Source organism: Brachybacterium vulturis, assembly GCF_002407185.1.
GTDB lineage: Bacteria > Actinomycetota > Actinomycetes > Actinomycetales > Dermabacteraceae > Brachybacterium > Brachybacterium vulturis.
Genome location: NZ_CP023563.1, coordinates 1,874,906 through 1,987,770, shown reverse-complemented (window position 1 = coordinate 1,987,770; position 112,865 = coordinate 1,874,906). Strand labels below are relative to the sequence as shown.

Annotated in this window: 103 protein-coding genes, 1 tRNA gene and 1 other RNA gene (1 of these 105 cut by a window edge); 36 read left to right on the top strand and 69 right to left on the bottom strand. The window is 71.3% G+C overall.

Features of this window, described 5'->3' with window-relative positions:
- Positions 1-57: 57 nt before the first annotated feature.
- Positions 58-423, bottom strand: coding sequence for a hypothetical protein (locus tag CFK38_RS08915; protein ID WP_177371010.1), 366 nt, complete (start codon positions 421-423; stop codon positions 58-60).
- 113 nt (positions 424-536) lie between these two features.
- Positions 537-1,292 carry an SDR family oxidoreductase gene (locus tag CFK38_RS08910; protein WP_096802757.1) on the bottom strand — a complete coding sequence of 252 codons (756 nt, stop codon included), beginning with the start codon at positions 1,290-1,292 and terminating at the stop codon, positions 537-539.
- 81 nt (positions 1,293-1,373) lie between these two features.
- Here CFK38_RS08910 and CFK38_RS08905 point away from each other — a divergent pair.
- The 4 genes from CFK38_RS08905 (at position 1,374) to CFK38_RS08890 (ending at position 4,041) form a co-directional block, all read left to right on the top strand.
- Positions 1,374-1,455: transfer RNA gene (locus CFK38_RS08905), tRNA-Leu, on the top strand.
- Positions 1,456-2,307: 852 nt separating this feature from the next.
- The gene (locus tag CFK38_RS08900) at positions 2,308-2,595 is read left to right on the top strand and encodes a hypothetical protein (protein ID WP_096802756.1); all 288 of its coding nucleotides are present in this window, start codon (positions 2,308-2,310) and stop codon (positions 2,593-2,595) included.
- Between the two features lie 223 nt (positions 2,596-2,818).
- Positions 2,819-3,502 (top strand): histidine phosphatase family protein, encoded by a 684-nt coding sequence (locus CFK38_RS08895; protein ID WP_096802755.1) that lies wholly within the window; start codon positions 2,819-2,821, stop codon positions 3,500-3,502.
- A complete protein-coding gene (locus CFK38_RS08890) occupies positions 3,499-4,041 on the top strand; it encodes an NUDIX hydrolase family protein (RefSeq protein ID WP_096802754.1) in 543 nt (180 codons plus the stop codon). Before CFK38_RS08895 ends, CFK38_RS08890 begins: the two co-directional genes overlap by 4 nt.
- 81 nt (positions 4,042-4,122) lie before the next feature.
- On the opposite strand, the gene rdgB is transcribed toward CFK38_RS08890, so the two are convergent.
- The 6 genes from rdgB to clpS all read right to left on the bottom strand — a co-directional run bounded on the left by rdgB (position 4,123) and on the right by clpS (position 8,218).
- On the bottom strand, positions 4,123-4,770 hold the full coding sequence (rdgB, locus tag CFK38_RS08885; RefSeq protein ID WP_096802753.1) for an RdgB/HAM1 family non-canonical purine NTP pyrophosphatase: 648 nt from the start codon (positions 4,768-4,770) through the stop codon (positions 4,123-4,125).
- A complete protein-coding gene (rph, locus tag CFK38_RS08880) occupies positions 4,767-5,525 on the bottom strand; it encodes a ribonuclease PH (RefSeq protein ID WP_096802752.1) in 759 nt (252 codons plus the stop codon). The genes rdgB and rph overlap by 4 nt, the downstream gene beginning before the upstream one ends.
- Positions 5,522-6,328 carry an MBL fold metallo-hydrolase gene (locus tag CFK38_RS08875; RefSeq protein WP_096802751.1) on the bottom strand — a complete coding sequence of 269 codons (807 nt, stop codon included), beginning with the start codon at positions 6,326-6,328 and terminating at the stop codon, positions 5,522-5,524. The genes rph and CFK38_RS08875 overlap by 4 nt, the downstream gene beginning before the upstream one ends.
- Positions 6,325-7,137, bottom strand: a complete 813-nt coding sequence (gene murI, locus CFK38_RS08870) for a glutamate racemase (RefSeq protein ID WP_096802750.1) — start codon at positions 7,135-7,137, stop codon at positions 6,325-6,327. Before murI ends, CFK38_RS08875 begins: the two co-directional genes overlap by 4 nt.
- 122 nt (positions 7,138-7,259) lie before the next feature.
- Positions 7,260-7,895, bottom strand: coding sequence for a DUF2017 domain-containing protein (locus CFK38_RS08865; protein ID WP_096802749.1), 636 nt, complete (start codon positions 7,893-7,895; stop codon positions 7,260-7,262).
- On the bottom strand, positions 7,895-8,218 hold the full coding sequence (gene clpS / locus CFK38_RS08860) for an ATP-dependent Clp protease adapter ClpS (RefSeq protein ID WP_096802748.1): 324 nt from the start codon (positions 8,216-8,218) through the stop codon (positions 7,895-7,897). Before clpS ends, CFK38_RS08865 begins: the two co-directional genes overlap by 1 nt.
- Positions 8,219-8,327: 109 nt before the next feature.
- Between clpS and CFK38_RS08855 the strand changes: the two genes are divergently transcribed.
- A complete protein-coding gene (locus CFK38_RS08855; protein ID WP_172895778.1) occupies positions 8,328-9,707 on the top strand; it encodes a nicotinate phosphoribosyltransferase in 1,380 nt (459 codons plus the stop codon).
- A 202-nt stretch (positions 9,708-9,909) separates the two neighbouring features.
- On the opposite strand, the gene CFK38_RS08850 is transcribed toward CFK38_RS08855, so the two are convergent.
- Both CFK38_RS08850 and CFK38_RS08845 read right to left on the bottom strand, forming a co-directional pair.
- On the bottom strand, positions 9,910-11,718 hold the full coding sequence (locus CFK38_RS08850; protein WP_245850965.1) for a DEAD/DEAH box helicase: 1,809 nt from the start codon (positions 11,716-11,718) through the stop codon (positions 9,910-9,912).
- Between the two features lie 100 nt (positions 11,719-11,818).
- Complete coding sequence (locus CFK38_RS08845) at positions 11,819-12,202, bottom strand: DUF3039 domain-containing protein (RefSeq protein ID WP_096802745.1); 384 nt, start codon at positions 12,200-12,202, stop codon at positions 11,819-11,821.
- A 111-nt stretch (positions 12,203-12,313) separates the two neighbouring features.
- On the opposite strand from CFK38_RS08845, the gene CFK38_RS08840 reads away from it, so the two are divergent.
- Positions 12,314-12,790, top strand: a complete 477-nt coding sequence (locus tag CFK38_RS08840; protein ID WP_096802744.1) for a VanZ family protein — start codon at positions 12,314-12,316, stop codon at positions 12,788-12,790.
- 103 nt (positions 12,791-12,893) lie between these two features.
- On the opposite strand, the gene CFK38_RS08835 is transcribed toward CFK38_RS08840, so the two are convergent.
- The 3 genes from CFK38_RS08835 to hrpA all read right to left on the bottom strand — a co-directional run bounded on the left by CFK38_RS08835 (position 12,894) and on the right by hrpA (position 19,378).
- Positions 12,894-14,351, bottom strand: a complete 1,458-nt coding sequence (locus CFK38_RS08835) for an NAD-dependent malic enzyme (protein WP_096802743.1) — start codon at positions 14,349-14,351, stop codon at positions 12,894-12,896.
- A gap of 122 nt (positions 14,352-14,473) precedes the next feature.
- Entirely contained in the window at positions 14,474-15,121 is a 648-nt protein-coding gene (locus CFK38_RS08830) for a hypothetical protein (RefSeq protein WP_096802742.1), read from the bottom strand.
- Positions 15,122-15,466: 345 nt separating this feature from the next.
- Entirely contained in the window at positions 15,467-19,378 is a 3,912-nt protein-coding gene (gene hrpA / locus CFK38_RS08825; RefSeq protein WP_096802741.1) for an ATP-dependent RNA helicase HrpA, read from the bottom strand.
- A 210-nt stretch (positions 19,379-19,588) separates the two neighbouring features.
- Here hrpA and CFK38_RS08820 point away from each other — a divergent pair, with 210 nt between their 5' ends.
- A complete protein-coding gene (locus tag CFK38_RS08820) occupies positions 19,589-20,113 on the top strand; it encodes a hypothetical protein (RefSeq protein WP_157773423.1) in 525 nt (174 codons plus the stop codon).
- Positions 20,110-20,766: a hypothetical protein gene (locus CFK38_RS08815; protein WP_096802739.1), complete on the top strand. Its 657-nt coding sequence runs from the start codon at positions 20,110-20,112 to the stop codon at positions 20,764-20,766. Before CFK38_RS08820 ends, CFK38_RS08815 begins: the two co-directional genes overlap by 4 nt.
- 39 nt (positions 20,767-20,805) lie before the next feature.
- On the opposite strand, the gene CFK38_RS08810 is transcribed toward CFK38_RS08815, so the two are convergent.
- A complete protein-coding gene (locus tag CFK38_RS08810) occupies positions 20,806-21,753 on the bottom strand; it encodes a phosphotransferase (RefSeq protein WP_096802738.1) in 948 nt (315 codons plus the stop codon).
- Positions 21,754-22,058: 305 nt separating this feature from the next.
- Positions 22,059-22,429, bottom strand: a transfer-messenger RNA (tmRNA) gene (gene ssrA, locus CFK38_RS08805).
- A gap of 213 nt (positions 22,430-22,642) precedes the next feature.
- On the opposite strand from ssrA, the gene CFK38_RS08800 reads away from it, so the two are divergent.
- Positions 22,643-23,215, top strand: coding sequence for a hypothetical protein (locus CFK38_RS08800; protein ID WP_157773422.1), 573 nt, complete (start codon positions 22,643-22,645; stop codon positions 23,213-23,215).
- A gap of 15 nt (positions 23,216-23,230) precedes the next feature.
- Here the strand turns inward: CFK38_RS08800 and smpB are convergent, their stop codons facing one another.
- The 13 genes from smpB to CFK38_RS08735 form a co-directional block, all read right to left on the bottom strand.
- Positions 23,231-23,737: an SsrA-binding protein SmpB gene (smpB, locus tag CFK38_RS08795; RefSeq protein WP_096802737.1), complete on the bottom strand. Its 507-nt coding sequence runs from the start codon at positions 23,735-23,737 to the stop codon at positions 23,231-23,233.
- 147 nt (positions 23,738-23,884) lie between these two features.
- Complete coding sequence (locus CFK38_RS08790; RefSeq protein WP_096802736.1) at positions 23,885-25,228, bottom strand: M23 family metallopeptidase; 1,344 nt, start codon at positions 25,226-25,228, stop codon at positions 23,885-23,887.
- A gap of 2 nt (positions 25,229-25,230) precedes the next feature.
- On the bottom strand, positions 25,231-26,148 hold the full coding sequence (gene ftsX / locus CFK38_RS08785) for a permease-like cell division protein FtsX (RefSeq protein ID WP_096802735.1): 918 nt from the start codon (positions 26,146-26,148) through the stop codon (positions 25,231-25,233).
- Positions 26,145-27,155, bottom strand: a complete 1,011-nt coding sequence (gene ftsE / locus CFK38_RS08780; RefSeq protein ID WP_096802734.1) for a cell division ATP-binding protein FtsE — start codon at positions 27,153-27,155, stop codon at positions 26,145-26,147. Before ftsE ends, ftsX begins: the two co-directional genes overlap by 4 nt.
- Positions 27,156-27,296: 141 nt before the next feature.
- Positions 27,297-28,412, bottom strand: a complete 1,116-nt coding sequence (gene prfB, locus CFK38_RS08775) for a peptide chain release factor 2 (protein WP_096802733.1) — start codon at positions 28,410-28,412, stop codon at positions 27,297-27,299.
- A 72-nt stretch (positions 28,413-28,484) separates the two neighbouring features.
- Positions 28,485-29,630 (bottom strand): glycerate kinase, encoded by a 1,146-nt coding sequence (locus CFK38_RS08770; protein WP_096802732.1) that lies wholly within the window; start codon positions 29,628-29,630, stop codon positions 28,485-28,487.
- Complete coding sequence (locus tag CFK38_RS08765) at positions 29,627-30,034, bottom strand: pilus assembly protein TadG-related protein (protein ID WP_245850964.1); 408 nt, start codon at positions 30,032-30,034, stop codon at positions 29,627-29,629. The genes CFK38_RS08770 and CFK38_RS08765 overlap by 4 nt, the downstream gene beginning before the upstream one ends.
- Positions 30,035-30,087: 53 nt before the next feature.
- Positions 30,088-30,519 (bottom strand): hypothetical protein, encoded by a 432-nt coding sequence (locus tag CFK38_RS08760; RefSeq protein ID WP_172895776.1) that lies wholly within the window; start codon positions 30,517-30,519, stop codon positions 30,088-30,090.
- Positions 30,520-30,551: 32 nt separating this feature from the next.
- The gene (locus tag CFK38_RS08755; RefSeq protein WP_275542297.1) at positions 30,552-30,974 is read right to left on the bottom strand and encodes a TadE family protein; all 423 of its coding nucleotides are present in this window, start codon (positions 30,972-30,974) and stop codon (positions 30,552-30,554) included.
- 46 nt (positions 30,975-31,020) lie between these two features.
- Positions 31,021-31,290, bottom strand: a complete 270-nt coding sequence (locus CFK38_RS08750) for a hypothetical protein (protein ID WP_096802728.1) — start codon at positions 31,288-31,290, stop codon at positions 31,021-31,023.
- Between the two features lie 103 nt (positions 31,291-31,393).
- A complete protein-coding gene (locus CFK38_RS08745) occupies positions 31,394-32,338 on the bottom strand; it encodes a type II secretion system F family protein (RefSeq protein ID WP_096802727.1) in 945 nt (314 codons plus the stop codon).
- Positions 32,335-33,207 (bottom strand): type II secretion system F family protein, encoded by an 873-nt coding sequence (locus CFK38_RS08740; protein WP_096802726.1) that lies wholly within the window; start codon positions 33,205-33,207, stop codon positions 32,335-32,337. Before CFK38_RS08740 ends, CFK38_RS08745 begins: the two co-directional genes overlap by 4 nt.
- Positions 33,204-34,430, bottom strand: a complete 1,227-nt coding sequence (locus CFK38_RS08735) for a TadA family conjugal transfer-associated ATPase (protein ID WP_096802725.1) — start codon at positions 34,428-34,430, stop codon at positions 33,204-33,206. Before CFK38_RS08735 ends, CFK38_RS08740 begins: the two co-directional genes overlap by 4 nt.
- Before the next feature lie 197 nt (positions 34,431-34,627).
- Here CFK38_RS08735 and CFK38_RS08730 point away from each other — a divergent pair, with 197 nt between their 5' ends.
- The 6 genes from CFK38_RS08730 (at position 34,628) to CFK38_RS08705 (ending at position 42,115) form a co-directional block, all read left to right on the top strand.
- Positions 34,628-35,797: a YihY/virulence factor BrkB family protein gene (locus CFK38_RS08730; RefSeq protein WP_096802724.1), complete on the top strand. Its 1,170-nt coding sequence runs from the start codon at positions 34,628-34,630 to the stop codon at positions 35,795-35,797.
- A gap of 1 nt (position 35,798) precedes the next feature.
- Positions 35,799-36,545, top strand: coding sequence for an SOS response-associated peptidase (locus CFK38_RS08725; RefSeq protein WP_096802723.1), 747 nt, complete (start codon positions 35,799-35,801; stop codon positions 36,543-36,545).
- A gap of 80 nt (positions 36,546-36,625) precedes the next feature.
- The gene (locus CFK38_RS08720) at positions 36,626-38,020 is read left to right on the top strand and encodes a sensor histidine kinase (RefSeq protein WP_096802722.1); all 1,395 of its coding nucleotides are present in this window, start codon (positions 36,626-36,628) and stop codon (positions 38,018-38,020) included.
- Positions 38,017-38,706, top strand: a complete 690-nt coding sequence (locus CFK38_RS08715; RefSeq protein ID WP_096802721.1) for a response regulator — start codon at positions 38,017-38,019, stop codon at positions 38,704-38,706. The genes CFK38_RS08720 and CFK38_RS08715 overlap by 4 nt, the downstream gene beginning before the upstream one ends.
- Positions 38,707-38,870: 164 nt before the next feature.
- On the top strand, positions 38,871-39,608 hold the full coding sequence (locus CFK38_RS08710; RefSeq protein ID WP_096802720.1) for an ABC transporter ATP-binding protein: 738 nt from the start codon (positions 38,871-38,873) through the stop codon (positions 39,606-39,608).
- Positions 39,608-42,115: an ABC transporter permease gene (locus CFK38_RS08705; RefSeq protein ID WP_096802719.1), complete on the top strand. Its 2,508-nt coding sequence runs from the start codon at positions 39,608-39,610 to the stop codon at positions 42,113-42,115. Before CFK38_RS08710 ends, CFK38_RS08705 begins: the two co-directional genes overlap by 1 nt.
- A 127-nt stretch (positions 42,116-42,242) precedes the next feature.
- On the opposite strand, the gene CFK38_RS08700 is transcribed toward CFK38_RS08705, so the two are convergent.
- A complete protein-coding gene (locus tag CFK38_RS08700) occupies positions 42,243-42,665 on the bottom strand; it encodes a hypothetical protein (RefSeq protein WP_096802718.1) in 423 nt (140 codons plus the stop codon).
- Between the two features lie 353 nt (positions 42,666-43,018).
- Between CFK38_RS08700 and CFK38_RS08695 the strand changes: the two genes are divergently transcribed.
- Positions 43,019-43,267 (top strand): WhiB family transcriptional regulator, encoded by a 249-nt coding sequence (locus tag CFK38_RS08695; protein ID WP_015776066.1) that lies wholly within the window; start codon positions 43,019-43,021, stop codon positions 43,265-43,267.
- Between the two features lie 78 nt (positions 43,268-43,345).
- On the opposite strand, the gene CFK38_RS08690 is transcribed toward CFK38_RS08695, so the two are convergent.
- The gene (locus tag CFK38_RS08690; RefSeq protein ID WP_096802717.1) at positions 43,346-44,839 is read right to left on the bottom strand and encodes a sensor histidine kinase; all 1,494 of its coding nucleotides are present in this window, start codon (positions 44,837-44,839) and stop codon (positions 43,346-43,348) included.
- A gap of 112 nt (positions 44,840-44,951) precedes the next feature.
- Between CFK38_RS08690 and CFK38_RS08685 the strand changes: the two genes are divergently transcribed.
- Positions 44,952-45,458 (top strand): DUF2505 domain-containing protein, encoded by a 507-nt coding sequence (locus CFK38_RS08685; RefSeq protein ID WP_096802716.1) that lies wholly within the window; start codon positions 44,952-44,954, stop codon positions 45,456-45,458.
- A 22-nt stretch (positions 45,459-45,480) separates the two neighbouring features.
- Here the strand turns inward: CFK38_RS08685 and CFK38_RS08680 are convergent, their stop codons facing one another.
- The 3 genes from CFK38_RS08680 to CFK38_RS08670 are packed head-to-tail and all read right to left on the bottom strand — an operon-like array spanning position 45,481 to position 47,816.
- Positions 45,481-45,927, bottom strand: coding sequence for a DUF6912 family protein (locus tag CFK38_RS08680; RefSeq protein ID WP_096802715.1), 447 nt, complete (start codon positions 45,925-45,927; stop codon positions 45,481-45,483).
- Between the two features lie 12 nt (positions 45,928-45,939).
- The gene (locus tag CFK38_RS08675) at positions 45,940-47,178 is read right to left on the bottom strand and encodes a CpaE/TadZ family protein (RefSeq protein ID WP_096802714.1); all 1,239 of its coding nucleotides are present in this window, start codon (positions 47,176-47,178) and stop codon (positions 45,940-45,942) included.
- Complete coding sequence (locus tag CFK38_RS08670) at positions 47,175-47,816, bottom strand: SAF domain-containing protein (RefSeq protein ID WP_096802713.1); 642 nt, start codon at positions 47,814-47,816, stop codon at positions 47,175-47,177. The genes CFK38_RS08675 and CFK38_RS08670 overlap by 4 nt, the downstream gene beginning before the upstream one ends.
- Positions 47,817-48,042: 226 nt before the next feature.
- Here CFK38_RS08670 and CFK38_RS08665 point away from each other — a divergent pair, with 226 nt between their 5' ends.
- Positions 48,043-48,282, top strand: a complete 240-nt coding sequence (locus CFK38_RS08665) for a helix-turn-helix domain-containing protein (protein WP_096802712.1) — start codon at positions 48,043-48,045, stop codon at positions 48,280-48,282.
- A gap of 46 nt (positions 48,283-48,328) precedes the next feature.
- Here CFK38_RS08665 and CFK38_RS08660 read toward each other — a convergent pair whose 3' ends face one another.
- Positions 48,329-48,874, bottom strand: a complete 546-nt coding sequence (locus CFK38_RS08660; RefSeq protein ID WP_096802711.1) for a hypothetical protein — start codon at positions 48,872-48,874, stop codon at positions 48,329-48,331.
- A 252-nt stretch (positions 48,875-49,126) separates the two neighbouring features.
- Between CFK38_RS08660 and CFK38_RS08655 the strand changes: the two genes are divergently transcribed.
- Entirely contained in the window at positions 49,127-49,981 is an 855-nt protein-coding gene (locus CFK38_RS08655; protein WP_157773421.1) for a LysM peptidoglycan-binding domain-containing protein, read from the top strand.
- Complete coding sequence (locus CFK38_RS08650; protein ID WP_096802709.1) at positions 49,978-50,373, top strand: Rv3235 family protein; 396 nt, start codon at positions 49,978-49,980, stop codon at positions 50,371-50,373. The genes CFK38_RS08655 and CFK38_RS08650 overlap by 4 nt, the downstream gene beginning before the upstream one ends.
- Position 50,374: 1 nt before the next feature.
- On the opposite strand, the gene secA is transcribed toward CFK38_RS08650, so the two are convergent.
- The 7 genes from secA to mtrA all read right to left on the bottom strand — a co-directional run bounded on the left by secA (position 50,375) and on the right by mtrA (position 60,784).
- Positions 50,375-53,425, bottom strand: coding sequence for a preprotein translocase subunit SecA (gene secA / locus CFK38_RS08645; RefSeq protein ID WP_096802708.1), 3,051 nt, complete (start codon positions 53,423-53,425; stop codon positions 50,375-50,377).
- Positions 53,426-53,523: 98 nt separating this feature from the next.
- Positions 53,524-54,816 (bottom strand): winged helix-turn-helix domain-containing protein, encoded by a 1,293-nt coding sequence (locus CFK38_RS08640; RefSeq protein WP_096802707.1) that lies wholly within the window; start codon positions 54,814-54,816, stop codon positions 53,524-53,526.
- An 84-nt stretch (positions 54,817-54,900) separates the two neighbouring features.
- A complete protein-coding gene (hpf, locus tag CFK38_RS08635; protein ID WP_096802706.1) occupies positions 54,901-55,560 on the bottom strand; it encodes a ribosome hibernation-promoting factor, HPF/YfiA family in 660 nt (219 codons plus the stop codon).
- A gap of 181 nt (positions 55,561-55,741) precedes the next feature.
- A complete protein-coding gene (locus CFK38_RS08630; RefSeq protein ID WP_096802705.1) occupies positions 55,742-56,530 on the bottom strand; it encodes a ComF family protein in 789 nt (262 codons plus the stop codon).
- Between the two features lie 102 nt (positions 56,531-56,632).
- The gene (locus CFK38_RS08625; protein WP_096802704.1) at positions 56,633-58,336 is read right to left on the bottom strand and encodes an LpqB family beta-propeller domain-containing protein; all 1,704 of its coding nucleotides are present in this window, start codon (positions 58,334-58,336) and stop codon (positions 56,633-56,635) included.
- On the bottom strand, positions 58,333-60,054 hold the full coding sequence (gene mtrB, locus CFK38_RS08620; protein ID WP_096802703.1) for an MtrAB system histidine kinase MtrB: 1,722 nt from the start codon (positions 60,052-60,054) through the stop codon (positions 58,333-58,335). Before mtrB ends, CFK38_RS08625 begins: the two co-directional genes overlap by 4 nt.
- Positions 60,055-60,088: 34 nt before the next feature.
- On the bottom strand, positions 60,089-60,784 hold the full coding sequence (gene mtrA / locus CFK38_RS08615; protein ID WP_096802702.1) for an MtrAB system response regulator MtrA: 696 nt from the start codon (positions 60,782-60,784) through the stop codon (positions 60,089-60,091).
- Positions 60,785-60,973: 189 nt separating this feature from the next.
- On the opposite strand from mtrA, the gene CFK38_RS08610 reads away from it, so the two are divergent.
- The 5 genes from CFK38_RS08610 to CFK38_RS08590 are packed head-to-tail and all read left to right on the top strand — an operon-like array spanning position 60,974 to position 66,341.
- Entirely contained in the window at positions 60,974-62,113 is a 1,140-nt protein-coding gene (locus CFK38_RS08610; protein WP_096802701.1) for a glycerophosphodiester phosphodiesterase, read from the top strand.
- A complete protein-coding gene (locus CFK38_RS08605; protein WP_096802700.1) occupies positions 62,110-62,796 on the top strand; it encodes a DUF4129 domain-containing protein in 687 nt (228 codons plus the stop codon). The genes CFK38_RS08610 and CFK38_RS08605 overlap by 4 nt, the downstream gene beginning before the upstream one ends.
- A complete protein-coding gene (locus CFK38_RS08600; protein ID WP_096802699.1) occupies positions 62,793-64,010 on the top strand; it encodes a DUF4350 domain-containing protein in 1,218 nt (405 codons plus the stop codon). Before CFK38_RS08605 ends, CFK38_RS08600 begins: the two co-directional genes overlap by 4 nt.
- Positions 64,007-65,032 carry an AAA family ATPase gene (locus CFK38_RS08595; RefSeq protein WP_096802698.1) on the top strand — a complete coding sequence of 342 codons (1,026 nt, stop codon included), beginning with the start codon at positions 64,007-64,009 and terminating at the stop codon, positions 65,030-65,032. The genes CFK38_RS08600 and CFK38_RS08595 overlap by 4 nt, the downstream gene beginning before the upstream one ends.
- 10 nt (positions 65,033-65,042) lie before the next feature.
- Positions 65,043-66,341: a DUF58 domain-containing protein gene (locus CFK38_RS08590; protein ID WP_096802697.1), complete on the top strand. Its 1,299-nt coding sequence runs from the start codon at positions 65,043-65,045 to the stop codon at positions 66,339-66,341.
- A 36-nt stretch (positions 66,342-66,377) separates the two neighbouring features.
- Here CFK38_RS08590 and CFK38_RS08585 read toward each other — a convergent pair whose 3' ends face one another.
- From CFK38_RS08585 to CFK38_RS08575, 3 genes are all read right to left on the bottom strand, one after another.
- The gene (locus CFK38_RS08585; RefSeq protein ID WP_245850962.1) at positions 66,378-66,899 is read right to left on the bottom strand and encodes a class I SAM-dependent methyltransferase; all 522 of its coding nucleotides are present in this window, start codon (positions 66,897-66,899) and stop codon (positions 66,378-66,380) included.
- A gap of 110 nt (positions 66,900-67,009) precedes the next feature.
- On the bottom strand, positions 67,010-67,195 hold the full coding sequence (locus tag CFK38_RS17145; protein ID WP_157773419.1) for a hypothetical protein: 186 nt from the start codon (positions 67,193-67,195) through the stop codon (positions 67,010-67,012).
- A 262-nt stretch (positions 67,196-67,457) separates the two neighbouring features.
- Positions 67,458-68,453, bottom strand: a complete 996-nt coding sequence (locus tag CFK38_RS08575) for a stage II sporulation protein M (RefSeq protein ID WP_096802696.1) — start codon at positions 68,451-68,453, stop codon at positions 67,458-67,460.
- A 116-nt stretch (positions 68,454-68,569) separates the two neighbouring features.
- Between CFK38_RS08575 and CFK38_RS08570 the strand changes: the two genes are divergently transcribed.
- Positions 68,570-69,430, top strand: a complete 861-nt coding sequence (locus CFK38_RS08570; RefSeq protein ID WP_096802695.1) for an RDD family protein — start codon at positions 68,570-68,572, stop codon at positions 69,428-69,430.
- 10 nt (positions 69,431-69,440) lie between these two features.
- Here the strand turns inward: CFK38_RS08570 and CFK38_RS08565 are convergent, their stop codons facing one another.
- Together CFK38_RS08565 and CFK38_RS08560 are read right to left on the bottom strand one after the other, a co-directional pair.
- Positions 69,441-71,105 carry a phosphohexomutase domain-containing protein gene (locus CFK38_RS08565; RefSeq protein WP_096802694.1) on the bottom strand — a complete coding sequence of 555 codons (1,665 nt, stop codon included), beginning with the start codon at positions 71,103-71,105 and terminating at the stop codon, positions 69,441-69,443.
- Entirely contained in the window at positions 71,098-71,484 is a 387-nt protein-coding gene (locus CFK38_RS08560; protein ID WP_420835774.1) for a DUF3499 domain-containing protein, read from the bottom strand. The genes CFK38_RS08565 and CFK38_RS08560 overlap by 8 nt, the downstream gene beginning before the upstream one ends.
- A 109-nt stretch (positions 71,485-71,593) precedes the next feature.
- Between CFK38_RS08560 and CFK38_RS08555 the strand changes: the two genes are divergently transcribed.
- Positions 71,594-72,049 carry a metallopeptidase family protein gene (locus CFK38_RS08555; protein ID WP_096802692.1) on the top strand — a complete coding sequence of 152 codons (456 nt, stop codon included), beginning with the start codon at positions 71,594-71,596 and terminating at the stop codon, positions 72,047-72,049.
- Between the two features lie 39 nt (positions 72,050-72,088).
- On the opposite strand, the gene CFK38_RS08550 is transcribed toward CFK38_RS08555, so the two are convergent.
- From CFK38_RS08550 to CFK38_RS08540, 3 genes are read right to left on the bottom strand one after another with little or no spacing between them, the layout of a single operon-like run.
- Positions 72,089-73,720, bottom strand: a complete 1,632-nt coding sequence (locus CFK38_RS08550; RefSeq protein WP_245850961.1) for a DUF5719 family protein — start codon at positions 73,718-73,720, stop codon at positions 72,089-72,091.
- Positions 73,713-77,084 (bottom strand): glycosyltransferase family 2 protein, encoded by a 3,372-nt coding sequence (locus CFK38_RS08545; protein WP_096802691.1) that lies wholly within the window; start codon positions 77,082-77,084, stop codon positions 73,713-73,715. Before CFK38_RS08545 ends, CFK38_RS08550 begins: the two co-directional genes overlap by 8 nt.
- Positions 77,085-77,096: 12 nt before the next feature.
- Complete coding sequence (locus tag CFK38_RS08540) at positions 77,097-77,396, bottom strand: WhiB family transcriptional regulator (protein ID WP_089064178.1); 300 nt, start codon at positions 77,394-77,396, stop codon at positions 77,097-77,099.
- Positions 77,397-77,623: 227 nt separating this feature from the next.
- On the opposite strand from CFK38_RS08540, the gene CFK38_RS08535 reads away from it, so the two are divergent.
- Both CFK38_RS08535 and CFK38_RS08530 read left to right on the top strand, forming a co-directional pair.
- Positions 77,624-78,658: a coenzyme F420-0:L-glutamate ligase gene (locus CFK38_RS08535; RefSeq protein WP_245850959.1), complete on the top strand. Its 1,035-nt coding sequence runs from the start codon at positions 77,624-77,626 to the stop codon at positions 78,656-78,658.
- Positions 78,655-79,365, top strand: coding sequence for a TIGR03089 family protein (locus CFK38_RS08530; RefSeq protein WP_096802689.1), 711 nt, complete (start codon positions 78,655-78,657; stop codon positions 79,363-79,365). The genes CFK38_RS08535 and CFK38_RS08530 overlap by 4 nt, the downstream gene beginning before the upstream one ends.
- A gap of 42 nt (positions 79,366-79,407) precedes the next feature.
- Here CFK38_RS08530 and CFK38_RS08525 read toward each other — a convergent pair whose 3' ends face one another.
- The 6 genes from CFK38_RS08525 to CFK38_RS08500 all read right to left on the bottom strand — a co-directional run bounded on the left by CFK38_RS08525 (position 79,408) and on the right by CFK38_RS08500 (position 86,439).
- Complete coding sequence (locus tag CFK38_RS08525; RefSeq protein WP_096802688.1) at positions 79,408-80,178, bottom strand: ABC transporter ATP-binding protein; 771 nt, start codon at positions 80,176-80,178, stop codon at positions 79,408-79,410.
- Between the two features lie 13 nt (positions 80,179-80,191).
- Positions 80,192-81,115 carry an ABC transporter permease gene (locus CFK38_RS08520; RefSeq protein WP_096802687.1) on the bottom strand — a complete coding sequence of 308 codons (924 nt, stop codon included), beginning with the start codon at positions 81,113-81,115 and terminating at the stop codon, positions 80,192-80,194.
- Entirely contained in the window at positions 81,112-83,223 is a 2,112-nt protein-coding gene (locus tag CFK38_RS08515) for a glycosyltransferase (RefSeq protein ID WP_096802686.1), read from the bottom strand. The genes CFK38_RS08520 and CFK38_RS08515 overlap by 4 nt, the downstream gene beginning before the upstream one ends.
- A gap of 55 nt (positions 83,224-83,278) precedes the next feature.
- Entirely contained in the window at positions 83,279-84,439 is a 1,161-nt protein-coding gene (gene glf, locus CFK38_RS08510; RefSeq protein WP_096802685.1) for a UDP-galactopyranose mutase, read from the bottom strand.
- 111 nt (positions 84,440-84,550) lie between these two features.
- A complete protein-coding gene (locus CFK38_RS08505) occupies positions 84,551-85,435 on the bottom strand; it encodes a glycosyltransferase (RefSeq protein ID WP_245850957.1) in 885 nt (294 codons plus the stop codon).
- Positions 85,432-86,439 (bottom strand): glycosyltransferase, encoded by a 1,008-nt coding sequence (locus tag CFK38_RS08500; protein ID WP_096802684.1) that lies wholly within the window; start codon positions 86,437-86,439, stop codon positions 85,432-85,434. Before CFK38_RS08500 ends, CFK38_RS08505 begins: the two co-directional genes overlap by 4 nt.
- Positions 86,440-86,717: 278 nt before the next feature.
- Between CFK38_RS08500 and CFK38_RS08495 the strand changes: the two genes are divergently transcribed.
- A complete protein-coding gene (locus tag CFK38_RS08495; protein ID WP_245850955.1) occupies positions 86,718-87,986 on the top strand; it encodes an LCP family protein in 1,269 nt (422 codons plus the stop codon).
- A gap of 82 nt (positions 87,987-88,068) precedes the next feature.
- Here the strand turns inward: CFK38_RS08495 and CFK38_RS08490 are convergent, their stop codons facing one another.
- On the bottom strand, positions 88,069-88,788 hold the full coding sequence (locus CFK38_RS08490; RefSeq protein ID WP_096802683.1) for a glycosyltransferase family 2 protein: 720 nt from the start codon (positions 88,786-88,788) through the stop codon (positions 88,069-88,071).
- A 167-nt stretch (positions 88,789-88,955) separates the two neighbouring features.
- On the opposite strand from CFK38_RS08490, the gene CFK38_RS08485 reads away from it, so the two are divergent.
- Genes CFK38_RS08485 through CFK38_RS08475 form a run of 3 tightly spaced genes read left to right on the top strand, consistent with a single transcriptional unit; the run spans position 88,956 to position 92,639 of the window.
- On the top strand, positions 88,956-90,281 hold the full coding sequence (locus CFK38_RS08485) for a nucleotide sugar dehydrogenase (RefSeq protein ID WP_096802682.1): 1,326 nt from the start codon (positions 88,956-88,958) through the stop codon (positions 90,279-90,281).
- Positions 90,282-90,285: 4 nt separating this feature from the next.
- Positions 90,286-90,708, top strand: coding sequence for a DUF2304 domain-containing protein (locus tag CFK38_RS08480; RefSeq protein WP_096802681.1), 423 nt, complete (start codon positions 90,286-90,288; stop codon positions 90,706-90,708).
- Entirely contained in the window at positions 90,705-92,639 is a 1,935-nt protein-coding gene (locus CFK38_RS08475) for a DUF6541 family protein (protein ID WP_096802680.1), read from the top strand. The genes CFK38_RS08480 and CFK38_RS08475 overlap by 4 nt, the downstream gene beginning before the upstream one ends.
- Positions 92,640-92,747: 108 nt before the next feature.
- Here the strand turns inward: CFK38_RS08475 and CFK38_RS08470 are convergent, their stop codons facing one another.
- Both CFK38_RS08470 and wecB read right to left on the bottom strand, forming a co-directional pair.
- On the bottom strand, positions 92,748-93,965 hold the full coding sequence (locus CFK38_RS08470) for a glycosyltransferase (RefSeq protein ID WP_096802679.1): 1,218 nt from the start codon (positions 93,963-93,965) through the stop codon (positions 92,748-92,750).
- Complete coding sequence (gene wecB, locus CFK38_RS08465; RefSeq protein ID WP_096802678.1) at positions 93,962-95,026, bottom strand: non-hydrolyzing UDP-N-acetylglucosamine 2-epimerase; 1,065 nt, start codon at positions 95,024-95,026, stop codon at positions 93,962-93,964. The genes CFK38_RS08470 and wecB overlap by 4 nt, the downstream gene beginning before the upstream one ends.
- Positions 95,027-95,206: 180 nt before the next feature.
- On the opposite strand from wecB, the gene CFK38_RS08460 reads away from it, so the two are divergent.
- On the top strand, positions 95,207-96,349 hold the full coding sequence (locus CFK38_RS08460) for a glycosyltransferase (protein ID WP_157773418.1): 1,143 nt from the start codon (positions 95,207-95,209) through the stop codon (positions 96,347-96,349).
- Positions 96,350-96,419: 70 nt separating this feature from the next.
- Here the strand turns inward: CFK38_RS08460 and CFK38_RS08455 are convergent, their stop codons facing one another.
- Positions 96,420-98,546, bottom strand: coding sequence for a DUF6541 family protein (locus tag CFK38_RS08455; RefSeq protein WP_096802677.1), 2,127 nt, complete (start codon positions 98,544-98,546; stop codon positions 96,420-96,422).
- A gap of 196 nt (positions 98,547-98,742) precedes the next feature.
- On the opposite strand from CFK38_RS08455, the gene CFK38_RS08450 reads away from it, so the two are divergent.
- Positions 98,743-99,786, top strand: a complete 1,044-nt coding sequence (locus CFK38_RS08450) for a glycosyltransferase family protein (RefSeq protein WP_096802676.1) — start codon at positions 98,743-98,745, stop codon at positions 99,784-99,786.
- A 6-nt stretch (positions 99,787-99,792) separates the two neighbouring features.
- Here CFK38_RS08450 and CFK38_RS08445 read toward each other — a convergent pair whose 3' ends face one another.
- Positions 99,793-102,030 carry a glycosyltransferase gene (locus tag CFK38_RS08445; protein WP_096802675.1) on the bottom strand — a complete coding sequence of 746 codons (2,238 nt, stop codon included), beginning with the start codon at positions 102,028-102,030 and terminating at the stop codon, positions 99,793-99,795.
- Between the two features lie 64 nt (positions 102,031-102,094).
- Entirely contained in the window at positions 102,095-103,393 is a 1,299-nt protein-coding gene (locus CFK38_RS08440; protein WP_245851267.1) for a lipopolysaccharide biosynthesis protein, read from the bottom strand.
- A gap of 129 nt (positions 103,394-103,522) precedes the next feature.
- Here CFK38_RS08440 and CFK38_RS08435 point away from each other — a divergent pair, with 129 nt between their 5' ends.
- Entirely contained in the window at positions 103,523-105,094 is a 1,572-nt protein-coding gene (locus CFK38_RS08435) for an asparagine synthase-related protein (RefSeq protein WP_096804280.1), read from the top strand.
- A gap of 58 nt (positions 105,095-105,152) precedes the next feature.
- Here the strand turns inward: CFK38_RS08435 and CFK38_RS08430 are convergent, their stop codons facing one another.
- The 8 genes from CFK38_RS08430 to CFK38_RS08395 all read right to left on the bottom strand — a co-directional run.
- A complete protein-coding gene (locus tag CFK38_RS08430) occupies positions 105,153-106,154 on the bottom strand; it encodes a Gfo/Idh/MocA family protein (protein WP_096802673.1) in 1,002 nt (333 codons plus the stop codon).
- Between the two features lie 2 nt (positions 106,155-106,156).
- Positions 106,157-107,266 (bottom strand): DegT/DnrJ/EryC1/StrS family aminotransferase, encoded by a 1,110-nt coding sequence (locus CFK38_RS08425; RefSeq protein WP_096802672.1) that lies wholly within the window; start codon positions 107,264-107,266, stop codon positions 106,157-106,159.
- Positions 107,263-107,958, bottom strand: a complete 696-nt coding sequence (locus tag CFK38_RS08420) for an acyltransferase (protein WP_096804279.1) — start codon at positions 107,956-107,958, stop codon at positions 107,263-107,265. Before CFK38_RS08420 ends, CFK38_RS08425 begins: the two co-directional genes overlap by 4 nt.
- Positions 107,959-108,087: 129 nt before the next feature.
- A complete protein-coding gene (gene purE, locus CFK38_RS08415) occupies positions 108,088-108,621 on the bottom strand; it encodes a 5-(carboxyamino)imidazole ribonucleotide mutase (RefSeq protein WP_096804278.1) in 534 nt (177 codons plus the stop codon).
- A gap of 85 nt (positions 108,622-108,706) precedes the next feature.
- Positions 108,707-109,906: a 5-(carboxyamino)imidazole ribonucleotide synthase gene (locus CFK38_RS08410; protein WP_096802671.1), complete on the bottom strand. Its 1,200-nt coding sequence runs from the start codon at positions 109,904-109,906 to the stop codon at positions 108,707-108,709.
- A gap of 18 nt (positions 109,907-109,924) precedes the next feature.
- Entirely contained in the window at positions 109,925-111,388 is a 1,464-nt protein-coding gene (locus CFK38_RS08405) for an ATP-binding protein (protein WP_096802670.1), read from the bottom strand.
- A 3-nt stretch (positions 111,389-111,391) separates the two neighbouring features.
- Positions 111,392-112,096 carry a response regulator transcription factor gene (locus tag CFK38_RS08400; RefSeq protein WP_476727207.1) on the bottom strand — a complete coding sequence of 235 codons (705 nt, stop codon included), beginning with the start codon at positions 112,094-112,096 and terminating at the stop codon, positions 111,392-111,394.
- A gap of 109 nt (positions 112,097-112,205) precedes the next feature.
- Positions 112,206-112,865, bottom strand: partial view of an adenylate/guanylate cyclase domain-containing protein gene (locus CFK38_RS08395; RefSeq protein ID WP_096802669.1) — the 3' portion only. It continues 540 nt past the right edge of the window; only the last 660 of its 1,200 coding nucleotides appear in the window; the start codon falls outside the window, past its right edge; it ends in the stop codon at positions 112,206-112,208.

Below are 112,865 nucleotides of genomic sequence, written 5' to 3'. Positions count from 1 at the left end.
GGTCACCTGCGTGACCGGCGCCGAGGAGCGCGACAGGGGCGGAGCGCCCACGGAGGATCAGTCCTTCGCGGCGCGGGCCTTCTCCTTCGCCCTGTGCCGTGCCGCCTCGGCCTTCTCGGCCGCGGCCTGCTTCGCGTCCTTCACCGACTTCTTCGCGTTCTTCGCGGGCTTCTCGTCCCCACCGGACAGGGCGAGCGCCGCAGCGATGCCCGCACCGATCAGGACCACGCCGACGACGCCGCCTGCGATCGCCACCGGAAGCGACGCAGGGGTCTTCTCGTCACCGGCTGCGGAAAAACCCTTCACCGCTCCGACGAGCTCGTTCTTCCAGCGCATCGCCGCGTTCACGGGATGGACGCGATCGATCAGCTCATCGATGTCCGATGCGAGGTTGTCCTGTCGGCGATAAGCCTCGCTGCGCATGTCGTCCAGGCTCTTCTTTATGGCCACCACTGCCTCCGGGGGTCGTCAGGGCTTGCTGTTGCAGATCGTATCGCGGTCAGCGCGGTGCGAGGCCACGCTGCGCCGGGTGAGGTTCAGTTCGCGGTGCGGGCGCGGAAGTCCTCGGCGCCGCCGACCAGCTCGACGTGGCCGGTCTCGACGTCGGCCATCGCCATCGCGGCGACCTCCGCCGCGAACTCCTCGACGGAATAGAGCTTCCCGGCGGCTTCGCGGCGAGCCTCGAGAGCGCCCGGGCGCGCCCGGTTCAGCAGGGTCGCGGTGACGGTCCCCTCGATCATGTCGCCGGAGACGACCACGAAGGAGACCCCCTTCCCGGACATCTCCGCGAGGCGCTGCGTCAGCGCGGTCTCACCGGCCCGCTTCGACCTCGCGACCAGCTCGTACTCGGGCATGGTCTCGACCTCGTCGATGAAGTGCGCCTGGTGGCTGGTCACGAAGACCACCCGGCCCCCCTCGGAGAGGCGTGCGAGCCCGGCGGTGAGTGCGTCGTTCTGCGCATCGCGATTCAGGCGCATCGCGTAGTCCTCGCCCAGATCGGCCTCCATGCCGCCTGAGGCGTTCAGGACCAGCAGGTCCAGCGAACCGAAGCTGTCGACCGCGGTCTGCATGAGGGTGTTCACATCCTCCGCGCTGGTGAGGTCCGCACCGACGGCGACGGCCCTGCCGCCGGCGGCCTCGATCTCCGCGACCACCTTGTTCGCCCGCGGTGCCTTCTGGCGGTAGTTGATCACGACGTTCGCCCCCTCGGCGGCGAGCAGCTTCGCGGTGGCGGCACCGACTCCCCGGGACGAACCGGTGACGACAGCGGTCTTGCCTGCGAGGGCGCTCATGGGTACTCCTGATGGGTCGAGGTCCGGAAGACTCTCCGAGCCTACCGGAGCCCGCCTCCCGGGCCATTACCCTGGTGGGGCGCGCGAGTGGCGGAATTGGCAGACGCGCTGGATTTAGGTTCCAGTGCCCGCGGGCGTGAGGGTTCGAGTCCCTTCTCGCGCACGGCCTGAGCGATGTCGTCACCCTGATCCGCAGCTACGGATCGCAGGTGACGACATCGCTCTTCGCGGCGGTGGGACATCGCGATGCGATGAGCCACCGCAAAAACCGGTCCGTGCGCGACCGAGGACTATGGAATAGCGATATATTGCGCTCATCGATGACGAGAACAAGCTTTTCCCGACCGCCCCGCACGCTCCGGAACACCCGCTCGGCGTCACGGCTCCTTTCTCGGTACTGCATCTTCCGAGTTCCTCGTGCGCGCAGTGGACGAGCTCGACCGGTCGCGATGGAGAACAGCCTGAGGTGCGACGCGATCAGGGCGGCAGCCCCTCGCCAGGGCGCCGACGACACCCCGATCGGGCTGGACGACCGGCCGGACCACTGCGGCCGTGCACCATCCGCTGACCGAGCGCCTGGTGGACCTGTTCTGCCCTCAGCCCCTTCCCTGCAGCACCTTCCGAGAATTCCGGTACACCCCAGAAAAGCAGTGCGTATGATCGAACGAGAATCACGTCGGTCCGGCGAAGCTAGGGGTTCACAATGGGTCGCACAGCGAAATCACGGGGAAACAGGCGGCACGTCGCAGCGTTCGCCCTGGCTGCCGCTGCCGCATGTGTGCTGGCGAGCTGCGCGTCGGAGAGCACGCCGCAGATCGACGGAGGAACCCCCACACCACCCAGCGCTGCGCAGGAACCCAGCTCTGCGCAGGAGACGGACTCGACCCCAGACGAGGAACCACCCGCGGAAGCGGGCGAGAAGCCCTCCCAGGAAGAAGCCTGTGAGTGGGATTCACCGAGGATCACCGGCGCCGCTGACGCGACGGATGCACAGGATGGTGAGCTCGCAGAGGTCGTGATCGGAGCGTGGCCGCACACCCATACCGATGAGGGGTCGGGTTTCGACGAAGTGACCAACGATCACCGGTTCGTCTTCCCCGCGCCGGATCGCATGCTCTACTGCCAGCATGTTCCCGGCGCCACGGAGCACCAGGAGAATGCCACGGATGTGGTGCTGAACGGCACCAGGATCGAGTGGGGCGCCGGAGACTACGGCTATACCGTGCTGGCGTGGGAGGCCGACACGATGGTCTGGGAGAACCCGGTGGGCGGCGGGTACCTCTACCTGCTGCAGCGTCGCTGAACCGGTGAGATCACCGGACCGGTGCCCGAGGCCCGGGGGCCTTTCTCACCACCCAGCATCGCGCGCGGGTCGAGAGGAACGGATCGAGGCACCGATACACTGGGAACTTCCGGGTCCCCACCGGGAGCGGGCCGCCCAGAGATCATCGCTCGCACGGCGGCGCACGAGGATCCAGTCCTCTCCCCCGGGGGCACGCCTCATCCCTGCGACCAGGAGACACTCCATGACCTTGTTCGGACTGGTCCGCCACGGACAGACGGACTTCAATCTGCGGGACCTCTTCCAGGGCTCCTCGGACATCCCCTTGAACGAGACCGGCATCGCCCAGGCGCATGCCGCCTTCGACGGCCTGCCGGCCGTGGACTGGGATGTGGTGGTCTCCTCGCCGCTGCAGCGGGCGGAGCAGACCGCACGGATCATCGGCGAGGACCACGACATCCCCTTCGGCGGCACCGAGGACCGGCTGCGGGAGATCGACTGGGGCGCGGCGGAGGGGCGACCCGCCGCCGAGATGGAGAGGCAGTACCCGCAGCGCGACTTCCCCGGCGTCGAGGACACCCAGCAGGCCGCCGACCGCGGATTCGACGGGCTCGAGGCGCTCGAGGAGAAGTACCGGGGCCAGAAGGTCCTGGTGGTCGGGCACGGCACACTGATCCGCTTCCTGCTGTCCGGGATCATGGAGCAGCCGCTGCCGTCGATCCCGAACGCGACCCTGTCGCTGATCGAGCTCGAGGGGACCACCTGGTCCGTCTCGATGATCGCCGGGCAGAGGGTGGAGAATCAGGTCACGATGGACTCCCGTGCGCAGAACCCCCGCTTCTTCGTGACGAAGGGGGAGCTGACACCGCTGGATCGGCGCAGCGCGCCGAGGACCATATCTGCCGACGCCGAGGAGGGCGCTCGATGAACAGCCGCACCGCCGTGGATTCCGAGGGCTCGTGGTTCGAGCCCGAGCAGGTGACAGAGCTGCGTCGCCGCCTGCCGATCCCCTATCTGGACATCGTCCCGGTGCGCACGGACGTGGACGGCTCCGTGGAGGAGATCGGGCTGCTGCTGCGCGCCTCCGGTGCGGGACGGATCGTGCGCGCGATCGTCTCCGGGCGGGTGCTGATCCACGAGTCGCTCCGCGAAGCGATCGCCCGGCACATCGACAAGGATCTGGGGCCCATGGCGATGCCGCGCATCCCCGTCTCCCCGGTGCCGTTCACGGTCGCCGAGTACTTCCCCACTCCGGGGGTCTCCCCGTTCCACGATCCGCGCCAGCACGCGATCTCGATGGCCTACGTGGTGCCGATCGACGGAGAGACCGCGCCGCAGGAGGATGCGCTGGAGCTGACCTGGTTCGGCATCGACGAGCTGCTGGCCCGGTCCTCGCCGCTGGAGGAGATGGAGGGCGGCCGGGACCTGCTGGTCCGGCGCGCCCTCGCCCACGTCGGCGCCGTCTGACCACGACTCGTGGCTGCGGCCCCGGTCCGGAGGTTCCTCCGGACCGGGGCCGCTCTCGTCATCGTGCCGGGTGCCGACTCCTCAGCCCGCAGCGCCGATCAGCTGCGCCACGTGCCCGGCGAGCGCCCGGAAGGCCCTGCCGCGATGAGAGATCGCGTCCTTCTCCTGCGGGCTGAGCTCCGCCGCGGAGCGGCTCTCCCCCTCCGGCTGGAACAGCGGGTCATAGCCGAAGCCGCCGGCACCGCGGCGCTCCCGCAGCAGCATCCCGACCATCTCCCCGCGCTCGACGACCTCGGCGCCGTCGGGAGCGACCAGCGCGGCCGCGCACACGAAGCGCGCGGTGCGGTGGGCGTCCGGCACGTCGCCGAGCTGGGCCAGCAGCAGGTCGTTGTTCGCCTCGTCGTCGCCGTGCCGGCCGCTCCAGCGAGCGGAGAAGATCCCCGGCGCTCCTCCGAGCACGTCGACCGACAGGCCGGAGTCGTCGGCGACGGCGAGCAGACCGGTCGCGGCGGCGGCCGAACGCGCCTTCAGCAGGGCGTTGCCCTCGAAGGTGACCGCGTCCTCGACCACGTCGGGCAGATCGATCCCGGCCGAGGAGATGATCTGCTCGGGCGCCAGGCCGGGGACCGCAGCGGTGACGATCCTCTGCAACTCGGTCAGCTTCTTGGCATTGTGCGAGGCCAGGATCACCGTCGCCCCGACCGGGATCGCGGTCTGCGGTGCAGTCATCGCTGCTCGGCGAGGACGTCTCGCTGGATCTTCGCGAGATCCGCGCAGCCGCCGGTGGCCAGGTCCAGCAGCGCCCCCAGCTCGGTGCGGTCGAAGGGTGCGCCCTCTGCAGTGCCCTGCACCTCGACGAAGGAGCCGGAGCCGGTGACCACGACGTTCATATCGGTCTCGGCCTCGACGTCCTCGCGGTACTCGAGGTCCAGCAGCGGTCGGCCGCCGACGATGCCGACGCTGATGGCGCTCACCGAGTCGGTGAGCACCTGGGAGGCGGCCGGCAGCGAGGTGTGCTGCTTGCCCCAGCTGATCGCGTCGGCGAGCGCCACGTAGGCACCGGTGATCGCCGCGGTGCGGGTGCCGCCGTCGGCCTGCAGCACGTCGCAGTCGAGCTGGATCGTGTTCTCGCCCAGGGCGTCGAGGTCGATGACCGCGCGCAGGGAGCGACCGATCAGTCGGGAGATCTCATGGGTGCGCCCACCGATCTTCCCCTTGACCGACTCGCGCGGGGACCGGGTGTTGGTGGCGCGCGGGAGCATCGCGTACTCCGCAGTCACCCAGCCGGAGCCGGAGCCCTGCTTCCAGCGCGGCACCCCGGCGGTGAAGGAGGCGGCGCACAGCACGCGGGTGCGGCCGAACTCGATCAGCGCGCTGCCCTCCGCCTGGTCGAGCCAACCTCGGGTGATGCGCACCTCGCGCAGCTGATCGGGGGTGCGGCCGTCGATGCGGTCGCCGGTGGGGGTCTGGGTCGAAGAGCTCACGGAGCTCCTTCCTCGGTCGAAGAGCAGGACACGTCGAAGATATCCATCGGCTGGACCATCGTGATCGGGCCGGTGTGCACCGCGCGCGCCTCGGCGAGCGGGATTCCGGGATCGGTCCAGGCCGGGATGTGGGTCAGGGCGAGCCGACCGACTCCCGCACGGGCGGCGGCCTCGCCCGCCCGGCGCCCGGTGAGGTGGACCCCGGTGAAGCGGTCGTCGCGGCCCTCGATATAGCCGGCCTCGCACAGGAACAGGTCGGCACCGGCCGCGAGCTCGTCCAGCGCCTCGCAGGAATCGGTGTCTCCCGAGTAGGCGAAGGTGACCCCGTCGGCGGTGAGCCGGAAGCCGTAGGCCTCGACCGGGTGCAGCACCGCGCGGGTCTCGATCTCCAGCGGCCCGATCGAGAATCGGTGGCCGTCGGTCAGGGTGTGGTAGTCGAAGGGGGCGGCGCTCACCCCGGCGGGGATGTGGCCCTCGCGGCCCAGCACCCCGGAGACCCGATCGGGCAGCGCGGCGGGGCCGTGGATCGGCAGCTTCCCCAGGTCGGTCCGCGAGTGGTAGGCCCAGAACACCTCGAGGCCGGTGAGGTCGAGGTAGTGGTCGGGGTGGAGGTGGGAGATGATCACCGCGTCCAGATCAGCGGGATCGATCACGTTCTGCAGGGGGCCGAAGGCACCGGAGCCGAGATCCATGAGCACCCGCCAGAGGCGGCCGTCCGCATCCACGTGCTCGATGAGGTAGCTGGAGGCGGCGCTGGTGGGACCGGCGAAGCTGCCGCTGCAGCCGATGACGTGGATCCTCATGCCGTGACCACCGGCAGGCTGCCGGTCATGTCGAAGGTCGGTCCCAGGAAGCGGCGGGAGAGGCGGGCGAAGTTCTCGCTGCCGGCGCCGACCGCTGTCTGGGCGAAGACGTGGTGGGGCGGACGCTCCGTCTCCCGCAGCCGCTCACCGGCCTGCAGGTGCCCGTACACATCCAGCGCGGTCTCCTCGGCCGAGGAGACCAGGGTGACGTCCGGGCCCATCACATAGCTGATCGGGCCCGCCAGCATCGGGTAGTGGGTGCAGCCCAGCACCAGGGTGTCCACGCCCGCCGCCTTCACCGGCGCCAGGTACTCCTTCGCCGCCTCGACCACGTCCCGACCGCTGACCACGCCGTTCTCGACGAACTCGACGAAGCGCGGGCAGGCCTGGGTGGTGAGCGTCAGCTCGGGGGCGGCGGCGAAGGCGTCCTCATAGGCGCGGGAGGTGACCGTGCCCTGGGTCGCGATCACGCCGACCCGGCGATTGCGGGTGGCGGCGACGGCACGGCGCACGGCCGGCTGGATCACCTCGACCACCGGCACCTCATAGCGTTCGCGGGCGTCGCGCAGCACGGCCGCCGAGGCGGTGTTGCAGGCGATGACGAGCATCTTCACCCCGTGCCCGACCAGCTCGTCCATGATCGTCAGCGCCAGCGACCGCACCTCGGCGATGGAGCGCGGCCCGTAGGGTCCGTGCGCGGTGTCGCCGATGTAGACCAGCTCCTCCTGGGGCAGCTGGTCGAGGACGGCGCGGGCGACCGTGAGGCCGCCCACTCCGGAGTCGAAGATCCCGATCGGCGCGTTGTTCATCCGTCCAAGGCTAATCTCGACAGCCGTCCACTGCTGTGATGGCACGCTCACTGCGTGCCGTTTCACAGTTCGGTCACATCCGCCGGCGCGGCGCGGAGACGGCCGACGGTGCATGCCAGGGCCTAGTCCAGCGCTCGCAGGAGGCTCTCCTGCAGCCAGGACAGCAGCTCGTAGACGGCGATGACGATGTCGGAGCCGACGTGCTCGTCATCACCCACGGGCTCTGCCTCCTCGACCTGATCCCCGATCTGCTGGAGCATCCGCACGGTGTCGAAGTCGCCGTCGCGCTCGAGCCCCAGTCTGTCGGCCAGCACGATCCGCACGTCGTTCAGTGCCCGCAGCATCGCCATCGATTCGGCGTCGTCGATCACGACCTCGCCGTGTCCGCCGCCGCTGCGGTCCAGGATCGTCATCACCAGGCGGAGGTCGGTGAGCTTGCCGTCGGCGAGATCCTGCTGGGCCAGGCGCCGGTACTCGGTCGCGAGGTCCGGATCGTCCGATGCCGCGGGGAACAGGCGCCGGACAGCGGCATCCGCGGGTTCGCGGGCGTCGCGACCGGCGAACTCGGCCTCGAGTCGGCGCAGCGGGTCCTCGCTCTGCGCGGCACGGCGCAGCCCGTCCCCGTGGGCGTCGATCCCCAGGTCCGCGCGGATCAGGTCCGCCGTCTCCTGGGCGACCTGGGCGATGATCGCCTTCTCCTCGCCGTCCAGCCGGCAGGCCATGGTCCCGTCCGTGCGACGCCGGAATGCGTGCGCCATCAGCGCTCCCCCGCCTTCTCGAGCGTGGCCTGGAGCCCGAAGGAGTGCATCGCCTGCACGTCGGTCTCCGCTCGCTCGCGGGACCCGCGCGAGACGATCGCGCGGCCCTCCTCATGGACCTGCATCATCAGCTGCTCGGCCACCAGGCGCGAGTAGCCGAAGTAGCGGCGGAACACGAACTCGACGTAGCTCATGAGGTTCACGGGGTCGTTCCAGACCACGGTGCACCAGGGGCCGTCGGCCTCCAGGACCGCCTGCGCGCTGCCCGCGGGGTCGGTGGCCGACTCGGTTCCCGGGTCTGCCCGCGACAGCTCGACCGGCATGCACATCCTCCTGAGTCCAGCCGCACCCCCAGGATCGGGATGCGGCGGTGACGAGTCTACGGGGCGCGCCCGACCATGCGCCGCCCCCGCACGCATTACGGTGGACCCCGTGACTTCTGCCCTGCTCACCGACCTCTACGAGCTGACGATGCTGGAGGCCGCCCGCGAGGCCGGCACCGCCTCGCGGCGCTGCGTCTTCGAGGTGTTCACCCGGTCCCTGCCCGAGGGTCGCCGCTACGGCGCGCTCGCGGGCACCGGCCGCGTGCTCGACGCGATCGCGGACTTCCGCTTCGACGACGCGGACCTGCGCTACCTGCGCAGGGCCGGGGTGCTGAGGGAGGAGACCCTCGAGCACCTGGCCGAGTACCGCTTCACCGGTGATGTGCACGGCTATGCGGAGGGTGAGCTGTACTTCCCGAACTCCCCCGTGCTGCGGATCGAGGGGACCTTCGAGAACGCGGTGCTGCTGGAGACGGTGGTGCTGTCGATCCTGAACCACGACAGCGGCGTCGCCTCGGCGGGAGCGCGGATGATCACCGCCGCGCGCGGCCGGCCCTGCATCGAGATGGGCGGGCGGCGGGTCCACGAGGACGGCGCGATCGCCGCGGCTCGCGCCGCGTACATCGTGGGCTTCGCCTCCACCTCGAACCTCGCCGCGGGCGCGCACTACCGGGTCCCGGTCGCGGGCACCGCCGCGCATGCCTTCACGCTCCTGTTCGACACCGAGGAGGACGCCTTCCGGGCGCAGCTGGCCTCCCAGGGCAGCGGGACGACGGTGCTGGTGGACACCTACGACGTCGAGACGGCGGTGCGCAGCGCGGTCGAACTGGCCGGGCCCGGCCTGGGGGCGGTGCGCCTGGACTCCGGGGATCTCGCCGCCCAGGCGGGACGTGTGCGGGCACTGCTGGACTCCCTCGGCGCGAGGGGCACCCGGATCACCGCGACCGGCGATCTGGACGAGCATCGCCTCGAGGAGCTGAAGGACGTCCCGCTGGACGGCTACGGGATCGGCACCCGTCTGGTCACCGGCGGCGGCCACCCCGCCCCCGGCTTCGTCTTCAAGCTGGTCGAGCGCGAAGGCGCCGACGGACGGATGCAGCCCGTCGGGAAGCGCTCCACCGACAAGGCCACCCTCGGCGCCGGCAAGGCCGCCTACCGCATGCGGGTGGGCGAGCACGCCCACGCCGAGCTGGTGCTGCCCGGCGAGGCGGAGGTCGCCGAGTTCGAGCGGGAGCTGACCGCGGAGCTGACCTCCGGAGCGTCGAGCCCCGACTGGACGCGCACCTCGCTGCGGCCGCTGCAGCAGCCGCTGATCCTCGGCGGCGAGCTCGTCGAGGACCTGCGCGCCCCGGCGCGGGTCGAGGCCGCACGCGCACAGCATGCCGTCTCGGTCGCCGAACTGGGCCTGTCCGCCGATGACGGCCCCGACGGCCCGGCCGCTATCCCCACCATCACCGATGGGGGCGAGGCCGCACGCGTACTGCGCTGAGAACCACGGGCGCGAGTCGGACCTGCGGTCGCGCGGTCGTCGCCGCGGACGTGCATGGAGCCCAGCGGCCGCTTCGAGCGGTCCGGACCGCAGCTCGTCGGTCGGTCACGGGCGCAGGTGCGACCTCTGCGGCAGCAGTGGCATAGAGGCCGCTCACCCGCCAGCAGTCGGCCATGCCCGCCCGATACCGGGCACGCATTGGTCAGCGGCGACCGACGAACCAGCCGCGCACGATCCCGATCCGCTCCTGGATCTGCTCGGCGCTCGCCTGGGCGACGGCCGGTCCCCCGCTGCGGCTGCGCAGCGTGTTGTGCACCGAGCCGTGCGGAGCGCCGGACTTCTTCGCCCAGGCGGAGACCAGCGTGCTGAGCTCCTTGCGCAGGTCCATCAGCTGCCGGTGGTCGACGACGCCGGGCGTGACCGGCGTGTTCGCGTGACTGTTCTTCTGGCGCCGGGCCTGCTGCTGGGCCTGCTGCTGCTGGAGCACGGTGCGCATCTGGTCGGCGTCCAGCAGGCCGGGGATGCCCAGGAACTCCTGCTCGTCCTCGGAGCCGATCGTGCCGCCGGCGCCGTACTCGCCGCCGTCGAACAGGACCCGGTCGAAGGACGCCTCGGACTCGAGCGCCTCGAAGCTCATCTCCAGCTGATCAGCGGCCTGCTCGGGCCGGTTCGCCTGCTCGATGAGGCTCTCGTCGAGCCCGGTCTCCTCGTCGCCCGTCTTCGGACGGCGATCCAGCACGTGGTCGCGCTCGGCCTCCATCTCGGCGGCGTGCCCCATCAGGATCGGCACCGTGGGCAGGAAGACGCTCGCGGTCTCACCGCGGGTCCGGGAGCGCACGAAGCGGCCGACGGCCTGGGCGAAGAACATCGGGGTGGAGGTGGAGGTGGCGTAGACGCCCACGGCCAGCCGCGGCACGTCCACGCCCTCGGAGACCATGCGCACGGCCACCATCCAGCGGTCCTCGGACTCCGCGAACCCCTCGATCCGCGTGCCGGCCCCGACATCGTCGGAGAGGACCACGGTGGGCACCTGCCCGGTGAGGTCCTGGAGGGTCTCGGCGTAGGAGCGGGCGGCCTTCTGATCGGTGGCGATCACCAGGCCACCGGCATCGGGCACATGGCGGCGCACCTCGGTGAGGCGGCGATCGGCGGCGGAGAGGACGGACTGGATCCACTCCCCCTTCGGATCCAGCGCGGTGCGCCAGGCCTGCTGGGTGATGTCCTTGGTCTCCAGCGCACCGAGCTGCGCGGAGACCTCGTCCCCCGCCTTGGTGCGCCAGTGCATGCGCCCCGAGTAGGTCATGAACAGCACCGGGCGCACCACGTGGTCGCGCAGCGCCTCGCCGTAGCCGTAGGTGAAGTCCGCCTTCGAGCGCAGGAAGCCCTCACCATCCTGCTCGTAGGTGACGAAGGGGATCTGTGAATCGTCGGAGCGGAACGGGGTCCCGGTCAGGGCCAGTCGGCGCGTGGCCGGGTCGAAGGCGTCTCGCACCCCGTCGCCCCAGGTGCGGGCGTCGCCCGCGTGGTGGATCTCGTCGAGGATCACCAGGGTGCGGTCGGCCTCGGTACGGGCGCGGTGCAGCGCAGGATGCATGCCGACCTGGGCATAGGTCACCGCGACGCCCTGGTAGTGGGAACCGTGAGCGCCCTGGGCGTTGGAGAAGTTCGGGTCCAGGGAGATGCCGACCCGGGCGGCGGCGTCGGCCCACTGGGTCTTCAGGTGCTCGGTCGGGGCCACCACGGTGATGCGGCGGACGGTGCCCTCGGCGAGCAGCGCCGCCGCGATCTGCAGCGCGAAGGTGGTCTTGCCGGCGCCGGGGGTCGCGACGGCCAGGAAGTCCTTGGGGCCGCGGTCGCGGTAGAGCTCGAGAGCCTCGGCCTGCCAGGCCCGGAGCTTGGGGACGGTGCCCCACGCGGCCCGCTCGGGGTACGCGACGGGCAGCGACCGCGCGGCCGCCTCGGAGGGCTGGCGGGGGTAGCTCGTGGAGAAGAGGGAGGGGGTCGTGTTCACAGCGAGAACCACCGTACCGCCGACGGCTGACGTTCCGCCGACACGACCGATGTGAGGAAGTCGCCGCGCGCCGGAGGTATCGCCGGCGCGCGGCGAGGGCTCAGCGGCGTCCGCCGAAGAAGCCGCGGAAGCCGCCGCCCTTGCCGGAGCCTCCCGCACCGGAGCCGTTCGAGCCGTCCCCGCCGTCGTTGGGCTCGCGGAAGCCCTCGTAGATCTCCTTGCACTCCGGGCAGACCGGGTACTTCTCGGGATCGCGGCCGGGCACCCACACCTTGCCGCACAGCGCGATCACCGGGGTGCCGCCGAGGGCGGCCTGGGTGACCTTGTCCTTGCGCACATAGTGGGCGAACCGGTCATGATCGCCGTCGTCGGTCTTCTGCTCCTGCTCCTGCAGCTGCCGGTCCAGCACCGCGGTGCCGCCAGGGCCCGCGCCCGGGTCGTCGCTGTAGGGGTCCATCCTGGACGGGTCGGACGTGGAGGACATGACTGCTCCCTGGATCGGTGACGTGATGACTGAAGTTTACCGGTCCGCGTCTCGTCGGTCATCGGCCCTGCCTCCCGCCCTGCGGGTCGCGGCGCTGAGACAATCCTCCCCATGGACGCTGTCGTCGACTTCCTTCGCCGCCTGCCTGACGAGATCGGCCGGATGGGCGGCTCGCTCGCAGGGCGGGCTGGCCTGCTGGCCGTCGCGCTGCTGCTGAACATCGGCTTCTACCTGCCCTCGCTGCCGGCGAGCATGCCGGGCACGGGCGTGCCCCACCTCGACAAGGCCGTGCATCTGCTGGTGTTCGCCCTGACCGTGTTCACCGCCGGCCGGCTGCTGGCGCCGCGGAAACGGTTCCCGATGGGCTGGATCGTCGTCGTCGCGCTCGTGCATGCGCTGCTGATCGAGCTGGTGCAGCTGGTGGCCCTCCCCCAGCGCAGCGGCGACGGGGTGGACATCCTGTTCGATGTGGTCGGCATCGCGCTCGGGATCGGGTTGTGGAGCGGGGAGCGACTGTGGCGGGCCTCGTCCGTTCGTGTTCCGGAATCCGAGGCCGACCCGGAATCGGTCGCAGAGGGTCGCCGCTGAGGGACGCCTCGTCGACGCGGTCCCCGCACCGACGCCTCACCCCGCACCTGAGGACGGCGCGCACCCTCCGGTGCGCGCCGCCCTCGCCGAGGCCCGGGTCCGGTCAGCCGTCCAGGGTGATCTCGTCGGCGTAGACGGCGGGCATGGCACCGGTGATGGTGTCGACCGTCCCGGCCTCCTCCCGGGCAACCTTCTCGACCGCGCTCGCGACGGCCTTGGTCACGCCCTCGTGGAACACGCTGGGGACGATGTAGGTGGGGTTGAGCTCGTCCGCGGCGACCACGTCGGCGAGCGCCTTCGCCGCTGCCAGCAGCATCCGGTCGCTGACCCGGGTGGCGTGGGCGTCCAGCAGTCCGCGGAACACGCCGGGGAAGGCGAGCACGTTGTTGATCTGGTTGGCGAAGTCGCTGCGCCCGGTGGCGACGACCTCGGCGTGCTTGACCGCCTCGGCGGGATCGATCTCCGGGGTGGGGTTGGCCATGGCGAACACGATGGAGCGGTCCGCCATGGTGGCGACGTCCTCGGCGGTGAGGATGTTCCCGGCGCTGACCCCGATGAACACGTCGGCTCCGGCGACGGCATCGGCCAGGGTGCCGGTGAGCTCGCGGGGATTGGTGACCTCCGCGATCCAGGGCAGGCGCCCCTCGAGCTGCTCGCGATGCTCATGGACGATCCCGTCCACGTCGGTGACGACCACGTCGCGGGCGCCGGCGGCGCGCAGCAGGCGCAGGATCGCGGTGCCGGCGGCGCCTGCGCCGGAGAGCACGATGCGGGCGGACTCGATGTCCTTCTCGACCACGCGCAGAGCATTGCGCAGCGCGGCGACGACCACGATCGCGGTGCCGTGCTGGTCGTCATGGAAGACCGGGATGTCGAGCTCGGCGCGCAGCCGGTCCTCGATCTCGAAGCAGCGCGGCGCGGAGATGTCCTCGAGATTGATGCCCGCGAAGACCGGGGCGATCGCCTTGACGTGCGCGACGATGTCCTCGACCGAGTGCGCGTCCAGGCAGATCGGGAAGGCGTCGATGTTCGCGAAGCGCTTGAACAGCGCGGCCTTGCCCTCCATCACCGGCATCGCGGCGAGCGGTCCGAGGTCGCCCAGACCCAGGATCGCGGAGCCGTCCGTGACCACCGCGACCGTATTGCGCTTGATGGTCAGGCGCCGGGCGTCCTCGGGGTTCTCGGCGATCGCCTTCACCACCCGGGCCACGCCGGGCGTGTAGATCATCGAGAGATCGTCGCGGTGGCGGATCGGGAGCTTCGACTCGACGGTGAGCTTTCCGCCGAGGTGCGCGAGGAAGGTGCGGTCCGAGACCTTGCCGAGCTCGACGCCTTCGAGCTCGCGGATGTCGTCGACGACCTCCATCGCGTGATCGTGGCCCGCGGTGAGGACCGTGATGTCCGCACGCATGCGCTCCGGTCCGGAGGCGGAGACATCGAGCGCGGTGACCGTGGCCCCGTGGCTCTCGATGCGGGCGGTGATGTCGCTGACCGTGGCGGAGCGGGCGGCGAACTCGAGTCGGATCGTGATGGAGTAACTCACGGAGGGCATCGGTGACATGCTCCACAGCTTAACGATCCGGGAGGGGTTGCGGGCACAGGACGCGGCCGGTGCCCTCGTCCCGGGACGACAGCGTCACGGACGCCGCCCGGGGCCCGCGGAGGCGCGAGCCGCCGAGGTGCTCAGGCGGTGTACGGCTCGACGTCGTCCGCGAAGCGGTCCCAGATCTCGCGCGCCGCGCCGACCAGCTCGGTGTAGCGCTCCGGGTGTGCGGAGGCCTGCACGGCCTGCGCGGCGGCGCCGGGCTCCCAGGAGGCGACATCGGGGACGACCTGCAGCAGTCCCGGAGCCTGGGAGTGCTCCCCGAGGCCGAGGAAGGCGTCCAGGGCGTGCTTCTTGTGCCGCACCTCGTCGTAGGTGCCCCAGCCCATCGAGGGACGCTGCTGGAACAGGCCGCCGGAGTCCGCGTCCACGGCCGGCTCGTAGTTGTACAGCCAGGCCTCGACGATCGCGGTGATCAGCGCGACGACAGCGACCTCCTCGCCCAGCTCGTGCCCCTTGACCACCGCGATGATGAACGTCGCGTTCGCGACCTGCCAGTCGTCCATCGCCTCCAGCACGAAGCCCTCGCGGGTTTCGGGCCGGGTCAGGAACTCCTCGGTCCACTGCGCGCTCTCCTGGGCAGCGAGATCTCCGTCGTCGAGCACGGCGGCGGAGGCCGGCGCGACGGCACCGAGCGTCGCCGCGGCGGCGAGGCCGAGGGCACCGGTGGCCAGCAGCCGGCGGCGGGGGAACGGGGAGCGGGTGCGGGCGGGGGCGGCAGAGGCCATGAGGCAGGATCCTTCGATTCCGAGGCGGCGGGAGCTGCCCGGTCGATCCGGGCCGTGCCAAGGTAACGAAGCGGTCACGACGCAGGAAGGGTGCAGGTCACAGCCGCAGCACTGCGGGGCTGCGGAGGATGCTGCGCTTGCCCCGACCATGACCCGTCCCCGCCGGACCGACGAGCTCCACGCGCCTGGTATCGTCGCCGGTCGTCGCTTTGCGGCAGGCCCGGGAGCCCGACTCCGGCGCGGACTCGGCCCGGGCCTGCAGCCGTGGCAGGTAAAGGTTCTGTCGCGTGACCTCGCAGACATCGCCGTCGTGTCGTGCGCCACGATCCAGGTGCCGATCGTCCTCTATCCGAGCGCGGCGATCGCTGAGCGGATCCGCTTGTCCGAGACCGTCTGCCTGGTGCCCAGGGTCTGGGCGAACAGGCTCACCCGGAACTCCTCCAGGAGCCAGTCGACCGCGCGCGCGTCGGGCTCCGCCCGTCGGCGCGCGGACAGCTTCGCCCGCCGCGTGGCCCAGTGCTGGGTGATGTCCCCGATCTGCCAGGCGAGCTGCTCGTCACGGCGGGGGTCGGCGGGCAGCTTGTCCAGGCGGATCGCGTCGGCCTCGAGGTAGCGGCGCAGGTCCGGGAGGTGGGTGATGCCGGTGCGGGAGATGAACCCGTCCCCCAGCAGGGAGGCCGCATGCTCCCGGATCTGCGTGAGATGGGAGAGCACCGAGAGCGAGGGGGCCCGGGAGAGCTCCTTGTGGAGCTTCGCGGAGGTGGCGAGCGCCGCCGCGGCGTCCTTCACCGCCTGGGCGGCGAGGGCGTCGTGCCCGCTGCGCACCTGTTCCAGCAGCGCCTCGTACTCCGCCGCGGTGCGCACCTCGGCGGTGCCGGCCAGGTGCACGGTCGCCGCCCGCGAGGCGTCCGCGAGCAGCGCCGCGGTGGAGGCGTAGTCCGAGCCCGCGACGGCGAGCTTGGTGGGGTTGGGCAGGGCGTTCAGCACCGCGCCCAGATCGGCGCCGAGATCCCGGTCCAGCAGGGCGATGACGCCCTCCCGGTGCGCGAGCGCCTGCTCGTCGGCGGTCGCGAGCACCGCGAGGTCCACCCGCTGGAGCCGGCCGTCCTCGCCCCGGCGCGCGACCAGGGCCGGATAGCCGGTGACCTTCAGCCCCCCGACGGTGGATTCGTGCACCGCCGGCACCCCCTCGGCCGGGAATCCGGGCAGGTCGGTGCGGGCGAGGGAATCGGCGCGGGTGGAGACCGAGGCATCCACCCGCTGCTTCAGCCGGGCCTTGAGCTGCTCCAGCTCATCGCCCGCGCCGATCTCCCGGCCCTTGTCATCGACCACCCGGAAGTGCATCCGCAGGTGCGCGGGGAGCTTCGTGGTGTCGAACTCGGGACCGTACAGCGGCAGGTCCTCCGGGACACCCGGCAGGGCGACCAGTTCGTCGGCGACCGCTTCGAGGAAGACCTCCCCGGCATCGGGGTCGTCGTCATGCAGCGTCGCGGCCACCGCCTTGGCCCGCTCCGGGGCGGGCACCAGATGGCGGCGGAGGGGTTTGGGCAGGGAGCGGATCAGCTCGGTGACCAGCTCCTCGCGCATGCCGGGGACGAGCCAGTCGAAGCCGCGGGACTCCAGCCGGTTGAGCACCGCGAGGGGAACGGTGGCGGTGACGCCGTCGGTGCCCTGCGCCCCCACCGCGCCGAAGGAGTAGCTCAGCGGCAGGGTGAGGTCCCCCTGCACCCAGGTGTCCGGGAACTCAGCGGCGATCGCCTCGGCGACCCCCTCCTCGGCGGCCAGCAGATCCTGCTCGGTGAGGGTGAGCAGGTCCGGGGTCTCATGACGCTGCGTCTTCCACCAGGTGTCGAAATGGCGGCCGGAGACGACGGAGGCGGGGATCCGCTCGTCGTAGAAGCGGAACAGCTGCTCGTCCGAGATCAGCAGGTCGCGGCGCCGGGTCTTGGCCTCGAGCTCCTCGAGCTCCTTGATCAGCGCCTGGTTGTCGCGGAAGAAGTGGTGGCGGGTGCGCCAGTCCCCCTCGATCAGGGCGTGCTGGAGGAAGATCTCCCGGGCGGCCCCGGGATCGATGCGTCCATAGCCCACGACGCGGTCGGCGACGATCGGCACCCCGTACAGGGTCACCTTCTGATGGGCCATCGCGGAAGCCTGCTTCGAGGACCAGTGCGGCGCGGAATGGGAGCGTTTGACGACGTGGGAGCCGGTCTCCTCCGCCCAGGTCGGGTCGATCCGGGCGGCGGTGCGGCCCCACAGCCGGGAGGTCTCCACCAGTTCGGCGACCATCACGTAGTCGGGGCGCTTCTTGGCCAGTGCCGAGCCGGGCCACAGCGCGAAGCGGGCCCCGCGGGCACCGGCGTACTCCCGGGTGCGGTCGTCCTGGAGGCCGACGTGGGAGAGCAGCCCGGCCAGCAGCGCCTGGTGGATCGCCTGCGGGGAGGCAGCGGTGTCGTTGCGGGTCAGGTCCACGTCCTTGGCCATGTCCCGCAGCTGCGAGTGCAGATCCCACCACTCGCGGATCCGCAGGTAGTGGAGGTGCTCGGAGCGCACCTCGCGACGGAACGCCGAGTTGGACAGCGCCTTGCGCCGGGCCTGGAGATGGTTCCAGAGGTTCAGATAGGCGAGGAAGTCGCTGGTCTCGTCCTCGAAGCGCTTGTGCTTCTCCTTGGCCTGCTGCTCCTGGCCCAGCGGCCTCTCGCGGGGGTCCTGGATCGACATCGCGGCGACGATGATCAGCACCTCCCGCAGGGCGCCCAGACGGTGGGCCTCGATGAGCATGCGCGCCATCCGCGGATCCAGCGGGAACCGGGCCAGGGTGCGGCCCACGCGGGTGAGCCGGCGCCCGCCCGGCGCGCGCGGAGCGTCCTCGAGCGCCCCGAGCTCGTCCAGCAGGCGCACGCCGTCGGTGATCGCGCGGCTGGCGGGCGGTTCGACGAAGGGGAAGGACTCCACGTCCCCGAGCCCCAGCGAGGTCATCAGCAGCACCACGGAGGCGAGCGCGGTGCGCAGGATCTCCGGCTCGGTGAACTCGGGCCGGCCGTCGAAGTCCTCCTCGGAGTACAGCCGGATCGCGATGCCGGCAGAGGTGCGACCGGAGCGGCCGGAGCGCTGGTTGGCGCTGGCCTGGGAGATGGGCTCGATCGGCAGGCGCTGCACCTTGGTGCGCTGGGAGTAGCGGGAGATGCGGGCCAGCCCGGAATCGATCACGTAGGAGATGCCGGGGACGGTCAGCGAGGTCTCGGCGACGTTGGTGGACAGGATGATGCGGCGGTAGGTGCCGGCCTTCGGCGGCGAGAAGATCTTCTGCTGGTCCTGGGCGGAGAGGCGACCGAACAGAGGCAGCACCTCGACCGGCAGGGCGGAACGGCCCTTCGTGCCCCGGCCCAGATGGGTGGTCAGCGCCTCGGAGATCTCGCGGATCTCCCGCTCGCCGGGAAGGAACACGAGCATGTCCCCGGGGCCCTCGGCCGCGAGCTCGTCCACCGCGTCGATGATCGCCTGGGTGAGGTCGCGCTCGATGGAGTGGATGTCCTCGAGCTCGTCGTCCTCGTCGCCGGGCTCGAGAGCGGCCTCCAGCACCAGCGGCCGGTAGCGGATCTCGACGGGATAGGTGCGGCCGGAGACCTCGATGATCGGCGCGGGCTCCCGCTCCCCCGAGGAGAGGCGGCGGCCGAAGTGCTCGGCGAAGCGTTCGGGGTCGATGGTCGCCGAGGTGATGATGATCTTCAGGTCCGGGCGCTGGGGCAGGATCTGGCGCAGGTACCCCATGATCACGTCGATGTTCAGGGACCGCTCGTGCGCCTCGTCGATGATGATCGCGTCGTAGCGGGTCAGCAGGCGGTCGCGGCCGATCTCGGCCAGCAGGATCCCGTCGGTCATCAGCTTCAGCCGCGTGCCGCGGCCGGTCTCGCGGGTGAAGCGGACCTGGAAGCCGACCGTTCCCTCCCCCAGCTTCTCGCCGAGCTCGCCGGCGATGCGCTGGGCGACCGAGCGGGCGGCGATCCGGCGCGGCTGGGTGTGGCCGATCAGCTTCCCGCCCCGGCCGTAGCCGAGCTCGAGCAGCATCTTGGGGATCTGGGTGGTCTTGCCCGATCCGGTGGCGCCGGCGATGACCACCACCTGGTGCTCTCGGATCGCGGCTTGGATGTCCTCCCGGCGCTGGGAGACGGGCAGATCCCCCGGATAGGTGAGGCGCGGGCCGGCGGCTTCGGGGAGGGCAGAGCTGGTCGGTTCGGGCGTCGAGGAGGGCGTGGTCATGGCGGTCCCACTCTACGTGGCCGGTGCCCCGGGGGTCGTGGGGATTCCCGGTCTCCCCGGACGTGGACGAGAGCGGCGGCGCATCCGGCAGCGCGAGCGACTGTGCCACGAGGTCTCCTCGATGTGGAGGAGCCGTCGCATCGCAACCGTGACCTCGGCATTGTGCAGGAGCACCGGGATGATGATCGCGCGGGGCGCACGCTGTCCCCCATGAGATATCGACTCGGATTCTGGATCGGACCCGCCCCGGCCGACGCGGAGGCGGCGTGCGCCGAGCTGTACACACGGGTGCGTCTCGCGGAGGAGATCTGGAGGGAGTTCGATCGTCCTCCGCCGCCCGTTCCTCGGATCCGCGGATTCGTCGACGCCGTGCTCGGGGTGCTTCCCGCCGACCCTGCGGAGAGCTCGCCCTGGAAGCACTCCGACGTCGCCGACGACGCGATGGCGGACACGTTCACCCCCACGATCCGAGGACCGCACCGGGGGGCGATAGCGATCCTGACCCGACTCGCGCACGACCACGGGCTCCAGGCATTCGATCTCGCCGCCCACCGGCTCCTGGACGCGGCCGAGGTCATAGAGGTCGACGGTGGGCTGTGGACCGATGCTCATCTCGGGGGCGGAGCGGATCAGCCGGAGTTCTTCGACTGCCGAGGACCGGAGATCGCTCGCGAGCGTCTCGGACTCCCGGCCCAGGATCCGGAGACCGCAGAGGAAGGTACCGATGCGCGATGAGCCACACCCTCGCCCTCTGGCCCGGCCCCTCCCCGGCGGACGCCGCCTCCGCCTGCCGCGAGTACTCCTCGGAGATGATCCGTCTCGGCATCGAATGGTCCCGCAGCGGCACGATCCCGAGCAGGAACGCCGCCGTGATGGCGTTCTGCCGCGAGGCGGCGAGGCTCCTGCGGTCCTCGCCGGCCGGAGTCGTGCACCCCATGCAGGACCCTTCGCAGTTCGGGACGCTCTGGGGCGACATGCTCACTCTCGAGCTCGACGGCCCCCAACCGCTCGCTCTGGCGACCCTGGCGCACATCGCGGAGGAGCACGCTCTGGTGCTCTTCGATCTGCGCACCCACCGCCTGCTGACCACCGCCGACGTCACGACGGCATTCGGTGAGCCGATGGTCCCGGTGCCCGCGCAGACCGACATCGTCGAGCAGGTGACCCGGTGCTCCCAGCGCTGGGACTGCATCGATGAGCTGCGTGTGCTCTCCTCGGGGCTGTTGAACTGCTCCGTGGCGCTGGACCCGTTCCTGGTGACACCGATCGAGGAAGAATACGCACGGTTCCAGCAAGTGCTGGACCTGCTGGGATGTCTCGATCTCGAGGACCTCAGGGAACGGCTCGAAGAGCTGATCCATGCCATCGATGACGATCCGGTGCGGTGAACGCAGTCAGCGAAGACTCCGGATCTCCTGCTCGGTGCGTCAGCTGCTCAGCAGCCGGTGCCCGGCCGCCCCCAAGCCGTCATCCGGTGCGTACGCGGTGACCAGCGAGAGCGCCATTCGGGTCGCCCAGGCCCAGGACCGTGCCACCAGCGCGTCCCAGATCTCCTCGTCATCGATGCCGGTCCACGCCGCAGTGTCCCGGTACGCGTGCAGAAGTGCGTCCGAGGGCAGGTGGAGCAGCATCCCTCCCAGATCGCTGGCCGGATCACCGCGAGTGGTGTCGCCCCAGTCGATCAGCGCGGCCGGTCCTCGCGCACCGGATTCCGGGACCACGACGTTGCCGGGATGCGGATCGCCGTGCAGCAGCAGCTCGCGCCCCCGCCAGGGCGCCGCGGCCAGGCCTGCGCTCCAGCGCGCCTGTGCTCGCTCGTGCCGTGCCGGGGGGAGGTCGGCCAGCTCGAGATCTCTCGCGAAGGCCTCGGCCCTCGTGATGAGGGGGACCCCGCGCACCGGGTTCCGGCCCACTTCCGGGGCGGGCCCGGAATGGATCGTCGCGAGCATCCGGGCGAGAGCGCCGGCGACCCCTGCGCGCATCCTCGGCTCCGTGACGTCGGCAGAGGTCCCGTCGATCCATTCCACCAGGACCGCGTCCTCGGCCATGGCGAGCACCGTCGGCAGTCCCATCGGCAGCTGGATGCCCAGACCGCGCAGTCGCCGCAGCACCGTCACCTCGCGTCCGAGCAGTGCCCGGGAGACCTCCCGCCGAGCGACCCGGAGCACGAGTTCTCTCCCCCGCAGCGATCCGACCGGCCACAGGACGTTGTCCCAGCCCTCGGCGCGGGGAAGCTTCGCGATCCTCCAGACGATGTGCTCGAGCTCGACACCCTCCTCGGGACGGAGCCGCGCGCACAGCAGTTCGATGCGGCGCAGATCGACGGGGAGGTCGGCGGCGGGCAGGACAGGGGCGACACTCGGCATGCCGGTCATCCGACCACCGTACGGGGGCGGGTGACCAAACGGCAATCAGCTTCTGGTTCCCCGACGCCGGTGCGGCCGCTGCGCCTCCCCGGAAGCCGTGCCCGGCTACGCCGAGGAGCAGCACATCGACGGGCGCCCGCACATGTATGTCTGTATGTCGACGTCGACGGGAACCGCTACCAGCTCGGTCATGGCCTGACCTGCGAGGCCTGAACGACGGTGCACTGAGTCGACGGCATATGGGGTCGGCAACGCGAAAAGCCCCCTCCCCCGCACGTGAGTGCAGGTGAGGGGGCTTCTCGTGGTGAGTGCAGTGGTGGAGCCGGCGGGAATCGAACCCGCGTCCGATAGTGCGGAGCAAGGACTTCTCCGGGCGCAGTTCGCGAAATTGTTTTCTCAGTCCCGACGATCGTGCGAACGCGTCGTCGACGGACTCAGTCACTCTGAGGTGTTCATCCTTCCCCGATGACGAGGGTCGGCAGCAGTGGCTCCTTAGATGATGGAACGATCCGGGTCAGGAGCACTCCCGGGGTTCCAGACTGCTAACGCTGATCAGGCAGCGAGAGCGAAGTCAGTGCGCTTAGGTTCGGCACTTATTGGTTTCCAGAGAACGTTTACGAGATGACTCTGGCTTCTCGGCCCGCTTCCCCTTGCTGGACAACTACCGTCGAAACCGATCGGCCCCTGGCGTGGGTATGCAGAACTATCGCTCGACAGTCCCTCAGGACTGTCCATGCACTCACTGTTCAGTTGTCAATCACCCACCGACGGCGGGTCTCCCCGTACGTCGTGTTTCGAGTCTACCTCGCCCCGCCGACGAACTGAAGCGGATATTCCTCAGCTCACGGCGAAGCGGCGGTCCCTGGACCGGGACCCGGGGAGGGACGAGGATGGCTCCGTGAGCAGTTTCGAGGCAGCAGGCATCCACGTCACCGTCGAGGACGAGACGCTGCGCGAGCAGGTCTCGGACCCCTCGGCCCTGGCCCGCTGGTGCGCGCGGCATCCGCAGGATCCGCGGACGGTCGCCTACCTGCGGATGCTCGGTCGGCTCGACGACGCGGCGATCGCCGGCCGGCTGGCCCTCGCCGCAGAGGGTCTCTCCCCCGTGATGCGCGCGGTGCGCCGTGCCCGCTACGCCCACGTGCTGCAGTGGCAGGGGGCGTTCGTGGCCGCCGAGGAGCAGCTGGACCTGGCCGCCGAGGAGACCGGGCTCGAGGACCCCACCTCCCCTTCGTCGATGTCGGTGCTGGCCGCAGTGTTCCAGCACCGGGCGAAGTGCCGCTTCGAGCATGCGCAGGCCGAGCATCGCGACGGTCGGCACGAGGCGGCGGCACGCCGCTGGGGGGAGGCCCTGGAGGATGCCCGTCGGGCGCTGTTCATGCGTGAGCACCTCGGCGTGGCCGATGAGGACGTGATCGCCTCGAGCCGCCAGACGCTCGCCCGGCTCGCCCGGCAGGATCTCGCGACCTGAGCTGCGACGACGCCGTCAGGCCAGCTCGCGCCGACGCATGGCGCGCTGCGCCTCGCGCAGATCCTGCTTCTCCCGCAGGGTCTGGCGCTTGTCCCATTCCTTCTTGCCACGGCCGAGGCCGATGACCACCTTGGCGTGGGAGCCCAGGAAGTACATCTCCATCGGCACGATGGTGAAGCCCTTCTCGCGGGACTTGCTGGCGAGCTTCTCGATCTCGACCTTGTGCAGCAGGAGCTTGCGCTTGCGGCGGGCGGCGTGGTTCGTCCAGGTGCCCTTCACGTACGGGGCGATGTGCGCGTTGTCCATCCACACCTCGCCGCCCTCGATGTAGCAGTAGCCGTCGATCAGAGAGGCCCCGCGATCACGCAGCGACTTCACCTCGGTGCCGGACAGGACGATGCCGGCCTCCCAGGTCTGGTCGATGTAGTAGTCGTGCCGGGCGCGCTTGTTCGAGGCGATGAGCTGCTTCGGGGGCCCGTCGTCCGCAGCGGCCTTCTTCGCGGCCTTCTTCTTCGCCGACATCGGGTCCCTCCTGTCGTTCGTCGCGGTGTGATCGTCGCGGTCGGTGCGTGGTCCGGGCGCGTCCGGCGACCGGCGTCCCAGCCTACGCGGTGGTCGCCACCGGCCGCGAGCTGATTTCGCGGACGGCGTCGGGAACGGTGCGGCCGCTCAGAGGTACTTGGCGGGATTGACGGCGTTGCCGTCCTCGTGGACCTCGAAGTGGAGGTGGCATCCCGTGGAGGAGCCGGTGGTGCCCACGTAGCCGATGGTGGTGCCGGCGGAGACCTCCGCACCGACCGGCTGGGCGTACCCCTGCAGGTGGTGGTAGGAGGTGGTGATCAGGTGCCCGTTCATGATGCCGTGGCTGAGGACGAGCTTGTTCCCGGCGCCGCTGTTGTAGGGCTTGGCGATGACCCGGCCCGAGTGGGCGGCCTTGACCGGCACCCCGCAGGCGACCGGGAAGTCGACGCCTGCGTGGAGCTTGCTGGTGCCGTAGATCGGGTGGACCCGCCAGCCGAAGTTCGAGTTCAACCGTGCATTGACGGGATAGATCCAGCTGCTGGACGAGGCCGAGGAACCGCTCGAGGACCCACCGCCCCCGCCGCTGCTCTGCTGCTGGTTCTGCTGGCGCTCGCGCTCCTCGCGCTCACGTGCCTCGCGCTCAGCCCGCTCCCGCTCCTGGCGGGCCAGCTCCTGGATCTCGGTGTCGAGCGTCGAGCTGCGGGTCTCCAGCGTCGAGACATCGCCCTCGTACTTCACCTTCTTGGTCTCGAGAGCTTCACGCTGCGTCTTCTGCGTCTCGTAGAGAGCATCCAGCGCCTGCTTGGCCTCGGAGGCCTCCCGCTCCGCCTTCTCGGTGCGCTCGACCGCCTTCTCGGAATCGATCTTGAGCTGCTTGATCTCCTCCCGCACCGCGACCAGCCGCTCCGCGGAGTTCTCGGTGACCGCCTGATCCGTGCGCAGAGTGTCCAGGCGGGTGCCCTGCGAGGCCATGGTGAGGCGATAGTTCATGGAGCGGTCGACGGCATCCTGCGGTGAGGCGTTGCCGATGTAGACCGTGGACGGGTTCGGGATCCCGCCGCCCTTGTAGGCGTTCAGCGCCACGGAGGCGAGCTCCTCGTTGCTGGTGTCCACCTCCTCCCGGCCCTCTTCGACCTCGCCGGAGAGGCGCTCCTCCTCGGCCTGTGCCGCAGCGAGCCGCTCGCCGATGAGGCGGTCCTCCTCACGGGCAGCTTCCAGCTCGCGCTGGGCCTCCTCGAGATCCGCCTGGGCCTGTGGGATCAGCAGCTCCGTCTCCGCGAGCGCGAGATAGGTCTCGGCGAGGTCCTCGTTGACGTCGCTCAGCTCGATGCGCAGGTCCTCCAGCTCTCGATCGACCTCTTCGCGCTCGGCGATCTTGTCCTCCTTGGAGCCATCGGCCGACGCCGGGGACATCGGCGCGACCAGCAGCGGCAGCGCCACCAGGGCGGCGGCGAGAATGCACAGGAGACGGCGCAGGCTGTTGAGGACCATGCTCATACCTTCAGGTAGCGGTTGAGAGAGATGACGGACGAGGCGACGGACAGGACGCCTCCGAGGATGACCAGGAGCGGGGCAGCCCACACGAGGTCGACGGTGCCCACCGTGATCAGCTGCTCACCGAGCGTGGGCGCGAGCCATCCCTCGACAATGTAGTGCAGGCCCACCCAGAGCATGCCCGAGGCGATGACGCCCCCGATGATCGCGGCCACGGCGCCCTCCAGCAGGAAGGGCAGGCGGATGAACAGGTTCGAGGCACCGACCAGCCGCATGATCGCGATCTCGCGACGGCGACCGGCGACCGACATGCGGATGGTGGTGGCGACCAGCAGCAGGGCGGCGATCAGCATCAGCACCGCCAGTCCCAGGGCGAACATCGTGGACTGGTTGAGCACATCGATGAAGGGAGCGAAGGTGCTGAGCAGGTCGGTGACCTCGTCGACCCCGTCCCGGCCCTGGAAGAACTCGACCACTGCGGCGGAGTCGTCGGCGTTCTTGAGCGTGATGTGGAAGGAGACCGGCATGTCCTCCGCGGTGAAGTTCGAGACGAAGCTCTCCCCCGCGAACTGCTCCTGGTAGATCTCCAGCGCCTCCTCCTGGGAGCGCTCGGAGTAGGAGGCGATGTAGGGGGCGAGCACCTCGTCGTCGAGCGCCTCGCGCACGGAGTCGATCTTGGCGTCCGTCGCCGCGCCGCCGGCGCAGGAAGCGGCCGTGGAGTGCGGGGAGCACAGGAAGATCGTCACCTGGGACTGCTCGACCAGCGTCGACTTCATGTCCATGATCTGCTTCTGCATCACCGCACCGGTACCGACGAAGGTCAGCGAGACCGCCGTGACGATCACGACGGAGATGACCATCGCGACGTTGCGCCACAGGCCGGTGAGGATCTCTCCGAGGATGTACCGCGCCCTCATCGCCGCTCCTCCTCGGTCTCGTCCAGGGAGGGGCCGCTCACGACGGGCTCCTCGGCGAAGGCGTCCTCGAGCAAGAGGTCCTCGTCCCGGACCTGGAGGGCCTCGCGCTCGTCGATCAGGTCCTCCTCGAGCACGTCGTCCGGCGACGAGGCCGAGCCGGTTCCGTCCGCGACGGAGAGGTCTCCCCGGGAGTCGTCCGCGGCCGCGGAGCTCTCAGCAGATGCGTCCTCGGTGTCCGTGCCGTCCTGCGCGTCCTCCAGCGGATGGTCCTCGCGATGGCCGGAGTCATCGGGAAGGTTCCCGGAGATGACGCTCACCGGGGCCGGGGTCGCGTAGGTGCCGCGCTCCTCGTCGCGCACCACCAGCCCGCCGACCATCTCGACCACGCGGCGATGCATCCGGTCCACGGCCGTGCGGTCATGGGTGGCCATGACCACGGTGGTGCCGCGCTCGTTGATCTCCGCGAGGAGATCGAGGATGCCACCGGCGGTGGCCGGGTCGAGGTTGCCCGTGGGTTCGTCGGCCAGCAGGATCGAGGGTCGGTTGACGTAGGCGCGGGCGATCGCCACGCGCTGCTGCTCACCGCCGGACAGCTCGTGCGGGAGCCGCTTGCCCTTGTCCTCCAGGCCCACCATCTCGAGCATCTCGGGCACCAGGCGGCGCACCACCTTGCGCGGGGTGCCGATCACGGCGAGCGCGAACTCGATGTTCTGGTACGCCGTCTTCGAGGGCAGCAGGCGGAAGTCCTGGAACACCATGCCGATGTCGCGACGCAGCGCGGGGACCTTCCAGGACGGGATGCGCGAGAGGTCCTTGCCGGCCACGTACACGGTGCCGCGGGTGGGAGCGACCTCCTTGAGGACCATCCGCATCAGCGTCGACTTGCCCGATCCGGAGGCTCCCACCAGGAACACGAACTCCCCGCGGGTGAACTCGATGTCGAGATTCTCCACTGCGGGGTGCTGTCCACGCATGTACGTCTTGGTGACGTCGTCGAAACGGATCACGGGTGCCTGTCACATCGGGGAAGTCGTTCCCGCCCAGCGTAGGGGCGCGAGCACCGGAATCGACTCACCTGTGGACAGCGTCCGGGTCAAAACCTGGTCAAGGGTGCGTGCCTCCGGTCACGTCGGCTCGCAGCACGTTGATCAGCTGTCGGACTTGCCCTGTTCGGCGCGCCAGCGGATGCCGGCATCGATGAACTCGTCGATCTCGCCGTCGAACACCGAGGAGGGGTTGCCCTCCTGGTACTCAGTGCGCAGGTCCTTGACCATCTGGTACGGGTTCAGCACGTAGGAACGCATCTGATCGCCCCAGCTGGCCTTGACGTCGCCCGCGAGCTCCTTGCGCTCGGCGGCCTCCTCGGCCTTCTTCAGCAGCAGCAGCCGGGACTGCATCACGCGAAGCGCCGCGGCACGGTTCTGGATCTGGGACTTCTCGTCCTGCATGGAGACCACGGTGCCGGAGGGCAGGTGGGTCATGCGCACGGCGGAGTCGGTGGTGTTGACCGACTGGCCGCCGGGGCCCGAGGAGCGGAACACGTCGACCTTGAGGTCGTTCTCCGGGATCTCGATCGCATCGGTGGTCTCGATCAGCGGGATCACCTCGACCGCCGCGAAGGAGGTCTGGCGGCGGCCCTGGTTGTCGAAGGGGCTGATGCGCACCAGGCGGTGGGTGCCGCCCTCGACGGACAGGGTGCCGTAGGCGTAGGGCGCGGAGATCTCGAAGGTGACCGACTTCAGCCCGGCCTCCTCCGCGTAGGAGGTGTCCATGACCTTCGAGGCGTAGCCGTGGCGCTCGGCCCAGCGCAGGTACATGCGCATCAGCATCTCGGCGAAGTCCGCGGCGTCGACACCGCCGGCACCGGCGCGGATGGTGATCACGGCATCGCGCTCGTCGTACTCCCCGGCCAGCAGGGTGCGCACCTCGAGCTCATCGAGGGTCCTGTGGATGCTGACCAGCTCGTTCTCCGCCTCGTGGAAGGTATCGGCGTCATCCTCCTCCGCGGCGAGCTCGACCATCACCTCGAGGTCCTCGATGCGGGACGCGAGCTCGCTGATGCGGCGACGCTCGGACTGGGCGTGCGAGAGCGCGGCGCTGACCTTCTGCGCGTTGTCGACGTCGTCCCACAGATCCTGCGCGGAGGCCTGCGTCTCGAGGTCGACGATCTTGGCGTCGAGCGCCTCGATGTCCGTCACCTGTTCGATGGAGGACAGAGTCGAGCGGAGCTGGGTGATCTCTGCGGAGAAGTCGATGGAAGCCACGAGGCGAGAGTCTACGGCAGGGTCCTGGGCTCCCGGTGCGCACCGCATGCCCGCGTCGCTCCGGGCACGGGGTCAGCCGCCCGTCGCGGTGTCCTCCCCGGCTGCCTCCAGCAGCCAGGGGCCGAGGTCGCGGCCGATCTCGACCAGCAGCGTCTCGCCCTCCTCGAGCGCACGCCGCGTGGAGCCGGCGCGGGAGGTGAGATCCCACGCGGTGTCGATCCCTGCCCTTCCCAGCTCCTGCGCGTCGAGGGTGATCACCCCGGCGACCGCTGCGACCGGCAGTCCGCGCTCCCGGGCCCGTCGTGCCACCTCTGCCGGGCCCTTGCCCTGCAGGGTCTGGGCGTCGAGCTTCCCTTCGCCGGTGACCACGACATCGGCCTGGGTCAGCAGCGCGTCGACACCGACCAGCTCGAACACCGCGTCGGCGCCCGAGCGCTGTGCGGCGCCGAGCAGGAAGAGACCGAATCCGGTGCCGCCGGCGGCACCTGCGCCGGGCCGGTCGCGGTGGGCACCGGCGGGGTCCAGGATGCGGGCCGCGACGGCGAGGACCTCATCGGCTGGTGTGATCTCTGCGGAGGCGAGGCCCTTCTGGGGACCGTAGACGGCGGCCGCCCCCTCGGGGCCGAGCAGCGGATTGGTGACGTCGTTGGCCGCGATCACGGTGACGCCGTCCAGCACGGCGAGCGCGGGGCCGAGGTCCGCGGACGCGAGCGCGCCCAGTCCGCTCAGGCCGGGGCGGAGGTCGGTGCCGTCCGGGGCGTGCAGCTGGGCGCCGAGGCCCTGGAGCAGGCCGGCTCCCGCATCGGTGGAGGCGCTGCCGCCGAGACCCACCAGGAGGGTGCGGGCGCCGGAATCGATGGCGGCACGCATCAGTTCGCCGAGCCCCCGGGTGGAGGCGAGATGCGGGGCGAGCTCTCCCCCGGGCAGGGCATCAAGGCCGACGGTCTCGGCGAGCTCCAGCACGGCCACGTCCTCCTGCAGCGCCCAGCGCGCGCGGCGGGGCGCTCCGGTGGGCCCGGTGACGGTGGTGGAGCGGATGGTGAATCCGGCGGCATGCGCAGCATCGACGGTGCCGTCCCCGCCGTCGGCGATCGGGCAGGACAGCACGCGCAGCTGCGGCGTGGTCTGCGCGATGCCGCGTCGCAGGGCGTCCACCACCTGAGCGGCGGTCAGGGTGCCTTTGAACTTGTCCGGGGCGAGCAGCACGGTGGGGGTCATCGGGCGCGGGCCTCTCCTTCGACGGTCAGCGGGATGGCGGTGCCCGTCCCTCGCGTGAACCATCCTGCCAGGGGCGGGTGCGTGCGCGCGGTGAGGACCACGTGGACGGTGCCGTCGGGATCCACGGTGAGGGAGGAGAGGGCGATGCCCTCGGTGCGCGTCGTCTGGTGCGGATAGTCGCGCAGCTGCGCCTCGGCGGCGGCGCGGGCGGAGCTGGTGCGGATCGCGGTGCCCTCGCCCGCGGTGTAGAGGCGCGACGGATCGACCGCCTGGGCTGCGGCGAGGGACGCACTGTCCGCGGCGTGCTGGAGGCCGTTGCGTTCGAGCTGCACCCCGGTGATCGCGGTGCCGACGGCGATCACCATGAGGATGACCACCAGCACTCCGGTGGTCAGTATCGTCATCGACCCGCGGGCGTCGCGCCCCCGGTCCCTGAGCGTCCGGAGCAGGCTGCGCATCAGGGGCCCGCCCGATACTGATCGACCTGCACCGCATGGGCGGCGCCGACGGTCACCGGACCGGTCTGCCCCAGCACCGGTCCCAGCCCGGGCACGGGGACGGGAATGCGCACCTGGGCCGTGACGGCCCCGCCCGGAGTGGCGCAGGGATCCTCGGTGCAGTGGAGCGTGACGACATCGCCCGTCGGCAGCCCGTGGTCCTCGAGGATCATGTCCGTGTGCCGTGCCGCCTGCTCCACCGCGAGCTCGGGGTCCGCTTCCGTGGCATGGATCCGGGCCACGTCGCGGGAGATGGAGTCCGCCGCGAAGACGGCCGCCTGGACGTTGCCCAGGGTGAGCACGAGGTAGAGGGAGGGGATGAGCAGCGCGGCGGACAGCACCACGAATTCGACGAGCGCATTGCCGTGCTCGGCGCGGAGGGCGCCGCTCACGGTCCGCTCTGCGGGGCGAGGTCGCCGTCGGTTCACCATGACTCCTCATCGATCGCTCGACCCTGCACCGTCATCGCCCCGGCCGGGCCGAACAGCCCCACCAGCGGCAAGGTCGCACTGAGCTGGACGCGGATGACCCCGTCCGAGCCCTGCACCGAGGTGGCCTCGGCATCCAGCCGCCCTCCGAAGCGTTCGTCGATCAGCCGTTCGGCGCGCACGGCACCGTCCTGCGGCGACGCCCCCACCAGCGCGGCATGGTGCGCCCCCTGGACCGCGGCGTCCGCGAGCGTGTTGCGGGTGTGGACGATGAGCGCCGCCTGGACGATCATCACCGCGATCAGGATGATCAGCACCGCGACCATCGGGAACTCTGCGACGGCCGAGCCGTCCTCGCCACGGAGCCGGCCCCGCCGATGGCGTCGGTCCTCCGGACGCGACGGCCGACCTGCCGGCACTGCACCGGGGCGCCTCCGGTCACGTCCCTTCAGCATGACTGTCGGTTCAGAGGCTGCCGTTGAGGAACGGTGCCATCGCATTCTGGAAGATCTGCACGATCTGATCGGAGGCGACGGCCCAGAGGGCCACCACGATGCCTGCGGTCATCAAGGTGATCAGGACCCATCCGGGCACATCACCCTGCTCGGAGGCGAGACGGACCCGCAGTCGCTGCATGCCGGAGGCCCGCTCCGGGGACCGTCGCCCCAGCGGGTGACCGGGGAGGGCTCTGCGACGCCGGGTGCTGCGATGGAATCGGGAACGGTGGACGGTCATGTCGGCCTCCTCGGCGGTGGTTCCGGATCGGAGTCCGGTGCTGGTGTCGTGTCAGTCGGATTCGGGCGGGAAGACTCGAGGGCAGGGGGCGGGCGGAGGGCGCTCACAGGGTGATCTCCAGGACGGCGAGTCCGGGGAAGATCGCGAAGACGATCACCAGCGGCAGTACGAAGAACACGACCGGGACGAGCATCATGATCTCGCGCTGGCCAGCGGTCTCCATGAGTTCGCGCTTGGATTCCTCACGAGCGTCCTGTGCCTGGGCTCGGAGCACATCGGCGAGCGGCGTGCCGCGTTCGATCGCGATCGAGACGCCCTCGCCGAAGCGGCCGAGCGACCCCAGCGGGGTCCTGGCTCCCAGCGATGCGAGCGCCTGGGACACGCTGGTGCCGGCTCGGATGTCCGCGACGGTCGCCGCGAATTCATCGGGCAGCGCACCGGAGGAGGTGCGGGCGACGCGTTCCATCGCCGCGATCGGACTCTCACCGGCCGCGACGGCCAGTGCCAGCAGATCGGCGACGGTCGGGAACTCCCGTGCCATCCGTGCCGCCCGGCGCTTGATCTCCGCCCCGAGGAGATAGTCGCGCAGCAGCACCCCCGTCACAGCACCGAAGCCGACGATGAGCAGACCCATCAGCGGACTGGTGCCGCGCAGAGCGATCGCTGCCACGGCGAGGACGACCCCCAGCACCAGGCCGGCAGCCCCGAAGACCACCTGTTCGACGCGGAAGGAGTCCGCGGAGGTCCGTCGTCCGGCCAGCCGCAGCCGGCGTTCGAGCTGGTCAGCTCCGCCCGTGAGCCGCTCGAGAAGACCGAGCACACGCACGGCCACCGGTCCCATCAGGTTCTCGAGCACCCGGCGCAGCTGACTGGTGCTCCGCGGTGCCGCGAACAGCGATCGGGAGCGGGAGCGGCGGAGGTAGGGATCCACGCGGGCGCCGAGGTCACGCGAGCGCAGCCAGGGAAGCCGGCCCAGGATCAGGAAGAGCCCCACCCCGCACAGGAGGCCGAGGCCGGCGCCCGCCAGCAGGGGGCCGGAGACGCTCATCGCAGCACCCTCTCGTCCTGGGGCAGCCTCGCGATCAGGAGCATCACGCGATAGGCGATCAGCGAGGCCACTGCACCGGCTGCGATCAGCACCAGACCGGTCGCGGAGTCGTAGGCCTGGGCGGCCTGCGGCCGGGTCGCCATCAGGGCCAGCACGATCCACGGGGCCGCCAGGGCCAGCCGAGCCGCGTTGACGGTCCAGGACTGGCGCGCCTCGAGCTCGGCCCGGGTGCGGGCGTCCTCACGCAGGAAGGCGGACAGGGTGTGCAGCAGGCTGCCGAGATCCGTGCCTCCGACGTCGCGGGTGATGCGCAGCGCCTCGACGATCCGATCGCCGATCGGATCCGCCAGCCGGGTCTTCAATCGGTCCAGACATGCCGCGAAGTCCCCGCTGGCCTGATAGTCCAGGGCGTACTCGGAGAAGGCTGGACGGAGCTCCTCAGGACCCTTCCGGCTGAGCTGCACCAGCGCCTCCGGCAGCGAGAGTCCGGCCCGGATCGCGGAGTTGATGTGATCGACCGCCTCGGGCCATACCTCCCGCATCGCCGTGGTGCGCCGCCGGGCCGCCGAGCGCAGCACCAGGATGGGCAGAGCCGACGCGACGAGCCCGATGGCCAGCGACGGGATGACGGCGCCGGAGATGGCCCACAGCGCGGCGGCCACGACCAGCCCCAGCCCGGCGCTGAGCGCCGGAACAGCAGCAGGCGGGACCGTGTCGAGGCCGACCTTGATCAGGTCGTCGCGGAGCCTGTCCATCCCCCTCCCGACGATCCCCCGCCGGGAGGGGGCGTCCTCCTGCTCCCACAGCGACCACCAGATCGACAGCAGGCCGAGGCCGGCGATCAGGCCGAGGAACGCTCCGTCGCTCATGCCGCGCTCCGTCCCAGCAATGCGCTCAGATCGTGGCCCGCCCGTGCGAAACGATCCGTATGCGGAGGCTGTCCGTCACCGCGCACGAGCCGGTCGCCCTGCAGGGAGAAGACATCGGAGATCTCGATGACCTCATCCTCCACCCGCCCGCTGAGCCCGACGATCTCCCGCACCCGGCGGCGCCCATCGACGAACATGTCCAGGTGCACGACCAGGTCGATCGAACTGGCCACCGTCGGCACGACGAAGCGGCTGGAGACGTTCTCCCCGGCGAGCAGCGGGAGCGTGCACAGCTTGGTCACCGCGTCCCGAGCCGAGTTCGCGTGGATCGATGCGAGGCCGGGCAGGCCGCTGTTCAGCGCGATCAGCATGTCGAGGCTCTCCGCCTCACGCACCTCCCCCACGATGATCCGGCTCGGCCTCATCCTCAGCGCCTCCTTGACCAGGCGCCGCATCGAGATCTCGCCGGTCCCTTCGAGGTTCGCCTGGCGGGTCTGCATCGCCACCACGTCGCGCAGCGCGAGATTGAGCTCGAAGACCTCCTCTATGGTGACCACCCGCTCCCGCGCACCCACCGACCTGGACAGGCAGCGCAGAAAGGTCGTCTTGCCGGCCCCGGTGGCCCCCGAGGCGATGACGTTCAGCCCGCTGGAGATCGCCGCGTCGAGGAAGTCCGCGGCCTGCTGCGAGAGAGAGCCGAGCGCGACCAGACCCTGGAGGTCGTACGCCTTGGCGACGAACTTGCGGATGTTGACGGCCCAGTGCTTCCGGGTGACGCTCGGGATCACCACGTGCAGACGGGAGCCATCCGGCAGCAGGGCATCCACGAACGGGGTGCTCATGTCCAGACGGCGTCCGCTGGAGACCAGCATCCGCTCGACGATCCCGCGCACCTCCGTATCGCTGAGCACGATCGTGGTCAGCTCGCTGCGTCCGTTGCGGGCGCAGAAGACCTGTGAGGGCGAGTTCAGCCAGATCTCCTCGATCGTCGGATCGTCGAGCATCTCCTGCAGCGGGCCGAACCCGCCGATCCGGGCGGCGACCTCAGCGACCGTCGACTCGCCGTCATCGCGCAGCACCGGCACCTCGCCGGAGGAGGAGCGGCGGTCGTAATCGCCCATCACCTCACGGATCAGCGGCTCCAGCTGATCCGCGTGCACGTCCAGCCCGCGACGACGGATCAGCTCCCGCGATTCGCTCTCGATGATGGTGGCGGCGTCCATCCCGTCCCTCCGTGGTCCCGACCGAGCGGTCCCTCGATGCCGTCCGACATGTGACGCAGGTCGCGTCACCTTCGTCACTGTAGGGCGCTTCGGCGCGCGGCGCGCGGTGCTCTCAGTAAATGTGGACAACTCGTTCGGCTCGCTCTCATGGCAGGATGAGAGCTGTCCGTGAGTCACCCGATCCCAGGAGCGTCCTCATGGCCGATTCCGCCACCGCGCAGGGCGATGATGCCCCGAAGCTGTCCGGCACCACCGTGAAGTACATGGCCAAGCGCGTGCTCAGCGAGTTCCTGCGCGACAGCGGCACGGACCAGGCCGCGAAGCTCACCTACTTCATGGTGCTGTCGATCGCTCCCACTCTGCTGGCCCTGTTCTCCCTGGCCACCTTGCTGCTGCACGGGATCAAGGATCAGATCGCCCAGCTGATCAAGGACGCCATCTCCTCCGGCGCGGGCGGCAGCGGGATGGAGGTCGGCGGCGCCGTCGAGTCCACGCTCGACTCCCTGCTGGGCTCCTCGACCGGCGGGACCGTCGCGCTGATCATCGGCATCGCGACCGCGCTGTGGTCCGCCTCGGCGTACATCAAGGCCTACGGGCGGGCCGCGAACCACATCTACGAGGTGCGCGAAGGCCGCGGTCCGATCAGGATGAACGGCACCATGCTGCTGCTCACGATCGCGATGATCCTGGGCATCCTGCTGGTGATGGTCTCGGTGCTGCTGAGCGAGTCGATCGTCGAGGGCCTGCTGGGTCCGATCGCCTCCACCATCGGCGCGGAGGGTGTGCTGGCCTTCCTGATGGAGTCGTTCCTGCCGATCTGGGCGTGGGTGAAATGGCCGGTGATCCTGGTGATCGCCTTCGCCCTGATCTCGCTGCTGTACTGGGGCGCGCCCAACGTCAAGAAGCCCTTCCGCTTCATCTCCCCGGGCGGGGTGTTCGCCATCCTGGGCATCGGCGTCGCCGCGGTCGCACTGTCGATCTACATGAGCACCGTCGCCGGCTACTCCAGCTACGGCGCGATCGGCGGCATCATGGCGGTGCTGTTCGCCCTGTGGATCATCAACATCGTGATCATCATGGGCGCTGAGGTCGACGCCGAGTACGAGCGCGTCCGCGAGCTCGCGGCCGGCAAGCCCGCCGAGGACTCCCTGGCACTGCCCCTGCGAGACGCCAGCGGCGCGGAGAAGGCGGAGGCCAAGCGCGAGAAGATCGTCGACGAGGGCCGGGACATCCGGCTGCAGAACCTCCACCACGATTCCGATGCCTACACGGGTGAGGACGCCCGGCTCACCCCCCGCCACGGCGTGCCCACGGTCGACCCGGGCTCCGACGCCTCGGGCCGCGGCACGGCCACGAAGGACGACTGAGATGTGCGGGCGCTTCGCCTTCTTTCAGGAGATCGATCCGCTGGTGGACGATCTCGGCGCCGTGGACCTCACCGATCCGCAGCTGCGCAGCCGCTGGAACATCCCTCCCACCGCCCCGATCCACGTGGTCACCGAATCGATCGACGAGGACACCGGTGAGGTGCTGCGGGCGCTGCGCATCGCGCGCTGGGGGCTGCTGCCCCCGTTCGCGAAGGAGGCCTCGTTCTCCTCCCGCACCTTCAACGCCCGCCGGGAGACCCTCGCCGAGAAGCCCAGCTTCCGCGGCAGCCTGGGCCGCTACCGGGCGATCGTCCCGATGGACGGCTACTACGAGTGGGTGCGCGACGGTGCCGGGAAGCGCAAGCAGCCCTTCTTCATCGCCCCGGCGGACGGCACCCCGCTGTACATGGCGGCGCTGGTCTCCTGGTGGAAGGGGCCGGGAGGCCACGAGGGCCCGGCCGCGAGCGAGGACGGCCGCTTCCTGCTGTCCGCCACGATCATCACCCGCCAGGCCACCGGCGACCTCGCCGAGATCCACGACCGCACCCCGGTGATGCTGCGCCGCGACCAGCTCGACCCCTGGCTCGACACCGCCATGGACGACCGCCACGCCGCCCAGGCATGGATCCTCGAGGACACCCACCTGCTCGAGGATGCGACCCTCGCCGTCCGCGAGGCGGACCCGGCGGTGGGGAAGGTCGGCAACGACGGTCCGGAGCTGCTGGAGCCCCCGCAGACCCTGCTGTGACGCGCGCCGTCTCATCCCCGGACCGGGATCCGACCGCGGTCTGACGCGCCCGGGATCCACCCCGCCGTACCCTCGGATCCATGACCGACGGCTCCGCACAGCATCCGGACGCGCCCCTGCGGCGCGCCCGGTCCCGCGACCCGTTCCGCTGGATCATCGAGAACCCCGGCACGGTCGACCTGTTCGCCTTCGGCGGCGCCGCGCTGCTGCTGCTCGTCTTCTCCCTCGCCAGCGGCGGCGTCGGCTGGTGGACGCTGTTCACGGTGCCGATGGTCGCCGCCGGGGCGCTGTGCCGGGTGCGGCCGCTGCCCGGCGTGCTCGTCATCGGCGCCCTGGCCGTGCTGCACCTGCTGGTGAACGTCCCCGTCGTCCTCGGCGACGTGATGACGTTCTACGCGATGTTCTGCGCCGTCGCCCACGGCAGATCCCTCGTGCACGGCCTGGGGATCGCCGCGGGCATGCTCGGGGTGTTCGCCCAGGCCGCCTTCTGGGCGCTCGACGCCCTGCGCTCGCCGTACGGGGGCCCGCTCGAAGCACTGGTCAGCTTCGTCGGCCTGGCGCTGGTCGGCACCATCACGATCATCGCGATCTGGGCCCTGGCCAATCTGCAGCGGGCCCGGCTGCGACAGCTCGCCCTGACCCGCGATCGGGCCGAGCAGGCGCTGCGGGAGCGGGAGCAGCGCACCGCGCTCGCCGTCGCGGACGAGCGCGCCCGCATCGCCCGCGAGATGCATGACGTGGTCGCGCACTCCCTCTCGGTGATCATCGCCCAGGCCGACGGCGGCCGCTTCATCGCCGCCCAGAAGCCCGAGCAGGCCGCCGAGGTGCTGGGCACCATCGGCGAGACCGGCCGCGCAGCGCTGGCCGACATGCGCTCCCTGCTGGGGGTGCTCCGGCAGGAGGACGAGACGAGCTTCGGCCCGCAGCCCGGCCCGGAGATGCTGCCCGAGCTCGTCGAGCGGGTGCGCGGCACGGGCCTGCAGATCGAGCTCGAGATCGACGGCTCCCTGGAGGGCCTCCCCCAGGCGCTCGGGGTCTCGGTGTTCCGCCTCGCCCAGGAGTCCCTGACCAATGTGCTCAAGCATGCCGGCCCCGGAGCGAGCGCCGTGGTGCGGGTCCATCGCGACCGGCAGCAGCTCATGATCGAGGTGAGCGACGACGGGCAGGGCACGGACCCCGACTCCGACGGGCAGGGCCACGGCCTGACCGGTATGCGCGAGAGGATGTCCGTGTTCGGCGGGAGCCTGCAGGCGGGCCCGCTGCCCTCCCACGGGTACCGGGTCCGGGCCACGGTGCCCCTGGCCCACGAGGGCGGGAGCAGCGCCCGCGACCGGCATCGTCAGGATCCACACCGAGATCGCGCCGGGAACGGGACAGATCCTGACGATCCCGCACCGCAGGCGGAGGTGGCGACGGCCCGTGCGCCCTCCGCCCCGTCGCCTCCCGCCCCTCACCTCCCAGGAGATCATCGATGACCGAGCCCCTCGACCGCCCGCTGCGCATCGCCCTGGTCGATGACCAACCGCTGGTGCGAACCGGCTTCGCGATGGTCATCGACTCCCAGGACGACATGGAGGTCGTCGCCCAGGCCTCCGACGGCGCCGCCGCCGTGGACGCACTGCGCGCCCGCACGGTCGACGTGGTGCTGATGGACGTGCGCATGCCCCGCATGGACGGGATCGAGGCGACCGCGGAGATCCTCGCCCGGGCCCCGGAGGGCAGGGCCCCGAAGATCATCGTGCTGACCACCTTCGACCTGGACGAGTACGTGGTCTCCGCGATCCGTGCCGGGGCCAGCGGCTTCCTGCTCAAGGACGCCCAGCCCGAGGACCTGCTCGGCGCCATCCGCACCGTGCATCGCGGAGACGCCGTGATCGCTCCGTCGGCCACCCGGCGGCTGCTCGAGCGCGTGGTGCAGACCCCCGAGCCGGCGCAGCAGGACGCCGCAGTCCTCGCTCCCCTCACCGACCGGGAGCGGGAGGTGCTCACACTGATGGGCCGCGGCTTCTCCAACCAGGAGATCGGGGCGGAGCTGTTCGTCGCCGAGGCGACGGTGAAGACGCACGTGGGGCGGGTGCTCGCGAAGCTCCGCGCCCGGGACCGGGTCCAGGCCGTGATCATCGCGTTCGAGACCGGCCTGGTCGCTCCGGGCTCCCGCTGACCGGTCCGCGGCGGCCGGGACCACCCCGTCAGACCACGGTATGACGCGTGCGGACCCGGAATCGGACTCCCGTCCCCCGACGCACGACCACAGGGGGATCCCTCCCCGCCGGAGCCCGGGGAGCATGGCAGATGACCAGCACACCCACTCATGAAGGACTCCCGATGACCACCGCACCCCTGGCCGCTCCCCCGACCTCCGAGGGCGACCGCGCAGCCGCCCTCGTCGCCCGGGACGTGACCCGCCGCTACGGCACCGGCGCCGGCACCGTCACCGCACTCGATGCAGTGGACCTGGACATCGCCCGGGGCGCCTTCACCGCGATCATGGGCCCCTCCGGCTCCGGGAAGTCCACGCTCCTGCACGTGCTGGCCGGCCTGGACTCGGTCGACGGCGGGTCGATCACGCTGGAGGGCACCGAGATCACCGGCCTGGGCGACGACGCGCTGACCCGGCTGCGCCGCGAACGGATCGGCTTCGTCTTCCAGTCCTTCAACCTGCTGCCGATGCTGAGCGCCGAGCAGAACATCCTCCTGCCCCTCGAGCTCGCCGGCTCCCGGGTGGACCGCGCCTGGCTGGACACCCTCACCTCCGCCTTCGGCATCGCCGACCGGCTCACCCACCTGCCCTCACAGCTCTCCGGCGGCCAGATCCAGCGCGTCGCGATCGCCCGCGCCCTGGTGACCTCCCCGGCCGTCGTCTTCGCCGACGAGCCCACCGGCAATCTCGATTCCCGGACCACCGAGGAGGTGCTCGACTTCCTGCGGCTCTCGGTCGACGAGTTCGGCCAGACCGTCGTCATGGTCACCCACGAGCGCGACGCCGCCGAGCGGGCCGACCGCATCGTCACCCTGGCCGACGGTCGGATCGCGAGCGACGAGCACCTGCGAGGACAGCGCTGATGGCCCGCCGCAGCCCCGTGAAGCTCACCCCGCTGCGACGCCATGTCGCCGCCGCCCTCACCATCGCCCTGTCCTGCGCCTTCGTCGCCGTGATGCTGCTGGCCGGGAACCTCGTCCAGGCCTCGCTGCGCTCCGACGCCGCCCAGCAGTTCGACGGCGCCGATCTCGAGATCACCCGCGAGCTGACCGAGGAGGACCGGGCATCGCGCAGCCCCCTGCCCGCCCCGCAGATCGAGGGCGCCGACGCGGTCTGGCCCGAGCCCGGCACCTATCTCGCCCTCGGCTCCGAGGAGGCGGAGGCGTTCCTCCGGGTCACCATGCAGCCCCCGGGCGAGGCCCCGGATCTCGCCGCAGGCGCTCCTGCCGCCGACGGCTCCGAGGTGGTCCTGGATCAGAGCGCCGCGGACTCCCTCGACGTGGGCCTCGGGGACTCCGTCACCCTGCCTGCCGACTTCTCGCCCGACGGGGAGGAGCATCCCCTGACCGTGGTGGGCATCGCCCCCGCCCCCGAGGGAGCCGTCTTCGGGGCGACGCCCCGAGTGCTGGTGGGCGAGGCGAACGCGGAGGCGCTGCTGGGCCCGGGGGCCGGCACCCTCACCGACACCTGGTTCGCCTCCGTCCCCGAGGGCGCCGACCCGGCCGCGATCGCCGAGCGCGCCGACGGCACGGACGGGCTGTCCGTGCGCACCACCGAGGCGGCCGAGCAGGAGGCGGCCGAGTCCATGCTGCAGGGATTCGCCGCGCTGGGCCTGGTGCTCGCCGTCTTCGTGGTGATCGCTCTGTTCACCAGCGCCGTGGTCATCGCCAACACCTTCGCGGTGACCATCGCCCAGCGCACCCGCTCGCTGGCTCTGCTGCGCACCCTGGGCGCCACCCGCTCGCAGGTGCGCGGCGTGGTGCTGCGCGAGTCTCTCGTGGTCGGGCTGCTCGGCGCGGTGGCCGGCATGCTCGGCGGTCACCTGCTGGCGCAGGCGGCGCTGGCCGCGGCCGCCGGGATCGGCTGGCTCGACGGCGTGATGATCGTGCCGGTCAGCCTGCTCTCTGTGCTGGTGCCGGTGGTCACCGGCGTGCTGATCACGCTGCTGGCGAGCCTCGCGCCGATGCGGGCGGCGACCCGGGTGGCCCCGCTGCAGGCGCTGCGCCCGGTGCCCCCGGCCCGGCGTCACGGGCTCGGCGTGCAGGGCGTGGCCGGGCTGGCCGCCGTCGTGCTCGGGATCGCGGCCCTGGCGGCGGGAACGGGACTCGCGCTGTCCGGCCGTGCCACGCCCGGGATCCTCGCCGCGATGTTCGGCGGAGTGGTCAGCTTCACCGGTGTCCTGCTGACGCTGGTCGTGCTCACCCGTCCGCTGTCGGCACTGCTCGCGAGGATCGTCGGCCGCCTCGGCGGGCTGCCCGCCCGGATCGCCGGCGCGAACGTGGCCCGCAATCCGCGACGCAGCGCCGCCACCATCGCCGCCCTGCTGATCGGGACCACCCTGATGACGATGATGGCCGTCGGTGCCCGCACCGCCGAGGCGACCCTCACCTCCGAGCTGGACTCCCGGCGCCCCATCGACCTGGTGATCAGCACGGGAGAGATGCCGCAGGACGCGCCTGAGCAGATCGCCGCGATCGCCGGCATGGACTCGGCCCATGCCTCCGCCCGCGGAGACATCGACGTGGGGGTGCCCGAGCCGATGACCCTGTACTCCGTCACCCCCGAGGCGCTCCGGGAGACCTCGCACCGCCCCGAGATGGCCGAGGAGCTCAGCGACGGGGTGGTGTTGCTGGGCCAGGAGCGCGCCGAGCGCTTCGGGCTGGAGGACGGCCAGGTGCTCGAGATCCCGGGGGCCGACGGCTCGCTGCACGAGCTGCGGGTCCAGGTCGACGCGAACCTGCAGATGTCGATGGTCACCCCTGCCACGCTCGAGGACCTCCTGGGAGCGCAGACCCGTCCCGTGGTGCTCGCGGACTTCGCGGACCGCGGCAGCGAGGCCCGCGAAGGCGTCGACCTCCGCGAGATCATGAGCGCGGTCGGTGAGGTCACCGCCGGCAGCGGCTACTCCGAGGTGTCGCTGGTCGCCGGCGGTGCCGAGCGGGAGTCCTACGGGCAGATCCTCGCCGTCCTGCTGGGCATCACGGTCGGGCTCCTGGCGGTCGCCGTGCTGGTGGCGCTGGTCGGTGTGGCCAACACGCTCAGCCTGGGCGTCATCGAACGCACCGGCGAGAACGCCCTGCTGCGGGCGCTGGGCACCACCCGTCGGCAGATGCGGGCGATGCTCGGCTGGGAAGGGATCCTGCTGGCCCTGGTCGGTGCGGTGCTGGGTCTCGCCCTCGGCAGCCTGTACGGGGTGCTCGGGATCAACGCCCTGCTGGGCTCGACCTTCCCCGTCTCGATCACGATCCCGTGGGTCCAGCTCGGCCTGGTGCTGGTGCTCGCGGTGCTGGCCGGCGCGCTGGCCTCGGTGCTGCCGGGACGCACGGCCGCGCGCACCGCACCCGCCGCAGCCCTGGCCGACGCCGAGTGACGTCCCTGCCATCGCTCCCGCCGTGGCGGCGCAGCCGGCCGGGATGAGCTCGGCCGGGACGACGACGGGCCCCGCACCGGAATTCCCCGGTGCGGGGCCCGTCGCGCAGTCGGCGGGAGCGGGAGGCTCAGGCCTCCCCTCCCGGCAGCGGCGTGGAGCGCACCAATCGGGTCAGCAGCACGAACAGCACGGTGGCCAGCAGCAGCGCGAGCGCACCCTGCCAGTACAGTCCGCCCCGCAGCAGGCTCGCCCCGATCAGTCCCTGGAACAGCTGCCAGGTGATGCCGAATCCCAGACCGAAGCGTCCCTTCGCGAGGATCGAGCGCGCAGCCACCCCGAGGCCGAGGGCGAACAGGAGCAGGAACATCCCCAGCCCGATGCCGAACCGCGCATCGAGGATCCCTCCGGAGACGCCGATGAAGCAGTAGGTCGCCGTGGCAGCGAGCAGCAGCGCCTCGACGGAGAGCAGCGCGGCGACCGGGGTCCGGCTGCGCGGGCCGGGGTCCTCGGCATCGACGGCGCGCGCGGAGGATCGGGATTCGGAGGGCATGGTGGCACTGTAGCGGCCCCCGAGGCTCCCCGCCGACGTGCCTCGACAGTCGGATGACAAGCACCTTCCGTCGCAGGACGCAACGCCTTCGTGCCCGGCATCACGGCACGTACGCGTCCGGATCAGCAGGTGTGGGAAGTGCCACCAGGCTTGCGCATCCAGACCCTTGTCGACGCCGCGACCGCCCCACAGAATGGATGTCGGCTCGCCTCGCCGGCGGTCACCGCGGAGATCTCATGCTCCCGGTGCTGCGGCATCGAGCCGGAGACCCGAGAACGCCCCCTGTGGGAGCGACCCTCGCCGCGTCGCGCCCCACGGGGTGAGGTGCGGCGTCCTGGAAAGAGAGAGTGACGATGGACTGGCGCCACCGTGCCGAGTGCCTCAACCATGATCCCGAGCTGTTCTTCCCGATCGGGAACACCGGACCGGCGATCACACAGATCCAGGAGGCGAAGGCGGTATGCCAGAAGTGCGACGTCATGACGGCGTGCCTCAAGTTCGCCCTCGAGTCCGGCCAGGACTCCGGGGTCTGGGGCGGCCTGTCCGAGGATGAGCGCCGCTCCCTCAAGCGCCGCAACGCCCGCGCCCGCCGCGCCGGCTGATCCGTCCCCCGCGGCGATGCGTGACATCGCCGCGGCGCCGCGGGCCCTCCCCCGGGAGCCCGGCCCTCCCGGGCGGGCTCAGATCGTGAGCGGGTCCAGGTAGACCTCGACCATCGCGCGGGTCCCGCCGTCGTCGAGGCTGTCCCAGGTGAGCGTCCCGCCCAGCTGTCCCTGCACCAGCGTCAGCGCGATATTGGTGCCCAGCCCGGTCGGCTTGGCCGCCCCCATCCCTCTGCCGTCATCCTCGATCGAGATGAGCAGGTGGGAGCCGGTGCGCTCGCTGTGGATGGTGAGCGTGCCGCCGGTCTCCGAGAGACCGTGCTCGACGGCGTTGGTGGCCAGCTCGGTGACGACCAGTGCCAGCGGTGTCGCCTCCTCCGCCCGGATCGATCCGACCCGTCCGGTCTTCCGGGTGCGCACCTCGACCTGGGCATCGGCCAGCCGCGGGGTCCCCGCTCGATGCACCGTCGCGCTCGCGGCGTCGACAGCGAGCCGCAGGCACCGGTCGATCACCTCGTCGAAGTGCACCGCCTCCTGGGAGCCCTGCAGCAGCGACTCGTGGACCAGCGCGATCGTCGAGACCCTGCGCATCGCTTCGGCCAGCGCCTCGCGCGCCTCGTCGGTCTTCATCCGCCGTGACTGCATCCGCAGCAGCGCAGCCACCGTCTGCAGGTTGTTCTTGACCCGGTGGTGGACCTCGCGGATCGTCGCGTCCTTGGTGATGAGCTCCCGCTCCCGGCGACGCAGCTCGGTCACGTCACGCACCAGGATCACCGCGCCGGTGCGCCCGTCCCGATCCGTCAGCGGTACCGCGCGCAGCGACAGCGTGCCGCCGCGGGCCTGCATGTCCGAGCGCCAGGCCGCCCGGCCCATCAGCACCAGGGGGAGGGATTCGTCGACCGGGCTGCGGGACTGCAGCACCTCGGTGGAGAGCTCGGCGAGCGTGATGCCCTCCATGTCCCCCTCGATGCCGAAGCGGTGGAAGGCCGAGATCGCGTTCGGAGAGATCCAGCGGACCACCCCCGCCTCGTCGAGCTCCACCACGCCGTCGCCGACGCGCGGGGCCCCGCGGCGGGGCGGGATCGGCGCGCCCTCGATGGGGAACGCCCCGGTCTCCAGCATCCGCAGCAGACGGCCCCCGAGACGACGCTTCTGGGTCTCGCTGTGGGAGGTGCGGCTGTCGTCATCCGGGTGCTCCGCCGCCAGGACGGCGAGGGTGCGACCGTTCTTGCGCACGGGGATCAGGAGACCGGTCGCGGTGCGTCCCTCGCGTTCGATGGCGGTGGGGCGGTGGTGCGGCTCCCCTCCGGCCAACAGCCGCGTGACCTCGGTGCCCTCCACGCCGTCATCGCTCAGGCTGCCCACCGGGTCCTCGTAGTAGACGGTGGAGCCGGTGGCGGGGCGGCAGTGCGCCACGGCCAGGGCGCCCTCCTCCTCCTGGATCCACAGCACGAGGTCGGCGCGCAGCAGGTCGGAGAGCAGGTTCCAGTCACCGATCAGGTGCTGCAACCAATCGGCCTCCTTCTCGGAGAGACCACGGTTGTCGGCGAGGAACTTGGACAGGCTCGGCATGGAGACAGGATAGAGGCCGGGGCCGACTGCTCTGCGCCCGTCCCACGGGAGGGCGTCGGCTCGGGCTCCTCTGCCCTAGGCTGAGCGCGAACAGTTCCGAGGAAGGACCAGGATGAAGCTTCGCGAGACGTTGACCCTCCCGCTGTCGGCCGCCGGTGCGGCGGCGATGTACGCCGATCCGGAGTACACCGCGATCCGTCGCTCGACCCTCGGGGCCACCCGGGCGGAGTCGTCCCTCGAGGGGGATCCCGCCGGTGCCTTCACCGTCCGGACCGAGCTGTCGATGCCCACGGATCGAGTGCCGGACATGGTGCGGCCCTTCGTCGGCTCCTCGGTGACCATCCACGAGAAGCAGAGCTGGTCCGCTCCCGAGGCCGACGGCGGCCGGAAGGGCACGACGACCCTCGAGGTCGCGGGCACCCCGGCCGGTCTCACGGGTTCGCTGCGCCTGCTCCCCGACGGGGAGTCGCGCAGCAGTGTCGAGATCGACGGAGACCTGGTCGCGAAGGTCCCCCTGCTGGGACCCAGGCTGGAGAAGGCCGCCGTGCCGTACGTCTCCACGGTGCTGCGCGCCGAGGAGCGGTCCGCCCGGACGTATGTGGAGTCCCACGCCGACTGAGCGGCGGCCCGGGGCCTCCGGCTCAGGCTGTCGGCGCGCTGTCGCGGAAGGCGAGGGCATCCTGTCCCTCACCGGCATCGAACCACAACAGCGCCGGGTCCGTGTCGTCCTTCTCCGCCGCCCACCTGTCCTGCTCGGTGACGTGGAAGCTGGCGATCTTCGCGGAGCGGCGCTCGCGCAGCCGGATCCCGAATGCGCCTCCGTCCTCGGTCGCCGCGGCGAGGACGCCGTCGGACACGTCCGCGGCGATCACGAGCGCCCTCGCCGCGTCCTCGGCACCCGTGAAGGCGACATGCACCGCATCCTGCATCGCCTCGTACTCGAGATCCTCCTCGTCCTGGCCGGGACGGTCCGCGCTCGCCTCCGCCGTGACCGCCCAGGCCACGCGACCCGCGTCGAGGTCGACGAGCCTGCGCCCCTCCTGGAGCGCCGGTCGGTCCTGTGCCATCAGCGGGAGATAGATCCTCATGGCACCATCCTCTCACCGGCTCCCCGGGGCGGCCTGCGCAGGTGCGGTCCTCGAGGCTCCCGCTGGGTCCTCGCCCTGGACCGCGGGGGACGCAGCGAGGTCGCGGAGGCCTCGGCGCAGCGCGGAGCGGGGCGCGGATTCCGACAGCAGCGCCCCGTCCCAGGCCGCAGTGCGGCAGGCGACCGGATCATCCGGGAGCAGGGTCAGGGAGTCCAGCGGCAGTCGTGAGCCGATCAGTTCCCGCAGCCGGTCCCCCGGCACGGGGGCACCCACCCGGTTGACGATGACGTGGAGCTCGCTCACCCCGAGCTCCGCCAGCCGGGCCTGATCGCGCAGCAGCCGCGTGATGCTCACCGGATCGGCCGTGACCACGGCGATCACCGCGTCCGCCACCTCGAGAGCGCTGATCGCCGCGGCGTTCCGCTGCGGGGCGGCGGTGTCGTAGCTGAGCTCCTCATCCTCTTCCAGCACGGCAGCGACGTCGGCGATGACCAGTTCCCCGCGACGTGCCAGGGCTCCCCAGACCCCCTCGAGCGTGGTGCGTCGCAGCTCTGCCCAGCGCCCGGGGACACCGATCCCGCTGAGCAGCCGCAGCCGCGGCTGGACCAGCGGCAGGAGCGAGTCCATGGTCTCCTCGTCGAGCGTGTCGCGGTCATGGGCGCGTGCGGCGGCCACCAGCCCGGGAGCTTCGTCGAGCACACCCAGCATCTGGCTCTGGGCCGGGCCGTAGGTGTCGGCGTCCACCAAGGTCGTCTCCCGACCGGCCGCCGCGGCCTCGGCCGCGAGGTTCACCGCGATCGTCGAACGGCCCGGTGCACCCACGGGACCCCACACCGCGATCAGTCGACCCTGCGCGCCCGGCTCAGCGGTCTGCGCCTCCTGGACCCAGGCTTCGGTGTCCTCCTGCTCTCCGAGCACCGCCGCCTCGACCGCGGCGAGGATCTCGTCGACCGGAGCGTCGACGGGCACCATGTGGCGCAGGCCCAGCGACGTGCTCTCCGGAGCATCCGCCGGCCGCATCCCCACGACGGCGGCGTCGCGGATCATCGCCGCGAGCACATCCCGCCCCAGCCCGCGGACGGTGACGTCGAGTAGGACCACGTCGCCGATGCCGGCAGCGGTGACCGCGAGCGTCTCGGCCAGATCCGCGCAGCGGCGCACCACCCTCGCAACGGGATGCCGGTCCGTCGCGAGGTCATGGACGATCCGCACCTCGTCACTGCCGGAGGCGCACAGGACGATGTCGATCACGGTGCGACCCCGTGAGCCCCGGGAATCCCGATCACGTCCAGCCGCTCGTCCTGGGACAGCACCTCGAGCACCTCGTCGAGACGGTCGCTGGGCACCAGCACCTCGACCGACATCTCCTGCATGCCGAGCGAGCTGCCCTCGTCGATACGGCGCACGACCGCATCGGGAACCAGCAGCCGGGCCTGTGCGTCTGCGCCCTCCTCGCCGGCCGGAGCGGTGTGCCACAGCTCCACCGTCGCCCCCGGCACCACGGACTCGGCCACCGACGCTTCGACCGGGATCACCACCGGCCGCAGCGGCACCTCGGCCGACTGGCCGATCGCGGACATCGGCACCAGCTCACCCGGCCGGATCGTGCGCAGGGCCACGGCGCCCTCGGGGACCGCCTCCACGGTGCCGACGTAGTGGTCCGTCTGCTCGCCGAGCCGCAGCTCGACCACCATCAGATCCTCGGCGCTGATCGCATCGCCGGGCACGATCGCCGACCGGGCGACCAGCACCGCGGTGGTCTCCGACAATCGCGAGACCAGCACGGCCCCCATCAGCACGCTCGCCACGACGAGGACGATGCCGACGATCAGCCGCGGGTCCTTCCATCGCGGCGTGCGCAGTCTCATCATCGCTGCGGTGGCCCCCACTGTCAGCTCCTCCCCGTCGCCCGGCCGCTATGACCCGGATCTGAGGGGAGGCTACGTCAGCTCGAGCCGTGATGGGCGGGAAGAACGGCATTGTGGAGAACTTCGACCCTCCGGCTCGGAGCCGGCGGACGGGGCCCGCCGTCCACAGTCGCGACACCGGTGCCGGGCAGTGATGAGAGACTGTCGGCATCATCCCCCAGGTGTGAACCGACCGGAAGGACCGTCGATGCCGCCACGTTTCGTGCCGCTCAGCGATGTCGCGGAGATGCTCTCGATCTCGGCCTCCCAGGCATACGCCCTGGTGCGGTCCGGGGAGCTGCGGGCGATCAAGGTCGGCGGCCGCGGTCAGTGGCGGGTGGAGACCACGGAGATCGAGTCGTACATCCAGCGCAGCTACAAGGCCACGGCGAACTACCTCGAGGAGGAGCACCGCCGGGAGCGCGCGAGGGCCGACGGGAACGGCTGACCTCTCTGCAGCGCGGGAGGCACCGGCGCGCAGTCCGTGCGTCGGTTCAGCCCAGCTGCACGACCCGCAGTGCCGAGAGCGCCACGGTGATCCGTGCGGAGCCCGGCACCGGGGACGACTCCCCCGTCGGCAGTGAACGGATGTCCAGCGCATCGGCACCGACGGCGGCGATCCGTCCGGTCAGGGCGCCACCGGACGTCTCCAGGCGCACCACGCTGCGGTCCCGTGCGAGCTCGCGCAGGATGGAGCCGAGTCCCCGCGGGGAGCTCGGGGGATCCTCGGCGAGTCGTGCTCGGGAGGGCAGCCCCTCCGCCATCACGACCGCGGACAGCGGAACCACCGCGCTGCGAGCGCCACCCTTCGCGGCGAGGGCGATCCACTCCGTCGCCACCTCCCGCACCGTGCCGGTCACTCGCACAGAGGCGCCGAGGTGCAGCGTCACCCGGTGTCCCTGGGCGCCCCGGAACCGGTCGGCGAGGGTCAGCTGCGCCTGTTCGGCACGGGTGAGGTCCTCGGAGACCGCCCGCACCTCTTCCTGCTGATGATGGGCGAACTGGCCCTCGAGGTCCTCGAAGATCCGCTCGAATCGCATGGCTCCACTGTAGGCCGCCGGGCTCGGCGCGAGACCGGCGGCGACCGCTCCTCCCCACCGCGGCTCCGTCCACACGATGCCGAGATCCCATTGCGAAGTACGTCACATGCGACTACTTTGCCTCTACAGGCAGTCGATCTCATCAAACTGCATCAAACGACATCTGAACGTGCGGTCATCACGGCCGGCACGGGCAGAGCACGATCTCCAGGGGGATCCATGCGCGACGCTTCTTCGACACCGGCCGCGCCCATGCCTGGAGCGAGCCTGCTGGGCGGGGTGATCGCCGCTGCCGGGGCTCTGGCCATGGGGGCGTCGATCCGTTCTCTGCGCGATCTGGCGCAGACCTCCCACGGGCACGAGATCCTGATCGTCTGGGTGCTCCTCGGCCTCGCCTGTCTCGGTGCTCTGCTCTGCCTCCACCTCACCCTCATCTGGGTTCTGGCGGCGGCGATCATGCTGGCCGGGCCGGCGAGCCGCACGGGTGCTGCGCTGCTGGGCCCGCTGCGGGTCCTCGCTCCCCGCCTGGCCCGTCGCCTCGCGAGCGGGGCGGCGGTCGCGACCGCCGCCACCGCTTTGACACTCGCTCCCGGAATGGCGAGCTCGGACCAGCTCACCACCGATCAGGAGCCGAGCGCGCTCCCGGTCACCCGGAGCGCTGAGCTGCTCTCGACCGAAGCGCCACCGACCGATCCCGCCCCGGAGGCCGCGGCCCCGGTCAGCGGCGGGCCGGGGACGGGGGATGCGAGCTCCGGCGCTCCCCTGCCCCCGCTCGGCTGGGGCGGCGGGCCGTCACCGGCGGCGACCGACGGCGTCGTCACGACGGCTCCGGACGCCGGCGCCTCAGGCCGGGACATCTCCGACTCCGACCCGGACGGTCCGCCGCCCGCACCGGTGCGCACCGTCGTCGTCCATCAGGGCGACAGCCTGTGGAGCATCTCGGACGGGCTGCTGGGGCCGGGAGCATCCGATCCTGCGCAGATCGCCGCCACCTGGCCGCTCCTGCACGAGACCAATCGGGACGTGATCGGTGATGACCCCGATCGTCTCCGTCCCGGCCAACAGCTCACCGTTCCCGCCGCAATGACCACCCAGGACATGCCATGACCACCACTGATCAGCGCCCCGCGCATTCCGCCGCCCACGCCACCGCCCCGGACGATCCCCGCACGGTCGAGCCGCTGGTGGCTCCCGTCGCCAGACGCGCTGTGGAGATCATCCGCGATATGCGTCCCGAGAACTCCCTGGCCCGGCTCATCACCCCGGAGGTGGGGCAGCAGCTGGCGCGGCGCGCCGCCCTGACCCGCAGGCTGCGGGCCACCACCGGCTACGCGCCGCCGCGTCAGCTGAGCGTGACCGGTGTGCGCCTGTGCGTGGTCAACGCGCATACGGTCGAAGCCAGCTGCGTGCTGCGCGAGCCCGATCGGGCACGGTTCCTCGCCATGCGCTGGGAGCTCCGCCACACGGGCTGGCGAGTGACGGTGCTGGAGATCGGCTGACTCAGCGCCGCCGACGCTGCTTGCGTCGCTGGGCCCGGTTCTGCCCGGACCCCTGGGGGGCGCCGTCGGGCTTGTCCTGCACCGTGTCGTGCGCCGCACCGTCCGCGGCCTCACCCTGATGATGACGAGCGTGATGACGGCGCTGGGCCCGTGACATCGTCGAGGCGTCCTGGACCCCGCTGCCCTCGGCGGAGGTGTACCTCAGCTGCTGCCCCGCCGGGCCGTCGTCCAGACCCTTCGCACGCAGCGTCACCGAGTTCTCCTGCGCGAGCTGATCGACCGCCTCGTCCTCGGAGCTGTCCGCCGTCTCCCCGCCCACATCGTCGCCTTCGGTCGCCGACGTGCCGTCCTGCGCGACGGGATCCCCGGTCGCGACGGTCTCAGCCTTCGCGCCCGCAGCCTTCGCGCCCGCGTCGGTCGTCGTGACCGCTCCGGCACCGTCGGAGTCCTTCGTCGTCGTGGCCGCGGCGCCCGCCGCGAGCGCGCCACGGGCAGACGTGCCCGCGCCGCGCAGGAGATCGCTGACGGCCCTGGGCACCACCGGTTCAGTCTTCTCCACCTGGACCTCGAGGTGGTAGACGTAGCCGACCACGTCCTCCTTCACCCCGGCCATCATGTCGTTGAACATGAGGTGTCCCTCGCGCTCGTACTCGATGAGCGGGTCGCGCTGGGCCATCGCCCGCAGGCCGATGCCCTCCTTGAGGTAGTCCATCTCGTAGAGGTGCTCGCGCCAGCGCCGGTCCAGGACCGACAGGAGGACACGACGCTGCAGCTGCCGCAGCCCCTCCTCGCCGATCTCCTCGCGACGCTGCTCGTAGGCCACGCGCGCGTCCGCCAGGATCTCCTCCTTGAGGACTCCCGCCTCGAGGTTCTCCTTGCCGCCCACCTCCTCGATGAGCTCCTCGGCGGTCAGCGAGATCGGGTACGCCGGGCGCAGGGCGCCCCAGAGCTCCTCGAGGTCGACGTCCTCCGCGGGCCTGCCCTTGGTATGGGCATCGACGGTGCCGCCGATGACCTCGTCGACGAAGCGTTCGATGTGCTCCTCGAGCTCCTCGCCCTCGAGGATCCGAGCGCGCTCCTCGTAGAACTTCTTGCGCTGCTTGGTCAGCACGTCGTCGTACTTCAGGACGTTCTTGCGGATCTCGGCGTTGCGGGACTCGATCGAGTTCTGCGCCCGCTGGATCGCGCCGGAGACCATCCGGCCGGTCAGCGGGATCGACTCGTCGACGCCGCCGCGGGCCAGCAGCGACTCCGCCGCCCCCGAGTTGAACAGCCGCATCAGATCATCCTGGAGCGAGAGGTAGAAACGGGACTCGCCCGGGTCGCCCTGACGGCCGGAGCGGCCGCGCAGCTGATTGTCGATGCGACGGGACTCGTGCCGCTCCGTGCCCAGCACGTACAGGCCGCCCAGCTGGACCACCTCGTCATGCTGCTCGGCCACTGCGTCCTTGGCCCGCTCGAGCTCCTCGTCCCAGGCGGCCTCGTAGGCCTCCTGGTCCTCCTCGGAATCCAGGCCCCGCTTCTCGAGCTCCGCATGGGCCATGAACTCGACGTTGCCGCCGAGCATGATGTCCGTGCCGCGCCCGGCCATGTTCGTCGCCACGGTGACGGCGCCCTTGGCCCCGGCCATCGCGACGATCGCTGCTTCCCCGGCGTGGTTCTTCGCGTTGAGCACCTCGTGCTCCACGCCCTGGGCCGTCAGCAGCTTGCCCAGGTACTCGGACTTCTCGACGCTGGTGGTGCCCACCAGCACCGGCTGGCCCTTCTCGTGCCGTTCGACGATGTCCTCGACGACGGCGTCGAACTTCGCCTTCTCCGTGCGGTAGATGCGGTCGGCCTCGTCCGCGCGCTGCATCGGCTTGTGCGTGGGGATCGGCACCACGCCCAGGTCGTAGGTGTTCATGAACTCGGCGGCCTCGGTCTCGGCGGTGCCGGTCATGCCGGAGAGCTTCTCGTAGAGCTTGAAGTAGTTCTGGAGGGTGATCGTGGCGAGGGTCTGGTTCTCGGCCTTGATCTTCACCCCCTCCTTGGCCTCGATCGCCTGGTGCATGCCCTCGTTGTAGCGGCGCCCGGCGAGGATGCGGCCCGTGTGCTCATCGACGATCATCACCTCGCCGTTGAGGACCACATAGTCCTTGTCGCTCTTGAACAGCTCCTTCGCCTTGATGGCGTTGTTGAGGAAACCGATCAGCGGAGTGTTCAGCGACTCGTACAGGTTGTCGATGCCGAGGTGGTCCTCCACGGTGTCGATGCCGGCCTCGAGCACGCCGACGGTGCGCTTCTTCTCGTCGACCTCGTAGTCGCGGTCCTTGCGCAGGAGCTTGACGACCTTCGCGAACTCGCTGAACCACTTGTTGGCGTCCCCCGAGCCGGGACCGGAGATGATCAGCGGGGTGCGGGCCTCGTCGATGAGGATCGAGTCGACCTCGTCGACGATCGCGAAGAAGTGACCGCGCTGGACCCGCTCCTGGGGCTTGAGCGACATGTTGTCGCGGAGGTAGTCGAAGCCGAACTCGTTGTTGGTGCCGTAGGTGATGTCCGCGGCGTACTCCTCGCGACGCTCCGCCGGAGTCATCCCCGACTTGATGACACCGGTGGTCAGGCCCAGGAAACGGAACACCCGGCCCATCAGGTCGCTCTGGTAGCCGGCGAGGTAGTCGTTGACCGTGATGATGTGGACGCCCTTGCCGGCCAGCGCGTTGAGATAGGCCGGCAGCGTGGCGACCAGGGTCTTGCCCTCACCGGTCTTCATCTCGGCGATGCGTCCGCGGTGCAGCGCCGTGCCGCCCATGATCTGCACGTCATAGGGGCGCTGTCCCAGGGTGCGCTGGGCTGCCTCGCGCACCGCGGCGAAGGCCTCGACCAGGATGTCGTCGAGGGTCTCGCCGTCCTCGAGCCGCTTCTTGAAGTGGTCCGTCTCGGCGCGGAGCTCATCATCGGTGAGCTCCGTGAAGACGTCCTCTGCCTCCCCCACTCGCTGGGCGATGGCTTCGAGCCTGCGCAGTTCCCGGCCTTCGCCGGCGCGCAGGATCTTGTCGAAGAGGTTGACCACTCGTGCTCCCGTAGATCGCGTGTCCGCCCTCGTGGACGGCTGGTGCCTGACCCATCGTATGCGTCACCGTCCGCATTGGTGACCACCTGCGCGCATCGTCACCCGGTGTCGGCTCCCCGGTGCGCGAACTCCGCCAGCGCGGCCGAGAGATCTCCCGTCCCCGACCCGGTGAGGACCTCGACCTCCTCCAGGCCCTGCCAGCGGGCGGCGCGCCACAGCTCGGCCGCGAGCGCCTCGGCGATCGCGGCATCCTGCGGACGCTGCCGGGCAGGCAGGTGCGGCAGCGGCTCCCGGTAGGTGCCCCGCACCTCGAGCACGCCGCGCACACGGTCCGCGCGCAGATCCACGCGTGCCGGGAACACGTCCCCGAGCAGGAACAGCAGGGCGTAGTAGCCGGTGGTGCGCTGCGCGGCAGGGGTGTAGATGCCGATGCGGTACTCCACGTCGAACAGGCGCGCGAGCCGCGGACGATGGAAGACGAGCGGGTCGAATGGGCTGACCAGGGCGGCGACCCGGAGCGGGGCAGGCGCCGGGGCGTCCCGGTGCAGCAGCATCGTGCGTGCTCCTGTGGGATGGGAGACCTCGACCTCCCGCAGCTCGCCCTGGGCGAGCAGCTCCCGGACCGCGGGCGCGACGGTCCGCACCCGGAGACGGAAGTAGTCCGCGAGGGAACCGATCTCGGCGATGCCCAGGGAGCGGGCCGCCCGCTCGACGAGCTCGCGGATCGACGCGGCCTCGTCCTGGGCGGGGAGGCCGTCCGGTCCGGGATGCTCGTCCGCGGGCAGGGAGTACAGGCGCTCGAACTGCGAGGAGCGACCCACGCAGTCGAGCTCCCCGGTGCGGAAGAGGTGCTCCACCGCCCATTGGGTGTCGGTGCGGCGCCACCCCCATCCCTCGCCGCGCTCGGTGTCCCCCAGATGCCTGGAGACGGCGGCGGCGCTGGCGGGGCCGATGTCCGCCACCACCTCCCGCACCTGCGGGAGCAGCTGCGGGGAGGACGCGGTGATCTCCCGCAGCGCGCCCGAGTCCTGTGCGGACATGGCGCGACGGAAGGCCAGCAGTCGATGGATCTCCGGGGTGATGTACGCGGCCTCGTGGGCGAGCCCCTCCCGCAGGCTGCGTCGCTGTCCGGGGCGCACGGCACGCTCGAGCACGGAGGGGTCCCAGCGGCCGGTGCGCGTGAACACGGGGAGGTGGTGGGCCCGCGCGAACACGTTCACCGAGTCGATCTGGAGCAGATGGGTCCGCTCCACCGTGCGGGCGAGGGCGCGGCGGCTGGTGGCGGGCGTCGGCGGGTCGCTGCGGCGGGCGCGCCCCATGCCCTGTGCCCGCAGGGCGATCCGGCGCGCGCGGCTCCAGGTGAGGGTCGAGCTCGTCGGTGCTGGGCTCATCGACGCGGTGCTCCTGTCGGGTCGGCACGACGAGGGGCGGGAGGAGGCTCTCGCGCTCCTCCCGCCCCGCTCCGTCGTGGGAGGTCAGGCGGTCAGCTCGGACTCGAGCTCGATGACTCCGTAGTTCCATCCCTTGCGGCGATAGACCACTTTCGGGTGGCCGGATTCGGCGTCGACGAAGAGGAAGAAGTCGTGCCCCACGAGCTCCATCCGGTTCAGCGCGTCCTCGATGCTCATCGGCTTGGCAGGGTGCTTCTTCTTCCGGATCACGACAGGACTGCCGGCGTCCGCCAGATCGATCTCGTTGCCGCCGGGGGCCTCTTCCGGCTCGTCCGCGGGCTCCGGAGACGTCTCCTGGAGCGCGGCGGGAACTTCCTGATCCGCGGGCATCGTGCGCAGGCTCGCTCCCGCACCCTGGTGCGCACGGTCGCGGCCCCGACGTCGATCCTTGCGGCGGTCACGGGCGCGCCGGAGACGTTCGAGGAGTTTGCCGTAGGCGATGTCCAGCGCCCCGTAGAGATCGTCCGCACGCGCCTCGGAACGGATCACGGAGCCGTTCTCGTGCACGGTGAGCTCGACCCGGTCGCTGAGCTCAGTCTGCCTGGGGTTCTTCTCCTGTGAGATCTCGACGTCCACGCGGAGAGCCGCGGGGGCGAACTGGGTGACCTTGTCGAGCTTGTCGATGAGATGACGACGGAATCGATCCGGGACGTCCATGTGACGTCCGACGACATTGATCTCCATGAGTGGGTTCTCCTCCTATCAGGATGCGGCCGCTCTGAGCCCGGCCGCGATGGCTCTTCGGCTGGGTGTCGCACCTCCTGTGGAAGGGGGTCCCGCCCTGATGTGGCGAGTCACACAAGCATGCCACGATTCGCTGGAAGTTTTCTGTCCGTTCGTCCGCTGATCCGCGGCGGCCCGCCGCTCAGGCGGTGGTGTCGGGTCCGGTGGGCGGGGGCGGGATACGTGCCGCCGCGACCACCACCGCGCCGAGCACCTGCAGGCCTGCGGTGGTGAGGGCCTCGTGCATCCCGCGCAGGGTGGCGCCGGTGGTGACGACGTCGTCGACGATGATCACCGGTTCCGACCGCCGACCGGCGGCCCGCGCCCGCCGGCCCGACAGGTGGATGCGGCGGGCCCGCCGCTGGCGGGCCCCCTGTCCGTCCTGAGCTGTCGTGGGCCGGGTGCGCAGCAGCAGGGCATGCCCGGTGTCGGTGCGTTCGAGCGCACGCACCAGCTCCGCGGTGTGGTCCTCGCCGCGCCGCAGCCGGGCGCTGCGCCGGGAGGGCACCGGGACCAGTCCGGGAGCGGCGACGTCGGCGGCCGCGGCGAGCTGGGCGACGGCGGGGGCCAGCGCCGGGGCGATCCGCGCCCCGAGATGCAGCATCCCGCCGTTCTTCCAGGCCAGCACCAGGCGCTGCAGATTCCCGCCGTACTCCCCGAGGGCGAGCACCGGCAGCAGCGGGCTGTGGTCCACCCCGGCGGGCAGGACGAGCCCGTCGTGGTGCTCCTCGCGGACCCGGGCGGCGGCGAGCACCTGCAGGGCGTCGCAGCTGCTCTCGACCCGGAGGGGCGCCGCCTCCAGCAGGGTCGCGCACTGCGCGCACAGCCAGGTCCCCTCCTGGCCGCAGGGGCACTGCCGCGGAGCGACCAGCGCGCAGGTCTGGGCGATCACCTCGCGCAGCCGCGGCCTCGGTCCTCCGTGCGCTGCCATCCCCGGATCTCAGCACATCGTGGAGGCGCCGTGGTCAGGACGAGGGTCCCTGTGGACGGCCCGATGGCGGGGAGGAACGGTCGGGGACCCTCGCCGGAGGGGTCAGTAGAACGAGGGGTCGTGACCCTTCTGATCGACCATGGTCCACCCTTCCCCGTCGCTGCGCAGGAGCTCGTCATCGACGGTGCTGGCCCACACCGCCTCGGCGACCACGGACCCGGCGATGCGGTCGGTGCCGGGGGCGAGGGCGGGCAGCGACTCCCGGCCGCTGGAGAAGTCGATGATCTGCGCCCGTCGCTGCTCGGAGGTGGGCTCCGTGCCGAGCATCAGCAGTGCCACCTCGTCGTACCAGACGACCTGGGTGATGTCGGCGAGGAACGTGCGCAGGGGCCGCGGGTCGGTGAGCGTGGCAGGGGCCCCGTCGGAGTCCCGCACCACGGCGCACAGGTCGACGCGGGCGCCGGCGGTGTCGGTGGACAGGACCACCATCCGGGTGGCATCGGCCGCGATGTCCAGCGCCCGGATCTCGCGACCGGTCAGCCAGGGGGCGTCGACCTTCGCGTCGAGGTCGGGCCCGCGGCCCGACAGGGCCAGCAGCACCCCGGGGCTGGAGCGGGTCGAGGTCCACACGTATCCCGCATCATCCACCCGCGGCGGCACGAAGGAGCCGCCGGTCGCAGCCACGCGCAGCGGTAGCGAGTCATCCGCGGTGGCGATCAGGACGGTCGATCCCTCCGGGTCCAGGGCGGCGGAGAGCACGCCGTCCTGGGCGATCACCGGGAAGGCGACCGCGATCTCGGCGAAGGCCGGAACCAGCTGAGGGGCGGGCGTCCCCGCGCCGTTGTCGGCCAGCGAGATGACACCGGTGGGTCCCGCGGCGATCGGCCGGTGCCCCGGCAGGGTGCGCTCGAGCTGGTTCTGCTCGTCGAGGGTCACGTCCTGTCCGTCCAGCACCAGACGCACCCCGGTCAGGGAGCGCAGGGACTGCAGCGAGGCCTCCAGCTGGGCCAGGGCGAGTGACCTCGGGCCGGCCGCCAGGTTCGCGATCGCGCTGGGCACGGTGATCTGCGCGGTGCCGTCCACCCCTGTCGCGGTGACCACGTCGGAGCCGCCGAGGGTCCGCGGCACCCGGTTCGTGACCGCTGCATCGAGGAAGTCCGAGGGGCCGACGCTCAGCGCCTCCATCACGGCGGAGGCGCCGCGCCGGAGCGGGAACCAGCGGTGGTCGGGCACCAGATGCCGCTCGCGCGCGTCGAGGAAGTAGAGCTGGGCCGGGCCGTACAGCGTCTCGAAGGCCGCCTCGGACAGGAAGATGCCATCGGGCACCTCGCTCAGCCGCCACTGGCCGTCGACCTGTGCGACCTCGACCTCGATCTCGCGCGAGGTGGGCCCGGAGAGCACGCTGCGCACCCCGTGCTCGTCCAGGAGCGCGACGGCCTTCAGCACGACCGCGAGCCGGCCCTCACCGCTCTCGGTGACCTTCAGCTCCTGACTGCCGGAATAGATCGTGATGAGCGCCTCGGGGTCCCAGGCCGCGGACGCCTCCGGGGTGAGGTATTCGCGGGCCACGGCGAAGTTCTCCTCGGAGCCGACGCCTGCCTGCACGAACCCGGCGACGACCTCCTGGGCGGTGGCGTCGGGGGGCGGCGGCAGCGCTCGCACGTAGGGCGCCCCGGGCTGGGTCTGCCCGGTGAGCGTCCTGCGGGAGATGGGCGACGCGGTGGGGATGCGTGCACAGGCCGTCCCCAGACCGAGCACGGCCGCGGCACCCGCAGCCCTCAGCACGTCGCGTCGTGCAGGTCTCATCGTTCTCCTCCCGGGCCGTCGATGTCGGTGACCGGCTCCTCCGCAGTCTCCTCGAGGTCAGGGAGCACCTCGGGGCCGATCCTGATCTCGCCGGTGGGGGTCGAGGAGACGGCGGCTCCGGCCTCGTCCCGATCGAACGAGCGTTCCAACAGCAGCGGGGAGCGGGTCAGGACGGTCCCGGGCCGGCGGGGGATGGTCAGGCGGAACACCGCCCCCTCGCCCTCCTGTCCCCAGGCCTGCAGCCAGCCGTCGTGGAGCCGGGCGTCCTCGGCGGAGATCGACAGTCCCAGGCCCGTGCCCCCGATGGTCCGGGCCCGCGAGGGGTCTGCACGCCAGAAGCGGTCGAAGACGTGCTGCGCGTCCTCCGGGGAGATGCCGTGACCGTGGTCCTGGACGACCACCGCCACGGACTCGGCGTCGGCGGCGGTCTGGACGAGCACCGGTCGGCCGGCGCCGTGCTCGATCGCATTGGTGAGCAGATTGCGCAGGATCCGGTCGATGCGGCGCGCATCCACCATCGCGGAGACGTCGTCCCCGGCCAGGTGCACATCCAGCAGGCAGCCTCGGTCGCCCGCCAGCGGGCGGACGTCCTCGAGCGCACGCTCCACGAGCGCGTCGATGTCCTCCCGGTGCGCTTCGAGCTCGGCGGCGCCGGCATCGAACCGGGAGATCTCCAGCAGGTCCACCAGCAGCACTTCGAAGCGCCGGACCTGCGCCGAGAGCAGCTCCGCCGTGCGCCGCAGCTCGCCGGGCAGGTCTCCGCTGCGCGCGTCCAGCACGGAGGCGGCCATGCGGATGGTGGTCAGCGGAGTGCGCAGCTCGTGCGAGACGTCGGAGACGAACCGCTGCTGGAGGTGGGAGAGCTCGGTGAGGTCGTCGACCTTCTGCTCGAGGCTGCGGGCCATATCGTTGAACGACTCCCCCACTCGCGCCAGCTCATCGGCTCCTGCGACCTCGACCCGGCTGGTGAGGTCCCCCGCAGCCATCCGCTCGGCGGCGTGCGCCGCCTTCTTCAGCGGCGTGGTGACCATCCGGGCGACGACGATCGCGATGCCGACGATCAGCGCGAGCAGGACCGCCCCGCCACCGAGGATGACCCGCTGCACGAAGGCGAGGGTCTCCTCCTCCTCCTCCAGGGAGTAGACGAGATAGAGGTCGTAGGAGCCCGCACCGGGCACGATCACCCGGGTGCCGACCAGCAGCGCCGGATGGGTGTCGCCTGCTGAGTCCTCGCGGCCGATCGAGCGCCAGGACATCGCCTCGGGGTGATCGGCCACGGCGGCCGTGAGCTCGTCGTCGAGCTCGTTGAAGAGGCTGCCGTCCGAGGACGCCACCGGGAAGACGGTCCCCGCCGTCTCCACCGGGATCAGCACCACCTCGCGTCGCTCCCCGCCGCCCTGCCCGCCCGCGGTCTGGACGAAGGCGTTGACCGCGTCCTGCTGCTGGGTGCTGGTGGCACCGGATATCTGCGCGAGGGTCTCGGTGAGGTCGCTCCTGACCTCGAGGGTCTCCTCGAGCACGCGATCGCGGCGCTGCTCGTACAGTCCGTCGGCGATCACCGAGGAGAGATATGCGCCGACGGTGAGCAGAGCGACGATCGACAGCAGCGTCGTCACCAGCACCACGCGCAGAGCGAGCGGCCAGCTGCGCGGATCGGCGCCGAGCACCGCGCGCGCGCTCTCCGGAGCGGGCGCGCCGCCGTCGCGCAGGGTGCTCACTGACGGGCCACGGTTCGCAGGATCCGTCTGCTTCTCAGGATCCGCCCCCGGCGCGGTAGCCGACGCCGCGCACGGTCACGACGATCTCAGGGTGCTCGGGGTCGTGCTCGATCTTCGAGCGCAGCCGCTGGACGTGGACGTTGACCAGACGGGTGTCGGCGCTGTGGCGGTATCCCCACACGTCGCGCAGCAGCACGTCGCGGGTGAACACCTGCCACGGCTTGCGGGCCAGCTGGGTGAGCAGATCGAACTCGAGCGGGGTCAGGGAGATCGGGTCCTCGCCCCGCCGCACCTCGTGGCCGTCGACATCGATGGTGAGGTCCCCGATGGCCAGGGTCTCCGTGGTGGGCTCCTCGACCCGCCGCACCCGGGCCATGATCCGCGCCACCAGCTCCTCCGGTTCGAAGGGCTTGGTGAGATAGTCGTCGGCTCCCGCCTCGAGCCCCTCGACCACATCCGCGGTGTCGGTGCGGGCCGTGAGCATGAGGATCGGCACGCCGGACTCGCGGCGCAGCCGACGGCACACCTCGATGCCGTCCATTCCGGGCAGCATGAGATCCAGCAGGACCAGATCGGGCCGCAGGCGCGGGAAGGTCTCCAGCGCCGAGGCCCCGTCCGGGGAGGTCGCGACCTCGTAGCCCTTGCCGCGCAGAACGATGCCGACCATCTCGGCGATCGCCTGGTCGTCATCGACCACGAGTATCCGTGAAGGCGTCGTCATGGAGGTCATTGTGCCACCGAACGGGGCGCGGGCCCGGGAGGCCGGTTGCTCAGGGGTGTCCGGAAGACGCGGGGTCCTCGACGTTCGTCGGATCATGGCAGGGCCCGGGACTCCGTAGTGTCGTCCCAGGAGTCCCCGCTCCCACCCGTCCGGCCCGGACGCGGCGAGCGGCGACAGAGACGATCAGCAGGAGGACCGATGAGCATGTCGTGGACCGCCCCGGGCTCGACGGCCGGCGCGGAGCCGTCGACGGCCCCCGACACCGAGCGCTCCGGTCCGCCGCCGTACGGCGCCCCCGACGGCGGGCGGCCCCCGGGAGGCCCGCGTCGCGAGCTGGCACAGTCCATGCCGCTGTTCCCGCTGCGTCCGCTGGGACTGGGCGAGGTGCTCGGTGCGGCGGTGCGGATCTACCGCCTGCGGGCACGATCCGTGCTGGGCGTCGCCGCCGCCGTCTACGGCGTCGCCTTCGTCGTCCTGACCTTCGTGACCGGCGCCAGCATGGTCCCCATGATCGGGGACATGCAGTCGATGATGACGGACCCGGCGGCCACGGAGACCGGCGGCGCCCTCACCACGGTGCGCGATGCGGTGCTGATGATCCTGTCCAGCGCGGTCACCATGATCATCACGATGGTGGCCTCATCGCTGGTGACGGTCGCCCTGACCCAGGTCGCGATGGGTGAGGCCGTCGGTCGTCCCGTCTCCACCGCACAGATGTGGGCGACCATGCGCCGCCGCGGCCTGCCCGCCGTCGCCGTGGGGCTGCTGATCGGTGTGCTGAGCCTGGTGGTCTTCCTGGCGCTGAGCGGACTGGGGATGCTGCCGGTGATCCTGCTCCAGGAGGCCTCCTGGTTGACCGTCCTGCCGCTGGTGATCGGCGTCGTGCTCGGTGCGCTGGCCGTCCTCTGGATCTGGGCTCGCACCGTGCTCGCGGTCCCGTCGCTGGTCCTGGAGGACGTCGGAGTCCTCGGCGCGCTCCGTCGCAGCCTGGTCCTGACCCGCGGCCGCCGGCTGTGGAGGGTGTTCGGCACCGCCCTGCTGCTGTACCTGCTCTACATGCTCGCGGTGCAGGTCATCGGCGGTGTGTTCGGCACCGTCGCCGTCATCGTCTACATGGCGATCCTGCTCGCCTCCTCCCTCGAGGCGATCGTGCTGGGCATGATCGTGCTGACGATCATCTCGATGGCGGGCAGCTACGCGGCGACGTTCCTGCTGGCGCCCTTCCTCTCCGCCGGCTTCGTGGCGATCTACGCCGATGCCCGGATGCGCCATGAGGCCTGGGACGTCGAGCTGCTCCGCCGCGCGCGGGAGGCCTGGGACGCGGACGGCCCGCGATGATCCCCGCCGCGCCACCGCCCCAGGACCCGGACGAGGCCCGTGCCCGCATCCTCGAGGAGCTCGCGAAGTCCGAGTACGACGACTCCCCCGGGTTCATCCAGTGGCTGCTCGGCACGCTCGAGCGGTGGCTGATGGAGGTGCTGGACGGCATCGACGGCTCCTCCACGGCCCAGGCCGGCATCGCCGTGCTGCTGGCGCTCGTCCTGGCCGCGGCGGTCTTCCTGGTGCTGCGGCGCACCGGACTGATCCGCCGCAGCCACGCCCTCTCGGTCGCCGCCCAGCTCGACGCCGACTCCGTGCTCGGCGCCGCCCAGCTGCGTCGGGCGGCGCGAGAGGCGAACGAGGCGGGCCGCACCGATGACGGCACCGTCCTGGCCCTGCGTGCCCTGGTGCGCGATCTCGAGGAGCGCACCCTGCTGGAGGTGACCGCCGGGATGACCGCGCACGAGGCCGCCCAGCGGGCCGCGCCGTCCTTCCCCGAGCTGCGCGGCCGCCTGCAGCGCGGGGCCGACGCCTTCGACACCGCCGCCTACTCGCACCGCCCGGCCACCGCCAAGCAGGCGGACGATCTGCTGCGCCTGGCCGAGTACATCGCGGAATCCGCACCTGACCTGTCCGGCACCGAGCAGGCGGGCACCGAGCAGGCGGAGGCGCACGCCGCCGGGACCGGTGCGGGCGCATGAGCATCGCCGACGCCCCGGCGGCGAGGTCGACGGCCCGGCCGGTTCCGGGCCCGCGCGCCTCGTCCCCGGCCGACTCCGGCCCGGAGCGTCGCCATCCCCTGCTGATCACGCTCATCGTGGTCGCGATGATCGCGGCGCTCCTGGCCTCCGTCGCGCGGGGCTTCTACCGCGATGGTCCCCTCGAGCCGGACGCTCCGACCGGCCAGGGCTCCAGAGCGGTGGTGCAGGTGCTGGGCGACCTCGGGGTCGAGGTCGATGTGGACCGTCACACCGCCGATGCCGCCGACGCCCTGCGGGAGGGGCGCACCGTGCTGGTCACCGCACCCGGCGAGCTCAATGCCGACCAGCTCACCGCGCTGGCCGAGGCCCGGGACGCGCACGGGGCGCGCCTGGTGCTCGTCCGGCCCGACTTCGTGGCCCTGTCCTATCTCACCTCGGGGATCAGCCCGTCCGGGGCGCTGCGTGACGGCGGTCGGCTCGAGGCGGGACCCGAGTGCGGGGACCTCGCCCACCAGGCGCGCCTGGTCGACCTGCCGACCGCGGAGGACGGGCTCTTCGGGGCGGCCTCCCTGTACCGGACCTCGGACGGGGCCCGAAGCTGCTTCGAGGCCGACAACGGCGCTCTGGTGGCCGAGCACGACGGGGTGCTCGTCCTGGGCAGCGCGGATCTGCTGACGAACGACGGGATCGGTCGCGCCGACAACTCCGCACTGGTGCTGAACCTGCTGGCCGCCGACGGTGAGCTCAGCTGGTACGTCCCCTCCGCGAACGACCCCATGGGCACCACCTCCCTCACCCCGCTGGGATATCTGCCGGACTGGGCGGGCCCGCTGCTGCTGTGGGTGGTGCTGGTGGCCGTCATCGCCCTGGTGGCCGTCGGCCGCCGGTTCGGTCCGGTGGTCCTCGAGCCCCTGCCGGTGACCGTGCGCCCGCAGGAGCTGGTGCTGGGCCGCGCCCAGCTGCTCCAGCGCGCCGATGCCCGGGACGATGCGGCCCGCGCGCTGCGCACCGCCGCCTCCACCCGACTGGCCGACCGCCTCGGGCTCCGCCATGAATCCTCGCTCGAGGGTCTGCTCGCGGCGCTCCGGCCGCATGCGGACCGCTCCGAGGAGCAGCTGCGCGCCCTGCTCGGCCCCACCCCCGTCACCAGCGACCAGGACCTCGTCCGCCTCGCGCACGAGCTCGACCGTCTCGAGAAGGAGATCGACCGATGACCGACACCACCCCGGGCACCGTCCCGCCCCCCGAACCGACCGCTGCCGCGGTCCCGGCCGGACCCGAGGTCGATGGGGACACCCGCGCCCAGCTGCAGCAGCTGTCGGCGGAGATCCACAAGGGCGTCGTCGGCCAGGACGCGGCGGTGACCAGCCTCGTCGTGGCGCTGCTGTGCCGCGGCCACGTGCTCCTCGAGGGCGTGCCGGGCGTGGCCAAGACGCTGCTGGTGCGTTCCCTGGCCGCCGCCCTGGACGTGCGCATGCGACGCGTCCAGTTCACGCCCGACATGATGCCCGGCGACATCACCGGCTCCCTGATCTACGACAACACCACCAGCGACCTCGTCTTCCGCGAGGGTCCGGTGTTCACCAACCTGCTGCTGGCCGACGAGATCAACCGCACGCCCCCGAAGACCCAGTCGGCGCTGCTGGAGGCGATGGAGGAGCGGCAGGTGACCGTCGACGGTGCGAGCCGGCCGCTGCCCGACCCGTTCCTGGTGATCGCCACCCAGAACCCGATCGAGTTCGACGGCACCTACACGCTGCCCGAGGCGCAGCTGGACCGGTTCCTGCTCAAGGCCGTGATGCCGCTGCCGCAGCGCGAGGTGGAGGTCGACGTGCTGCGCCGCCACGCCGGCGGCTTCGACACCACCGACCTGGCCGCGATGGGGCTGCGCGCGGTGGTGGACATCCCCTCCCTGCACCGCGCCCAGCAGGACGTCGCCCAGGTGGTGGCCGAGGACCCGGTGGTGCAGTACATCGTCGACGTCTGCCGGGCGACCCGTCGCTCCCCGAGCCTCGCCCTGGGGGTCTCACCGCGCGGCGCGATCGCGCTGCTGCGCACCTCCCGGGCCTGGGCCTATCTCACCGGACGTGACTTCATCACCCCCGACGACGTCAAGACCATGGCCCCCTCCACGCTCTCCCACCGGGTGCGTCTGACCACGGAGGCGGAGCTCGAGGGCACCCAGGTCGAGGCCGTGCTCGCTGCGACCCTCGCCTCCGTGCCGGTCCCCCGCTGAGGCGACGCCGATGAGGATCTCGCTGACCCCGCGCGCGGCCCTGGTCGCGCTGCTCGCGCTGCCCGTGATCGTGCTGTGGCCCACCTGGTGGGTGCTGGGGATCCTGGTGGCGCTGTGGATGCTGGTGATCCTCACCGATGCGCTGCTCGCCCCCGACCCGCGCCGTCTCCAGGTGCGTCGGGAGGCACCGACCCAGGTGCGGCTGGGCAACACCGTCACCGGCCGCCTGCTGCTGACCAACTCCACCGCCCGCGCCGCCTCGCTCGAGGTGCGCGACGCCTGGAACCCGACCGCAGGGCTGGAGGCGCAGCGCGCCGCCGTGCGGCTGCCCGCCCGGGAGCGCCGCGCGATCTCCCAGGTCTTCACCCCGATCCGCCGCGGCGAGCACCGGTCGCGGATCCTGCTGATCGCCTCGCGCGGTCCGCTCGGACTCGCGCGGCGCACCGCGCGGGCCACCGCTCCGGGCCGGCTGCTGGCCCTGCACCCCTTCGGGGCCCGACGCCATCTGCCCTCGCGGGTGCAGCGGCTGCGGGAGATCGAAGGGCTGGCCGCCGTCCACCAGCGCGGCCAGGGCACCGAGTTCGATTCCCTGCGCGACTTCGTCGACGGCGACGACGTGCGCTCGATCGATTGGCGTGCCACCGCCCGCCGCCGCAGCGTGGTGGTGCGCACCTGGCGGCCCGAACGGGATCGGCACGTGCTGATCGTGGTGGACACCTCCCGCAGCGCGGCCGCGCGGCTGGGCGAGGAGACCCGGCTGGACACGGCGTTCGACGCGGCGCTGCTGCTGACGGCTCTGGCCGGACAGGCCGGGGACCGGGTCGATCTGATCTGTGTGGACCGCATCCCCCATCTCTCCGTCGTCGGCTCGACCCGGACCACGGTGCTGAACGACATGGTCACCGCCACCGCAGCGGTGGACCCGGCGCTGGTCGAGACCGATTGGGAGCTCGCCGCGCGCACGATCGGCGAGCGCGCCCGTCGGGGCGCCCTGGTGGTGCTGATCACCCCGGTCGACTCCACGGTGGTCCACGGCGGACTGCTGCCGGTGGCGGCACGGCTGGCCAAGGACCATCCGCTGGTGGTGGCGTCCATCGCGGACCCCGCCCTCGAGGAGCTCGCCGCCGGGCGCGGTGACCTGGAATCGGTGTACCGTGCGGCGGCCGCCGAGCTGGCGCGCGGTGAACGGGCCGGGATCTCCCGCGCCCTGGAGCGGGTCGGCGCCCATGTGGTCGATGCCCCGCCCGACCGGGCCCCGCAGGCGCTGGCCGACTCCTATCTCGCCCTCAAGGCCGCCGGGAGGCTCTGAGCCCCGGACCGCGGCCCGCCCCGTCCGCGCGCATGCTCAGCGGCGGGCGAGGACGCGAAAGGTGTGCCAGTGCTTCGGGCCGCTGAAGGAGCGACCATCCCGCTCCTCCTCGACGAGTTCCAGCACCTCGAGGCCGTCCAGCAGGTCCTCGACCTCGTCCCGGCGCAGGAAGGTGCCCTCGGTGCCCGCCCAGTCGTCCCGATCTCCGAAGAGGTCCACGGCCAGCACCCCGCCCGGTCTCAGCGCCGACCGGACGACGCCCCACAGCGCACGGAACGCCGTCCGGGGCACGAAGGAGAGCGTCGCGCAGGAGAGCACCAGATCCGCCGCAGGCAGAGAGCGCAGCGTGGAGAGATCGGCGGTGGTATGCGTGATCGGGAGCGTGCGAGCGAGGTCCGCCATGGCCGGTGCGACGCTCCGGTCTCCATCGTAGGTGTGCACCGAGACACCGTTCTCGGCGAGGAAGCGCGCCTCGATCCCGGCGCCGCTGCCGAGCTCGACAGCCCCGCCGCTCCCCTCCCGCACCAGAGCCAGGGCCCGGCGGGCCAGGGGTCGCACCTCTCGAGCAGACTGCGCCGCGTTGTACCCCGCGAAGTCCCGGTCAGCGCTTCTCGGCCGCATCCCGGTCTCCAGTCCGTGCTCCTGCCTGTTCTGCTCGCCGCACCCGGTCACCACTGCGGATCCCCGCTGCTGATCCGTCGTGCGAAGTTCGCCAGTGCATGGTCACGCAGTGCCCGGTCCTCACGAAGATCGGCGGCGACGGAGACCTGCAACGAGAGAACGCGACGATGCGCGGCGGCCCGGTCGAGCATCGGCCCGGGAAGATCCGCGGCGAGCACGTCCCGGCCGTACACCGCGAGCAGCGGCGGATCGCCGGGCGATGTCCGGGCCCCGTGCGCACCCGGATCGCAGCGACCGGTGGGAGCAGGAGAACATGATGGAAGGCGCCGTGAGTCTCGCGCAGACCGTGCCAGGGCAGCTGGGGCCACAGCTCCTCGAGCTCGGGGACGATGCCGGGCGGCAGGCCGGCGAGGGTGGTGGGCATGGTCCCAGTATCGTCTCCCGGGCCCACGACGAGCTCAGTTCCGGCCACGGTTTCCGGAATGCGAGCCGGCCTCAGCCGGCGGTGGCGACCCGCGCCCCGACCAGCTCCTCGGAGAGGTCGCCGGTGACGCCGGCGCGATGGACCTGACGGCCGCGGCCCAGCATGAACACCAGGAACGCGAGCCACGCGGCGGCGCCGATCGCGATCCGCACCGCCGGCGGCAGGGAGCTGGGCGTCACGAAAGCCTCGATGAATCCGGAGATCAACAGCACGGGCACGAGCCCGATCGCGACCGTGACCAGGGCTCTGGCCGCCGCGGACAGCGCCCACAGGCGGGGCAGCGGGCCGGGACGCACCCAGGCCCAGAAGGTGCGCAGGCCCGCACCTGCACCCACCAGCACCGCGGTGATCTCGAGCAGACCGTGCGGGAGGATGAAGACGAAGAACGTCCCGAGGCCGCCGTGGGCGCCCATCACCCCGGCGGACAGGCCGACGTTCAGCCCGTTCTGCACCAGCATCACCACCGGCCAGAAGCCGGTGACGCCGAAGACCACCGCCTGCACCGTGATCCAGGCGTTGTTGGTCCACACCTCGGCGGCGAAGCCCGAGGCCTCACCCTGGAAGTAGTAGCTGACGAAGTCGCGCTGGACCAGCATCCGCTGCTGCGCCTCGGGGATCACCAGCTCCCGCGCGGTCGCGTCCAGCCCGAAGTACAGCCCGCTCGCCACGGCCGAGAGCAGGAAGATGCCGGTCGCGAGCGCCACCGCCCAGCGTGCCTCGTACAGCGCCGCGGGCAGGTCCTCCCAGAAGAAGGTGCGGGCGTGCTTCCACAGCGGGGTCCGGGCGCCGGTGATCCGCAGCCGGGCCCGGTGCACGAGCAGCGAGAGCCGGGAGACCAGCGCCGGATCCGGGTTGGTCGAGCGGACGGTGGACAGGTGGGTGGAGGTCTCCTGGTAGAGGGAGAGCAGCTCGTCGACGCCGGCCGCGTCGAGGGTGCGGCTGCGGGTCAGTTCCCGGAGTCGGTCCCACTGCGGTCGGTGCACGGCGATGAAGGCGTCGGTGTCCACCTCCTCAGCGTAGGGTCCGCCGCGCTCCCGGACCGCCGACGAAAGTCGGACCCGGCGGCGTCGGAAGCCGACGCTCGACGCTCACGGGAGCGCCGCGGCGGTGCCAGGATGGGGCCATGGCACCCCCGAGCACCACCGCGGCGGCCCCCTCGGCCTCCTCCCCCGGCGCTCGTGACGCGCTGATCACCGGGGACGCGGTGATGCTGGACCTGCGTGCCGCCTCCTTCGCCGTCCGCATGCTCTCCGCCCTGATCGACGGCGCGCTCCAGCTGGTGCTGCTGGTCGGGGGCACGATCGGGATGGCGTGGGCCGCCGCCCGGGCGGAGCTGGACGACGGCTTCATCGCCGCGGGGATCGTGACCATGTCGGTCCTCGCCTACGTCGGCTATCCGGTGCTGTGCGAGCTGCTGCTGCGCGGCCGGTCGGTGGGGCGGCTCGTGATGGGCACCCGGGTGGTGCGGGACGACGGCGGCCCGGTGCACGTGCGCCAGAGCCTGATCCGTGCGGTGATGGCCATGTTCGAGATCTGGTCCACCTCCGGCGCCGTGGCACTGACCTGCGCGGTGATCGATCGCAGGTCCCGACGGCTCGGCGACCTGCTGGCCGGGACCATGGTGATCCAGGAGCGCATGCGCGACCTGGCACCGCAGCGGGTCCAGGTCCCGGCCTCGCTGCGCGACTGGGTGCTGGGCGCGGATGTCGGCCGCCTGCCGCTCACCCTGATGCAGGACATCCGCTCGTTCCTGCCCCGGGCCGCGATCATCAACTCCGAGTCCCGGCGCCAGCTGTCGCGGGACCTGCTGCGCCGCACCCTGCCGCACGTGGCCCCGGCTCCCCCGCCCGGCACCGATCCCGAGGAGTTCCTCGCCGCGGTGATCGCCGAGCGGTCACGACGGGACGAGGTGCGGCTGCGCCGGAATCAGGAGCGGCAGCGGGAGCTGTCCGCCGAGGTCCGCGCGGTGCCGTTCACCGGCTGAGCCCGGCGGCTCACTGCGCGGTCGGGGCCTCGTGGCGGCCCGCGATGAGCACCGGGATGCCGCCCTCGACCGGGTGGACGCGGGCGCAGCCCACGCACTGCAGCGCCTGCTCGACGTCCCGCAGCTCGTCGCCGCAGTCCGGGCAGCGCAGGATCGATCGCACCCATCCGGGGACGTCCGCGCCACTGGCACCAGCAGGCAGCCGGACGGCGGGGGCCGCGGCGGTCACTGGCGCCTCGGACTGAGCGATCGCGAGGATCTCGTCGCGGATCCGGATCATCGTCTCCTCGTCCTCCGCCTCGACGTTCAGGCGCAGCAGCGGCTCGGTGTGCGAGGAGCGCAGGGAGAACCACCAGCGATCCCGGGCCGGGATGTCCTCATCCCAGTGCCGGGCGGTGAGTCCGTCCAGATCGTCCATCTGCACGCCGGGCCACGTGCCGACGTGCGCACGCACCCGCTCGCGCGCGGCCGGGGCATCGGCCACCGTCGAGTTGAGCTCTCCACTGGCGACGTACGGGGAATGGGCCGCGACCAGCGCGGACACCGTGCCGTCGGTCTCGGCGAGCGCGGCCAGCACGTGCAGTGCCGCGAGCATGCCGGAATCGGCGAAGTAGAAGTCGCGGAAGTAGAAGTGGGCGGAATGCTCCCCGCCGAACACGGCATCGTGCTCGGCCATGAGCGTCTTGATGGCGGCATGGCCGACGGGCGTGCGCACGTGCTCGCCGCCGGCCTCGTGGACGGTCTCGGCGACGTGGCGGGAGGAGACCAGGTTCGCGACCACCACCGGGCGCTCCTGGCCGGCGGCCCGGGCGCGCGCGATCTCCCGCTGCGCGATCAGGGCGGTGATCGCTGACGGCGGCACCGGCGTCCCGCGCTCGTCCAGGACCACGCACCGATCGGCATCGCCGTCGAAGGCGAGCCCGATCTCCGCGTCCTCCCGGAGCACGGCCGCCTGCAGGTCACGGAGGTTCTCCGGACGCAGCGGATCGGCCGGGTGGTGCGGGAAGCTGCCATCGAGCGCGAAATGGAGGTCGATGAGGTCGACCTGCGCGAGCGCACCGAGGACGGCGGGCGCGGTGTGCCCGGCCATGCCGTTGCCCGCATCGACGACCACGCGCACCCGGCGCTGCGCGGGCAGCGGCACCAGGGCGTGCAGCGCGGCGGCGTAGTCCGCCAGGGTGTCGATCCCCTCGGCGCGGCCCTCCCCGCGGATCGGGATCTCGCCGGCGTCGAGATAGGCCTCGGCGGCGCGGCGGATCTCCTCGAGCCCGGAGGCGCGGCCCACCGGGCGCGCGCCCGGCAGGCACAGCTTGAAGCCGTTGTCCCCGGCCGGATTGTGGGAGGCGGTGACCATGACGCCCGCGGCCTGGTGCCGGCCCGAGGCGCAGTAGAGCTGATCGGTCGAGGACAGGCCCGCATCGGCGACGATCGCGCCGCGGCGCACCGCCCCGTCGATCACGGCCCGGGACAGCTCCGGGGAGCTCAGGCGCATGTCATGGGCGACGATCAGCGCGGGGGCGTCCAGCTGGTCGGCGAAGGCCGCGCCGAACGCTCGGGCGATCTGAACCGTGAGCGTCTCCCCCGCTCGCCCGCGCACGTCATTGGCCAGGACGATGCCGGACAGGTCGTGGCGTCCCCGCCCGGAGGCGGACTGCGACGGTCGCGGCTCAGTCATGGGGGCTCCTGACGACATGGAGGTGGCGGGCGGAGGTCTTCTCCCCCGGTGCGGCGGGCCGGGGATCGCCGGAGGACCGCGGGGGCCGGGACGGTGCGGCCTGCGGGGCCGTCGTCTGCTCCGGCTCCGGGCGCCGGGCCACCGCATCGGCGAGCGCGACCAGGTCGTCGCTGGCCCCGACGCCACCGGCGACGCGCAGCAGCTCCCAGCCGCGGGGCGCGGTCATCCGGGAGGCATGCTCCCGGCAGAGGTCGTAGGCGTGCGGCTCGCTGAGGCGCGACAGTGGACCCAGCACGGCGGTGGAATCCTCGTACACGAAGGTCAGCGAGCTGACAGCGGGCCTGGAGCAGGCGGTCCGGGAGCATTCTCGAGCAGGCACGCCCTGCAGTCTACGCAGGTGGGGCGGGAGATGTCCGACGGAGCGCCCGGCGCTCCCGGCCGGGACCGCCTCGGATCGCTGGACGGGCGGGGGCCGATAGAGTGCGTCCATGGATGTCCAGCCGCTGCGCCCCGGTGCACCCGGCCCCCGTCCGGGCCCCCGCCGCCGAGATCGTCGCGGACGGGGACGACGATGGGATCTGATCCCGCCCCATCTGCCCGGCTACCGCAGCCGCCGGGAGCGCTTCGACGAGCTGGTGGCCGATGCCGGTGCCGCGCTTGCCGAACGCTTCCCCCGCCGTCTCGCGCATCTGCAGGTGCTGGTCGAGGAGGTGCCGTCGGCCGATCCGGCACCCTGGGAGGAGCCGACGGTGCTGCTGGGACGCGTGATCCCGCCCTCGCGGGAGCATCCCGCGCGGGTGATCGTCTTCCGGCGGCCGCTGCAGACCCGCTGCGAGGACGACGGCGAGCTGGAGGCGCTGGTGCGACAGGTGCTGTCCGAGCAGATCGGATCGCTGCTCGGCATCGCCCCCGAGGACGTGGACCCCGAGGCGTGGACGGTCTGACAGTCCGCTGCCCAGCCGCCGTGGTGACCCGGTCGAGTGTCAGGGGGACAACCGCACCGTGACGGGGTCCTGGCCGCCGCGCGCCGGCAGCACCGGGAGGGAGGAGAGCAGCGAGGCATCGGTGCCGTCGCTCTCCCGCTGGGACCAGCTCGCGTGCACGGCGCCGGGCACCTCGGGCACGACGGTGACCCCGACCGCGCGCTCCTCGCCGATCTGCAGCTGCTCGGAGGTCAGCGAGACCGTCGCGTCCGCGGAGGCGTCGAGGCTCAGCGGCTCGCCGGCGGAGCCGTCGGCCGCCATCGGGATCACGGTCACCGCGGAGTCCATGGAGCCGATCAGCGTCAGCTGTCCGGCCGAGCCCTGGGTGGGCAGACTGCTCAGGGCGTGGGAGCCGATCGCCGGTGCCGGGGAGACGAGGGCGAAGTCGACGGGCGCGCCGATGGTGTCCCCGGGCAGGTCCGCTCCTGCGAGCTCGCTGCGGGTGACGGCGGTGACCGGGGACTCGGACCGGGCGATCACGGCGTAGGTGCCGTCCGGCAGACCCTCCAGCGGAGTGCTCACCACCGTGCCGGCGGGCAGGTCGATCGTCTCCGGCACTGCCGCCTCGACCGGTCCCTGCGGGCCGATCACCTCGACGGACGCCGTGGTGGCGCTGCCCTGGGAGTTCGCGAGCACCAGGGTGGGCGCGGTGCCGGCGACCTCCACCCCGGGCATCATCAGCTCGGTCCCGGCGGCGGGCAGCGGTGCGAGGATCTCGGCGCCGCCCGGGGTGAGGCCGTCCCGCTCGGTGCTCTGGACGTACATGGACAGGGGGGCGCCGAGCACGGAGACGCCCACGCCGACCGCGGCCTGTCCCGGGGCCACGGACTCCAGCAGGACCCTCTGCTCCTGGCCGGGGGCGACGACCACCTGGCTGCGGCCCTCCATCGCGGCCGGGCCGTCCTGGGTCCACAGCTGCACGGAGGCGGTGGCCGCGCGCTCGGTCGGATTGCGCAGCACCAGCACGGCGCTGTCGCCCTTCTCGGTGGAGACCCCGAGGAAGGAGGCCTCGGTGACCGGCTCCCCGCAGCGGGTCAGCGCGAAGGAGCGGTAGTCGCCGGAGCCGGTGAGCGTGCTCTGGACGGTGTCGGCGACCGGCCGGCCGCCGTCCGAGGTCGCGGAGGTCACGTGCGGGGCATCCTCCACCCCCGTCACGCCCAGGACGGAGGCCCCCAGATCCTGGGAGGCGGGCTCATCGCCGAGCACGGAGCCGTCCGCCGCCTCCGCCACGATGGCGGGGGCGCGGACGGAGCCGTCGTCCTCCTGCAGGGTCCGCGAGGCGCTGACGCGGCCGAACAGCAGCGAGGACGCGGGTTCCACGGACACCGTGCGCAGCGAGACGGCAGGGCTGGGCGGGGTGAGGGCGAGGTCCTCGTCCGGTCCCGCGTCCAGCAGCCCCTCGGGCAGCTCCAACGGGCCGTGGCACCAGCGCGTGCTCGCTCCCGGCTGCGACTGCGCGGCGGCACGCTCCACGGTCTGCGGTGCCGGTGGCGGGGTGACGGCCACGGCGCCGACGGCGAGCGCGAGCGATATCAGCGCGGCCAGGGCGAGCAGCGGTCGGCTCCCGCCACGGCGCGCTGACGGCTCCGCGAGAGGGTCGCGGGGCTCCTCGGGGGCGGTGCTCTCAGCCATACATCTCCTCCACCGAGCGTGAACGGACCCGCCACGGGATCGAGATCAGAGCGGTCAGGGCGACGGCGGCGTAGAGGAGCAGCTGCCAGAGCAGCCGCAGCGGCTGCTCCCGGTGCACGTCCACCTCGCCCTCCGCGCCGGGAGGCAGCACGAACCCCTGTGCCCAGCCGTCCACCGCGACCGGCTCCAGCTCGTCCCCGTCGAGCGTCGCCCGCCACCGGGTGTCGAAGCGCTCGGCGAGCACCACGGTGCGTGCCGCGTCGTCGCCGGGCACCGTGCCCTCGGCGTCGATGGCCCCGCTGTCCAGAGGGACCGGGGACCCGCCGCCGCGGACGACCGCCCGAGGGGCTGCGCCGATGACCCGCCACATCCCACCGCGGGACCCCTCGGTGACCTTCTCCAGCTCGGTGGAGCTGTCGAGGGTGCTCATCAGCTCCGCCTGCTCCTCGAGGTCTCCGCGCACCACCACGTAGGCGACGGCGAACTCCGAGAGTGCCGCCCGTTCCCCGTTCTCCCCGCTCGGGGTCGTGTCGGAGAGCGCTCCCGCGACCGCCTCCCGCAGCGCCGTGGCGGCGGGATCGGCGTCCACCGGCCCGCCCGCGGTGACGGTGTCCACGTCCCGGGCGTCGTTGATCACCGCGTGCTGGGTCACGGAGTCGCCGCCGTGGACGACCAGCCGCGCCTCGACCGAGCCGTCCGGCAGCTGGGCGAGCACCAGCACGCGTGAGCGGGCGTCGGTGAGGCCCTGGTCCGCGGCGGCCGCGGGGACCTCGCCGCTCTCGGCCCGATCCACCCGGAGCTGACCGGGCAGCAGCAGCGTCCAGCCGGTCACCGAGACCAGGCAGGCCGCGGCGACGAGGGTGCCGAGGGCGGCGGTGAGGACCCGCCGGAGACGCCCGTCGTGCTCCTCGCGTCGCGCGAGGGCGTCGAAGGTCGCGGCGGCCCCGACGGCCAGTGCCAGCAGGATGACGCTGAGCAGGGCGTGCGGCGACGGGGTGACGAGCCGGCCGTCGGCCACCGCCACCCAGGTGCTGCGGGACAGGAGCGCGGCCAGCACTCCGAGAGCGGCCAGCAGCAGGCTGAAGCGACCCACCCGCCCGGCGGCACCGGGGAGCAGCGGGGCGAACAGCGCGGCGAGGACCACGGGGGCGACGGGCAGCAGCGGCAGGAGCATGGCGGCGGTCGGGCCCACCAGCGCAGTGAGCACCTCCTGCACGCCGGGGGCGACCGGCCACAGGGTGAGCAGGTCCATGGACGTCGCGGTGGCCGTGGTGGCCGGCACCCCTGCCACGGCGAGCACCGTCTCGGGGTGTCCGAGGTAGGTCGGGAGGTACGGGCCGTGCAGGGCGAGGGAGGGGAGCAGCACCCACAGCAGTCGGCGCCGGCGACCCGGCACCGCCACGGCGATCAGCAGCAGCGCCGCCGCGGCGAGCACCACCAGGACCGGCTGCACGGCACCGATCACCAGCAGCACCAGCCCCGCGGCCGCCGCCGCGGACACGCTGGCCTGGGAGACCTTGTGGGGCAGCCCGATCGCCCGACCGATCGCGAGCGCCAGCAGCGGGAGCAGGAGGTGGACCAGCAGCAGCGGCCAGGCACCGAGGGTGAGAGCGGCCAGCAGGGACGGCGCGAGCGCCCAGACGCTCGCGATCACCAGGCGCGGCCCCACTGCGCGGGTCAGCGCTCCGGAGGCCCACCAGGCCAGCAGTGCACTGGCGGGCACGGCGGCGAACAGCAGGCTCTCGACGAGCAGGTTCCCACCGAGGGGCAGATGGCCCAGCAGGCGGACGAGGGCGTCCGCGGGACCGCGCTCCCCCAGACCGCCGGGGATCCAGCTCGCCCACGCCGCGTCCCAGAGGTCCGTGCGATTCTCGGGGATCGGGAGCAGTCCGGGGCCGACGAGCTCCCCGCGGCCGAAGAGCCCCCGCAGGGTGAACAGTCCGACCACGGTCGCGGCCAGTGCCACGACCACCGTCCAGACGATGTGGCGCCCGTAGTCGGCGTCGTCGAGGCCGTGGCGCGTCCCGGCGATCCCCCAGGTGGTCCGGCGGATCTGCCGTCGCCGGTCGTCGTCGGCGAAGAGGCGGGTCCAGGTGTCCTCGACCCAGCGCCGCATCCCCTCCCCGCGCGGCAGGTAGAGCGGGGCGAGGCGTCCGCGCGGCACCCGCGCCCGGTGACGTTCGCGCAGGCCCCGGGACAGCACCCGTCGCGCCCGGGGCAGCACCGCCGCCGCGGCGCGCAGCTCCATCAGGGCGGTGCGGGGGGCGGAGGCGGCGATCGCGGCGGCCATCCGCAGCCCGGTCGCCAGCGGGAGGAGCAGCAGGGACAGCAGGGCGTGCGGGAGCGAGCGCTGCTTGAGCAGTGCGAGGTGCTGCCCTGTGCGCTGCTCCTGGAGCCGGTCGAGCAGAGGTCTCGTGGGGTACGGGTGCAGGACCCGGGCGGCGGACTGCACCGCCACCCGCTCCCCGGCGCGCCAGATGCGACGGCACAGGTCGATCTCCGCCCAGGGGGCGGGCAGGTCCGGGTCGAGGCCGCCGACCTCCCGCAGCGTCTGCTCACGCACCAGCATGCCCGGCAGGGGGACCGCGAGCACGTCATGGCGCCAGTCGGACTGCCCCTGGTCGATCTCGCCGGGGTCGACCCCGGTGATGATCCGTCCCCCGTGGGTGAGGGTGAGGCCGACGTCCACGAGCGCATCGGCGCCCTGGACGCTGAGCTGCTCCGCCCCCTCGGGGTCGCCCGGATCGGCGTGCCGCACCCGCTTGGTGCCGACCGCGGCGGTGTTCGGGGACACCTCGACGATCTCCAGCTGGTGCGCGAGGGCGTCGGGCGCCGGCGGGGCGCCGTCCACCACGAACCAGAGCCAGGACTCCCCGGCGGCGCCGTCGGCGGTGCCGACCCGGCGGCCCGAGCGATAGCGCCGTCGGCGCAGGCGCTGGGGCACCTTGGCGAGGTCCTCCGCCTGCTGGGTCCGTTCCCGCTCGACGGCGACGCTGTCGACATCGCGCGCACGGCGTCCACCGGCGCGCGGCGTCGCGGTGGCAGCGCCCGCCTCGGTGTCCGACGCCGACGACGCCGATGACCGGGCGGTGGCATCCGGGTCGTCGAGGGTCTCGAGGATCTCCCGGACCGCCCCGGCCCGGCTCACTGCGGCGGAGACCGGCAGGACCCGGTGCATGCTCCCGGCGGCGCGGTCCGCCTCGACGCCCTCGCGCACGTCCTCGGGGAGGTCGGAGGGGGCGATGACCACGACCCGGTCCGGTCGCCGGGTCTGCGCCGACAGCGCCGTGCGGAGCGCCTCGTGGGTTGACGCGGTGGTCGTCCCGTCCAACAGGACGACCGCAGTGATGTGACGGTCGCTCACCGGGGAAGGATGTCAGACCACCCGGCGCTTGAGCTTGCGGCGCTCGCGCTCGGACAGACCGCCCCAGATCCCGAAGCGCTCATCGTTCTCGAGGGCGTACTCCAGGCACTCGGCGCGCACCTCGCAGGAGACGCACACCTTCTTGGCCTCACGGGTGGAGCCGCCCTTCTCGGGGAAGAACGCCTCCGGGTCGGTCTGCGCGCACAGCGCGCGCTCCTGCCAGGTCAGCTCGGCGTCATCGGAGTCCTGCCCGGCGACGTCGAGCAGGGACAGCTCTGCACGCGCATCATCGTCGACACGGTTCTCGTCCATCGCCACCGCTCCTTCCACTCCTGCATTGACCACCGATGCGTTGACCACCGAAGGCTCGTCGGGCCTAAAGTACACCGGTGTAGTTATGGTCCGTCAAGCGGCGTCGGCGCGTCGCCTTGCATATCACCTTCGAACCCACGTCCCGGGAGGCCCTCGTGCCCGCTGCTCCGCCACCGTCACCACTGGCCCCATCCTCTCCCGCGGACCCCCCGCGCGACGAGCTCCACGTGCTGCCCGTCACCGGTCTGGGCGAGATCCGCGAGGGCGACGACCTGGCCGCTCAGCTGGGTGCGGCGCTGAGGCCGCTGGCGCCACAGGACGGTGATGTGCTGTGCCTGTCGACCAAGGTCGTCTCCAAGGCCCTCGGCCTGCGCATCGCCCCTGCGCAGCGAGAGCAGGCCATCGCGGACGCCGCGGTGCGCACGGTCGCCCGCCGCCTGCACACCCAGGTGGTGACCTCGGTGGTGCAGATCCCGTCGGGCCCGGTGATGGCGGCCGCCGGCGTGGACTCCTCCAACGCCCCGGACGGGCCGCTGCTGCTGCCCGAGGATCCCGACGCCTGCGCGCGGGAGCTGCGTGCGGCACTGGTCACCGCGCTGGGCGTGGATCTCGGAGTGCTGCTGACCGACACCTCCTCCCGGATCTGGCGGGTCGGGGTGGGCGACATCGCCCTCGGGGCGGCCGGTGTCGCCGCCCTGCAGGATCTGCGCGGCGGCGCGGATGCGGACGGCCGCCCCCTGACCGTCACGGTGCGGAACCTCGCCGATGAGCTGGCGGCCGCCGCGGACCTGGTCAAGGGCAAGTCCAGCGGGGTGCCCGCCGCGCTGGTGCGGGGAGTGCCCGGCGCCACGGCGCAGGACGTCCCGGCCCGTGACCTCTCCCGCACGGGGGAGGACGACTGGTTCCCTCGCCCCAGCCTCGAGTCGGTGTGGGTCGCGCTCGGGCTGGCCCCCGCGCAGGAGCCGATCGCCCGCATGTCCCCCGAACCGGCGGCGGAGCGGATCGCCCGGGCGCTGGCGGTCGCGGCCGTGCCCCGGCGGGGTCAGGAGGCATCGACCGCGTCCGTGCGAGCGCTCCGCCCGGACGGGTCGGCTCCGCATATCGTGGTGGAGGCCGCCGATGCCTCCGGGGCCGCGCTGATCCACGCCGCGACGCTCGCCGAGCGGGTCCGCACCGCGCTGGGGGCGGAGTCCCTCGGCGCCCCGCTGCCGGAGATCACGGTCGAGATCTCCGTCCCCGACCCTCTCCAGGAGCCCTCATGAGCACCTCCGCCGCCCCCTCGCCGCAGACCGGTGCGCAGCTGCTGCGCGCCCTCGAGCGGACGGGCCCGCGCCCCGCGCTGGCCTGGTACGGCGAGGCCGCACGGATCGAGCTGTCCGGTCACGTGCTGGCGAACTGGGTGATCAAGTCGATCGGGCACCTGCACGACGAGATCGACCTCGCCCCCGGGGACGAGGTGGTGCTGGACCTCCCTGCGCACTGGAAGCGGCTGGCACTGGCGCTGGCGTCCTGGGCGCTGGGCGCCGCGGTGACGGTCCTCGAGCGGGAGGCGGAGCCCGCCGATGGGATCCCGCCCGGTCCCAAGCAGCCGCGGGTGGTGATCACGGACCGGCCGGACTCCCCGCTGGCCGACGCCGCGGACGAGGTGCTCGCCCTCGACGCCGTCTCGCTCGCCCCCCGCTACAGCGCGGAGCTGCCGCCGCTGGCCCACGACTGGCTGGCCGAGGTGCGCGGGAGCTCCGACCGGCTCGGCGTCTCCCTGCCGGCGTGGAGCGGCCCCGCGGCGCAGCCCGGCGCCCCCGCGGCGAGCGACCCCTCCGCTCCCCCGCGCCTGCTGGTGGACGGCGACGGGCTCGGCGCGCTCCCCCCGGTGCTCGCGGCGCTGCTCGGGGGCGGCGGGATCGTCGGTCCCGCCGCGGTGGTCACCGAGCGCCAGGCCCTCGAGGAGGGCGTCACCGCGCGCGGCTGAGCGCTGCGTCCGCACGAGTGGCGGGCCGGGCCCGGCCGGGCCTCATCCGGCGCGCAGGGTCGCGACGGCCTCGGTGGGATCGCCGTCGAAGATCGCCCGGCCCTTGCGCAGGACCACGATCCGGGTGCACAGCTTCTCGAGCATCTCCAGCTCGTGGGAGACCACGATCATGGTGCGCCCGGCCTGCTGGAGCTCACGGATCCGCTCGAGGCACTTGCGCTGGAACGGCTCGTCGCCGACGGAGAGGATCTCGTCGACCAGGAAGATGTCCGGTTCGGTGTGCACGGCCACGGCGAAGGCCAGGCGCAGGAACATGCCCGAGCTGAAGTACTTCACGTCGGTGTCGATGAACTCCTCGATCTCGCTGAAGGCGACGATCTCGTCGAACTTCGCATCGATCTGCTCCCGGGTCATGCCGAGGATGGCCCCGTTGAGGTAGACGTTCTCGCGCCCGGAGAGGTCGGGGTGGAAGCCGGCACCCACCTCGATCAGCCCCGCGACGCGGCCGCGCAGCAGCACCCGTCCCCGGTCCGGATAGAGCACACCGGAGACGGTCTTCAGCAGCGTCGACTTCCCCGAGCCGTTGAAGCCGATCAGTCCCACGGTCTCCCCCGCGTTCACGGTGAGGTCCACGTCCTCCAGCGCCAGGAAGCTGTCGGCGAGCTTCTTGCGCTGCAGCGCCGAGAACACCAGCTCCTTGAGCGAGTGATCGTGGCGCAGCGAGAACTGCTTGGTGACGTGCTCGATGCGGACCATCTCGCGGTCGGTGGGGACTGCGGCGGTCTCCGGGACGGATTCGATGTTCGGGCTCATCGCACGGCTCCTCTCACAGTTCCTGGGCGAAGCGTCGCTTGGAGCGCTCGAACAGGACGGTGCCGAGCAGGAACGTGAGCCCGGCGATCAGCAGCCCGGCCCACCACAGGCCGAAGGGCTCGCCCGGGCCCGCGAGCGACGGATCCGCGGCGACGCCCTGGACCGCCGGCGGGGTATAGCGCCAGAACGCGACGTGGAACAGCTCCACCACGATGGTCAGCGGGTTCAGCTGGTACAGCCACCACCAGATCGTCCCGCCGATCACCTCCTCGACCATGGAGATCCGGTACAGCACCGGCGAGAGCCAGGTGGCGACCATGACGATGAGGTCCACGAAGTTCTCGACGTCGCGGAAGGCCGCGTTCAGCGCTGCGGTGATCATGCCCAGCCCCATCGTGAAGACCACCAGGATCACCAGGCCCATCCCGAAGGCGAGCGCCGAGGTCGCCGAGGGCAGCCAGCCGAACAGCAGCGCCCCCGCCAGCAGCACCAGCAGCTGAGGCAGGAAGTGGACCAGCGCGACGATCATGCTCGCCCAGGGGAACAGCTCGCTGGGCAGGTAGATCTTGGAGACCAGCGCCTGGTTGCCGGTGATCGAGCGGGTGGCGTTGCCGAACACCTCGCCGAAGAGGTTCACCACCACGATGCCGCTGAACAGGTACACCGCGTAGGCCGGGGTGTCCCGGTTCAGCTGCAGGAAGACGCCGAGGGCGATGTAGAAGACGATGAACTGCACCGCCGGTTTGACATAGCTCCACAGCATGCCCAGGGCGCTGCCGCGATAGCGCACCCTCAGCTCCTTGCGCACCAGCAGACGCAGCAGGAAGCGCTCCCGGAGCGGATTCAGCCAGCCCGCATCCTGACCGGGGGCGCGCCAGCCCTCGGCCTGCTCCGCGCGGCTGGGCAGCCGCGCCGAGCCTCCGCCGCCGGTGCTCACGCCGCGCTGCCTCCGCCATCGGACGCCGTGGAGGCCTCCTGCTGCAGGGCCCGGTCCGGCTCACGGTCCGGCGCCGGGTTCTCGGCGAAGGTCTTCTCCCAGGCGTCGAAGGAGGTGATGCGCGCCGAGGCATCCCGGTAGCGCTCACGCAGCGTGTTCCAGCCGCGGTGCAGCGCCACATGGGCCGAGAGCGCCTCGGCGAGCATCTCGCGCACCTGCCGCGGGTCCCGCTTGTACCAGGAGACCTGGGTGCCCTCCGCGTTGGAGACCAGCGCGCTGTCGTAGGCGGACAACCGCCACCACTTCGCGTCCAGATGCGGGATCGCCGCCTGCGGGTTCTCCTCGGCCTGCGGTGCGGTGGGCTTCAGCAGCTGCTTGGCGAGGACCTTCACCGTCCACGCCGGGAGCATCAGCCGGCGCGGCTGGGTGAACGGACGACCCTTCCGCGGCGGCCTGTCGATATGGACCGGCGGGTACAGGTCCTGGTCCTTCCGGGAGACCGCGTCGTCGAAACCCGCGGCCATCCCCCGGATCTCGGGCAGCTTGGTGCCGATCGAGGGGTGCAGGGCGTCGGGACCCTCGAGCACGTCCTTCTGGGCCATCAATCGGCCCGCCTCGGTGAAGTACTGCATGGAGATCAGGTGCTTGACGTCCATGAACTGCGATTCCTTGACCACCCGTCCGCCGCGGGCGTACGGGGAATGCAGCAGCGCGGTGATGATCCGGTTGCGCTCGTGGAAGTAGGCCTGCCAGCCCACCAGGTCGTCCTTGTCCACCCAGCTCATGTGCCACACGCCGGCACCGGGCAGGGAGACCGTGGGGTAGCCGGCCTTCTTCGCCCGCAGGCCGTACTCGGCGTCGTCCCACTTGATGAACACCGGCAGGCTCAGCCCGATGGCGCGCACCGTCTCGGTGGGGATCAGGCAGCTCCACCAGCCGTTGTAGTCGACATCCGCGCGGCGGTGCAGCCACGGGGTCGAGCGCAGCGGCTCGGCGGCGAAGTCGTGCCCCGTCGTCCCCTCCGGGATGGCGACGGCCGGTTGGATGCGCCACGGATCGACGACCTCGCCGAAGGTGTGCAGCACCGAGCGGTTGTTGAGGTCGAACATGTGGGCGCCGACGAGGGTCGGACGGCTCGCGAAGTCCGCGAAGGTCACCATCCGGATCAGCGACTCCGGCTCGATCACGATGTCGTCGTCGCAGTTGATGACGTAGGTGGAGGTGCCTGCGGTGGCGGCCTCGTACATGCCGCGGGAGAACCCGCCCGAGCCGCCGATGTTGCCCTGCTCGATGATCTGCAGCTGCGCACCGAGAGCCTCCTGCAGCGGGGCGAGCTCCTCGGCATGGTCGTTCAGGCGGTCCGCGCCCTGGTCGACGACGTACATGACGTCGAGGAGATCACGCAGGTCCGGGTCCTCGGCGACGGTGCGGATGTTCTCCACGCAGTACTCGACCTTGTTCATCGTGGTCATCGAGATGGAGAAGCTGCCCTCGGTGCGGGCGAGGTCGGCATCGGCGGTCCATTCGGCGCCGAGGACCGTGAGGTCCTCGGAGCCGGCGTAGGCGTCGAACCAGTACCAGCCGCCGTCCCCGAACGCGGTCAACGGGAGGTCGAAGACCTCCTCGCCCACGCCGGAGACGTTCCGGGACTCCTGTCGCTGCAGGGAGCCGCGGGCGGTGGAGCGCATCACGACCAGGTGACCGGTCCCGGAGGTGCGGACCGTCAGGCGCACGGCGCGCACCGGGGTCCAGCGACGCCAGTAGCTCGCCGGGAAGGCGTTGAAGTAGGTGCCGAAGGAGCGCATGCTCCGCGCCGGGACGCCCACCGAGTGCCGCTCGTTGAGCTCGCTGATGTCGACCTGGGCCTGGGCGGAACGCTGGATGGACTGCCCCTCGGTCTCGACCCGGCGGGCGGGCTCGGAACCGCCGCCGAGGCCGAGCGCGCTGCCGGTGGCGCCCGAGCGGGCATCGGCGGCCTCGATGTACAGCGGGACGACGTCCGGGGAGGACTCGAGGGGAAGGATCAGGCGCTGCAGCAGCCGCTGCGCAGCGCCCTCGGCCGAAGCCGCGGTCTCACGGGGTGTCGCAGTGGCAGGGGTGGCGTTCATGATGCTCCTCGTCGGCGATCATCGGATGTCCCGCAGGCAGGGCGGGGCGCTCGGGTCACGCGCGCAGCAGGTCGGGCAGCTTGTTGTCGGCCATGGTCAGGGCGGAGCCGATGGCCATGTGCATGTCCAGGTACTGATAGGTCCCGAGCCGGCCCCCGAACAGGGTGCGCGGCTCGGCCTCGGCCAGCTTCCGGTAGGCCAGCACGCGTTCGCGGTCGCGGCCGGAGTTGATCGGGTAGTACGGCTCGTCCCCGGACTCGGCGAAGCGGGAGTACTCGCGCTGGATGACGGTGCGGTCCGAGGGATAGTGGTTGCGCTCGGGGTGGAAATGGCGCGGCTCGATGATGCGGGTGTACGGGGTCTCGGCGTCGGCGTAGTTCATCACCGAGGTGCCCTGGAAGTCGCCGACATCATGGTGCTCGGTCTCCAGATCGATGGTGCGCCAGCCCAGCTCGCCGAGCTGGAAGTCGAAGTAGCGGTCCATCGGTCCGGTGTAGACCACGGGGAGGGCGCCGCGCACTGCATCTCGGTTCAGCGGCTGCGAGGTGTCGAAGTAGTCGGTGTCCAGCTGCACGTCGATGTTCGGATGGTCCGCCATCCGCTCGAGCCAGGCGGTGTAGCCGTCCTTCGGCAGACCCTCGTGGGTGTCGTTGAAGTAGCGGTTGTTGTACGTGTAGCGCACCGGCAGCCGCGAGATGATCGAGGCGGGCAGGTCCTTGGGATCGGTCTGCCACTGCTTGCCGGTGTAGTTCTTGATGAACGCCTCGTACAAGGGGCGGCCGATCAGCGAGATGCCCTTGTCGTTGAGGTTCTCGGGATCCTGGCCGGCCAGCTCCCCGGCCTGCTCCGCGATCAGGGCGCGCGCCTCGTCGGGGGTGTGCGCCGAGCGGAAGAACTGGTTGACGGTGCCGAGGTTGATCGGCATCGGGAATACTTCGCCCTGATGGGTGGTGTACACCTTGTGCTGGTAGCCGGTGAACTCGGTGAAGCGGTTCACGTACTCCCACACCCGCGCGTTCGAGGTGTGGAACAGATGCGCACCGTACTTGTGGACCTCGATGCCCGTCTGCTCATCGGCCTCGGAGTAGGCGTTGCCGCCCACGTGCGGTCGACGATCGATGATGGTCACCCTCGCACCGTGCTCGGCGACCGCGCGCTCGGCGATGGTCAGGCCGAACAGGCCGGAGCCGACGATGAGGAGATCAGGAGTCGACACGAATGGTCCTTTCGAAGCATGCGGAAGGTCCGCCGGGGACCTGGTCACAGTAACCGAACGGGAGGGACGCCCGGGCTGACGGACACGGCGCAGGAGGTGATGTGTCCACCCTCATGCAGTCGCCGGGCCGGTATCGCTGCGCTCCACGAAGCGACGGTAGCCGAACCGGCGGGCCCAGCCGGGGACGAAGCGGTAGGTCGCGCGCAGCACGACGTTGCGCAGGAAGCCCCCGGGAGAGATGACCCGGTCCAACAGCATCCGACGCTGCAGCCGGACGTCGCTGGCGAACAGGCGCCACCCGCCGCGCCGGGCGAACAGCTCCTCGTCGACGCGGTAGTCCACCAGCACCTGAGGCAGATTCCCCATCCGGGCCCCGCCGAGCATCATCCGCTCCCACAGCCAGTAGTCCTCGAGCAGCGCGAGGTCCCGGTAGCCGCCCACCGCGAGCGCCACCGAGCGCCGCAGCACCACCGTGGGGTGATGGAAGGGGCTGTGGTGGGGCAGGTAGCGCACGATCTGCTCGTGCTCCAGCGGCCGGGTGCGCAGGGGCCCCGTGCCGGGCGGCACCTGGTCGCTGAACTCCCGCATCGAGGAGCCCAGCAGGTCCAGGCCCTCCTCGTCCATCCGCGGGATCTGCAGCGCGAACCGCTCGGGGCGGCAGATGTCGTCCGCATCGGCCCGTGCCACGAGGTCGTGCGGGCTGGATTCGAGACCGTCCTGGAGCGCGGCGGCGACGCCGCGATGGGCGTCGTGGCGCAGCACCAGCGCGGGACCGAACTCTCCCTGTTCGACCCTGTCGACCACCGCCTCGAGCACCGTCGGCAGTGGGCCGTCCACGGTGAGGATCAGCAGATCGGGCCGGTGCTGCTGCTCCAGCGTGGCGGTGCGCAGCGCGAGCTCGAGCCGGTCGGGCAGGTCGCGTCGCCACAGCGGCATGAGCACGGTGAACGCGGGCAGCTGCGCGGCCGTCGTGGACGAGGGGGCCTTCGAGGTCACCGCCCGGCCACCCGTTCGATCGCCCGGATGTCCGCAGCGGCCTCCCCATCGGCGGCGAGGACGACGGCGGAGGGTCGCGGCCCGCGCCGCACGGCCGCGATCAGCCCGCGCAGGCCGACGGCGAACAGGCCACCGCGATGCCGCAGCAGCAGCCGCAGCCAGCCGAGCCCCGTCGCGCCGCCGTGCACGAGCTTCTCGGCCGGGCTGAAGGAGGAGGTGCGCAGCAGGGCCCAGAGCCGGTTGCGCACGTCGTAGAAGAAGCGGGCCCCGGGCCCGGACTGGGCGTTGCCGAAGGCGACCGTACGGTGCTCGACGATCGACGCCGGCACCTGGAGGCCGCGCCCGTCGCGCAGCAGGCGACCGGTGTGCTCGAAGTCGTCCGACCAGATGAAGTAGTCCGCGTACGGCAGCCCCAGCCGGCGCACGTCCTGACCGTTCAGCAGCGCCGAGACGTAGCTGGCGGTGCGGATCGGTCGTCCCCCGGCCTGCGCCGCGTCGCGCTTCTCCTGGGAGCTCGCGCCCAGCCGGGTGCGCTGGGTGTTCATCGGGTGATCGCGGCCGTCGGTCCACACCGCTCGGGAGCTGAGCACGCTGAGCCGCACGGGCGAGGCCTCCAGGGCGCGCAGCAGCTCGGACAGGGCCCCCGGCCGCGGGATGGTGTCGTCATCCATCACCCAGACCCAGTCGGCGTCGTGGCGCACGAGGGCACGGGCGATGCCGGCCGCGAACCCGCCCGCCCCGCCGACGTTGCGCCGCAGATGGACGACGTCCGCCGCCAGGGGGTGCGCGTCCGCGACGGCGCCGCTGGCATCGGTGGAGGCGTTGTCGATCACCACCACCGCATCCGGACCTCGCTCCTGCGCGGCGAGCCCGTCGAGGCACTGCTGCAGCAGCACCTCACGGTTGTAGGTCACGACCACGGCCACCACGCGCTGCGCGAGCGCATCGGGGTGGGCGTCACCTCGGTCCGGCGTCCGATCGCCGGTGGGTGCGGGATGAGTCACTGCGCCTCCTGCTGCTGATCCGTGCCGCACGGGCGGCGCCTCCACAGTGTACGGAGCGGGGCGCGGTGGGGCTCTCCACCCTATGACCGCGGTGTGAAAGTTCTCGGGAGGTTCACCGATCGCCGCGCGACATGCCGCTCTGCGCCGACACGCCGAGCCGGGCGACGGCTACCCTGACGAGCGCTACCTGCACCCCGGGGACCCGGAGCGCAGAGGTGCCGCAGGAGCCGGCACCGACCCCCACGACCGTACGGCCCCGCGCCGGGAAGGAGACAGCAGTGAGCGATCAGCCGCCGCCCCGCTCCCCGCGCGAAGGAGGCCCTCGCCGTCCCAGCGGGCACCGGGCCCGCGCCGGCGGCAGCGCCCGCCCGGTGCCGCGGACCCGCCCCGCGGGCAGCACCCCACCGGCGGGTCCGACCCCGACCCGCCCGCTGCCCCGCACCCCGGGCCCCTCCCCCGACGAGCCCGTGCCGGCGCACGGAGCCCGGCCCGATGCGCACCGCCGGGGGACGTCCCCCGATCCCGGACGCTCTCCGTACGGCGCGGTGCAGGGCATCGACGACGGGGGGCCACCCTCCGGCGGTCCGCCACGGACGCGCAGCTCCCGACGCCGATCCCGCACCCCGCGCCCGCTCCGACTGGGCGCGACCCTCGTGGTGCTGGCGCTGGTGATCGTGCTGGCCTGGGGCACCGGGCTGACGGTGTGGTCGAACAGCCGCATCGACCACGTCCCGGCGCTCTCGGGCGCGGAGGACACCCCGGGGACCACCTATCTCATCGCCGGCTCCGATCGCCGCGACGGCGAGGCCGTGGACGAGGACGGGACCACAGGCGCCCGCGCCGACACGATGATGCTGCTGCACAAGGCACCGGGCGGGAACAGCTACCTGGTCTCCCTGCCCCGGGACACCCTCGTGGAGATTCCCGGCTACGGCGGGTACAAGCTCAACGCCGCCTACTCCTTCGGCGGCGCGCCGCTGCTGGTGGAGACCGTCGAGGAGTTCACGGGCCTGACCGTGGACCATTACGTCGAGATCGGCTTCGACGGGGTCTCGGACGTGGTGGACTCGGTGGGCCACGTGAACCTGTGCATCGACCAGGACGTCGACGACGAGAAGTCCGGCCTCGTGATGGCCGAGGGCTGTCACGACGTGGGAGGGGAGCAGGCGCTGGCGTTCGTGCGCGCCCGCTATTTCGATCCCACCGCCGACCTGGGGCGCCAGCAGCGCCAGCAGCAGTTCGTCGGGGCGCTCATGGAACGCGCCACCTCTCCGTCGGTGATGCTCAACCCCGTCGCCCAGGTGCGCCTGGCAGGGGCCGGCTCGGGAGCGCTGACCACCAGTGAGGACACCGGGATCCTCGACGTCGGCAGGATGGCTCTGACCGCACGTGGCGCCATGAACGCGGGCAGCACGCCCACGATCCCGATCGAGGACCCGCAGTACCGGACCGAGCACTCCGGGGTCGCGATCCTCACCGACGACGAGGACATCGCCGCCTTCTTCGCCGCTGTGGGCGATGGCTCCGCGGAGACCTCCGCGAAGTAGTGGACCCGGCGCGACAGGCCGAGCTGAGCCGAGGCATAGGGAAGCCGAGCCCAGCCGGAGGGTGGCCGCCGGAGAGCGGTTCTCAGCGGAAGAGCATGTCGATGACGATGTTCACCGAGTTCAGGGCCGACTGACCCTTGGAGCGCGAATAGTCGGTGTAAAGGATGTGCACCGGGTGCTCGGCCACCGTGAACTTGTGCCGTCCGATCTCCTCGACGATCTCGGAGGCATGTGCCATCCGGTTCTGCTCGATCGACATCTTCTCGCAGGCCCCCCGGCTCAGCACCCGCAGCCCGTTGTGCGCGTCGGTGAGCTTCACCCCGGTGGTGAGGTTCGTGTACCAGACGGCGCCGCGCAGCACGATGCGCTTGAGCAGCCCGGGCTTGGTGCGGGTGTCCAGGAAGCGGGAGCCGAGGACGATATCCACGCCCTCCGCATGCAGCTTCTCGATCATCGCGGCGGCGTCGTCGACCTGATGCTGTCCGTCGGAGTCGAAGGTGACGATCTGTTGCATCTGGGGGTCGCGCAGCGCGTAATCGATGCCGGTCTTCAGCGCGGCACCCTGGCCCATGTTGTAGGGGTGGCGCACCACTGCGGCGCCGGCCTCGGCGGCGATCCGTCCGGAGCCGTCCAGGCTGCCGTCGTCCACGCAGACGACCAGCGGGTAGCGGGTGCGCAGATCACGGATGACGTCGCCGATGACCTCCGCCTCGTTGAACAGCGGAACCACGAACCAGGTGGTGTCGGCCCCTGGGGAGCCAGGGGTGCCGTGCTCCTCGGGCGCTGCGTCGGACGTGCTCAAGGGCTCTCCTCCTGGACTGCTGGGCGGACGTGAGATCACCGACGGCGGGGTGGCGCGGGATCCAGATGCCCGAACGGCCGATGAGGATACCCTGTCACGGTGGGCCGCCCCTGGTGGTCATCGACGCGCACGCGGCACCTGAGAGGTGCCCCACGAGGAGGATCGTTGTGAAGACTGCTGTTGTCGCGCTGGGGAAGATCGGGTTGCCGTTGGCGGTGAAGTTCGCCGATGCCGGTCACGAGGTGGTCGGGGTCGATGTGAATCCGCGCCAGGTGGAGCTGATCAATGCTGCGACCGAGCCGTTCCCCGGCGAAGCGCACCTGCAGGAGAAGCTCTCCGCACTGGTCCCGGCCGGGACGCTGCGGGCGACCACGGACTACGCCGAGGCGATCCCCGACGCGGACGCCGTGGTGATCGTGGTGCCGCTGTTCGTGAACGATGCGACCTGGGAGCCGGACTTCGCGTGGATGGACGCCGCGACGCGGTCGCTGGCCGAGCACCTCACCCCGGGCACCCTGGTCTCCTATGAGACCACCTTGCCGGTGGGGACCCTGCGCACGCGCTTCGTGCCGATGATCGAGGAGCTCTCGGGGTTGCGCGAGTCGGAGGACTTCTTCGCCGTGTTCTCGCCCGAGCGGGTGCTGACCGGGCGCGTGTTCGAGGACCTGCGGAAGTACCCCAAGCTGATCGGCGCGATCAGCGAGACCGGTGCGCAGCGGGCGCGGGAGTTCTACGAGTCCGCGCTGACCTTCGATGAGCGTCCGGACCTGCACACGCCCAACGGGGTGTGGGATCTCGGCTCCCCCGAGGCCAGTGAGCTGGCGAAGCTCGCCGAGACCACGTACCGGGATGTGAACATCGCCCTGGCGAACGAGTTCGCGCTGTTCGCGCAGGACCACGGCATCGACGCGTACAAGGTGATCGAGGCCAGCAACTCGCAGCCCTACTCCCACATCCACCAGCCCGGCATCGCGGTGGGTGGGCACTGCATCCCGGTCTATCCGCGGCTGTACCTGTCCACCGACCCGCACGCGGAGACGGTCCGCACCGCGAGGACGCTGAACGCCTCGGTCCCGGCGAAACTGGTCCAGCGGGCCGCGGACCTGCTCGGCTCGCTGCAGGGGGTGAAGGCCGTGGTGCTCGGGGCGTCCTACCGCGCCGGGGTGAAGGAGACCGCGTTCTCCGGCGTGTTCCCCGTCGTCGAGGCGCTGAGTGCGCACGGCGCGGAGGTCGCGGTCCACGACACGTTCTACGACGACGAGGAGCTGGCCGGCTTCGGCTGGGCCCCGTACCACGTGGGTGAGGCCGCGGATCTGGTGATCGTCCAGACCAACCACCCCGAGTACCGGGACCTGGGCAGCAGCGACGTGCCCGGCGTGAAGCTGCTCGTGGACGGTCGCAACATCACCACCGCCGAGAACTGGACCGGCACCCCCCGCCTCGTCCTCGGCGACGGCTCCGCCTCCACCCACCAGCAGGCGCAGGAGGGCTGACCCGATGGGCGAGCAGGAGCTGATCCTCGGGCTGGGGCCCACCCTGGTCGGGAACCGCACCTTCATCATCCAGCTGCTGCTGGTGCTGGGGATCGTGGTGATCGTCGCCTGGCTGTTCATCAAGCGCGGCGCGAAGCAGCTCGCGGTGCGCCGCCTGCTGATCATCGCGTTCGCGGTGTTCGCCGTCCTCACGGTGCTGTTCCCCGGCATGCTGTCGAAGGTGGCGAACCTCGTCGGGGTCGGCCGTGGCGCCGATCTCCTGCTGTACGCCACGGTGCTGGTGCTGCTGGGGTTCCTCGCCCTGCAGGAGGCGCGCACCAAGGCCGCCGAGAAGCGCACGACCTACCTCGCGCGCCGCTTGGCCCTGGACGAGGCCACCCCGCCCGGGTCCTACCGAGACAGCGCCCTGGGATCGCCGCGGGAATGAGCGATGCGCTCGCACTGCCGGTGAGCGGCGCGGCCGTCCTGGTGCTGCTGATGGCACCGGGAACGGCTGCGGTGCGAGTCCTGCGGGGGTCCTGGCTGCTCGCGCTCGCGCTCGCGCCCTCGCTCGGGCTTGCGCTGGCCGGCCTCGCCTCGCTCCTCGCGGGACTGCTCGGGGTGCGATGGTCCCTGCTGCCGTGGACCGCCGCCGCGGCGCTGCTCGTGCTCGGCGCTCTCGGTCTGCGCCGCCTAGGAGCGCGGATGCCGTCGACACTGCTCGGCGGGCGGCTGATGCCGCCGCGGGCGGTCCCGCTCGCCCCGTTGTGGGTGGCGTGCGCGGCCGCGATCGCGATCATCCCGATCATGCATGCCGCAGGTTGGCGTCCTGATGCGGTGCTCGAACGCTGGGACACCCTGTACCACCTCTCGGCGCTGCAGTGGGTGCGCGAGAGCGGGTCGGCCTCTCCCCTCACGCTCGGGGCGATCTCCAACAGCTCGCGCACCGCGAGCCTCTACCCCTCGGCGTTCCACGCCCTCGCCTCCCTGGTGCCCGGCGTACCGGTTCCCGTCCTCCTCAACGGCTCCGTTCTTGTGCTGTCCACCGTCCCCTGGATCATGGGCATCGCGCTCCTCGCCCGTGCGGTGCTGCCGCAGACACCGTGGGCGCCAGCGGCGGGCGCCGTCCTCGCGGCACTGATCCCGGGAGCCCCGGTGAACGAGTGGATCCACCTCTCCCCGATTCCCAACCTCGTAGGCTTCGCCGCCCTTCCGGGTCTGCTCGCCGCCGGCGTCGCGATGTGGACCGCGCTGCTGCGCACCGCCACGGTCCGCACGGTCCTCACCGCTTCGCTGGCCGTGGGGGTCGGTGGCCTGGGTCTGCTGATGACCCATCCCAACACCGCGGTCATGGCGTTGCTCCTTCTCACGGTCCTCACCGCACCAGATGCCCTCCATCGAGCGGGACGGCATCCGATGCTCACGCTGATACCGGTGGCGCTCCTGGTCCCGGTGGCGATGCTGCAGTTCACGCCGCTCGGCGGGATGGTGACGGAGTTCAGCGGCGGTCTGCAGGTGGCGTGGTGGACCGCTCTCGGGGAGGTGGTGCTCGGCCTGCACACCGTATGGCCCATGGCGCTGGGCGTCGTCCTCGCGCTCGCATGGTGGCCAGGGGTGGTGCTGTCCTGGCGCAACGGCCCCCGGTGGCTGGTGGCGGCCTGGGCCCTGGTCACGCTGCTCTATCTCGACGCAGCAGTGGATTCGCCCCTGGACCTCTCCGTGCTGTTCTACCGCGGGCAGGACCGCCTGACGATGCCGCTGGCGATGCTCAGCTGCCTTCTTGCGATCGTCGGCCTGCGCTGGTGGGGTCGGCTCCTGCGCGCTCCGTCCGCGTCGGTGCGCCAACCCGCGTGGACGCGATTCACGGCGCTGGCCCTCGCGCTCATCGCAGTGCTCGCGACCCTCGGCAGCATCCCCACGCGCGCCGAGAATGCGAGCCGGAACCTCGCCCTTGACCATCCCGGACGCGGACGGTTCCTGCAGGCGGACGAGCTCGCCGCCTGGGAGCGTGCCGCACCGACGATGGACATGTCGGAGAAGGTGCTCGCCAGTCCCTTCTCCGGCGCATCCCACATGTGGGCCCTGCACGGGCAGTCGGTGCACTTCGCGGTCGCAGGCGGCAGCCTGGGTCATCGCGACGAGCTCATCATGCAGGCAGCTCGCGATGCGCCCACCGAGCCCACGGCATGTGCGTTCCTGATGCGCTGGGGCATCGGCTACGTCTATCAGGATCGGATCTCGTACCAGTACGACGCTCGCTACGCCCCGCTCGACGCCGATCTCACCGGCATCGGCCCGGTCGTGTTCTCCACCCCGCATTCGACCCTGTACGAGGTCCGGTGCGATCCGGGTGACGGTGGCACGGATTATGTCCCGTGACGACCTGCCCAGCGAGGCCATGATGCTGGTCGCCGCCGTGATGCGCTCCTCGGTCGCAGGATCCCCGGCTCCGTCGGATCCTCTGATCGTCGGCCCCGGGACCGCAGGTCAGCCGTGTCCCCGGCCGTCCTGCGGAAGGCTCGCGAGCACCTCGGCCGCACCCTTCGCCGCGCAGCCCGCCAGGGAGGCGTGCTCGATCGTCCACTGCCTGAGGTGTGCGGGATCGGGGGATCCTCGCCCTTCGAGCGCCGCCCGCATCGACGCAGCGACGGCATCGGCGTCATAGGTGCTCGACCATCCCAGGTGGTTCGCGTCGATGCGCTCGTTCGCAGCGCCCTCGCCGGCGTGCACCACGGGCGTGCCGCAGGCGGTGGCGGCGTAGATCTTGGTGGGCAGTGCGAATTCGTAGCCCTGGCCGGGGGTGATCGAGGAGAGACCGGCTACGGCACCGCGCAGGGTCCGGGCCATCTCGGCGGGAGGCACCTTGCTGCGGAACTCGACCCCCTCGAGGCCGCGCTCGCGCACCATCTCCTCGAGGGCGTCGCGCCCGCTGCCCTCGGAGAAGAACAGGAGCCGTGTGCCGGGGTGTGTGCGCCGCACCTGTTCGAAGGCGTCGACGAAGACGTCGGCACCCTGCCACTCCGATACCGTTCCCGCGTACACGAAGTACGGGGGCGAGCCGTCCGCCTCCTCATCCGCGCCAGGACCGTCCGGGGTGAAGGTGTCCGTGTCGATGCCGTTGCCGATCATCACCTGGCCATGCTCACCGATCAGCTCCGTGACCCGCCGATGCACTCCCGGGGAGATGGTCAGCACCCGGGCGGCGCGCTTCCACACTGTCGTCTCCACCAGACGCACCGCTCGACGCACCGGACCGGGCACGCCCTCGACGGAATCGGTCGCATCGGACCAGACATCCGCCGCATAGAAGGTGAAGGGGAGCCGGCGCAGTGCCGCGGCCACCGCACCGACGGCGCCCGTGGTGGGCGGAGGCTCGATGACCAGCGCGTCCATGTCCCGCACCAGGATGAGTCTCAGTGCGAGCGGCACGTCGAAGCTCAGGTAGGAGAGATAGCCGCGCACCTGGCCCTGGGCGTCGCGCAGCACCGGCCAGCGTGAGGGCGTGCCGGCCCGGGCTTCTCCACCGACCCCGCGCGGTGGACGGGTGGTCAGCACCTTCACGTCCGCCCCCTGCTCCTCGAGAGCCCGCGCGAGCGCTTCGAGGCGGAAGGCCGCGGCACTCGCCTCCGGCGTGTACAGGCGCGTCGCGATCACCACCCGTGGTCGACGGGCACGATGCTGGGAGACCGCAGATCGACGACTCATGCGTGCGCGCGCAGGGTGTCGATGCTGCGCAGGGACGCCTGTCCATCGCCGTAGTGCGGGGGCCGCTCTGCGGTGGGGCGGGGCCGCATCACGGCGGTGGTGAGCTCGGCAGGGTCGACCACGAGCCGGTTCCAGTCGTTCTCGAGGGTCTCGACCCACTCGGTCTCGGTGCGGACCGTGGAGCAGGGGGTGCCCAGCAGGTAGGCCTCCTTCTGCAGGCCGCCGGAGTCGGTGACCACTGCGGCCGCGTTCTGCACGGCATTGATCAGCTCGGGATAGGCGACGGGCTCGCCGACGTGGACGGCGCCGCCGGCCAGCTCGATCCCGGCGTCCTTCGCCTTGGCGACCAGGCGGGGGTGGGCGAACAGGGCCAGCGGCAGCTCCAGCGCCTGCAGCGAGGCGATGATCGCGGCCAGACGGTCCGGATCGTCCGTGTTGTCGGCGCGGTGGATGGTGGCGACGGCGAACTCGTCGGCGGGGTCGATCCCCTCGGGCAGAGCCAGGGGCGTGCCCTCGGTGGACGCGGCGACCCGCAGGCACACGTCGGTCATCACGTCGCCGGTGACGACGGTCCGCTCGGCGAGGCCCTCGGCGGTCAGGTGCTGACGAGCCACCTCGGTGGGCGCCAGCAACAGGTCGGCGGCGTGGTCGGTGAGGACCCGGTTGTGCTCCTCGGGCATGCGGCGGTTGAAGGAGCGCAGTCCGGCCTCGAGGTGGGCGACCTTGAGGTGCATCTTCACCGCGGACAGGGTGCCGGCGAGGGTGGAGTTGGTGTCGCCGTAGACGAGGGTCCAGTCGGGCTGGTGCTCCTCGAGGACCTCATCCATCCCGGCCAGCATCGCGCCGGTCTGGCGGCCGTGGGAGCCGGAGCCGACCGCGAGGTTCACGTCCGGGGCGGGGATCCGCAGGTCCGCGAAGAAGACGTCGCTCATGGCGGCGTCGTAGTGCTGGCCGGTGTGGACGATCACGTGCTCGACGTCGCCCCGCTGTGCGGCGGCGTCCGCGATCGCGGCGAGCTTGACGAACTGCGGGCGCGCGCCCACGACGGACAGGATCTTCACAGGGGGTCCTCACGGATCGGCGGAGAGTTCATCCCCACTGTACGTACTCCGCTGACGCGATCCGCGCAGCGCACAGTGTGCTCTCCGCCCTCTCTGCGGCGCTTCCCATCCGCCCCCGGGCGGTGCTCCCGGCGTCACAGGCCGGTCCCGGCATCCCGATGACGTCGATATAGTGAGCCTGTGACCGAGCCCTCCCTCCTTCTGATCAGTCTCTCCCCGATCGACCGGGACTCGCGCGTCCTGCGGCAGCTCTCCGTCGTCGCAGAATTCGGTCACGTCACCACCGTCGGCTACGGTCCGAGGCCCGATGGCGCCGACGAGCACATCCAGGTGCCCGAGGACCTCAAGACACTCCCGCAGACCCTCACGGGCGTGGCACGCCTGGCGCTGCGGCGGCTGCGGTCCGCCGAGCTCGCCGCCCCGGCGATCCAGTGGACGCTCAAGGCCCTGGAAGGGCGGCGGTTCGATGTCGTGGTCGCCAACGAGGCACGGATACTCGCCCTCGCGGAGCAGGTCGCACACGGCGCCCCGATCTGGGCGGACATGCACGAGTGGGCGCCCGAGGAGCGGACTCACATCGTCTCCTGGCGCCTGCTGGTGGCCCCGCTGATGGATCACCTCTGCCGGGAGTACCTACCGCGATGCGCCGCGGTCACGGCCGTCGGCGGACGCATCGCCGAGCTGTACGAGGAGCGGTACGGGGTGCCGACCCGGCTCATGCGCAACTCGTCCCGTCGTCAGGATCTGGCCCCGTCCGAGGTCCTCGAGGACCGGGTACGCCTGGTGCACTCCGGCTCGGCCGTGCTCGGACGGAACCTCGAGCTCATGATCGACGCCGTCGCGGTCCTTCCCGAGCGCTTCACGCTGGATCTCTACCTGGTTCCGGCGAACGACGGCGGCGCATACATGCGCATGCTGCGCGAACGGTCCGACGGCTCGCCACGGGTGCGCTTCCACGACCCGGTGCCGCCCGCCGAGCTGCCCCGCGTCCTGAACCAGTACGACCTGGGGGTCTTCTGGATCGAGCCGTTCAACACCAATGCCCGCCTCACCCTGCCCAACAAGCTCTTCGATTTCGTGCAGGGTCGCCTGGGCGTGGCGGTCGGCCCGAGCGAGGAGATGGCACCGGTCGTGCGGGAGCACGCCCTGGGCCCGATCGCCGAAGGCTTCGCGCTCGAGCAGTGCGTCGCCTCGCTGAAGGACATCACTCCTGAGCAGCTGCGCAGTTGGAAGACGCATGCGGACGTCGCCTCGGTGCCGCTGAGCTTCGAGACCGACGCCGAGGTGGGCCGCGAGATCATGCGCGGTCTGCTCGCCCGCTGAGCACCGCGCCCGGCGTTCCCGTCGTCCCCGGCTCGTCGGTGAGGTGTGCTCCGTCGCGCGGAGAGCCTCGCTATCCCGTGTCGCCGTCGACGACGGCGTCGGCGCGCCACTCCTCGTCCCACCAGTCCGTCCTGGGCTCGACCTCGCCGCAGACATCGATGCTCCACAGGGTCGCGTCTCCTGCCGACGCGACCTCCGTGAAGCCCGTTGAGGTGTCCACGTCGTAGAGTCCCGGAAGCTCCAGCTGCCGCTGCTCCCCTTCGTACTGCAGCGGGTCATCCTGGTAATAGTGCGTGATCCCGTAGTGGCGGATGAGGCTGCACACCGTCGGGTCCTCATGGATGTTCGCGAAGTTCTCGGTGAGATAGTTGCCGTCGAGATCCAGGGACCGTACGGAGACCTGGGTGAAGACAGAGTTCGCATCGCTCACGGCGGGTGCGTACCCGACGCCGCTCAGCGAATCACCCAGGATCACGGATCCCTCGGGGACCAGGTCATCAAGGTCCCTCAAGAGCTCGAGCTCTTCCTCGGAGCCGATGATCTCCCGCTCACCGATCGACGGCGCAGCGGGGGCATAGGCGGAGAACTGCGACAGGTATGCGCCGAGGGCGAGGTGGATGATCACGAAGACCGCCACCCCGGCCCGTGCCGGGCCGCGGCCCGCGAGCCGGTGCAGCGGGGCCGGGATCCATGGCCGGTCCACGGCGGTCCCACCGTCCATCTCGCCGGTCCGCAGTCCGGACCACAGCGCACCGAGCGCGATCGACATCAGCAGCGGCAGGAACACCACCTGCACCGCGAACAATCGATAGACATCGGAGTACCAGATCCCGGAGATGCTCGACAGCAGGGGGAGCGGGAAATATGTCCCCAGGATCAGGAGCGTCTGCATGATCCAGGCCGCCAGTGCCCATCTGGCACGGTGATCCCGCGCGGCGACCAGAGCGCCCAGCAGCGTCACGCTCCCGTAGAACGTCGCCAGGGCCAGCAGCACCAGCACATCCCGGCTCGCTGGCCACAGCATGATGGTGCTGCTCAGGCGAGCCACGAGATCTTCCCACTCGCCGCTCACGGGGCGGGACAGTGCCGCCTGGACCTGCGGGTGCATCCCGACGGCCACCAGCAGCGCGGCGAGGACCGAGGCTGAGACGACGGAGAGCGCGAGGACGCGGCCACGGGGCCAGACCTGCCATAGCCGCTGCAGCAGCCGCACCAGGAGAACGAGAATCGCCGGAGCGCCCACCCACAAGGGGGTGAAGACGAACGTCGGGTGCGCGAGGACGAGGCCTGCCGTGCCGGCCAGCAGGATCATGATGCTCCCGCCGTACCTCACCGCATTGCGATCCAGGCGACCGCGGGCGATGTCGAGGACGACGGCCACGGCCAGGGCGAGGAGACCGGGGAAGAGGGCGAGGGCCAGGGCGTTCGGCCAGAATCCCTTCCCCACCGTCATGTAGTCGGGGAAGGCGACGAACCCGGCGGCGACCAGGGGGGTCAGAGCCGTCATCAGTCGGCGCAGCGGGAACACCTCCGCTCCCAAGCACGCCATCCCCACCAGGAAGATCACCGGTGTGACGAGGTAGCTGAGGACATGCGCGACCCCGACGACCCCGGTCGAGGGAGCGACCAGGGCCGCCAGAGCATGCCACACGGACGGGTAGATCACGTCCAGCACCCGCAGGCCGTAGTTCCAGTCCATCGCCCCGAAGATGGACGCGTTGCCGGTGTTCATCACGGCATTGATGCCGTTGTAATGGAACATCGGGTCCGAGAGCGCCGAGGGGAAGTACGGGTCGACGGCGATCAGGATCGGCACCCAGTGGAACAGCACTGCCACGACCAACGCGGCGATCACCACGAGGCGCTGGCGGGCGGTCCAGCGCGTGGTCGCAATCTCTCCGCCGATCGGGAGATGGTCGCGTCCCGAGCGTCTGAGGACAGCGCGGTAGCCCAGCACCAGACCGCAGGCCGCGAGTGTGGTCGCGAGGAAGGATCCCAGGTTCCACGGCACCCCGAGGAGGTCGAGCACGATGCCTCCGACGCCGACCAGGCCGCAGGTCACGGCCGGCGCGACGCCGATCGACAGGTTCCGGCGGACGTCGGCCGCCCGGAGTACGAGCAGACCCGGGAGATAGAGGACCACGAGCAGCGCGACCAGGAGCGGCACGGTGCTCATCCAGGCCTGGAGGTACGCCATTCGCTGCCTTCTCGTGCTCGGAGTGCACCGCGCAGCGGTGCCCTAGGATCGTGGTGCGCGGGTGGCAAGACTATGTCGTGGTGGAGTTCTCCCTGCACGGGAATCACCGGATCCCACCGTACTGTTGTCTGCCTGTCATCTTGCGCGTGATGGGCACCACCGGCCCCGATCGACGAGAAGGAATGAGCGGCACGCCATGTTCGAGCCCGATTACCCCAGCGTGCTCCACCTCAGCGACCCCGCCTTCACCGCGACGCTGCTCTCCCGTGCCGCCGCGGAGTCCGGGCGCAGCTGGCGGGTGCTGCCGCTGGCGACCGCGCCGACGGTCGACAGCCCGGGTCTGCGGGTCGGTCTGAAGGCCGTACGCGGTCTGCGTTGGGAGGCCCACCTGCTGGCCGACCGACTGCGGACCAGTCGGCTCCATGTGCACAGCGCCCTGGCACGCCGTCATGCGGGCTGGGCGTTCGGACGCCGATTCGCGCTCCATCTCCATGGCACGGACATCCGCTCCCGTCAGTACGAGGAGCGGCACCGCCGGATGGTCCAGCGCACCGTGCACGACGCTCATGTGGTGTTCTACTCGACCCCTGATCTGCGGGAGCACGTCGCTCCGCTGCGGGAGGACGCACGCCTGGTGCCGGTCCCCGTGCCGCTGCCGGAGCGCGGCCCCGCGCCCGTACCAGCTGCGGTCCGCGCAGTGGCCGGGAGCCGGGAGTATCTTTTCTTCCCCTCCCGCTGGGAGGCGGTGAAGGGAGGCGAGGCGCAGATCGCGATGGCGCGGGCGCTTGGAGCTGCGTGCTCCGGGCCCTCGGCTCCGGTGCTGATCGGCCTCGACTGGGGTCCGCTGGCGTCCGAGGCATCCGCAACAGGCGTGCACCTGGTCCCGAAGATGTCGCATGCAGATTTCTTGGCAACGGTGGCCGGTGCCCGGATGTGCGTCGGTCAGCTATCCGGCGTGCTCAGTGCCTCTGAACTCGACGCCCTCGCGGTCGACGTCCCCCTGCTGGCCCCGCTGAACCCGGAGTGGTATGACGGCAGTCATCCCTCGCTGAGCGTGCCGCCGGTGCTGGGAGGCGTCGACCTGGGCATGTCCAGCGGGCCGGACGGCCTCGTGGACCTCGTGCGCGAAGAGCTCACGGCCCCGGCGCAACGAGCCACACGGGGCTGGGTCGAGGAGCACCACTCGCCGCAAGCCGCCCTGGCCGAGGTGCTCGCGGGGTACCGAGACAGCGGGTGGTGAGGCGGCTCAGCGCTCCCCGTCCGTGAGCGTGCCGGCGGCCTGTTCGGCGCGGGCCCGCCAGGTCTGCTCATGACGCACCCGTCGGGCGTTCCGCGCATAGTCCTCGAGCCGTTGCGGGTGGGCACGGAGATCTTCCAGCTCGGCGCGCAAGGCCGCGGCCGAGTAGTCGATCACCGGCCCCACCCCGAACCGCTCCCCCAGCTGGCCCGCATAGGTGCCGCGGCTGAGCAGCACCGGTTTTCCGTGCCCGATGTACTCGAAGAACTTCACCGGTGCCGCGAAGGTGCGGTACTCGCCCGGCTCGACGAACAGCACGCATGCCGAGGCCGCCTCGTAGAACGGCTCGAGTTCGGGGCCGGATCCATGCACCACCCGGATCCGTTCCCCGAGGTGCTGCTCGTACCGCGATCGATTCTTCTCCCACTGCGCCGGGGGAACGCACAGGGTGAGCGTCACCTCGGGGATCCCGGCAACAGCCTCGACGCAAGCATCGAGCCCATACTCGGCGCCGAGCCCGCCGACGTACAGAAGATGCAGGCCCTCCGGCGCTGTGGAGTCGACGACCGTGGCGCCAGGAGGCAACGCGCTGCTGCGGGTCTGCGGAACCGGGACGATCGATGCCATCCGTTCCGAGGGGAGGAAGAGATGCACCCGCGCCAATCGGAGGGCTGCGAGGTCCAGTCGGTACAAGAGGTTCATCACTGCGCTGCGCGGGGTGCGGACGTTGCGCAGGGAGGTCGAGAAACGCCAGTACACGTCGCGATAGAACTCCCCCGAAGGGATCCCGTGACGACGAGCCCAGAGCAGGATCCTGGCATCCAGGAACGGCGCGATCCCGCCACGGACCGAGGTGGCGAGCAGGTTCGGCTGGGTCGAGTTCTCCGAATACAGCAGGTCGAACTGCTGACCGCCGCGCAGCCGCCGCCGCGCGGTCCGGTACGCGATCGCGCGCTGTCGCGGAGCCCCGGTGACCGGATGCACCCGGTAGCCGCCCTCCACGAAGGCCTCGAGCATGCGGAGCGGACGCAGGCGACTGGCACCGGCGGGGTGGGGATCGATCGGGAAGGGTGCGTGGAACAGCATCTTCGGCCGGGCTTCGTGCTCCGCGGCGCGGCGGTACATCTCACCCTGGCGTCGGATGAAGGCGGAGGTCGAGAAGATCTCGCGCGCCGTGGATCTGATGACCTCCCGATCCCCCGTCTCCCGTCCACGGCCCTCAGCCGCCGCATCGTTCATCGCAGAGCTCAGCGAGGCAGGATCGTCGATAGGAACCACGACGCCGCTGGCGGGGTCCACCAGAGCTCGCCCTCCCCAGGTGTCGGTCGAGATCACCGAGAGACCGGCGGCACGGGATTCGCCGATGACGGCGCCGGCAGACTCCACCGCGCTCACCAGCACCACACAATGGCAACGCGCCATGAGGGTCGGGAGCTCGTCGCGGCCCACCCAGCCGAGCACCTCGACCCGCTCACCGACACCGAGCTGTTCAGCGTGGGCACGAATCTCTTCGGCACGTCGAGGGGACCCACCGGCGATGATCAGACGTGCGTCCACGGTCCTCTGCGCGTGTGAGAACGCCTCCACCAGTTCTTCGACGCGCTTGTTGCGCGTCAGATTGGAGACGTGGAGGAACGTGTAGGGGGCACTGGTCCCGCACGCATCGCTGCTGGCGGAGAAGAACGGCTCCGGCACCGGCAGTGGGATCACCTCGGGTCGCGCGATGCCGTAGTGCTCCGCGATCGTCTCCGCGAACGGTTCGCTGACCGTGGCGACAACTGCCGCATCGGCCAGGGCATGGAGAAGGTGCGCATGCCGAGTGGCGGATCGCGGCGCGGTGAGGCTCGAGGGCCGATGCTCGGTGAACACGAGTCCGCGACCCCAGCGCGCGGAGAGATCCTGTGCGACGAGCAGCCCGGGCATGGCCGAATGGGCGTGGATCACGTCCGGCAACTCGGATGTCGTGGAGCGGTACGCCTGCTGCGCCAGGTGGCCCAGCAGTTCCTGTTCGAGGCGCTGGAGGGGGCGCGGCAGCGCAGGCATCGTCACACGGATCACCGTCAGTTCACCGTCGTGCTCCACCGTGGTCGTCGTGCCGCGCCAGTGGGCGAGCGGGACCAGCTGCGGCACCAGGAGCGTGATCTCGTGGCCGGCTCCCGACATCATCATGGCCTGCTCACGGAAGAAGGAGCCGTTCAAGGGCGCCTGCGAGGTCGGGTACCAGGACGGGACGACGAGGACTCTCATGCACGGACTCCAGGATCTGCTCGGTCGGAGGTTCGGTCGGAGGTGGTTCTCGGTGGCCGCCCGCTCAGACGGTGGGCTCCGGCGGCTCGGGGTCCGCCCCTGTCCCGGGCTCGGCCGGATCAGGCCGTCTGCGATCGTATCCGCGCGCGGCGAGCAGCGACATCGCCAACATGATCATCAGCATGCCCGCCATCAGCAGGCCCAGCCAGAAGACCGTGTCCAGCAGGGCCAACGGCGAGAAGTACAGCAGGGACAGCGGAGCGGCGCAGAACACGACCGAGAACGTGAGCATCCACTGCTGGTTGTTGGTGACGACGAAGACCGTCGAGATCGGGGAGGTCACCAGCTGCATCGCCAGCCAGGGGGTGAGGGCACGGGCGAAGTCTCCCGCCATGTCCCACTGCTGGCCGAAGACGAACGTGAACAGCCACGGCGCGACCAGGTAGATCAGACCGAAGGGTACGATCGAGATCAGCAGCGAACGGATGATCGTGAAGCGCACCAGTGGGAGCATCCCCCCAGGACGCACGCGGGCAAGCTTCTGGAAGAACACCTGCGAGATCGCGCTGTTGATGAGACCGATCGGGACCTGCAGGATCCGCCATGCCAGGTTGAACTGGCCCACTGCGCCGAGTGCCACGGTACCGATCAGCAGGGTGATCCCGTTGATTCGCACCGAGTCCACCAGGGCATTGGGCATGTTCAGCAGCGGCATCTTCTTGTAGCGCGCCAGCAGTGCGCGTGTGCTGGTCGTGCCGTCTGGGATCGGCTGGTACAGCGACGTCGCTCGCACTCGCAGGTTCACGAAGGCATAGGCCTGCCCGATGAGTGTGCCGAAGATCAGGCCCGGCAGGGAGCGAAGCCCGAGGAGGCCGAAGCCCAGCTGCCCGCCGGCCGAGCCGATCGCCTGCTGCACCCGGTTCAGGGAGATGGTCCCGTACTGGGTCTTGCGGTTGTACCAGAACTGCATCATCGTCACCTGCGCGACGAAGAACACCGTGAACCCGCCCATGAGCAGCCAGGACGCCAGTTCCGGGTCATCGTATTGGGCGATCACGAGATCGCGCAGCGCGAACGCCGCCACGGTGAACAGCCCGGCGACGATGACGTTGCTGAGGGTGGCCACCCGTGCGATCCGTCGAGCCTCGTCGTCGTCCTCCGGGAGCATGATGGCCATGTCGAGACGCAGGGAGGCGATGGTCGTGGCGATGGCAGTCAGCGAGCCGTAGACCGCGAACTGACCGAAGGTCTCCGGGGTGAACAGACGGGCCGTGAAGATCGAGACGCCCATGACGACGATCTGGGAGATCGCCGTGCCGGTCAGCAGCACCATGATGTGCCGCAGAGTCGGATACTTCGTCACGAGCTTCTGAATCCGATCGCGGATCCCGGAGGAGGAGACCAACTCCGGACCACCTCGCGATCGCTTTGGGTACGATGAACGTGCGGGTCATCTCGGCTCGTGTCCCGGCGCGCCGACCACGAGGAGCTCATGCTGACCGTCGTCCCGCATCTTAGTACACGGTGGATCGCGGACGACGAAGGGCAGTACCTGCGCACGACACCGGGCACACGGCTCCTGGCGTCGTCGACGCCGGATTCGTTGCGTCGACGCGGCGAGCTCTTCTCCGCGGTGCTGGTCACCGAGGAGGAGATCCTGCTCCTCACCGATCATCTGCGCTCCTGGCCCCTGTTCTACGCGGTCCGCGGCGGGACGGTCCACGTGGGCGAGGACGCCTTCTCCGTCGCGGACGCCCTCGGCGGCCGTCTGCTCGAGGCGGGCGCCGCTGCCGAGTTCCTGCATACCGGCTTCGTGCTCGGTGACCGCTCCCTGCTCCGCGGGGTGCACCAGGTGCCGGCCGGGACCACCGTGCGGATCGACCGCACGACCGGTGAGATCACCCGCCATCTGGAGCGTCGCCTGCGCCTGCGCGAACCCGAGTTCGAGGACGTCCCCTCCTTCACCCAGGCGTTCACGGAGGCCCTGGACGCGGCGATGTCCCGACTGTACGAGCGTGCCGACGGACGGGTGATCGCGCTGCCGCTCTCCGCCGGCCTCGATTCCCGTCTGCTGGCGTCGCTGCTCGCCCGCGACGGCTACCCGCACGTGCAGACCTTCACCTACGGGCTCCCGGACAATGCCGAGGCGCAGGTCTCCTCACGGATCGCCGCGAGCCTCGGCCTGCCGTGGCGTCAGGTGGTGCACACCCCCGAGCAGCTGCGCCGCGCATGGACCGATCCCTCCACCACCGGCTTCCTGCGGGAGGCCTCGGGCGGGGCCTCGCTCCCCCACATCCAGGACTGGTTCGCGATGCAGGAGCTCACCACTGACGGCACCCTGCCGCCAGGCAGCATCGTCATCCCGGGCCATACGGTGGTCAGCACCGCGAAGGACGAGCCCCTGCGCCATGGTCGCAGGGTGGATCCGGCCGCTGTGGTGCGCTCGCTCGAGCCCTGGCACTTCTCCCTGCGCTCACAGCCCGCTCGGGCGGTCCGTCTCCCATCGGTGATTCACGAGCTGCAGGACTTCTTCACCGAGGTGTCGCTGACCGGTGACCCCCGGGACACGATGGATGCGGTGCGCTGGTTCTGGCAGCGAGAGCGGCAGTCGAAGTACATCCTCAACTCGATGCGGGGCTACGAGTACGTCGGGCTGGAGTGGGGACTGCCGATGCACGAGCTGGCGGTGTGGGAGGTGTACGAGGCGGCGCCGGACGCGGCGATCGCCTCCCGCGAGTGGTATCGGGCGCTGACGGAGGAGATCTACTCATCCGTCAGCGGAGCAGCGGCGCCGACGCGCGCCCCCCGCTCGAGGGAGCGCTCCCTCGCCCGGCGCACCGCAGCGACGGTGGCCAAGAGCACCGGGCTGCCGCAACTGCGGTCACGGATGCGGACAGTGCGTGCCGTTCTCGACCATCCGCTCGGTTTCGATGCGTTGATCTCGGGAGCGTCCCGGCGTGAGGTGGCGCTCCGCACAGCCGGCGGGATGACCCCGCTCGGGGAGTTCGCCGAACTGTTCCTGGCCGATGAGTGGGTGCCGGGCAGCAGCCTGTTCTCCTCGTGACATGCCGGATCGGGCCCGCGCCCACCATCACGGGCACCGCCGAGTGGCCTCGCCGCGATCAGTCGAGGGTGACCACGCGCCCCTCGCGTGCGCTCTCGAGCACGGCCTCGACGGTGCGGACGGTGTGCAGGCCCTCCCGCATGGTGACGATGTTGGAGGAGTCGCCACCGATCGCATCGCGGAAGGCCTGGTGCTCGGTCGCCAGCGGCTCCTGGCGCTGCAGGGCGTACCGGATCGAGTCGCCCTCGCTGACGCCGCGGAACGAGGCCATCGACTCCCACAGATTGGTGGCCGCATCGGCATTGGAATGGAAGGTGAGGTCGGCGTTGAGGGTGTCGGCCACCAGGGCGCCCTTCTCCCCCGTCACCACGGTGATGCGTTCCTTGAAGGGGGTCAGCCAGTTCACCAGGTGGTTGGTGATCGTCTCGTCCTGGAGCCGGCCGGCGATGGAGACCATGTCCTCGTCCCTGCGGCCGGAGCGCCGCGTGGAGGTCGCCGCGACGGAAGCGTACGGGGACTGCGCCACCCAGGCGGTGAGGTCCAGGTCGTGGGTGGCGAGGTCCTTGACCACCCCGACATCCGCGATCCGGGCCGGGAACCCGCCCTGGCGCCGGGTGACGATCTGATAGATCTCCCCCAGCTGCCCGTCCGCGATGCGCTTGCGCATCTCCTGCAGCGCCGGGTTGTACCGCTCGATGTAGCCGACCGCACCGACCAGCCCGGCCTGCTCATATGCGGCCGTGATCTCCTCGGCCTCGCCGATGTCGAACGCCAACGGCTTCTCCACCAGGGTGTGCACCCCGGCCTCCGCCAGCGTGATCGCCACGTCCCGATGGAACTGGGTGGGCACCGCCACCACCGCATAGTCGATGCCGGTCGCGATCAGCGCGTCCACGTCCGGCAGCACCTCGAGCCCCGGCGCCGCGCCGTGCGGATCGCCGTGGGCATCCGCGACCGCGACCAGCTCCACCCCCTCCAGGGACTGGAGGTTGCGGGCGTGGTGGCGGCCCATCATGCCCAGACCGATCAGCCCGGCCCGCAGCGTCTTCTTGTCCGTCATGGTCATGCCCCCGCCTTCGCCACGGTGTTCACAGCCGCCACGATCCGTTCCCGATCCATGTCCGAGATGCTCGGATGCACCGGCAGCGACAGCACCTCACGAGCCAGCATCTCCGTCACCGGCAGATCCACCTCCGTCCGGAACGTCGCCAGCCGATGCACCGGGGTCGGGTAATACACCCCGCACCCCACCTGATGCTCCTGGCGCAGAGCGGCCGCGAAACCGTCCCGCTCCGTCGCCGAGGCGCCCTCGATCCGGATCGTGTACTGGTGGTAGACATGCGTGGCACCCTCACGCACCACCGGCGTCTTCACACCGGCCAGGTTCGCATCGAAGAACGCCGCATTCGCCTGCCGCGTCGCCGTCCATGCCGGCAGCTTGCCCAGCTGGATGCGGCCGATCGCCGCATGGATATCGGTCATCCGGTTGTTGAAGCCGGCGACCTCGTTCGCGTACTGCGTCTCCATCCCCTGGTTCCGCAGCAGCCGCACCTGACGCGCGATCTCCGGCGTGGCGCAGGAGACCATCCCGCCCTCGCCCGAGGTCATGTTCTTCGTCGGGTACAGCGAGAACATCCCGCCCTGCCCGAAGGTCCCCACCTGGGCGCCCTGCCAGGTCGCGCCATGCGCCTGCGCCGCATCCTCGAACACCCACAGACCATGCCGCTGCGCGATCGCCAGCAGCTGATCCATCGGCGCCGGATGCCCGTACAGATGCACCGGCTGGATCCCCACCGTCCGCTCCGTGATCGCGGCCTCGACCGCCGCCGGATCGATGATGAACGTCTCCGGATCCACGTCCACGAACACCGGCGTCGCCCCGCACACCGCGACCGTGTTCGCGGTCGCCGCGAAGGTGAACGAGGGCACGATCACCTCATCACCCGCCCCCAGGCCCAGCGCCAGCATCCCCAGATGCTGCCCCGAGGTGCCGGAGTTCACCGCCACCACCTCCCGGCCCCCCGCCAGCGCGGCCGAGAACTCCTCCTCGAACGCCGCCACCTCCGGACCCTGCGCGATCATGCCCGAGGCCAGCACGCGATCCACCGCGTCCCGCTCCTCCTGACCGATCAACGGCTTCGCCGGCGGGATCATCGTGAGTTCGGTGTTCATGCGGCAGGACCGTCCTGTTCGTCATCGGAATCGTCATCAGGGAGCTCGGCCGGACGCGGCGCGTCGGCCAGGGGCGAGGAGGCCAGGAGCAGCCCGCCGGTGGAGTCGTCCGGGATGTACCACTCACCGGTGGCGGGGCACACCCAGGCATCGGTCCCGTCGGAGGCGGGGACCAGCTTCTCGCCGGAGCGGCCCACCCAGCCCAGACGGCGGGCCGGGACCCCGGCCACCAGGGCGTGGGGCGGGACGTCCTTGACCACGGTGGCGCCGGCGGCGACCATCGCCCAGGCCCCGATGGTCACCGGTGCCACGCACACGGCGCGGGCTCCGATCGAGGCACCGGTCTCGCAGGTCACGCCGACGGGCTCCCAGTCGGAGGCGGACTTGGGGGTGAGATCGGGGTTCACCGCGCGCGGGAAGTGGTCGTTGGTGAACACTGCGGCGGGGCCGACGAAGACGCCGTCGGCCAGCGTCGCCGGCTCGTACACCAGGGCGAAGTTCTGGACCTTGCAGCCATTCCCCAGCTGCACGCCGGTGCCGATGTAGGCACCGCGGCCGATGATGCAGTTCGTGCCGAGCATGGCGTCCTCGCGCACCTGGGCCAGGTGCCAGACGGCACTGCCGTCCCCGATCGTCGCGTCGTCCGAGATGTCGGCCCCCGGGGCGACCCGGTAGGCAGTGGTATCGCTCATGGGGCCGACGATACCGCGAGCATCGGCGCCGGTCCGGGAGGAACGCCCCGAGCTCGCGCCGGAGGGGAGATCGTCCACAGGATGTTCACGCGATGGTCGCTCCGGGATCCCCCGGACGCGTGCCACCGCTCACCGCGAGGCCCGCAGCTTCTCCCCCTTGGCCAGCGCGATCTCCCGCAGCTCCGCCTGGAAGGCGATCATCCGCTCGCGCAGGCGCTCGGCCTCGCCGTCCCCGCCGGCGGCGAGGATCCGGGCGGCGAGCAGACCGGCGTTGCGGGCACCGCCGATGGAGACGGTCGCCACCGGCACCCCGGCGGGCATCTGCACGATCGAGAGCAGGGAGTCCATGCCGTCGAGATGCTTCAGCGGCACCGGCACCCCGATCACCGGCAGCGGGGTGAGGGAGGCGAGCATGCCGGGCAGGTGGGCGGCGCCTCCGGCCCCGGCGATCACCACCCGCAGCCCGCGCTCGGCGGCGCCGCGACCCCAGGTGATCATGTCCTCGGGCATCCGGTGGGCGGAGACCACCTCGACCGTGCAGGTGATCCCGAACTCGGCGAGCGCTTCCTCGGCGGCCTTCATCACCGGGTGGTCGGAGTCCGAGCCCATCACGATGCCCACTCGCGGGAGGGGGGTGGTCTCGGTGCCGGAATGCTGCGTCATGGTGTCCTTCGTCGTCGGGTCCGCGATCGTGAGGTCGCGCGCGGGTCGTGGGATCGCCAGCGGTTCGTGGGGGCGGGGCGACGGGTCAGGGGCCGGCGGGCGATGCCGGCCCGTCGATGAGCAGACGCTCGGCGCGGTGGGCACGGGCGAGCAGCTCCTCGGCATCGTCTCCGAGCAGGGTGACGTGGCCGATCTTCCGCCCGGGGCGCACGGACTTGCCGTAGAGGTGGAGCTTCAGCGCGGGATCTGCGGCGAGCGCGGCGCGGGCACCGGGGGCGAGGTCCTCGGCGGCGCCGCCGAGCAGGTTCACCATCACCGAGACCGGGGCCAGCGGCGCGGTCGATCCCAGCGGCAGATCGGCGACGGCACGCAGGTGCTGCTCGAACTGGCCGGTCACGGCGCCGTCCATGGACCAGTGGCCGGTGTTGTGGGGGCGCATGGCGAGCTCGTTGACCAGCACCTCGCCGTCGGCCGTCTCGAACAGCTCCACGGCGAGCATCCCGGTGACGCCCAGGTCCTCGGCGATCGCGAGCGCGAGGCCCTGGATCCGCTGCTGGGCGGCGCTGTCGAGGCCGGGGGCGGGGGCGACCACCTCGTAGCAGACCCCGTCCTTCTGCACGGACTGCACCACCGGGTAGGCGACGGCCTCTCCCCCGGGCCGGCGCGCGACCTGTGCGGAGAGCTCGCGGGTGAAGGGCACCAGCTCCTCGGCGAGCAGCTCCCCGTGCTGGGCGAGCCAGTCCTGCGCCTGCTCGGCGCGGTCGATGAGCATCACCCCGTGGGCGTCGTAGCCGCCGCGCGGGGTCTTGATCACGAGGCGTCCGCCCGCCTCGGTGAGCGCCGCTGCGACGTCGTCGGCGGTGCCGATCCGCCACCAGCGCGGGCAGGGATGACCGAGCGCCGTGAGGCGCTCGCGCATGACCAGCTTGTCCTGGGCGTGGACGAGGGCCGCGGGCCCGGGGCGCACCGCAGTGGCCCCCTCCTGCTCGAGACGCTCGAGGATGGCGGTGGGCACGTGCTCGTGGTCGAAGGTGATCACCTCGACCTCGGCGGCGAGGGCGCGCACGGCCTGCTCGTCGTCGTGGCGCCCCGGGCGCACGCGGGCGGCGACGTCCGCGGCGGATTCGGCCGGATCCGTGGCCAGGACGGGCGTGGTCAGACCCAGCTCGATGGCGGGGCCGAGCATCATGCGAGCCAGTTGCCCGGCACCGATGATGCCTACGCTGCGGGCGCCGGCATCGACGTCGGAGGCGGACGGGGCGGGGCGGGGCGGGGTCTCAGGCACGGCGGCCAGTGTACGAGGTCAGTCGCGCGAGCGCGGGCGGCGCCGCACCACGGACCCCTGGGGCAGGGAGTCGAGGTCGTCCCCGCCGGAGCGGGCGCCCGTGACGCCGCTCGGTGACATGTCGGCGCGTCCGGCGCGGGCAGCCCGGCCGCCGCGCCCGGCCCGGGCCTCGCGCCCGCCCCGGTGCGGCCGCCCGGACCTGAGATCCTGGTCGTCGCCCGGGCCGCCCTCGTCGCCGGGGGCGGAGATCAGGAACACCCCGAATGTCGCCGGCTGCTCGGTGAGCAGTTCGAGCCGGCCGCCGTCGTCCTCGACCAGGGTGCGGGCCAGCGCCAGGCCCACGCCGGTGCCGCTCGAGCTGCGCCCGGAGACGGACCGCTCGAAGATCTGGGCCCCGAGCTCCGCGTCGATCCCGCCGCCCTCGTCGGCGACCTCGACGACGGTCGAGTGGTCGTTGCGGCGCACCTTGACCGTGGTGCGGCCGCCCCCGTGGGCGAGGGCGTTCTCGATGAGGGTCGCGACGACCTGGGTGAGCGGTCCGGTCGAGCCCCAGACCGCGGCGGAGCGCGGCACCTGCACCCGCAGCTCGCGGCCGGCCCGACGATAGGCCGGGGACCACTCCTCGCTCTGCTGGGTCAGCACGCTGCGCAGCTCCACCACGCCGGGGGTGCGGCGCTGGGAGGCCCGGGGGGCGTTGATGAGGTCGTGGACCACTTCGGTGAGGCGGTCGATCTGCTCGAGCGAGATCCGGGCCTCCTCGCGCACCCATTCCTCGGAGCTGACGGCCAGGATCTCGTCCAGTCGCATCGACAGGGCGGTCAGCGGGGTGCGCAGCTGGTGGGAGGCGTCGGAGGCGAGGCGGCTCTCGGCCTCGAGGCGCTCGTTGAGCATCGCGCCGGAGCGGGCGAGCTCCTCGGCCACGTCGTCGATCTCGGAGATGCCCGAGGGGTGCCAGAGGCCGCGCGAGCGTCCCGATCCCATCTCCTCGGCGCGCCGGCTGAGCCGGGCCAGCGGCATCGAGATGCGCTGCGCCTGCCACAGCGCCACCGACACGCCGATCGAGAGCGCCGCCAGTCCGGCGACGATGATCAGCACCCAGGCGCTCGCGGTATGGGCGCGCACGTCGGATTCCGGGATATGCACCGAGACGGACTGCCCGAAGGCGCCGTTGGTGTTGGTCGTCACACCGCCCTCCCCGGGCGGCTCACCGGCCGTGTACTCGGTGCCGTCGTAGGTGACCGAGACCGAGATGTTCAGATCCGTCTGCGCGTCCACGTGCCGCTGCAGCAGCGCCTCGTCGATCTCCCCGCCCTCCTGGAGCCGGGTCTCCGTATCGACCCGCACCTGGTCGAGGATGACGTTCGCCTGGTTGCTGAGCGTCTGCCGGTTGAGCTGGAGCCAGGAGTAGCCCAGCGGGATGCCGAGCATGAGCACGGCCAGCAGCACGGTGATGATGGTGGCCTGCAGCACGCGCTGCCGCACGGGTCAGCTCACCGCGCCGGTCTCGAAGCGGAAGCCCACACCCCTCACCGTGGTGATCCGGCGGGGATCGGTGGCGTCGTCGCCGAGCTTGCGGCGCAGCCAGGAGATGTGCATGTCGAGGGTCTTGGTGGAGCCCCACCACTCGGCGCCCCACACCTCGCGCATCAGGTCGTCGCGGGTGACGACGCTGCCGGACTCCCGCACCAGCACGGTGAGCAGGTCGTACTCCTTCGCGGAGAGGCTCAGCTCCTCGCCGTCGGCGTAGGCGCGGCGGGCGGAGACGTCCAGGGTCACCCCGTTGACATCGAAGCTGTCGCCGGACTCCTCCATCGCCTGGGAGCGCCGCATCAGCGCGCGGATGCGGGCCTGCAGCTCGCCGAGGCGGAAGGGCTTGGTGACGTAGTCATCGGCACCGGCATCGAGGCCCACCACCGCATCGACCTCGTCGGCCCGGGCGGTGAGGATCAGGATCGGGCATTCCAGCCCGCCCTTGCGCAGCCGCCGGGCGACCTCGAGCCCGTCCAGATCGGGCAGTCCGAGGTCCAGGATGACCAGGTCGATCGACTCGGCCCCGGCGGCGATCGCGAGCGCATCCATCCCTCGGGAGGCGCGCGTGACGGTGTATCCCTCCCGGTCCAGCGCGCGGGAGAGCGGTTCAGCGATGGCGGAGTCGTCCTCGACGAGAAGCAGTCGTGTCACGCGGTCCATCCTATGATCATGCCAGCAGGGTCTGGCCCGGACCGGGGTCCGGGCGGGCGTGGCCCCATCATCACAGGTCGAGCGATGTCAGGAACACCTCCGAGGTCACTGCGCCCGCTCACAGGCCCATGTCCAGGGGCGAGGAGCGGTCGCGCCGCATCTCCCGGACATGGATCGTCCCGATCCCGTGGAGCTCGACCTCCTCACCCTCGGTGAACGAGAAACCGCCGGGCAGCGCCTGTTCGACCGCGGCGCTGGTGTCCGCGTCGACCACGACCACGCCGGGCCGGGCGACCGACTCCATCCGGGCGGCGAGGTTCACGATCGGGCCGAAGACGTCCCCGTAGCGGGAGAACATCGATCCCCAGGCCAGGCCCACTCTGATCGGCGGGAGTTCGGGCGACTCGGTGATCGCCTCGGCGAGGCTGATGGCGATCTGGGCGCCGTCCTCCGGCGTGTCGGCCAGGAACATGATCTCGTCGCCGACCGTCTTGACCACTCGTCCGCCGCCGACGGAGATGACATCGCGGCTGAGGGACTCGAAGCGCCCCACCATGTCGGCCAGCTCGGTGCCGGGAAGGTCCTGGGCGATCCGGGTGAACTGGACCAGGTCGGCGAAGCCGATGGCCCGCTGCAGCGGGAACAGCTCGTCGGTGTCGCGGTGGAGCACCTCGCTGCCGGCGCGGGCCGCATAGGCGGCGAGCTGGCGGCGGAAGGTGAACATCACCTGCGATTCGAAGGTCTCCAGCAGCTCCGGGATCGAGTCGAGCATCTGCTG

Coding starts and splice junctions, on each gene's coding strand:
- CFK38_RS08590 (WP_096802697.1), top strand. CDS start 65,043: ATGAGGATCTCGCTGACCCCGCGCGCGGCCCTGGTCGCGCTGCTCGCG.
- CFK38_RS08660 (WP_096802711.1), bottom strand. CDS start 48,874: ATGCGATTCGAGCGGATCTTCGAGGACCTCGAGGGCCAGTTCGCCCAT.
- CFK38_RS08470 (WP_096802679.1), bottom strand. CDS start 93,965: ATGAGTCGTCGATCTGCGGTCTCCCAGCATCGTGCCCGTCGACCACGG.
- CFK38_RS08425 (WP_096802672.1), bottom strand. CDS start 107,266: ATGAACACCGAACTCACGATGATCCCGCCGGCGAAGCCGTTGATCGGT.
- CFK38_RS08875 (WP_096802751.1), bottom strand. CDS start 6,328: ATGAGGATCCACGTCATCGGCTGCAGCGGCAGCTTCGCCGGTCCCACC.
- CFK38_RS08420 (WP_096804279.1), bottom strand. CDS start 107,958: ATGAGCGATACCACTGCCTACCGGGTCGCCCCGGGGGCCGACATCTCG.
- CFK38_RS08690 (WP_096802717.1), bottom strand. CDS start 44,839: ATGCCGAGCCTGTCCAAGTTCCTCGCCGACAACCGTGGTCTCTCCGAG.
- CFK38_RS08605 (WP_096802700.1), top strand. CDS start 62,110: ATGATCCCCGCCGCGCCACCGCCCCAGGACCCGGACGAGGCCCGTGCC.
- CFK38_RS08735 (WP_096802725.1), bottom strand. CDS start 34,430: ATGGACGCCGCCACCATCATCGAGAGCGAATCGCGGGAGCTGATCCGT.
- CFK38_RS08700 (WP_096802718.1), bottom strand. CDS start 42,665: ATGCCCTCCGAATCCCGATCCTCCGCGCGCGCCGTCGATGCCGAGGAC.
- CFK38_RS08710 (WP_096802720.1), top strand. CDS start 38,871: ATGACCACCGCACCCCTGGCCGCTCCCCCGACCTCCGAGGGCGACCGC.
- CFK38_RS08570 (WP_096802695.1), top strand. CDS start 68,570: ATGGCACCCCCGAGCACCACCGCGGCGGCCCCCTCGGCCTCCTCCCCC.
- CFK38_RS08630 (WP_096802705.1), bottom strand. CDS start 56,530: ATGGCAGCGCACGGAGGACCGAGGCCGCGGCTGCGCGAGGTGATCGCC.
- CFK38_RS08680 (WP_096802715.1), bottom strand. CDS start 45,927: ATGAGGATCTATCTCCCGCTGATGGCACAGGACCGACCGGCGCTCCAG.
- clpS (WP_096802748.1), bottom strand. CDS start 8,218: ATGCCGGTCGAGCTGTCGCGGGCAGACCCGGGAACCGAGTCGGCCACC.
- CFK38_RS08750 (WP_096802728.1), bottom strand. CDS start 31,290: ATGACCGTCCACCGTTCCCGATTCCATCGCAGCACCCGGCGTCGCAGA.
- mtrA (WP_096802702.1), bottom strand. CDS start 60,784: ATGACCTCCATGACGACGCCTTCACGGATACTCGTGGTCGATGACGAC.
- CFK38_RS08540 (WP_089064178.1), bottom strand. CDS start 77,396: ATGGACGAGAACCGTGTCGACGATGATGCGCGTGCAGAGCTGTCCCTG.
- CFK38_RS08400 (WP_476727207.1), bottom strand. CDS start 112,096: ATGGACCGCGTGACACGACTGCTTCTCGTCGAGGACGACTCCGCCATC.
- CFK38_RS08790 (WP_096802736.1), bottom strand. CDS start 25,228: ATGGTCCTCAACAGCCTGCGCCGTCTCCTGTGCATTCTCGCCGCCGCC.
- CFK38_RS08455 (WP_096802677.1), bottom strand. CDS start 98,546: ATGGCGTACCTCCAGGCCTGGATGAGCACCGTGCCGCTCCTGGTCGCG.
- CFK38_RS08910 (WP_096802757.1), bottom strand. CDS start 1,292: ATGAGCGCCCTCGCAGGCAAGACCGCTGTCGTCACCGGTTCGTCCCGG.
- murI (WP_096802750.1), bottom strand. CDS start 7,137: ATGAACAACGCGCCGATCGGGATCTTCGACTCCGGAGTGGGCGGCCTC.
- rdgB (WP_096802753.1), bottom strand. CDS start 4,770: ATGACTGCACCGCAGACCGCGATCCCGGTCGGGGCGACGGTGATCCTG.
- CFK38_RS08600 (WP_096802699.1), top strand. CDS start 62,793: ATGAGCATCGCCGACGCCCCGGCGGCGAGGTCGACGGCCCGGCCGGTT.
- CFK38_RS08745 (WP_096802727.1), bottom strand. CDS start 32,338: ATGAGCGTCTCCGGCCCCCTGCTGGCGGGCGCCGGCCTCGGCCTCCTG.
- CFK38_RS08770 (WP_096802732.1), bottom strand. CDS start 29,630: ATGACCCCCACCGTGCTGCTCGCCCCGGACAAGTTCAAAGGCACCCTG.
- CFK38_RS08845 (WP_096802745.1), bottom strand. CDS start 12,202: ATGTCCTCCACGTCCGACCCGTCCAGGATGGACCCCTACAGCGACGAC.
- CFK38_RS08480 (WP_096802681.1), top strand. CDS start 90,286: ATGGGCGAGCAGGAGCTGATCCTCGGGCTGGGGCCCACCCTGGTCGGG.
- CFK38_RS08810 (WP_096802738.1), bottom strand. CDS start 21,753: ATGACCGGCATGCCGAGTGTCGCCCCTGTCCTGCCCGCCGCCGACCTC.
- CFK38_RS08430 (WP_096802673.1), bottom strand. CDS start 106,154: ATGACGGACAAGAAGACGCTGCGGGCCGGGCTGATCGGTCTGGGCATG.
- CFK38_RS08625 (WP_096802704.1), bottom strand. CDS start 58,336: ATGAGACCTGCACGACGCGACGTGCTGAGGGCTGCGGGTGCCGCGGCC.
- CFK38_RS08730 (WP_096802724.1), top strand. CDS start 34,628: ATGGCCGATTCCGCCACCGCGCAGGGCGATGATGCCCCGAAGCTGTCC.
- CFK38_RS08515 (WP_096802686.1), bottom strand. CDS start 83,223: ATGAACGCCACCCCTGCCACTGCGACACCCCGTGAGACCGCGGCTTCG.
- CFK38_RS08815 (WP_096802739.1), top strand. CDS start 20,110: ATGAGCCACACCCTCGCCCTCTGGCCCGGCCCCTCCCCGGCGGACGCC.
- CFK38_RS08695 (WP_015776066.1), top strand. CDS start 43,019: ATGGACTGGCGCCACCGTGCCGAGTGCCTCAACCATGATCCCGAGCTG.
- CFK38_RS08820 (WP_157773423.1), top strand. CDS start 19,589: ATGAGATATCGACTCGGATTCTGGATCGGACCCGCCCCGGCCGACGCG.
- CFK38_RS08765 (WP_245850964.1), bottom strand. CDS start 30,034: ATGACGATACTGACCACCGGAGTGCTGGTGGTCATCCTCATGGTGATC.
- CFK38_RS08830 (WP_096802742.1), bottom strand. CDS start 15,121: ATGGCCTCTGCCGCCCCCGCCCGCACCCGCTCCCCGTTCCCCCGCCGC.
- purE (WP_096804278.1), bottom strand. CDS start 108,621: ATGACGCAGCATTCCGGCACCGAGACCACCCCCCTCCCGCGAGTGGGC.
- CFK38_RS08640 (WP_096802707.1), bottom strand. CDS start 54,816: ATGAGCCCAGCACCGACGAGCTCGACCCTCACCTGGAGCCGCGCGCGC.
- smpB (WP_096802737.1), bottom strand. CDS start 23,737: ATGTCGGCGAAGAAGAAGGCCGCGAAGAAGGCCGCTGCGGACGACGGG.
- CFK38_RS08655 (WP_157773421.1), top strand. CDS start 49,127: ATGCCTGGAGCGAGCCTGCTGGGCGGGGTGATCGCCGCTGCCGGGGCT.
- CFK38_RS08475 (WP_096802680.1), top strand. CDS start 90,705: ATGAGCGATGCGCTCGCACTGCCGGTGAGCGGCGCGGCCGTCCTGGTG.
- CFK38_RS08650 (WP_096802709.1), top strand. CDS start 49,978: ATGACCACCACTGATCAGCGCCCCGCGCATTCCGCCGCCCACGCCACC.
- CFK38_RS08865 (WP_096802749.1), bottom strand. CDS start 7,895: ATGGCGCACGCATTCCGGCGTCGCACGGACGGGACCATGGCCTGCCGG.
- CFK38_RS08685 (WP_096802716.1), top strand. CDS start 44,952: ATGAAGCTTCGCGAGACGTTGACCCTCCCGCTGTCGGCCGCCGGTGCG.
- CFK38_RS08715 (WP_096802721.1), top strand. CDS start 38,017: ATGACCGAGCCCCTCGACCGCCCGCTGCGCATCGCCCTGGTCGATGAC.
- CFK38_RS08720 (WP_096802722.1), top strand. CDS start 36,626: ATGACCGACGGCTCCGCACAGCATCCGGACGCGCCCCTGCGGCGCGCC.
- CFK38_RS08665 (WP_096802712.1), top strand. CDS start 48,043: ATGCCGCCACGTTTCGTGCCGCTCAGCGATGTCGCGGAGATGCTCTCG.
- CFK38_RS08525 (WP_096802688.1), bottom strand. CDS start 80,178: ATGAGCCCGAACATCGAATCCGTCCCGGAGACCGCCGCAGTCCCCACC.
- ftsX (WP_096802735.1), bottom strand. CDS start 26,148: ATGAGGGCGCGGTACATCCTCGGAGAGATCCTCACCGGCCTGTGGCGC.
- CFK38_RS08725 (WP_096802723.1), top strand. CDS start 35,799: ATGTGCGGGCGCTTCGCCTTCTTTCAGGAGATCGATCCGCTGGTGGAC.
- CFK38_RS08550 (WP_245850961.1), bottom strand. CDS start 73,720: ATGGCTGAGAGCACCGCCCCCGAGGAGCCCCGCGACCCTCTCGCGGAG.
- CFK38_RS08835 (WP_096802743.1), bottom strand. CDS start 14,351: ATGTCACCGATGCCCTCCGTGAGTTACTCCATCACGATCCGACTCGAG.
- CFK38_RS08555 (WP_096802692.1), top strand. CDS start 71,594: ATGGATGTCCAGCCGCTGCGCCCCGGTGCACCCGGCCCCCGTCCGGGC.
- CFK38_RS08530 (WP_096802689.1), top strand. CDS start 78,655: ATGAGCACCTCCGCCGCCCCCTCGCCGCAGACCGGTGCGCAGCTGCTG.
- CFK38_RS08450 (WP_096802676.1), top strand. CDS start 98,743: ATGTTCGAGCCCGATTACCCCAGCGTGCTCCACCTCAGCGACCCCGCC.
- CFK38_RS08890 (WP_096802754.1), top strand. CDS start 3,499: ATGAACAGCCGCACCGCCGTGGATTCCGAGGGCTCGTGGTTCGAGCCC.
- hrpA (WP_096802741.1), bottom strand. CDS start 19,378: ATGACCACGCCCTCCTCGACGCCCGAACCGACCAGCTCTGCCCTCCCC.
- hpf (WP_096802706.1), bottom strand. CDS start 55,560: ATGGAGATCAATGTCGTCGGACGTCACATGGACGTCCCGGATCGATTC.
- CFK38_RS08445 (WP_096802675.1), bottom strand. CDS start 102,030: ATGAGAGTCCTCGTCGTCCCGTCCTGGTACCCGACCTCGCAGGCGCCC.
- CFK38_RS08565 (WP_096802694.1), bottom strand. CDS start 71,105: ATGACTGAGCCGCGACCGTCGCAGTCCGCCTCCGGGCGGGGACGCCAC.
- CFK38_RS08595 (WP_096802698.1), top strand. CDS start 64,007: ATGACCGACACCACCCCGGGCACCGTCCCGCCCCCCGAACCGACCGCT.
- CFK38_RS08915 (WP_177371010.1), bottom strand. CDS start 423: ATGCGCAGCGAGGCTTATCGCCGACAGGACAACCTCGCATCGGACATC.
- CFK38_RS08895 (WP_096802755.1), top strand. CDS start 2,819: ATGACCTTGTTCGGACTGGTCCGCCACGGACAGACGGACTTCAATCTG.
- CFK38_RS08740 (WP_096802726.1), bottom strand. CDS start 33,207: ATGAGCGACGGAGCGTTCCTCGGCCTGATCGCCGGCCTCGGCCTGCTG.
- CFK38_RS08610 (WP_096802701.1), top strand. CDS start 60,974: ATGAGCATGTCGTGGACCGCCCCGGGCTCGACGGCCGGCGCGGAGCCG.
- CFK38_RS08840 (WP_096802744.1), top strand. CDS start 12,314: ATGGACGCTGTCGTCGACTTCCTTCGCCGCCTGCCTGACGAGATCGGC.
- CFK38_RS08435 (WP_096804280.1), top strand. CDS start 103,523: ATGCTGACCGTCGTCCCGCATCTTAGTACACGGTGGATCGCGGACGAC.
- CFK38_RS08705 (WP_096802719.1), top strand. CDS start 39,608: ATGGCCCGCCGCAGCCCCGTGAAGCTCACCCCGCTGCGACGCCATGTC.